Source organism: Paenibacillus sp. JJ-223 (assembly GCF_927798175.1).
GTDB lineage: Bacteria > Bacillota > Bacilli > Paenibacillales > Paenibacillaceae > Paenibacillus > Paenibacillus hubeiensis.
This window is the reverse complement of sequence record NZ_CAKMMP010000010.1, coordinates 115,344-230,686: the sequence shown is the minus strand read 5'-3', so window position 1 is coordinate 230,686 and position 115,343 is coordinate 115,344. Positions and strand designations below refer to the sequence as shown.

Below are 115,343 nucleotides of genomic sequence, written 5' to 3'. Positions count from 1 at the left end.
AGGACATTTTGGCATGCCATCATATCTATACCGTCACACCAGCCGCGCGTACTGAAGGTCTTCAGGTTTCGGATTCGGATGTTGTCCGACTGACCAAGGAGAACCGTATAGTGAGGCGGATCAATCACCGTAATTCCTTCAATATGGATGCGGCTTGAGTATTTAACTTCGACGCCTCTGTAATAAGTCGTTTTTTCAAAGTCGGACATATATAATATCCCTCGGCCTTTAATAGTTACATCCTGTACATGATTGCAGATCAATCCGCCGTAAATGACTGCCCCGCCTGCAACGCAAACCGTCGTATGCGAAGGGATTTCCAGACGGGATTCGTCCAGACGATGTATTCCGGGGCCAAATATAATGCGGGGGCTGGACATATTTTTCAAGGCTTTGTTAAGCTCTCTAACCTGATGCATCCCGGGCTTTAACACCATAGTCTCTTCGCCTTCCGATTCTACAGGGACCGGGTCATCGCTTAACGGATTTGCAAATATATGGAGATTATTAAATTTCCCCCCGTTCACTTCTAAAGACAACAACCTTGGCTGATCGATTTTAAACGTAACCACTTGCTCTTTGATATCGCACTTTATGCCGTAGGAAAGCGGACGAACAACGACATTCCGGACCCGTCCAACATGGTAATGCACCTCCATTTCAACTTCGCCCGAACAATCGAACATAACCATGGATGCATTACGAACATCATGCATATCCACCTTAACGTTATAGCTGAATAAGGACTGCCATTCGCCATCTGCCGTCCGCAGCCTTACGGAATAATCCGAATTGCCCACTGCACCCTCGGGTGCAGGGTATGTTTTTACGGTATGTGCCGACAATCGAACCTCTCCTCCCATAGAATCGAATACACCGAAAGACAGGGTTCCACCAGATTTGAACTGCCTTCAGAAAAGGTAAATGCGGTTCCCTGACTACGGTGTATTATTCGTCGTTTATTTGTGTTGTTGACGGGCTTCATACACTTTCATCGCTTCATCTAATACTTGTTGGCCACCGCTCTTGAGCCACTGATCTTTGAAGTTCTGGAATGCGGCATCGAGATCATTATTTTCGATAATGGCCTTTGTATAGAACTCATCCTGTAAAGTGATCAGCGTCGCCCAATACATGCCCTTACTCTCCAGGGAGGTTGGTCCGAGAACATCCGAGATTGTCTTCATTCCCTCGTTAACCTTTTCCCTGAACTCCATTTTTTCTTTCGAGAAGTGATACTTCCACATACTTACATCGCGTTCCACCAATGGATTGTAATAACCGCCGTACCCCATCAGACGCGCGTCATCGGCAGAACTTGCATACGGTTCCTTCATAACAACGGCACCATCGACCAAGTCATAAGATACCCCTTCTTCACCAAAGACGGTACGTAGATACACTTCATCGACCGAGGTCAATTCTTCAAGCATTTGAAGGATTCGAATACGCTTTTCGTCGTCCTCCTCGACTTGTTTGCCGAAAATTAATGGGACCTGCAAAGCACCATTGGACATCACGAGCGATTCGCCGGCCGGACCGATGAGACCTTTGCCATAGACCGGAAAAGTTCCATTCGTTTTATCGCTTTCTTGGGCGCCAAAGAGATGATGGTACATCATGTTGTCCATGTATCCGATTTTATGACTGCCCCACTTTTGACCGATCAGCTCCCCGTTATCCGTCATAAACTCCGGATCGATGAGCCCTGCTGCATACCATTTTCTCAGCAGTTTTGTAGCTTCCTTGGCCTCATCCGTAATGCCGCCCCAAGTCACTTTCCCCTCATCCGTCAACACAAACTGGTACGGGTTTACACCATATGCCGCGTATATGGAGTTGAACATTTGTGCCCTTACGTCCTTTCCGCGTCCGCTCATACCGTAAGTATCCATTTTGCCGTTGCCATCCGGGTCGTTATTGCGAAATTTGGTAAATACATCTTCCAATTCTTCCAATGTTTTTGGCGGTTCATTATAACCGATCGCTTTCAACCACTTGCCGTTATAGGTAGGGATAAAGCCGTATGATCCGTTTAGCCAGATGCGCGGAACGCCGTAATTTTTTCCATCGATCATTCCAACATCCCAGGCATTCGGGTCAATTTCTTCCACTTCCTTGACATAGGTAGGCATATATTGTTTGATTTCATCCACAGAAATGCTTGCAATGACACCTTGTCTGGCCCAATTCGTCATATCCGCTTCACTGATGTTATGCGGGAATATATCCGGGATTTCGCCCGATGCGACCTTGATTTTGAAGTTCTCATCATTGCCTCTCATATTGACGAATTTGACGTTAAACCGCTCCTCCAGATACTTTTGCGTTGGGTTCCCATCTTCCGTAGGTATATCCCAAGTCGAAGCATTGGTCATGATGACAATGGGGTCATCTTTCCCCTGATTTTCTGCATCCTTGCTTTCGTCGCGGCTTGAGCTGCAGCCTGCCCCTGCCAAGGAAACGGACAATACTGCCGCCATGCCGAATCTCATCCATACTTTCATATTCAGACCCTCCTCTATATCATCCACTTGCTGTACAAACAAGAGCGGCGGACACCTGCCCGGGCCCTCACCGTCATCCTTTTAATGAACCAATCATCGTTCCCTTCACAAAATACTTTTGCAGAAACGGATAAACGATCAAAATCGGAAGAGCAGCAAACATGATGGTAGCCGCTTTGATAGAGGACGTATATTGGAAGTTCCCCACCGCCGACCGTCCGAAAGTTTCAGCGTCCGTATTGGTTATAACAATCTCTCTTAAAAAGAATTGCAAAACTTGTTTCTCCGGATCCGATACGTAGAGCACGGCATCGAACCAGGCATTCCAGTGTCCTACAGCGGACCAGAGCGCCAAAGTAGCGAGCACCGGCTTCGATAGAGGAAGGATTATTCGGTACAAAATACTGATATCATGGGCACCGTCAATTTTCGCCGATTCTTCCAATTCCGTTGGGATGGACATAAAGAAATTACGAAGTACAAGCATGGAGAAGACGGGGATAAGTCCAGGCAGAATGTAGATCCACCGGCTGTCAAGCAAATGCAGCCACTTCATCAATAAGTAGGTAGGAATGATCCCCCCTCCGAAGAACATCGTAAACAGAATAAACATGGTATAGAAACTGCGGTGGGGCAAATATTTGCGTGATAAAGGATACGCGCACATGGACATGGCAATCAGCGACAACGTCGTTCCCACGACTGTCCTAAACACCGAGTTGCCGAATCCGATCCAAATTTTGCTTTGGCTTAACACTTGGCTCCACGCGAAGAAATCAATCTCCCGAGGGTAAAAATGAAAACCGAACCGGCTCGCTTCGCTTGGACTGCTAAGGGATAAGGAAGCAATATGCAAAAAAGGATAAATCGTGATCAGGCACAACAGCGATATGATCGTGATCAGGATGCATTGAAAAATACGTTCTCCCATCGTAAGTCTCATATTCGAAAAACCTCCTTTCTCCCTTGTTAGAGGACGCCTTCCTGCCCCATTTTCTTCATCGCATAGTTTGTGCCGAGCACCAGTGCAATGCCTATGACGTTTTTGAATAATCCGACCGCCGTCGTCAATCCAAACTGTCCTTGTACGATACCGGCACGGTAGACATACGTATCAATGACGTCGGCAACCTCATAAACAGCCGGACTGTATAAATTGAAAATTTGGTCAAACCCCGCATTAAGGATCCCGCCGAGCGATAAGATAAACATGATGGAAACAACGGGCAGAATCGACGGAAGCGTAATGTGAAAAATTCTTTTCCACCTCCCTGCGCCATCAATGACGGCTGCTTCATATAAAGTAGGGTCGACTCCTGAGAGCGCTGCCAAATAAATAATCGTCCCCCAGCCGATCTCTTTCCATATCCCCGTTGCAACCAGAGCCGGCCGGAAATAATTGGGGTCTGCCAAGAAGTAGATCGGTTCCATGCCAAACATCTGCAATATAAAATTCACAGGTCCCTCGGACGGCGATAACATGACGATAATGATTCCCGAGAGAATGACCCAAGAGAAAAAATGCGGAATATAGGAAATAGACTGCGCGAACCGCTTGAACAGGTTGGAACGCAACTCATTTAACAGGAGTGCCAAAATGATTGGAGCCGGAAAACCGAAAATAAGGTTGTAAAGACTGATCAACAACGTATTTGTAAAAATCCTCGCAAAGTCTGGCGATTGAAAAAACAAAAACCGGAAATGGTCCAATCCCACCCATTCACTTCCCCAGATTCCTTTTACAGGACTGAAATCTTTAAAAGCCAGTTGAATCCCGTACAGAGGGCCATAGTGGAAAATCGCAAACCAGATCAATGCGGGAAACAGCATAATAAACAAGTGTTTGCTTTTTTTATATTCTTTTAAAGTCTCCCTCCATTTGTTCGGCCTTTTCAGCACAACGTTGGTACCGTTTTCATTTCCTCGGATCATGTTCGGATTATTCAACATGCTGCACTTCCTTCCAGCGATTCTAGGAGACGAATCCCCGATCGGTATGGTCTTCCCCTTGATTAGTGCGGTGTCTTCACCCTCATCTAACGATGTATATTTTCATTTTATCTGTTATCCGTTTTCAATAATGGTGAAAGAATGCAACAAAATGTTTATTTATTGTGGTGCTTCTCACTTTTCGTTGTATGAAAAACCTGCTCCCGCCGGTTTGCCATCTTCTTGTACGTCATCGAACTGCAAGAACCTTGTTCGGTATTTAAGCGGGGTTGTACCCACTTCTTGCTTGAACACTTGGACAAAGTATGACGGGTTTGCGAAACCTACCTCTGATCCGATCCATTCGACCGACTTTGCCGAAGTCTCCAGCAATCGGCATGCATGCCTCATCCGTTTGGCCGTAACATATTCCTTAAGGGTGCTGCCTGTTTGTTCATGAAAAAGTTTGGACAAATAAAATTTGGATAAATGCATGACTTCGGAAAGGTCATCCAAACGAAAGGATTCCTGATAGTGTTCATCGATCCAACTCATTACCTTTTGCGCGTAGCCGTTTGATTTGCGGTCCTCCGCCGGGATCGGTCCGCTCATCCCCGAATGATGATCACGAATGAGAATGTCCAGAAGCCGCAGAATCATCATAGCGATCTCTTCCGTATCTTCCCCCCTGCCTTCCTGCCTTGAATGATCATAGTCTTCCAAATTACGTTCGACAACGGACTCGAAAGATAACAGGTCAAACGCTTGAACGATGGAGTTGCCGTTGCATAAAGAGGTAAACAGCGCTTTGCGTTTAGGCAAGGACTGCAGCATATCGTTAACCAGCTGCATGTCAAAGTGAAAAATGGTTCGGACGTAGGGGTTATCCGAATTCACGCTGGCATATACATGGTGCAGCTGATACGGCCGGAAAAAGAACAGCATCCCGCGGCGGATCGGGTATGTTTTACCGTTGACCACGACGTGCCCCGTTCCATCATGAACGTATAATACTTCGCAGCACTGGTGCCAATGATAGTAGCCTTTGTAATGAGTCGTATTCGTAAGCCGGTAGTCCCAAAACAGCTTGGAACCTCCGAAAATGACAGCCTCAAACATGCGTTTCATATCACTGCCCCCTATCCAAGTTCATTCAAGCCTGGCATCATTCAAATATTCGAGTTGACCTTACCTGCTGCGTTGCGTCATTTACCAAAGATAAAGATCTTTTCCTTTGAGCTTGAGCGCAGCCTCCAAAAAAAAGAAATCCCCGTAAATCATGGGTTGATGGTGAACATTCGCATGATATGCCGCAGAACCGTTTTGAATGATGGCATCCGATTGGTTCGTCCAATCGCTTCGTGACTCCAATGCCTTTAACAGCTTTAATGCTGCTCTGAGATAAATGTGCTTGTCGTGCATTTCAACCGTCTTGGCCATTTCAATCAGACCGCAAGCCGCAATGGCCGCAGCTGTATCGTCCTCCAGCCGTGGTTCTGACGGCTGCCTGAAATCCACAGATATCACCCCGTTCTCAGGAATGTTGGATATAAAGTAATGTGCGATCCGCTTGGCCGCATTCAGGTATTCGATGTTCCCCGTATGATGATAACTCATCATGAATCCATACAGCGCCCACGACTGGCCTCTTGTCCACGAAGAGCCTGCTTGATAACCTTGACCGCCATGCGTTCTGATGATCCCGCCTTTGAAGGGATCGAATTCTACAATGTGGTTCACAGACCCGTCAGATCGAACAAACGCCGTTATGGCTGTATCCGCATGCATATTCGCAATGTGTCTGAATCTAGGATCTCCCGTTTCTTCTGCCGCCCAATACAGCAGCGGGATGTTGAGCATACAGTCAATGATTGCCCATCCCCTTGTATCCTCCCCTTCGATATCGTTCCAGGCTCGGAGGAAACCTCCGACGGGATTGAATCTCCCTGCCAAGAGGGTTGCTGCATGCAGGGCCCTTTTGCGGGAGTCCGAGTTATTCGTAAGTTTATAGTTGGCTACGCTCGTGAGCTGCCACATAAAACCAACGTCATGGTGCAGTCCATAAAAATCATCAAAGCATTTGTCCAGTTTTTCCTCTGACACCGAAGCAATATCTTTATATTTTTCCTGTCCCGTAGCATGGTACATCAGCCACATCATGCCGCCCCAAAAACCGTTGGTCCACCAATTGATTCCATCGGTGACTGTCCCTGAGGGGTTATGTACAGAACGATCGTCATGTGTCCCGCCAATGGTCGTATAAGGGATTTTATCCCTTGATTTTTCGCTTACCCAAGCCAATTTATGATCAAACTTGGCGATTAAACGCTCCAGCCATGACTGGTCTTCAACATTCAACATTTGCATTCCTTCTTTCTGTAGACGATAACTTTAACTAAATAGGTTGAACCAATGATTTTTACACAGAGACACTACGCGGTCAGAACCATCTTTCGATCGCTGTTATCCCCGGATTTCTTTGATCCCCTTTTTCAAGGGAAAAATCCGGTGATCAGCCTATGCTTCCGAAGCAGCTTTCTTTCAGAAAGCTTTTAAGCGACCGCTTCGCTTCTCCAGATTCTTTCTGCCCTCTTCGTTATCGTGTAAATTTTCGGTTCAATCTATATAGTTATTGTAGTTCGTTCAGTAAGAAATAATTTTGAAAACAAGTAATGAAATGTTGATTTCTTGCAGTATTGCGGCACGGGGTTTACGCTTCATCCAAAAGCAGGGATGCCGGGTCACAAAGCCCTGTTTCCCCGCTCGGGAAATGAACTTGATCATTTGGCGACTTTCTTCGTAGAACAACATCATGCTAACTTATCGCAACATATTGTTATATCTCCCTGGTCTCAAGCAATATACAATGAGGAAGATGCGCGATTCCGCTCCTATAGCGGTGAGGCGCAAGAACGATATCCCTACATTTTTGCCTGCAAAGGAGAGCTGACCGACATGACATTGAACCGTCCCGTACAGATGGGCGTTGATTATTATCCCGAGCATTGGCCGCCTGCCATGTGGGAACAGGATGCGAGGCTGATGGCCGAAAGCGGAGTTCGCATCGTGCGCGTCGGTGAATTCGCCTGGAGCCGGATGGAACCTTCGGACGGAAAGTTCGATTGGACTTGGTTAGACGAAGCATTAAATACACTTCACCGCCACGGGCTGCAGGTCGTTATTGGCACGCCAACGATGACCCCGCCTCGCTGGCTTACCGAAAAGTGCCCGGATATTCTGCCTGTGCTTCCAAACGGACAGATCAATCACGAAGGCGTCAGGGGCCACCGCTGTTATAACAGCCCCAGCATGAGAACTTACAGCGCCCGGATCGTGCAAAAGCTGACCGAGCGCTACGGCCAACACCCCGCGGTCATCGGCTGGCAGACCGACAACGAATTCAGCTTCACCGATTGCCAGTGCGACGCCTGCGCCGACGCGTTCCGGGAATGGGTCCGCTCCCGTTACGATACATTGGAGCAGCTCAATGAGGCTTGGGGAACGGTCGTATGGAGCGGAGAGTACAACGATTGGGAGCAAGTTACGCCGCCGTACGGGGGCTCCCCGTTCCAGAATCCTTCGCTGCTGCTCGATTACACCCGCTTCCAGTCGGATTCGATCGCTGCCTTCCAGCAGATCCAAATCGCGCTGATCCGTCGGAACTGCCCAGGTCATGCGGTTACGCACAATTTTCATACGTATCCGCAAAAAGCGGACCAATACAACATCGGTCGGGAGCTGGATTTCGCGTCTTTCGATTATTATCCGAACCCTTCGCCGGGCAAAACGGAGACATCTCCTTACAGCGGCGCGCTGTCCCTGGATCTCACCAGAGGCATTAAACGCCGCAATTTCTGGATCATGGAACAGCTCAGCGGACCGCCGGGATGCTGGTTCCCGATGTGGCGAGCGCCCCAGCCCGGCTTCCTGCGCGCCCATTCCTGGCAGGCCATTGCTCGCGGAGCCGATGCGGTCGTGCATTTTCGCTGGCGCAGCGCCGTCGCGGGCGCAGAACAGTTTTGGCATGGGCTGATCGACCACAGCAACGTTCCCGGCCGCAGATTCCGGGAGTTTCAGCAGCTCTGCGCTGAAGTGAACCGGCTTGGCGAGCGTTTGCAAGGATCAACCCTGCAGCATCAAGTAGCGATACTGCACTCGCACGACCAACTGAACGCGCTTCACATCCAGAAGCAGGCGGAGGGCCTGGACTACTACGAGAACATCAAAGTCTGGCATCGCACATTAACTCAACTCGGCATCGGGGCCGATGTCATTCACGAAGCCGAATCGCTGGACGGGTACAGCGTCGTCATCGCCCCGCACCTGTATTTGCTGGACCAAGACAGCGCTGAACGGCTGCAAAGCTTTGCCGCTGCGGGCGGCACGCTTGTGCTTACCCATCGTTCGGGCGTCAAAAATAACAGCAACATCTGCACCATGTCCCCTCTTCCAGGTTTGCTGTCGACCTGTGCGGGGGTCCGGGTCATCGAATACGATCCGCTCGGCAGCGACTCTGCTACAATATTGGGAGACCAAGGAGAGCAATATTCTGCCTCGCAATGGGCCGACGTTTTGGAGCTGGATACGGCAGAAGCCATCGCCGTGTACGCCGACCAGTTTTATGCGAAAACCGCTGCCGTAACCCGGAACCGCTGGGGACAAGGGAACGTCTATTACATGGCCACGCAACCGGAGCAGGCCTACCTTAGCCAACTCCTTCGATCAATTGCTGAAGAACACGGATTATCGGAAGTACAGTCCCTGCCTCAAGGCGTACAAATGACGACCCGCACCGGACCGGGCGGAACGTTCCGTTTCATCCTCAATCTCAGCCCCGAATCGGCCGTCGTCGACTTGGGCGCTGAAGCTCATTCTGCATTGGACGGAACCCGCCGTGGGCCGAAGCTGGAGCTTCCTCCCTACGGTGTGGAGATTATTGAGGTCCGACCATAAGCGGATCCATGGAAATGCAAATAAAGCGAGGGTGCACACATGATTGTGTGTACCCTAGCTTTTTGGGATGAACGAATGAACGTTGAATTACACCGGCTGGGACGTCAATTTGATGAAATCGGCCATCGAACGGATCTGAACGGCGCCTGGCCCCGTATTCCCGCCTGCACCCTGCAATTCGGCTCTGGACACAAATTTCACCTTCACCGGAATGCCTGGGATGACGTCAAAGAAGTTGTCCGTAAAGACGCCTTCGTTTTCGGAAGAGATCCACACCTGTTTGGCCAGCACGTCGCTATCCAACACCAAATAGTGGCCATCGGCTTCTTGGATTTCGGTCACACGAAGGTTCGCCGGTTGCAGCGCAATATCCTTCGAGGCGGCAAAATAATGCTCTTGCACGATATCCTCCTGTCCATCCTGCGTCAGATCAAGACGCAGCAGCGTTGCAGACGCATCGCGTCCCTGCAGCCATTCGGCCTGATTCAACGTCAGCACGTTTTGCCCGGCATTGGCAGCCACGGACACTTCATGCGTTTCCTCGCGATAGACGGTGCCGTCAAAACCGATGAGGCGAAGGCGCAGCCTGCCTTGTACCGGCTTAAGCAAATCCGTGATCAAATGGATATCGATGACGTTATCCTTCGTACCGTCCACGGAGAGCAATACGTCGCTAAAGCTGCGTTTGGCATAATACTGCAGCGCCTTCCAGCGTCCGTAGTAGTCCATGCCCGCCCAGGAAGCGACCGGCCAGCAATCGTTCATTTGCCAATATAATGTCCCCATGCAATACGGCTTGCGGCGACGATGGGCTTCGATCGCCATCTTCATCGCTTCGGCCTGAAGCACCTGGCTCATGTACAGGAATGACGGGAAATCCTTCGGCTCATGCAAGTACATGTCCATGTATTGCTTGATCAAACGGTTGCCTGCTCCGTTTTTCTGGTGAGCCAGCATTACCTCGGATTCCAGCGCCAGATCCGCTTCCTCCGCATAGGTGCGGACGGATTTGTATTCCGGGAACGACTGGAAGCCGTACTCGCTCATGAAACGTCCCACGTATTTGTTATAGTTCTCAAATGGCTCGACACTGTGCCACACGCCCCAGTAATGGATGTCCCCTTCCGACGTGGACGGATTGGCATGCTGGCTGGCGTCTCCGGTCAGGGAGACGAGCGGCGAGGAAGGCCAGTAATCGACGCCCGGCGCGTACGCTTCCACCACTTCCGGCAGCAGATCATGGAAGATGGCTTCATAGTCGGCCCAAATTTTCTCCCGCTGTTCTGGCGTAAAGTCTTTTTTCCAACCCCATCCGCCTTCTTCAATATAGTGGGCCCAAGCCGAGTCGATCTCGTTGTTGCCGCACCACAGCGCGATGCTTGGATGGTTGCGCAGACGTTTCACGTTATCGATGGCTTCATGTCTCACGCTGTTCAGGAATGCTTCATCCCCCGGATACATGCTGCAGGCAAACATGAAGTCCTGCCATACGAGCAGGCCGTATTCATCGCACAATTCGTAGAAGACGTCTTCTTCATAAATGCCGCCGCCCCATACGCGAAGCATGTTCATGTTGGACTCAGCCGCCGAAACGATCTCGTGCAGGTAGCGTTCCCGCGTGATTTCGGTGGTGAAGCTGTCGTTCGGAATATGGTTTGCCCCTTTGGCAAACACGGCAACGCCGTTCAATTCAAAGTAGAAAGAGGCTCCTGCTTCGTCTTTATCGCGAACGAGCCGGATGGAACGCAATCCTGTTTTCACTTCGGCATTCGCCAGAATCCGCTCGCCCTCAAGCACTTCGGCTGCAAAGCTGTATATGTGCGCTTCGCCCAAACCGCGGCTCCACCACAGCTTCGGTTCGCTGATCTCCACCGGAATCTCGACGGTTTGCAAACCTGCCTGAAGCGAAAATGATTTCTCCCAGCTCAGTCCATCCGTCTGAATGCGAATGACCGCTTCGGATGCTGCCGGCATTTCTACTTCCACAACGGCAGTCAGCGAAGCGAGGGAAGCGCTTACCTGATCTTGACGGATAAACACGTCGTGAATGTTGGCTTCCGTCCAGCCCACCAGCCGTGCTTCGCGCCAGATGCCGCTCGTTACGAACCGTGGACCCCAATCCCAACCGTAATGGTATGGTGCCTTACGGGCGAAGATGCTCACTCGTTTGTCACCCAGTCCGCCTACGTCGGATTGGTCATTGGATGCAGGCAATGCATAACCCAGCTTCTCCAGTTTCGGCAGATCCTCCTGGATCGGAGACCTGAACCGGATATGAAGCACGTTGCCGGTCGCTTTGACGTAAGGTTTTACATCGACGTTCCATACGCGGAACATGTTGTCGGCGGACAGCACATGTTGGCCGTTCAAATATACGTCTGCGTAAGTGTCCAGCCCGTCAAACACCAGTTCCAGATGCTCCTGGGACAGCAACGCATCCTCGACGCCGAATTCCGTCCGGTACTCCCAATCTTTCTTGTCGATCCACTGAACCTCTTTCTCGTTCGTTCCGTAGAAAGGGTTCGGGATTTTTTCCAGTCTCAGCAAATCCGTATGCACGCAGCCCGGCACCTTAGCGGGCAGCCACTCTTGATCGTCGCAAGCCTTGAAGGTCCAATTTTCAAAAATCAGCGATTGTTTGCTCATAACAGCCTCCGTTAACGTGTGTTTGTTTTTTGGCGGTTTATATCGGTTATCTTGTTATGTTCTGTTATTATAAAACGAAATAACTTACAAAACAAAATTAACATGTTTTTATCTATTCAGTCAATCTGTTTTGTTGGCGTTTTGCAATTGTTCTGAATGAAGTGTCGCATGGTATTCTTTCCTTACCACAAGTTCGGAATATATAAGCTTACGTTCTGCCGGCACGTCAGGGTTTTCCATGCGCCATAACAACTGGTCCACGGACCGCTTTCCCAGGTTCTCCTTGTCGACGCGGACGGTAGCCACAATCGGCTCGTCGGTTCGGGTGTCATCGAACCCGGTTACCGCGCAGCGTTCCGGGACCGGCACCCCTTTCTTTCTTAATGCACCCAGCACGATGGAAGCCGTCAGATCGTTGTCGCAAACGAAGACTTCCGGAAGTTCCTCGAGCGGCATTTCGCCGATGGCTGCCTCAATATGTCCATGATCCGGTCCGAGCAATTCCGTCCGCTGCTGCCCCTCGATCTGCATTTCTTCCAGCATGGAACGATAGCCGAGCCAACGTTCCCTGAAGCTGGCGGCATCCGGCAGTTTCCCGGCAAACTGGAAGCGCTTGTACCCTGTGCCGATCAGCATCAGGACCAACTCCCTCATGCATTTCATGTTGTCCGTGAATATCGAATCGGCATGGATCGCCGGCTCCTCGTGGTCAACCATAACCAGCGGGATGTGCAGCCTGTATACCTCCAGCAGCATGGAGGTCGAAATCGAACCGACCGTAATGACGCCGCTGATCGCTTCGGGATTCAGCACCGAGAACATGCGCTCCGAGGACGGTTCGGTCAGCGTCAGAATGTCCATGCCCAGCTCGTTCAGGCGAGCCGAGATGCCATCGAAGACCGGTCCCCAATATAGGGATGAACGGTTCTGGGAGCGGATGTTGGGAAACAAGATGAGAACCGTTCCGCCTTGCTCCCCTTTGGCGTCCCGCTCAGGCTCTCCCCCCAATGAAGAACGCTTCGGCTCGGCCTTGAAATAGCCCAATTGCGCAGCGGTCCGCATAATCATCTCCCGGGTTTGCTCGCTTACGCCCGGTTTGCCGGTCAACGCGCGGGACACTGCAAATTTGGATACCCCTGCCGCATCGGCAATCTGCTGCATCGTTACTTTTTTGCCCATCCCATTCACCCTGTTTTCCTTTTTTTTGTTTCCAGTGTAGCACAAAACATTATACACAACAAAACAAGTTATCATTTTGTTTGTTTTGTTATGTTCTTTCCCGCTAACAGCAATCATTAAATGAAAAAAAGGCCGAGGGCGGCCTTTGGCAGAGGCGACTCCCGGACTTCATCCGTTTCCATCATATATGCATTTCGTTCGCAGACGTGCTCCTTTTCCGCCGTCGGTACATCGCATCCAATCCTTTAAGCTCCGCAACCAGCACGGCAAGCAACATTAAAGCTGCTCCGGTATATCCTTGCAACGTTAATTGCTCTCCTTGAAAAATAAACGCAAAAGCTGCGGCAAACAGCGGTTCCAGCGAAAAGATGAGGCTTGTTCTCGCCGGAGAAGCATGGCGCTGGGCCAACGTCTGCAGAATATACCCGATCCCGCTGCACAAAGTGCCAAGCCCCAAAATCGCTGCCCACGCTTCCGCGCTGTCAGGAAGGTGCGGCGTTTCGAACAGAAATGCTGCAGCGATGCCCAATCCGGCGGCCATGCCAAGCTGGATCGTTCCCAGGGTAAGCGGATCATGTTTCGGCGTGTATTTACCGGCAATGATGATATAAATGGCATAAACCAATGCGGCCAAAATGCACAGCACGTCTCCGATGTGCAAACGAAGCTCATGCTGCAGCGTAAGCAGCCCCAGCCCGCTCACGGCCAAAACAATGCTTGCAGCGAGCCGTACATCCGGCATTTTTTTATGGATGATCGTCATCAGAATCGGCACAAAAATGACCGCGAGACTAATCAAAAAACCTGCCTGCGACGCACTGGTCCGCTGCACCCCGTACGTAATCAGCACAAACGCCGCAAACAATACCGTACCCATCACGGCTCCCGCGATCCACGTTTTCCGATCCGCCCGCAGCAGCCTCCGGTGAAAGATGACGGCTGCAACGATAAACGCGATGGCGAAACGCAAAGCAATCAGATTCAGTTCCTGAATCGATGCGAGCCCTGATTTCATAAACAAATACGATGATCCCCAAATGATCGTGGCGAGCAGCATTTGCAGATCGGCCCTTCTTGCTGCCTGGCCCCGAGTTCCCCGTGATGATGAATCCATTCTGTCTCTACCTTCGTCCCATATATTTTGTGATGCGGAATATGTATTTGGCATTCTCGCCTTGGCAAGTATATCCGATCTTTTTGCATTATGAAAACGAATGTTTATAATGGATAACATGAAATCATTTCATGTATTATTCAGGAAAGGTTCGGGTCTCCATCATGTCGCTGGTTAAATATGAAATTCTGAATGCCGTCATTGAATATGGAAGTCTGACAAGGGCTGCAGAGGCGCTAAATATTACGCAATCCGCGGTGAGTCACGCCATTTCCAGCCTCGAATCGGAGTGTGGATTCTCCCTGCTCCATCGCGGGCGCTCCGGGGTACGCCTGACGGCCGACGGAGAACGGATGATCGTGTACATCCGGGAGATTTTGCGCTGGGCCGAGCTGTTGAATCAGGAAATGTCGCTCATCCGCGGGGCAGAAACGGGGACGGTACGCATCGGAACGTTTGCAAGCGTGTCGACGCAGTGGCTGCCCGGCATTTTGAAACAATTCCGCGTGCAGCATCCGGGCATCGGAATCAAATTATGGGAGGGAGATTATGCGGAGATATCCGCTTGGCTGGCCAGTGGAGCCATCGATCTCGGTTTTCTTTCTTTGGGAGACTCCCTCCCTTACGACTCCATTGAGCTGCGCAAAGATCGGATGATGTGCATTCTGCCCCTGGATCACCCACTCTCGACCGCCGAAACGCTCCCCTTCGAGCTGCTGCTCTCGGAGCCGTTCATCATGCCGAAATGGGGCGGTGATAACGAAATCGAACGGCTGATCAGACAATATGCTGCCAAACCGGACATCATATATGAGGTAGCCGAAGATCAAGCCATCATGGCGATGGTTCGGAACGGCCTTGGCATCAGTTTGCTGCCGGAAATGGTCCTGCGAGGCCACGAGCATGAGCTCGCGCTGATTCCCTTGGAAGGGGATCCGTTCCGCACGATTGGCCTGACTTGCCCGTCGCTCGACAATCTTTCTCCAGCAGCTCACCGCTTTATTGCAGCAGTTCAGGATTGGCTTGCCTTAGAACATTAACTTTCAAAGAGACGATTCAGGTATACCTCCCGATTGTTCAGAAAATCGCGGGTCAATCGAAAATGCTCCGTCTCTTCATAGTCCACGGACTCCACACCATTTTCGTTGAAGTGATAGATGGTCGCTCCGGGATAAGACATCAGGATTGGAGAGTGCGTGGCAATGACGAACTGGGCTTTGCCGCTCCGTTCCAGATCATGCATCATGCGTAATAGAACAAGCTGATTTTGCGGCGACAGGGCCGATTCCGGCTCGTCCAGCAAATACAATCCCTTCTCGCTGAATCGTCCTGCAAAAAACTCCAGAAAACCCTGACCGTGAGAGCGTTCATTCAAGGAAACACCACCGTACGGAGCATACGCCGCACGCCCCACAAATGGCTCTTCAGCCAGTTCATCGATATATTTGGCAAAGGTGTCGAACGTCTCTGCCCGAAAATAAAAGCCCTGATTCACCTTGGGCAGCCATTGCAGCGTCATGATCTCGGACAACGATGCATCATCCTTGTCACGACGAATGACGAGATCCCTGCCGCCGACAATGCTGAAGCCGCAGGATACACCCATCGCTTCCAACAGCGTCGATTTGCCTGATCCGTTCTCACCTACAAGAAACGTGACATTGTGCGAGAATTCCAATTGTTCGATCTGACGCAAAGCCACGATGTTATAAGGGAAATTATCGCGGTTCATGGGTGGGCGTGCCGACCAGTCCAGCAGCACTCTTTTCAAAAAAGGCATGCCGTCCCCCCTCTCTCATCCATTGCTTACGAATTGCAGAACTCCGATCAATGTCATTAAAACGAACAGCACCGCAACGACAACGCCAAATCCGATCAAAAACCTGGCAGCCCCGGAGCGCTGCGGTCCAAAGTCCTGCCTGTTTCGAGCCAGTTCATCCAGTTTTCGTTCCATCCGATCCAGTCTTTCGTGGATTTGTTGCGTTTCCTTGTCCATTCCTTCGTCTCCCCTCCGCTAATGGACTTGCTATTCCCACACCCGATCCAGTTGCTCCGAGTAAAAGCGAATGGCTCTGTTATACGCTTGAATGCCTGCGTTGCTTGAAGTGTCGGCCAGCATGAGCAGCAGCCGCTTCATCGCTTCGGCATGCTCGCCAAGATTATGCAGCACCATCGCGTAAAATACCTCGAACTCGCCACGTTCCGGGAATTCATCGATCCCCCGCCCCAGCCACGCTTTTGCTTCCTCATACTGACCCAGCGTGCGATAGGTGCTGCCAAGGCCAAGCATGGCTCCGGCACGATCTTCTCCGACAAGGCCAAGATTCAACGCTTTCTCATAATAAGGAACGGCTTCCCGCTCCAAACCAAGTGAATCATGCGCCCAAGCCAATTGATACCATACCTGCGCATTGTCGGGTTCGCGCAGCGCAATCTGCTGCATGGATTTAATGGCGTCTTCCGCCTTCCCCTGCTCTCTTAACAAAATAGCCTGCTCTAATGTCGCCATTCTGACACAACCCTTTCCATGTCGATCTCTTTAATTATACAAAAAATTCCTTATCAGGTCATTACCATGAAAAAAATCTGGTGCATTTTATATTAATCCGGTGACCCGCCTATGCTTCCGCTTCAGGTTTCTTTCCGAAAGCTTTTTTAAGCGACCGCTTTGCTTCTTCAGATTGATTCTGCTTCTTGAACAAACCAAAAACACCCCGCCGTGAGCAAGGACACGGGCTGAAATCCACCCTCTTCCTTGTTGCGGGATGTTCGATCATTCTGTGGTCTCGCAGGACGAAGGCAGCGTCGCAGTCGTAACTGCCATCGTTCCCCCGGATGTTAAGCCCAAGTTGTATTCGCTACCATAACGATAAATACCAGCATCAGGTAATTAACGGAAATGAGGAAATTCGTTTTCGCCCATTTCTCATCATCCTGGGAGCGTAACCCGGAGAGCGTATGTACCAACCAAATCAATCCCCCCACCGTCGACACGATGAGAAAAACGATTCCAACGTAATCGTAATGATAAAGCAGAATAACTGCAGGCAGCAAAAGCAGCACGTAAGGAATCATCTGAATTTTGGTCCGTTTGATGCCTTTCACTACAGGCAAAAGCGGGAATCCGGCTGCGCGATACTCCTCAACTCTGCGGATGCCAAGCGACCAGAAATGTGGCGGCTGCCACAGGAACAGAAGCGCAAACAGCAGCCAGGCGCCGGCATCCACCTGTTCGGTCACTGTGCAATAACCGATGACAGGCGGCATCGCGCCCGCGATTCCGCCGAGCGAGGTGCTCCATGTGGAGCTGCGTTTAAGCCAGATCGTGTACACGACAATATACGCAAACCATCCTCCGAGAGCAAGCCAAGCCGACAACGGATGCACGAGCACATACAATACGGCAAAGCCGGCCAGCCCCAGCACGAGGCCGTAACCCAACACAAATCCGGGGTTCAGATGATTGATGTACTCGATCCGCTTTTTCGTCCGTTCCATTTTCTGATCCAATTCACGGTCCCAATAGTTGTTGATGACGCATGCCGAGGCAATGACCAGGGTAGAGCCAATAATCACCATCAGCAGGGATAACCAGTCGATATCCCACTTTGAAGCAACCCAATAACCGACCACCACAGCAAACACATTCAGCCGCAGCAATCGGGGCTTCGTTAGTGCAATCATGTCTTTAAGCATGAATAAGCAGCCTCCTGAACGGAATACAAACACCATTCCAATAATGATACATGCTGTTCCTGACAATTACAATGTTTCTATGATTTTTCTCATACCGTCTTCCGTGAAAAATGGACAAAAAAAACTCCGTTCAGAAAACGGAGGTCTTTTCTTTGAAAAGCTTTAGGCTTCATGTATATTATGGAATATATTGCTGTACGATTTTGATCACTTGTCCATCCTTCATCGTCAGATGATACGGAAACACGGACAGATCCACGATGGTTTTGTTGTCATACAACGATTCGAATTTATTCAAAGTCACAGGTTCGTTCCACTGAATGTCCGCTCCGGCATATGTACCGTCCCGGTCATACAGCTGCATCAGCACTTCGGCATCTGCTTGAACTTCAACCTTTTCCTGTTCTTTGCTGTCATTAACAATATAATAACCATCCGGGGCTCCATCCAATCCCGAATCGGGGTTGCGCTGCTCGAATATGGTGTCAGCCTCTTCGCCTTGATACCAGCCGATTTTGTCTACGATCAGGAACAGCTTGCCGTTCTCCTGTTGTATGCCATCGACGTAAGCGGTGTACGTCTCCGAATTGGTTGCCAACGTTTCCTTTGCGGTGGAAAGCGATGTTGCCGTGATTCCCTCCGCTTTGGCCGGAGTCCATAAATATGCAGCAATCACCATGATGCCCAGCAAAGCAACGCCTGCGCCAATCCACCGAAATTTCCATTGTTTTGCCGCGTTCTTCATAGCAGCATCTCCCCTTAATCACTTTACTTCCTACATCATACTTCAGTTATAAAGATCAAAAGTATCATATAAGTTGAAAAATGGTTACAATCCGGCTTCCATGAACAAGGAACCCCGGGCGTGCTTGATTCAATCCCAGGGTTCCTTGAGAAATCTCCCGATTAATGATTAATGTGTCAATGTGCCCGTTGGGCCAGACGAACCAGCATGTGTGCAAGCATATGCTGTTCCTCTTCGCGGCCTACGCTCCAAAGCTCCTGAAGGAGCTTCTCTTCGCTATTGCGCGGTTCCTCGTTGGCCGCAAGATAATCGGCAACCTTCTCCGCGATGCGAGCCATCTGTTCTTCCCCGAGGCCAATCGCTTCGCCTACGGCAATGCGTTTAGCAAGATACTCCTTGAAAGTTTCGAAATTGTGCAGAATCTGCTCGCGTTGTTCCGGAGCAATCCGGTTTACGGCATCCTCTACTTGTCCCAGTTCCACCTGGCCGTCTTTGCGAATAACATGATTGTCTTCATTCATCATGGTTGATTCCTCCTAAGCTTGTCGGATTTGGTCTTGCCCATACCGTTAATATAAACGTCTTGGCGAAGATTAATCAGAAAGCTTTGGTTCGATCAGGCGATTTCGAATTTTGCCCATTTATTTACACGGATGGTTGGCTTGCGCGCCATACCGCTATGCCGGACATCACATACAAAAGAGCGCTCAGATAAAACAAAACATCAATCGTCAGCCAATCAATGAGCATACCTCCCAGAATAACGGCAAATCCCGAAGCGGCCGCGGTCCAGAAGTGATAATGTCCTACAGCGTGCCCCCGTCGACCCGGTTCCGTGTAGTCCGCGAGCAGTACCCGCTCGCTCATGCGCTGCATGGCATTGCACAGCCCCATCAACATCTGAAGCAACAATACCCAAATATACGAGCCTACCCAAGGAAATGCAAGCATCGCTGCGGCCATGCCGAAGGCACTGACCGCCAGCATCTGCCTGGCCTGTCGATCCATTCGCGGAGCGAGCCACTGCGAAGCGGCAGCCGAACTGATCGTAAACACGGCAAAAGCCAATCCGTACTTGGAGTAGCTGTTGCCGAGATTTTTGAGAAAGAGGAGATAATAGGGATAGATCATGCCGGACGCCAGCGTGACGATGCTCTGCGAACGGACCAGCCATCTGATATTGTTCATTGGTGATCTCCTCCGTACTGTTCCATAAAATAATTCATAAACACGTGCTGCGGATCATATCGGTCCTTGGCCGCAAAAAATTCGCCGCTCCGCGTATAGGCTCGCCTAAATTGGGACAATGACGGGTAAGCATAATAAGGCAAATAATATGTGCCATCATGCCGGATTGCCGCATCAATGATTTTCCGAAGCCCTGATTGAAAGCGGTCCTGCTCCTCCTTCGAAAGCGAGGCATGGAAAAGGCATACGAGTCCGAACATGTCTTCGGTCGCGTAGGACAGCACAGCTTCGTCATCTTTTCCAACGTAACGTACCGTGACGTTCAGCAAATCCAGGTTTTCTCCTGCAACGATCTCCCCCATCTCCCGCACAAATGCCGGAAAGGCATCCACGGGGATGAAATATTCCTGCAGCAGATCATTCTCCCCTGGCTGATGATATTCCATAAACGCCGATTCGGAAGCCATCGCATTGTTTCGGCTTAACCGCTTGCCTTCCTGCGCTTCGAAATACCGCTGCTGCAGCGGCCAGAACCAGGCCCGTCCCCATGCAAATTCGCGATTCAGGTTAAACAGAATTTTGGCAGGAAGCACCCCTTGCTCGCGGCCTTCAAGGCGACGATAATCGTTCAAGTCCGCTTCAGGATCGGTAACGTAATTGAGAGCATACATCTCCCTGAAATATCCTTCACCTGGCTGCACCGATAATCTGGCCAAATGCAAACGTACACGCTCGTCCCCCAGCACTTGGCGACGGAAATAATCGGGGTATTCTTCGGCCTGCAAACGGTCCGTCGTCAATTGTAGAACCTCATCATCAGTCAGGCTTAAGGTCACATCGAGGATCAGGCCAAACAAACCGTACCCTCCCAGTGCCAGCGGAAACAACTCGGCGTTATTGGCTCGGCTGACATCCCTGACCTGGCCATCCGCCGTAAGCAGCCGAAAAGATTGCACGCTCTGAATCAACGACCCGTTACGGAGATCGCGCCCATGCGCATTCACGCTGATTGAGCCACCGACGGTAAAAATGTTTTGCGACTGCATGTTCTTGACCGAAAGGCCGTACGGATGAATGGCCTGCTGAACGTCCGCCCAGGATGCTCCGGCTTGAACGCGAATGGTGCGGGCCTCGGGATCAACCTCCAACACTTTATTGTATGCGGACATGTCAATGACGATGCCGTCCTCGTAATAGGTGTGCCCTCCTTGGCTATGACGCTGCCCTGCAATGGATATCGTCAAATTCCGTTCCTTCGCTTCGCGGACGAGTTGGATCAATTGCTGCTCTTCCTGCCCTTGTACAACGCGCTCTACTTTGACAGGATGCAGGCGGCTATAGTCCGTAATGAGAAACGGATTCTGATCATCGCCATCTGTCCGCCAATAGGTCCAAACGCACAGGAATATGAGCAGCAAAAGGGCGATCGTTTTCTTCAGGCCGTCTCCTCCTCGCTTTTCCCATCGTTTCAAAGCAACAACCATGGTTAATGTTTATACATATAGATTACAACGGCTGGAGATGTTAAGGAATACCCAGATTAACCAAAATGAGGAGGGGATGCATAGTGAGCAACCATGAAAAAGAACATAACAAGCACGAATGGGAGCTGAAGCCTAATGTCAACGAGATGTCCGACCCTGACGACTACAATCCGGGACCTACGGATATGATCGAGGATGCGGTTGGAGAGATTATGGACAACATCTCGGGAGCAAACCGTAAAAAAGGCCATTCCAAAGAAAAACAATAAGTATAATTACGGTAACACGTATATAAAAATCTATTAATGTCGCCTTCCCTCCGAATGGGGAGGGCTTTTTGGTTTTGGCTTTTGCATGACGATCGGTTAGACATTCAATTGAAATGGATAAAACGCCATCGTTCTGATAGAATGTTCGAAGATGATAAACAGGAAGGAAGAGTATCTTGAGAAAAATGATCGTTCTATGTTGTACCATCCTCGTTGCATGGCTGACACTCGCACCATTGAATGCAGAAGCGGCCATGGATCCAAAAGCGTTACTGAAAAAGAAATATCCTAGTGAAACAGTGACCCTGTTAAAATCCGCAGATTTGAACGGGGACAATAAAAAAGAATATTTTATGCTGACGGCATCCGGCAACTTTTATCTCGTCAACGCCAAGGGAACGGTCGTGCTAATCGATAGCGATATTGTTGGTGACGAAGAATTTGAATCCCCGAGTATACATATCTATCAAGCTTCTAAAAAAGAAAAACATGTAGCCGTTACATTTGGTTACTTTCCGTCTAACACGCAACTGTACGCCTATAAATATAAAAATGGCACCTTGCAGAAAAAGCTCTCTGTGATGGGAGATCAAGGGGTTGCTATCCAAAAAGACGGGAAGATCAAGCAATCCTGGAAAAAGTACCTGCCCGAGGGCGGATGGAATTTGGCGGCAGCCACATACACATGGAACGCTACAAAAGATAAATATATCGCAGCCGGACAAATACCGTAATTTCATTCTTTGTAACTGCTGCGTGTCTAACAAATCGTAAAAAAGGATGGGTTTCGCACCCATCCTTTTTAATGTTCAATGTCACGAACGCTGTACCCGGAAACCCTCGCCGCTTGTCAATCGAATTTTGCGCGTGCCGGGACATCCGCCATTTTCGACTGGAGCTCCTGCTGCTCCTGCTGCCGCAGCTGCTTCAACGCTTTGTGAATCCAGATGGCTGCAATGGCGCCTTCGCCCATCGCAACGGTAGCCTGTTCCGCATGGATGCCGAGGTCCCCTGCAATCCACACCTGTGGCGCAGCTTGCATGCTCCTCGGGTCAGCATGGACATGATCGTTGTCCGCGATTTTCGCACCCAATTGGCGGGCCAGACCGGAGTGAACCTGATTGCCGCCGAAGGCGACAAAACCGCGCTCTGCGTCAAAATGCTGCCCGTCCTCCGTCACCACGCCTTGAATCCATCCATCTCCCGCATGCCGAACCTCCTTTATCGCAGCCTCCAGGTATCGAACGCCAGCCTGCTTCATGCTCCGATGCAATTCAGCGGAGATCGGCATCTGTTCATGGTTAATATACATCAGCTCACGCGTACGCTCAATGAGCGTCAACGCCATGCTCGCCCCGGGCTCCCCGGATCCCATCAGAATCGTTCGGCGGTTCTGTATTTCGTATCCGTCGCAGTCCGGGCAGACATATACCGACTTGCCCAGCGTGGCCGTGATTCCGGAAATGTCGGGTATCCGGTCCGAAAGGCCTGTGGCAAGCAGCACGGCAGAGGCCGTGTATTGGCGTCCCGCAGAACCTGCAAGCCATATCCGTTCCCCTCGCCGTTCGGCGCGGACAATGCGGTCCTGTTCGAAAAGAACGCCTGTCCGTTCCGCCTGCATTCTGCCTTTGGCTCTTAATTCGGCGCCCGAGACACCTTCGGGAAAACCAATGATGTTATGATAAGAACGGCAGCGCGATGAACGCCCTTGGCCGTCATCCACGACCAACACTTTATGGACGCTGTACCGTCCCAATTGTATGGCTGCCTGCAATCCTGCAATGCCGCCACCCACGATGATGCAATCCGCATCCCGCATGATTCTCTCCTCCAATCACTCTGCACGCTGTTATATATTTTACACCAAACGAAAACAACCCAAACGCCCCGATGATTCAAGGTTCGTTCAGGTTGCTTCATCGCTTTTATAAATGAATATGGATTAAAACCGATAGGATTCGAAGCGAATTGCATTGGAGATGGCCTTCCATACATCCTCGGTTTCCCCGCCCATGTACCAATACGCCAAACCCGCGATGCCGCGCTCGCTAATCATGCTGGTTTTGACCGAAAGGGAACGCGCCTCTTCCGCCCAGATCGCCCTGGACGTGCCGTTTGCGACATATTTGAGCACATATTGCCAGACGTCGTCATCCCAATGTTTCGTCGTGCCCGCGGTACGCGACCTGCTCCCTTGTTCGCCAAGCGTGATGTCCCATGAACCCGTGGCAGGCGTAAGCAGTGACCAATCTCGCGTATAGAGCGGTAATGCCACAATGATTTTTGCGCTGTCCATCTGCGAAAGCATCGTGTCCAATGCCTGTTCGAGCCAGGACAGCGAGGCCACGGAGCCAGCGTTGGGAGAACCGTTCCAATGCTCTTCATAACCCATCAGGATCATGTAATCAGCGACTTCGCCCAAAGCGGCATAATCGAAAGCTTCTGTCCAATCCGTGCCCAGGTCAGGGGAAACGTCAACAGAAACGACAGCTCCTGCCGCGTGCAGCGAAGCGGTTAACGCAGTAATAAATACGGTCATGTTGGCACGGTCTTCGGGCAGCACATTTTCAAAATCAACGTTGATGCCTTCCAAACCGTATTGTTTCACGTACGCCGTAATTTGGGAAATCACGAAATTCCGGTTGGTTGCGCTGGATAACATCTGATGGGTTAACGCTGCATTTGAACGGTTGCCGAGCAGCGGCCATACCTGGCGTCCCGTTGCCTCTGCCCAATTCAAAAGCGAGGAATCCGTCTGATTGGTCAGCTGCATGCTGCCATTCAGGAAAAACCATCGCGGAACCAGCGTGTTGACGGGAGATCGGGCGACTTGCTGCTTGAATTCGGACGTTGTGGAATCATATTGCCACCCCAATTGAATGCCCTCCGAGACGGTACCCTTCAATTGGCTGTACCACACCGGCTTCTGCAATACGGCGGACAGCATCATCGCCGCCTCTTCCCGGGTAACCTTGTCCTTCGGACGGAACAAGCCGTCGCTGCCTTGCATCAATCCCAGTACATAAACATTTTGCACATAGGGCCGCGCCCAATCGGAAATGCTCGCAGCATCCTTGTATAGCGCATTCAGCGAAGCGCTGGACGTGGACTGCCGTTTAAGCATTCTGGACAGCAATGCCGCCGCTTCTTCGCGGGTAATGGAAGCACCGGGCTGAAAAGTCCCTTGTCCTTTTCCTTCCAATATGGACAAATTCGTCATGGCGGCCACGCTGCCGTAGTACCATGCGCTTTTGCTGATATCGCTGTAAGGGTTAATGTCGTTGCTCACGGGCTCCAACCCGAGCAAGCGAACTGCAAATGCGGCAAACTCCGCGCGGCTGACCGCTTTTTTCGGTTCAAAACGCGTGCTGGATATGCCTGTCGCAATGCCTTCGCTTACGAGCAAATCGATCGCTTCCTTCGCATAGCTGTTGGCAGTATCCGTAAAAAAGGTCTTGGCTGCCGCAGCTTGCACGCTCGGTGCCCAACCCGTAAAAGTGGATATGGACATGGAAAATACGCCCAGCAGGGCTATCGCCGTCCGGGTCCATCGCCGGACTTGCTTTATCGGTTGTTCGTTCACATGCAAAAGCCTCGCTTCAATGGTTTACGATCTTGTATCATCGTATCAGATTGAAGCGAGGCCGTATGTGTGTAAATGTTGGTAATGATTCAAATCCGCGCCAAAGCCGTTAGCGGCTTCATCCGAGGCTTAGTTGTATACTTTTACGCGCTCTTCGATCGGTTGGAACTCTTTATCGCCAGGGGTAGCTGTCGGTTTGCCAAACGGCATTTGCGCGATCAGTCTCCAATGCTCCGGAATGTTCCATTCTTGTTTAACCTTTTCGTCGATCAGCGGGTTGTAGTGCTGCAAGCTGGCGCCGAGTCCTTCTTCTTCCAACGCCGTCCAGATCACCAGTTGAAGCATGCCGTTGGATTGGTTCGCCCAAATCGGAAAATTGTCCGCATAAGAGGCGAAGTTTTGTTGAAGCTGAGCGATGACATTGTTGTCCTCGAAGTACAGTACGGTACCGTATCCTGCGCGGAACGAGGCCATTTTCTCCGCAGTCGATTGGAATGCTTCTTCGTTGCCGACTACTTCGCGCAAAATTTCTTCCGTATGGTTCCACAATTTATCATGCTGCTCACCGAGCAGCACAACTGCGCGGGACGTCTGAGAGTTGAACGAAGTTGGCGTGTATTTCACGGCTTCTTCAACGATTTCCTGAATTCGTGCATCCGAAATGGTGGATTCTTTGCTAATGCCATAAAACGATCTTCTTTTTTTCAAAGCGTCAATAAACGTGGTCACTTTCCATTCGCCTCCCAAAATTTTCATTATGCCCTCTTGGTAACTATAATATAGTAACGAACGTTAGTCAATAAGCTATATTATTTTACCTTGGATTTAAATCCAATGTTACATCGAGTTGCATTCAATGGATTACCTTCTGGATTATAACCATTATCGCTTGCGATAATCCGCGCGGTATTTCTCCTCGGTAGACGAATTGGCCTTGGTCGCGTCCTTGTCCTGTTCCTCCTGCTGCTCCATGTTCAGATCCTCAAGGGGGATTGGGTCTACCGTCTGCTCCTCCTCGAACCGGTCCAGCATATGTCGTTCCTCCGTCGGGAACTGCTCGGGATTATCATGGTTAGCCTGCTGCGGGGATTCCTGCCGTAATTTCGATGGTTCATGCTTCATGCGAAACGCCTCCTCTAAAGTGTTACCCATTCTTTACCTTTTCTTTCCGCGATCTAAACACGGCAAATAAGCCATCCGCATATGCGAATGGCTCGGTTCCGGCAAATGGTATTAACGACTCGTGTCTGCTTCGTTTAAGGTCAGTCGGGCTTCGAAAATCGTACCGCGATCTTCCGGAGCCATTCCTCGAACCCAAATGCCGTTATCCACAACGGCGCTTCGTTCCACGACGACTTGTTCCTGCATGCGCACCTCGCGATGGTACGATATTTGCAAACGTCGGATTCCGGTTTCCAGCTCTTCCGTCGTGAGCGTATCGCAACAAAGATCAGCATAACCGGCATTGTTCATATGACCGTTGCTGTCCGTGCTGCTATATCGAACTTCAAATCGATCGGCTTCCCATGTTTGCAGCGAATCCGGCAATGATACCTTCGCAGGAATGTCGCCAAGCGATCGGGCGGGATGCGATCGAACTTCGAAGGGCAGCGCCGTTGGACGCAGCAGCTTTCGTTTCTGCAAATCGACCAGCGCCCAAGTGGTGCGTGCTTCCGCAATGACGTTTTCCTGGTTGTCGGACAACACAAAATCCCGCAGCCACATCACCCCTTTATTGCCTTTATGCCAAGTCTGAAGCGAAACCTCTTCCTCCAGCCGCGCCGGACGAAGTATCGTCAGATCCGTGGTCAGCAGCATCCAGCCCAGACCCTGCGCCAGCATTTCGGACACGGTGATGCCCATGGAAGAGAGATCCCCGTCTGCGGCCAACTGCATATGTTCGAGCAGCGCCGATGGACGATAGAGCGACATGTAATCCGAATCGGCTGAGCCGATCCGATATGCGCGGGTGTACAATGATTCCGTTGGCACGGAGCTCCCTCCTTTTACGATTTAATGTTGCGTGTTCGGATGTCCGCCTTGTCCCGATCAGCAAATCACGCCATATCTTGACCGCCTTGGATGCGAGTGCGGTACAGATCGGGCGTGCAGCCCACCGATTGTTTGAACATCCGGCTGAAATGGGACAACCGTTTGAAGCCGGATAAACGACTTACCTCCGTAACGCTAATTTCGGGGTCAAGCTGAAAAAGCAGCTTTGCCTGATTGATGCGGCGATCGAACACGTATTTGAAGACGGTGCTGCCCGTCATCTCTTTGAACAGTCCTGCCAGATAAGGCTTGGACAGATGCAATTCGCCCGCCAGATCATCCAGGCCGATATCGTCCATGTAATGGATGTCAATGTAACGCAGGATGTGCTGGACGTGCTTTTCCTTTTCCGAGGAAGGACGGTGCTCCTTCAGACTGCTCCGGCAAAGGTCGGCCACAAAATACAACAGATCGCAGAGCCGAATGTTCAATCGTTCCTGTCGGAAGCTGCCCTTACCGGACAACATTCGATGAAATTCAAACAACAGCCCTTCAAATTCCGTGCGTTCTTCGCCTTGCAGATTCAGGCGGCAATTGCCGAGTTCCTCAAAAGGTTGAAGCACCTCAAAGGCCCGATCGGGATGCAAGCTGCCGCGAATGACGGATGGGTCGAAATGCAGCGTCGTCCGTTCATAGGTCGTATCCGGCATTGGATGCGGACGATGCAGCGTCATGCCGTGCATGAGCACCAGATCGCCCGGCGCCAAAACATACACGCGGTCTCCGATAATGTATGTGCACTCCCCTGCGTGGAAATAGTATACCTCGTATTGGGGATGCGAGTGAAATCCGTCTTCGACCGGCAAATATGCCGTGGTGGAACGGTAATTGTATTGCAGCGAAGCTCCGATTTTCAGTATGCGCGGCATGCAGAACACCTCCTGTTGGAAGGATGGGACCGTTGTCAGAAATAAAGACCATGAGACGTCATCCGCATAACGGTGCATATCATGGCCCTATTTTTGGAGACTGCGACGAAATAAAGTACAGCTAATTTCCCGCAGCTCCTTCGTGGCGGTATCCGGTTACGGCAAAACCCGTTCAATGCTGGATTCGATCTCTTCCATCGTGGCTATAGGCTCGAATCGTTGAATGACGCGTCCTTCGGCATCGATCAGGAATTTGGTGAAATTCCATTTGATGGCATCGCCAAGCAGCCATTCCGGCGCCTTGTCGGCAACCATCAGCTTCAGCAGCTTCGCCTGGATGTCCGATTCGTCGAATCCGGCAAAGGGACCTGCCTTTTTGAGAAAATCGTACAACGGGTGTGCCGTCTCCCCATTCACGTCGATCTTCGCGAACATCGGGAATTTGACGCCATAATTGATCTGGCAGAAGGACGCCGCCTCCTCGCTTGTTCCCGGCTCCTGCTCCGCAAATTGGTTGCATGGAAAACCGATGATCTGCAGCCCTTGGTCCTTATACTTGTCGTACAGCTTTTGCATATCATCGAACTGATGCGTATATTTGCATTTGCTTGCCGTGTTGACGATCAGGACGGGCTTGCCCTCGTATTGATAGAGCGGGAACCGTTCTCCGCTCGTTTTGGTAACGCTGAAGTCATAAATGGTTGCCATAGGTGCACCTCGCGATTTTATGTAAGTTGATTTGACTCAACATCTAGTGTGCATCCATTATATACGAAATCTATCCTCTTGTATTGGTTAAGATAAAACGAGGTACTTATCATTCTGTCAGAATGTCACTCTACTACTTTAATGTTAATAACAAACTTGCTGTGTGGCAAATATGTGATCTCTAAGACCTTCGTCCGGTCATGCAAGGAACTATCGCTCTTTGTGTTGATCAATTCAATATTATTTAATTCAATGGTCTGTTGCCTCATCTTTTTGCCCATAGAACCAATGTAATCCGGAACACCTGTGGTTGTTTTGTAGTCCTTCAAATAATATGCCTTCAAGTCCAGTACACCTGCAGACGCCTCCGGATACATTAGTATAATTACCACGACCCCTACAACAACGAACAGAACTCTACACCAGACTCTTTTAAATTTATTACCTATTTGTCTCAGTGAGAGAAATAAGCCCGAAACCGTGAACACTATTCCAAATGCAATTCCAAATAGACGTGTGTAAAACCATGCAGGGAAAAATCCAAAAAACATGTTGGCTAAAAAAAATGGCAAAGCAATTGAAAATACAATAATAGTGCTGAGTATTCGCTCCCGGTTATGCTTGTACCTCTTCATGTGTATAAAAATCTGCCCCCTACCCTCCAAAATCCAATAAAAGTTATTATGAATTCGCCTCCCAGACGGAATGATGGGATGAGTTTCATTGCACGGTCGTGAACTACCCCCGACGGGAACGCATAGCCTTGACCTGCTTAAGGGATGGATCGTTAATCAGGCTTTGGTACTCGTCTGATTCGATGGCGTATAGGGCCACCTTTCCTTGTTCGTTATGATGTATGCCCCATCCGTATCGTTTGCCTAATGAAGAGGTCCGCAGGCAGGGCTGGCCTTTAGAAAAGAACCTTTCGCGTTCCTCCTGCCGGTCTGCTTCAGGGATCCCGTTACGCCTCGCATGGACTTCGAACAAAACGTCCATCTGCGTATACTCGTACGGATGATTGGCCATGATTTCGTAGTGGAGCACCGGAACGGTTTTGCTGCTTTTTTTGGCCTGCGGAATTTCTGCTGCGGCAACGGGACAGTCTTCGGCTACGCCGATAAACGTATTGTATTCGTTCATATCTTTCATCCTTAAAATCCCCTCCCTTATGGACCTTATGGACCTTATGGACGTTTTCGCTCTCTCCACTCCTGCTCAAGGATACCCATTTCCCATAGACTCCAGTATTCGTTATGATGCCTTCTTGCATCGCGAATCAGCCCTTCTTTCGTGAAGCCTGCCCGCTCATAACACTTGATGGCGCTATGATTAAAATCGAATACGCCAAGGCTGATGCGATGCAGTCCCAGCTCGTCGAACCCGATGCGTAATGCTTCCGTGATCATCTGCACTCCGAATCCTTTGCCTCTGGCGGAAGATCCGCCGATCAGCACTTTGCCGATTCGAGCCGAACGGTTATAGCGATCGATGGCCCCGAGCGAAATATGCCCAATGGTATCTCCTGTTTCGGAGTCCACTACTTTATAAATCAGCTTGTCGGACTCTTGAAAGTCATTGGCGCCCTGCATGTAAGTCAGCAGCTGCTCTTCCGTTAGCGGATATTGAAACTGCGGTCCGGCCCATTGCAGCAAAAAGGCTTCGTCTCCGCTCCATTCGATCAATTGGGTTATATCGTTCGTCGTAAAATATTCGAGTCTGATCATTGCATCTCTTCCTTTTCAACTATTTTTCGTCAATCGGCTGATGTTCGCTTGCACCGCCTCCACGCGAATATCATTCATGGCCTCAAGCTCCGTGGCCGGGCAAGCAACAACAATGCTTTCGAGGCCGAAACGGTCCAACGTCAAATAATAAAAGGCCATTTGAAGGCCCCGAATAACATTGTCGTCCCGATCTTCACGCACAATCATTTCGTAAACGTACGCTTCTCTGCTGTCTTTTCCATAACGCAAAGCGATATGATAATCAAAAAACTTCTCGGTACTCTTGCTGCCAGCATGACAAATGATTGGAAAATCACATTTCGCGAAACGTTCAACCAGTTGATCGGCTTCCGGGACAGTAAACCTTTGGCTTACACAATCCGGATAAAACGTTCCCTCCCGAACGACGTGATGGTAAGCATGATTCGCCACATTTTCCCGAAATCCCGTTAACATATCTTCCCTCAGCAATACAGGATGAATCAAATTTTGCACCTCCAATCCCGTTTTCGCTTAATTCCAATAGGCCCCAGTTTAGACAGTATACGAAGAGAGGGCGTCAAGCTAGATATCCGTTGTTCCAGGCTCCCAGCCTGTCTGCTGGCTCCATAAGCTTGCTTTGCGTATGATCTCCCAGATGATCGGTTCTTTTGCCGTGACGTATCGCTCCCGTTCATGACGGTATAATTCGCTTAACCTGTATTTTTCCCGAGCATAGCATTGGCTGTCTTCCGGGTGTACCCGCAAATAATCCCGAAACAGCAGTGCACACTGCTCTGACCAGCTGCCTGCTTTTCGAACATGGATATGCGTTCTTCTCATGCTGCCGCTTTCCCGAAAATAACGCTTCGTTTGATCCGGATTATTCTCCCGATGCATGTACCCAAGCTGCTCTAAAAAAGGTTTCCAATCCAGCTTATCCAACGAACGCACCGAAATCTGAATATCAATGATCGGCTTGGCATCCAGGCCAGGTATTGAAGTAGAACCGATATGATCGATCCGGATGGCACTTTCTCCCATGCTTGCGCGGATCCGCCTGCCTATTTCCATACACTCGTTTGCCCAGCAAGGATCATGGGGCACCACTATAATGGCCTCCTGCACATCCTGACCTCCCGTCTCCCGATCTTGCCCAAGCTTACGCGAAAGCGCACTCATGGTACAAGAAATCATATATTTACACCATTATACACGGGAAAATGAATGCTGAAGCGAAAGATTTGTATAACACTCCAATTCACTCGCAAATCCAAATCTTTTTCGGTCACTTGGCAGAGAGCCACACGTTCCCCTTCAATCTTCATTTCGTCCTACCTCTTAGTCTCCTGCCGCTCTGCCCCAACCGCCCCTGTGCATTGTCGTCGCTGAGCAACCCAAGCCAAGTCCGTATTATCACGCAATCTCACCAGCTTGTTATCGTATCGTTTCAGTTTGGTTTCGAAGCTGTCGCGGTTTTGCTCGAATTCTCTTGTCCATCTGTACATCATTCGCAGCATCGTCAGATCGGGGGTGTAGTTTGCTTTCTCGATCCCGAACCTTTGCTTCGCAAAGCGGAGGAAAATCCTGATTTTCCGTTTCCATAACGGGGGGTCCAAAAAAATAATCGTGTCCGCCATATCATACAGTGGCTGATAGGAGGCACGATCCGTTCCTTCCAAAATCCATGTTCCCTGTTTGTTAATATCATGAATGACGTTCATCTGTTCTTCCGGCGTTCTCTTGATCCTTCCACTTTCCGTCTGGTGGTGGACGATGGCATCCAATTCATGCCAAGGGATGTTTATGTGCTGCGACAATGTTCTGGCTAATGTTGTTTTTCCACTGGCAACGATGCCAATGATTAGAATTTTTTTCATGAATGCCAAATCCTTTTAATTGTTAGTCAACGTTCCACCGTACCAAAGGAGATTTTGAAATTAGGTGCATATGTCAGCCACGAATCCGCATTGAATGTCCTCCCAAAGTTGGCTTCCGACTCGTATTCCTCTCTGGCCTCATGTTCATTTAATCCCCTGGCAAGCAGATTGTTCACGACCTGATCCAGTTCCCCGGGATCCTGTCCCAGTCCTTCTTCACGCAGCGCTTGAAAAAGAAGTTCTTTACCGTCCGCATCCATGTTTTGATCCAAAAAGTTTACTTTGTCGCTCAATCGGCACTCCACCTTCTTTAACCCAAGCTGACTTAACATCACTGGCAGAGCCATGCCGATATTTCCACCCTTGAGCGTGCGCCGTTCGTCTTCTTCATACAACTTTTGCAGAACGCCCAAACGAACGATGCTGCTCTGATCTACGCCATCCATATAACAATTGGCCATATTGCCGATCCAGTGTGGTTCGAAGCAAATCAATTTTCCGTTATTCCGTACGCTGTTCATCATTTTGCGAACAATCCTGGCAGGTTCGGTCATATGTAACAAAAACGCATGGCTTACGGCAATATCGTACTTTGGCTCCAGCTGCACTTCATCGATATCACACGTTATAAACGTTGCATCATAGTCTAAATGCGAGTAAATTTCCTCAGCCTCGCGAATCAGTTCTGTTCCTTTGTCCATGCCGGTATACGTGCTTCCTTGCGGCATAAGCGGAAGAAGCTTCAAACCGAGATAACCGTAACCGCATCCAAAATCTACGATGTTAACCGGTTTATCGATTTTCCATACGCTTTTCACCAAAAATTCCAGATAGTCGTCATTGTAGTACAGCCAGCGCGTATTCCTCAAATATCCGATCTTGGTATCCCAGTAATACTCGGTCATGGTTCTTTTCCTCCTTTTGCTTACAATTCATCTAAACTTCTTATGACATTTATGATCCCAAACATGCTCTTCAAGAAGAGTGATATCATTTCCATTCTTATAGGCAACCTCACCATAGAACACCGTTACTCCCAATTGGTGTGAAATGCTTGCTCCTATTTGCTGAATATCTGTTCCCATGCGTGTATACCTTAACAACACGGGAGATTCATAGTTTCCTTTTGTCCAATCGTGCTCCCGCGAAATGTTGATGTACAAAGCATCGGTTAAGGAACCGTATTCGTACCACTCCCATGTATCTTCGAAGTCCCAATGAATATCTCTCAAACAACCGAAGATGTCCACATCTTGAACAAAATCTTTCATTTCCCGATCAACAAAAAACCAGTACGCTTTATCCATAATCCCTCTCGTTTCTGGCCTCTTTTCTACTTATTTGTTGTCGGAATATTTCCTGAGAAATAAACCGCTAAGCTGTATAGACCCAAATCAAAAATCCCTTGCGACAAACTATCGTACGATTTCCAGTTATCCTTTCACTGCATCATTCCTATACTGCTCGAAATAGTGGTGTCCCTTCCTATGGATCTCGCTCAATACCGTTTTTGCTTGGTTCAAGCTGCCAATGATCATCACACATTTGTTTGAAGGTTGTTGTTTTAATTTTTCGATAATGGCAGGGCGTTTGTCTCTGCGAAAATTCCACCCGTTCTTGATAAAAGGCCAATCAATGGATTCAGGACAACCCTCGTTCAAGTCAGGTCTCGTTTTGCCATGATATTGAATTCTGCGTTTAATGACGCGATAGGTTGTGACGATCGGCGACAAATCAAAGAAAATGATGACATCTGCCGCTTTCATTCGGATATCCATCGTTCTTCCAAAATGTCCGTCAATAATCCAGTTTTCTTTGGCAACCAATTGTTTGTTGAACTCTTCCCATTCTTCTCGGGGCGTTTCAACCCAGCCCGGCTTCCAGTAATACAGGTCCAAGTGATGTACGGGCAAACCCAATCCTTTCCCCAGTTCCCGAGAAAACGTCGACTTCCCCGATCCGCTGGAACCAATGACCATGATTTTCATTTCGCTCACCTCGGTGACAACGTGAATTTTTTTACCCTCATGGGCTGTATGTAAAAAGTGTACGATTTCGTTCTCTGCATCCAGCGACATCTGAACTCATCCAGCCAAAAACCAGCTCTGGCAAACCAATCGGTTTATCCATTAAACACATCTTCACAAATCCGGTTCCAAAAATTCCGCCCGATGATCCAATATGTACTCATTCATTTGTTGTATGGCGAGTGCTGAACATCGACTATACTTCTCGTGTAATTCGTTCACTTCATTCAAGAGAGCAGAATCCTTCTCCAGGTCCACTGGGCTAATCATCTTATTCAACATGTTCCGTTTCTGTATGAATCGCTGGATCTCGTCCAACACTTCAATCAAGGCATCGGCTTTAAAAAACAGCATGGCTTGCCTGATCCGTTCCCAGGATTTCAGCTCATTGATATGGTGGGCAGAGAACCAATAAAACTCCATGCTCGTATCGTGTGGTTATGGTAGGAATAAAATAAGTACAAGCCTTTCTGGGCTTCATTTAATTGATGATACATCTCCAGCTTGGTTTGCATATCTTTCCCGCGTACCGCGTGCAGCATCGGTTTAATACATAACCAGCTAAGCTCTACGCTTTCCAGTTCATTGGCATGCAGTGCAACTTTCATTGGATTCCCCCTTTAAAATAAGAACATATTGAAGAAGATAACGTTTAATAATCAACTTGCTTCAAATACGTAACCGCTTACTTCTTATCTCAAATATTTAATGAAATAATAGTGTTTGTGGTCTCGCGGTGCATTTTCGATTACGGCTATTGCCGCAAATCCATTTTTCTCATAAAACCCCGGTGCTTGAAAACTAAACGTATTCAGTTGAATGAAAGTGCACTGTTCGGCTGCAGCCCGCTGTTCGGCTTCCTCCAGCAATTTTTGGCCAAGCCCCTGTCCCCGAAAACTCTCATCCACCCATAAGAAGTCAATCTCCATCCAGTTCCAGCAAATCGAACCGTTAAGTCCGGCTATGACTTCGCCTTTGTTATCCTTCACGCATAAGCAAACGTCCTCATATCTCCCGTCAGGAATATGCTTTGAATTAAATTCGATCAGCTTGTTTCTCACGAAACGGGCTTCCTCGTTTGTTCCTTTTACAATATGAGTAGCTTTAAACAACCCTGCCCACCTCCTTCGTTTACCGTTCTGCTTTGTCTCCCACGCGCTCCAAAATGATATTTACGATCTCCCCTGTGTCCAACGAATCTGTAATGATATGCTCCGCAAATTGCGGTTCACCAAGCGCCTTCAAACATTTCGGTGCCTGTTGATACGTCCAACCTCCAAGTGCATCTCCCCGTTTCGCCAAACGTTGGTGAATCGTTTCTTCCGAAGCAATCAAGGAGAAATGATATACATCCGCATCGAATTCTTTGAACCCATTGGAAATGTAATGGAAGTTAGCTTCTTTATAGATCGTCATTGGCACGATCAAGTGTTTGCCGTATTTACGCCGGATTTCCCTTGCCGTCTGTACCGTCATTATTCTCCAAAGCTCGATATCCTGGAAATCATCCGTACGTTCTTCCATAAGCCGCTGCTCTTCCGGTATAAGCTTTCTGAGCATATAACCGACTTCCTCCGGGTCAAAAATCATGCTGTTCGCGATTCTAGGCTGCAGCTGCGCTGCCGCCGAAGTTTTACCGGAACCGAAAGCCCCATTAATCATGATAATCATGCCAACACTCCCGTACCGTCGATTTAGCGAAAACATCTATATTTTACCTTTATGCTCAATAACATACAAGGATTTTAATCCTATTGCCGCAACAATGACGACAACAAAAAAAGACTCTCTTTGAAAATATACAAGTAGAGAGTCTACGGTATTGAGCTGGACAAGGTTATACTTCGTACTGTTCTCGCCTTAACGTAAAATAGAGTAAGTTGTCTTTGAGAAAAGGCTCCTGCTTAAATCCCAACCTGGTTAGCAACTTCTGCGATTGGTCATTTTTTTGTTCCGTTGTTGCCTCGATATATTGCAGCTGCATGAGATCAAAACCCATCGGAATCAGTTCACGCAAAGCCTCTTGCATGATGCCTTTCCCCCAATAACGAGGCGCCAGATCGAACCCGATCTCGGCCCTTGTCCCATCCTGGTCCGTCATCCAGCAATGATAACCGCACGTACCAATCAGCTCATCCTTTTCTTTGCTGAACAGACCGTACCGGCAACCCGAATCGTTGATGTGAAAAGCAATGATTTCCTCGGCTTCCGCGATGTCCTTACATGCTTCGATATCCATAAACTTTATGACTTCCGGATCAGTGAAATGGTTCAATATGGACGCTGCATCTTGAAGCGTCAGCTCTCTCATCATCAATCTTTCCGTTTCCAGACGCGGGAATTCGATGACTCCGTTGTTCATGTTCTTCTTCCCCTCACGCCTGCTGTGCCTCTGCTTCTCAAGCGAATCTCATCATCTTGCCAAAAATAATTCGAGAAATCGATGTCCTTCATCCCTTGATTCCCCCCATATTGTTAAAATCTCCAGACCATTTATCCATTGGGAGAAATTCTCCTTGGAAGGCTGCGGAGAATCCATGCTGCCGCGTCATGAATGTTTTCGGCAATATAATCCGGTTCAACCTCGTTCCATCGGTGCCTGTATTCCAACAGCGATGATTCACCCCAACCCGTTTTGACCAGCACCTTGATTGCGCCAACCGCATGGGCTGCCAGCATATCCGTATCGCCGACATCTCCGATCACCACACACTTTGACAGATCAAGGCCATATTTAACCGCCGCTTCCTTGAGCATGCCTGGTTTCGGTTTCTTACAATCGCACTGATCCTGAGCACCGTGAGGACAGATGAAGGCATCGTCGAAGCCATACTGCTCGAATTGCGTTCTAAACTCCTCGAGCTTGGCTTGACCGCGCGAAATCCGATGCTGATTCGTAAACGCAAATACTTTGATTCCAGCTTGTTTCAGCATGTTAATGGCACCCTGGGCCCCATCAAACAGGCTGAATTCCGTGGGATGAACAAAATGACCTGTCCCGCCGATCGTGCCGTCTCGGTCGATAAAAGCAGCTTGGATCCCCTGCATCATACTCCTCCTGCATCATTTTATGGAATTAAAAAACGGCGACAATCAAGCTTGTGACAAGCAGCAGCATCGCTACGGGTGCCCATATCCTTCGTTCCCATACGCTGGTTGTGATGATGTTCAGAAACGTTGACAAGGTGCAAAACGCGATAACAAACCACACTGCTGTTCCCGAGAAATCAGACCATTCCGGCAACCATAATCCCGCCTTGCTAAGTACGATGGAGCCAATGAAGCCGAGGACAAACATTTGTATGACTGCTGCGAAGCGCATCGGTGGCGGCAGTTTTCCGGGAAACTTGCCTCCCATGGCGCACTCTCCCCAAGGCATACCGAGAGCCAATGCCAATTGAAACAAAATCACGATCCCAATAAGGATCGAAAAGATGAATGAGGCGACTTGCACAACCATAATGAATGATCCCTCGCTTCCCACGGTCAAAGTATAAGGAGGACGTTTAAGCCAACTAGATCATCTTTATTCTCTGTTCGCGTATTTGAGACACTCATGGTTCAGCGCGACATGGTTTATATGACGCCGAATTTGCGTAATGCGTAGTCAATCCCGCCTTCACTTGACTTTAAAGTGATAAAGTCCGCCTGCTGTTTCAAAGCATCATGCGCGTTGCCCATTGCAATCCCCAATCCTGCAGCTGCCAGCATATCCATGTCGTTGCCACCGTCCCCAAAAGCAATGGACTCTGAGGCATCAATTTGATAATGCTCCAGTACTTTTCGCATTGCCGTTGATTTGCAAACCTTCGTTTCTTCCAAAACATTCAACACGTAGCCGTGAAAACGTTCGAACCTTAAGGTCGGAAAATGCTCGACGTACTTCCCCGCTTCATCCTCATCCGCATATAAACACATACAGCATACTTCGTCTACGAGAGAACCCATAGCATCGGGATACTGAGTGAGCCCTAACGTTTCAAATAAAGCTTCCTGCACCCGTTCATTTTGACGGCCCATGCCGTTCATGGCCAAACGATCCGTAAAATAGGAAAGGCCGCTGCCATTTAATTTGGCAAACTCCGATAGTTCACGAACCGTTTCCGGTGCAAGCAGTGATTGATGTATCGTTTCATGTTTACATTTGATCAGGGCCCCGTTCGCAGAAATGATGTTATCTATGCCCAACTCCAAAAATGGTTGGCACATATTATGGGGTCTGCCTGTAGCGATGACAACTTTAATGCCTTTGTCGATTAATGCTGTGACCGCTTCTTTCGTTGACGCTGCCAGACTTCGATCCACTTCGCTTAGCAGCGTTCCATCTACATCAAAGAAAACAATTTTATACATACTAATGCAGTAAGCTCCTTTAGTTCAAATAAATAACACGTTCCACGTTGGTGTCCTCAGCTTTACAGCGTTTTTTGCAGCACCTGCTCTTCTTCGGGTATATACTTCAAGCTTTCATAGACGTGGATTGCGGCAGCATTCTCTTTGCCTGTCAACCTCGCCCTCCTTCCGGAGATTCAGCTTTATATTCCGTAAAACCCCAAGATCAGCTTGAACGCTTTCCGGTTTTTGCGGGCACGCTTAATGCCTTCTCTGGAATCTATGATCAACACGCTCGTACCGATCCATATCCTTAAATATACGGACTTTAAGCGAAAAGGAGCGGTAAATCCTTTTTGTTCGCTCTCCGTTCCATCCTCGTGTTCGAATTCCGTTCGAATGAACCAGCGATTTCCAAACCCGATCTCCATGTATTTCTTCAAAAGGTACTCTCCTTCAATGACAATTGGTAAATGATTTCGATGTTCATGGCTTCTTCCCAATTATCTTTGGTGACTGGAACGATGTGAATCAAACTCATTGTAGACTCCTTCTTTGCATTGTTTATACCATTTCCGAAGTTGGTTGATGTGCGCCTGATGATACCGGTTATGATCTGCCATATGCCACAGGCCCCAGCGGATCGTCGCCTGTTTTTCGTTCTCATGCCCAAACGTGACAACCCTGTCTAAATCGGCATCCACCAGCTTCTCACATGTTTCTTTTAACCAAAGCATGACTTCGGCATATTGTGCCAAGAGGACCTCCAAAGCTACTCCCGTAACCATCGGAAGCCTGTTATTTTCGTCGATCATAGGACCATGTTGCTCTTGAAGGGAGGACGGCAGGGGTTCTCCTTTTACCCGGTAAACCCAGTTCAAATCTACAACCATAATGTGTTTGATTAACTGAGCTGCACTATTATAATAACCATCGAGTCCTCTATAATCGATTTCTTCCTGGGACATGCCTTCCGTGATGGATCGCAACCGGTCGCTATTTTCCTTGACAGCGGAATACAACATGCCCACTACCGGCGTCATCCCGGCTTCACCTTGCAAGTCGTGCAACATCCTGAAATCCTCCTCACTCCGATTTAAATCCTCTCATTAACATTCACACACCATTAAGAGATTCCCATCCGGGTCTTCAAAGTTCAACCAATTTGGTTCCATCCGCGGCATAATGTTAACCTTCTTGGCAACGAGATAATCATATGCCGCTTGAATGTCACTGGTATTAAAATGAAATGCAGGCGTCTTGAACACGCGATCCTCCGTATAAATTTTGCTATCCAAAATAAGGACAGGTCCTTTCATCGGCAGCATGTACAAATGTCCATGCAGTATTTCCCCGTCTGCCTGCAATCCCAAAATATCGCAATACCAGTCACGCGAATGCTGCAAATCCTTCACCGGAATAAACACTGCACCGATCTCATTATGAATGGGAGACATAGGAATTCCTCCTTAATGGCCCGTTATAGGGCTAGATTGTCAAAGCCGTCTTCCATGATTATACATCCCTGTTTTCGGCGGCGTAAGCCCTCTTACTCAAGCTTCGTACGCCGTAAAATCGCATCTCCAATCGGTAACATATGCGGGAACATAACCTGCCCGGACACCCACTCGCTGTGAAGCGATATTGCTCGCAATGACATCGTAGGTCGGGACGCATCCCCGTTCTAACACCTCAAACGTCAAACGGTTGACCAGGTAGGCAGCAAGCCCATTGCGGCGGTACCCCGGAAGCACATCGATGCCGAGCTGCCACAGCTTTTCCCCTGAATTGCTTGCTCCCGCTATGCCAACAATGGAGCCGTTATGCTTGGCTAACACAGCCAATACCGTTTGATAAGGGCAAGTCGGGTCATGAATCACGGCGTTATCGAATGCTGTCATCCCAGCCAAATCGCAAACTTCATCCATTTCAAGCACTTCATATGTAAATGAATCCGGGGGTGACAAACGCTGCAGCGAATTCAGATCGGGAAGAAAATGCAAATACAACCCTCTGATAAAAGGCGATGAAAAAATATGATCCCGCGTTTTGCCTTCCATATATGCTTTCGCTATGTTCAAACGCTCCGGCGTTGCCGAGACAACAATCGTTTGCCCCATTGACAGTATTTCAAAATAGCGGGCATTTCGCCGAAACGGCCTGCGTCCCGGGTTTTCCTGGGCGTCCACATAAATAATGTGGTCCTTGTCCCCATTAAAATCGTCAACGCTGCAATGAAGATCGACAGCAAGCTGTGATTGCACGATGTGCAACATTTCTTGAGGCGTCATCAATGTTACTGCACCTCCTGCATGGGATTGGTTATTCCATAATCGGCATCTGTCCATTTCCAATGGACGCTTCTTCAAATATCTATATAGGAGGAAAACGAACCCCTTGGGAGGTTGGCCGCCAATGAGATGGCTTATTATTAATGCAGACGATTTCGGCCTGTCGGAAGGCACAAACCGGGGGATCGAAGAGGCACACCGGGCAGGATCGCTTTCCAGCGCAACGTTAATGGTCAACATGCCTGGCTTCCCGGATGCAGTGAACAGGGCTAATACGTTACCGGAGCTTGGGGTCGGCCTGCATTTTAATCTGACGTATGGAAAACCGATTTCCGATCCACAGCATGTGCCTTCGCTTGTAAAGCCAGATGGGACATTCAACGGTATACACACGATGTCATCGTGGAACGAATGCGAGATCGAATTGGAGCTTGCCGCCCAATGGGAACGGTTCGTTACCGCCGGTTTGAAACCGACCCACCTCGATTCCCACCATCATCTGCATTTGCATGATCATGCCGTGCATCGAGCGATGTCAACGTTTGCCCTACGCCATCAAGTGCCGATGCGCAAATCCCGGCTCTCTGCCGTTTCTGCCACTCCTGTGCCTTTGACAACAGATTATATTTTACTTGACACCTACGACAAACAAGATAGCTTGAAACGCTTAATCCGAGCCATTGCCCATCTGCCCAAAGGTTCAACCGAAATCATGTGCCATCCCGGTTATGTCGATGATACCACACGAAAGATATCCAATTACACCCAAGGGCGGGAACTTGAATTAAACGTCTTCCGCAGTCGGAGCATTCATCAAGCGCTCGCAAAACACGGCGTTCGTTTGATCCATTTCGGTCAACTTGCCGCAGCGAAAACAGCAACAATGCCGCTTATCCACAAACCGCTCCGAGCACCCGGTATACATGTAAAGCCACGTCATCCAAAGCGATCCACGAAACGAAAATCGATCCTTGTTAAGAACAGGCGCAAAAAAAATGGCTCCTCCAGTTTTGACAGAAGTCACTCTTTTCGCCTAACGAAAAGCAAAAAATAACCCCCGCATGAACAAACGGCCCCTAACTTTATGGTCAGAGGCTGTTTGTCATGTCGCACAATCAGGAAGAGCCCTTGATCTTTTATTCTTAATTCTCTTACAAGATTCAAACAGCCTCATCGTCAAGACTCATCAAATGCAATGCCGGGATAATGATGGCTTGGAGATCTTTTTGGTCACGGATATCGTGACTCATTTGAATATCTCTAATCAATGCAAGTCGTGACGTTACGGGAGCTGAATTTAAATAATCCTCAAGCCAACCCATATCAAGATCCGTATCATCGTGGATTCGATATGGTAGATGTTCTTCTCCTTCAGCAAAAGGAAATTTCACGCCTAATCCGTCCTGTGTCTGAAGAGTAATCTCATTCTGACGAACCAGACTTACATTCTGAACATATGTATAAGGGTTATCAATGGCAGGGGTTGGTACATTGTTTACTGTCCATATTGTAATTCTTTCCCGAGTAATCCTTTCAATATCTGTAGGCTGATATGGAGAGTTCAACGCTTGTTCGGCCCACTGCCGCTTCTGAAGCAAATAACTTTCTTCGCTCTCAAAATCATTGTAAAACAATGCTCCGTCATTCAGATTAACGTTCAGAAACTCCGATAAATTGTTGGCTACAACGCGGGACGGACGATCAAAATTCATCGGACTGACACAAACGATCGGGGCTGCTTCAAGGTCCGTTACTGTCCCGTAATCCGTAAGAAAACCGTAATGTATGCCATCGGCGCCGATATTTCCAAACTCAATAACATCGCAAGGCGTGTTGAAATACCTGAACCCGTTTAATCCCGTAAAAAATTGTTCAGCGTCTTGGAGACTTTCCTGTAATTGAATCAGCTTCTGAAGCGTTGGCGGTATATCGTATTTGCCAAAGTGTGTCCGCATTTGAATTCCTCCTGACTAAAAACACCCCAGTTCTAGAAGTGATTTTCCATCATAAGCTGGAGCTCTCTATAGCAATGATCTTGTTCGCCTGCGACATTCCGAAAAACATTTTCCGATGTTCTTCTGAGATTTCGGGAGTTCGTTTAAGTACAATTCTTGGACAATTTCGTGGGAAGAAATAGGAATGCTCATTCATTTGATCAATTGCCCATACGACGGCCGGAAAATCCTTACGGTTTTGTTTCTCTCGTGGGACAAATTGTTCAATATCTGGCTCCTCGCCGAAATGATATAACATTTTTCACCTCACAGGATCTATTTCTTTTGGGAAATCTACCATTTCAGAACATCTATCGGGCTTACACTCCCGATTTAAATGTATACGTCTTGTAATCCCCATTGCCAGATGAATATTGAAGCAAGCTGCCGTCTTCCGGTATGCCCATGAAATAAGCGCCCATGCACCCTGTTGTGCAACGATGACCGGATATCAAAATATTGGCTTCCTTGGTATCACGTTGAAGTTCGAGCTCTTTCATGAATCCAAATACTCTGTTCACAAAGTGATTCAGTTCTTCCACCCCTTGATAAAAACGGGGATCTGGCATTACACCCGCCAACTTGACTTCTTTCTTTAACAATAGATCCGCCTCACCCAAATCGAACACGTCCAGCCTGGAATCCGTCACTGCCTTCTGGCCTGTAATGATCTCTGCAGTCTGAATCGCCCGATCCTGTGGAGAAGAAAATACATAGTCAAAAGTAACGCGGCTTAAATGCTCCCGCAGCCATTCCGCCTGCTTCATTCCAGCATCATTTAGAGGCAGCCCTTGTCGTCCTTGAAGTCTGCCTTGTTTGTTCAGGTCCGTTTGGCCATGCCGCACTACATAGATCATGGTTTAACCCCCACTCTTTTTGCATTGATTCCAAAATGATATAAAAGCTATGATTTATAGTGGTGCCCGTTTACGTTTGAGAACCAGTTTCAATCTTTCGTTGATACTCGCATTCCAATACCTCTAGCAGCCCTTCCGCCTTCTTCTGTATAAATGTAGTCCAGAATAGTTCTCCCTTGCGCGCTTATCCGGGCATAGCCACACGCTTTCCGTTAACTCTTTCGTTGTATTCGTATAGTTCAACATGCGCTCACATCCTTGTTCTAATCGAGTGAGTTTAGTGTAGGGTTACTGAGTGCCGTATTTCGTTTTCTCGCTGTGCCATTGCAAAGCTCTCTGTTCCATCTCCTGAACAAACGGCTTCTTTCCCTTGCTGTAGTCGCTCGTATCCTCGTAACGTTGGGCAAGCTCTTCTTTCATCGCTGTATAACGTTCAACTTCTTCCGGATGCGCTTGCAAATAATCGCGAAAAACCAAATGACGTAATATTTGCGGATGTTCGTATGGATAAAAATGAATATGATGCGTCCGCTGTTCCCCGCCTTTTCGAAATAACCGTCTTCCCGCAATGCCCCATTCTCCGGCAACATCATACCCAAGAGCATGCATACGGTCATTGTATCCATCAATAACTTGAATATCTTTCACCAAACACATCATATCCACGACCGGTTTGGCTTTCATTCCCGGAACGGCCGTACTGCCAAAATGTTCGAGTGTCCGTATTTCGTCGCCAAAAATGCCCCTTAACACTTGAGCTTCTTCTTCATACATCCTGGCCCAGTTCTCATCATACGGTGTAAGACGAATTTTCATGGAAATCTCCTCTTTCTGAAGACATTAACCTGCTTCCACAACATCCATCTTATCCCAAACATTCCATCATGTGAAGTTATATTCTTTTAATGCTTACTTCCATCAGGTCAATATTAATATGAACGGCGCGAAATCCCGTTTGCGGGTTCGCGCCGTTCACAAACACACGTATGAATGGCTTATTGCATTCCTTGCATGATTGCATTAATGATGCCTTGTTGGGTTACGGTATTGTTGGATCGGTTAAACAAGGCAAATCCATGTTGGCCGTTGTGGCCATTATCCCAATAAACCGGCACCGCCCCGTATTTTTTGGCCGTTGCCGTGACCGCTTTGGCAAACGCTGCGCGGTATACGTTATTGGTCGAATCGTATGCCGTTTTATCAATGGAACCAAATTCACCGAGTACCACAGGATATCCTTGGGTGACAAATTTATTGTACATCGATTGCAACTGTGAATTCAGGTAATCTTCTTGTCCCCACGTCGATTTTTTGGAAGGATTCGTTGCCGTGGCTCCCCATTGTGTAATCGTTCCATTTTCCTCGCCTGCAAAGTCCCACGGGGAATAGTAGTGCGCCGATATCATGATTCTTTTCTCCGAGCTTGGGATCGTTGAAGATCGGTTTGTATCCGTTGGCAGAACAAAACCATAGTTGCCAACGGTATAGTCGATATTCGTATTCCAACCCGGAATGAGCAACCATCTGGCGCTATTGTTGCCTCCGGTTTTCCTTACCGTATCCACGAAGATTTGGTTGTACGCATTCAGGTTGGCATAGTATGCGGAATTGGGATTTCCATAATTGCCGTCAAACACTTCGTTCATCGATTCCAGAATAAGCCGTTCATCATAGTTGATAAACTTGTTGGCAATTTGTTGCCACACTTTCTCATACTTTTGTTTGATGGCCGTTTGATTGCTTCCATTGACCAACAGCCATCCACCTTGCACGGTATTGTAGCCATCTCCATGAATGTTGATGATGACGTACAAACCTTCATTGTAGGCGTAGTCAACGACCGTTTTCACTCGATCCAGCCACGCTGAATTAATCGTATAGTTGGGAGCGCTTCCAATATGATTCAAATAAGAAACGGGAATCCGAATCGTTTTGAAACCCGCTGCTTTTACTTTTTTGATCAATTCCGGAGTAACCATAGGATTGCCCCATGCCGTCTCGCTTGGCGTGCCGTTCAATGATGCTTCAAGCTGATTTCCCAGATTCCATCCTGCACCCATCTCGCTAATGATCTGCGAAGCCTGCAAAGACCTGAAATCCGATGTAATCGGGGTTGCCGCCGATACTTTGGCATTCCAACCGTTTAAGAACATGGTAGACAACAATACAAGAGCCAGACTGTACATTCCGCACTTTTTCATTTTGGCCAGCATGTCAAAACCTCCGCTTATTTAATGATGATTCTTCCACACGCAGAACGATTACCTTGAACACACTTCGTTGACCATACTGCAATCAAAGTCCGGATGCCCTCCTTTCTGCATCGTATACGTTGCTGCCATTCCCAAGCTGCCGGTGCTAGAAAAAGCGATAGAGAAACCTACTAGCAAGTCTACGCTTGGATGAAAGCGCATCCTTTTCTCAGAATAACATATAATTGGAAATTAAGGTACTATATTTCTTTTTATTCGTGCATATTTAGTGAGAAAACGCCTTTATATTACACGAGTCTTCATCGTTAAATCGCGAAAAATGGAAAAGCGATGATTCCCTCATGAAACGTCTTTTCCCACTCGTACCAATCTGCGGAATTCAATCGTCCGACAACCTGCAGACCTGAAGGCTCCACAGACGCCCACAGGTATTCGTAATGTTTGTCTTCTTCTCCAAACCAGGCAGGTTGTCCAACGCCGTCAACTTGGATTTGCGCAGGCAGCATGGAATAGATCTCAGACAACTTGTCCCACATCTCATCGTCAAATTGCCCAAAATCCAGACCATACACCCGATCAATGCTGACGATCGATTCATCGCTGATTTCTATGTTATCGTAAAAACAAAGAGACATTTCACTCACTCCCCACATCGTTACAGGAACAACATTGTTAGATACAAAGTCCCTTTTGCAATAATTCTTCTCTCGCCTGGATTAGCCAAGGATGTACCAATTTAAGTTTGGAACGCTGCTCCCAAATGTAATTAAGATAGATCAGTATCCCTTCATCCAATCGCTGCTCGTCTTCAACCTTCTTTCGGATTTCATGCAAATACGCATGATTTCCTGGCAGCTCCCAAGAGATTTTGTCTGAAACGAAAAGAACTTTATCCATAAGGCTTGCTTCAGGCCTGAATGTGGTATGACATTCTATGGCGTCCAAGATCTCACTGTCGGTGATATAAAAAATTTCTTTGGCCATAGCTTTGGACAATTTTTGATGTACAATTCGATCATAGGTATACTCTTCGTCCATGATATCGATCGATAGTACCTTGGCTACATTTAACATCTCGCTTACAGGGACCACGTTACTGATGTCATGCAGCAGACCTGCTTGTTCTGCCTTCCACGGATCTGCACCATAAAGTTCTGCGATGTGCCTTGCCTGGGTTGCCACTATTAACGTATGATTTAAAGTTTCAAGATCATGATGAGCTGAAAAAAAGGCTTGAATGTCGTTTCGTACATTTCCCGACAGTAGCACATTCGATGAGTATGTTTCGAGGACCTGATGCATCATTCATCACCTTTCCGAGTTGAATTCCAACACCATTCACTTCACTTGATTTATGGATCTACATTTACCTCCAGTGGTTCAGATTTAATTTGAAATCGATGCGATTTATTGTCATAAGTAATGTAGAATTCTGCCTGACCGACGATCTTATATTTTCCGGGTTGGTCTACCGACAATTGATATAATTTGGAACTAACATGCTGTTCACCGTCGTAATTATATTTGCTATTGGGCTGGAGCGTGGTCCCCAAACCTATATCATTTACTGCAATCATCCCCTCATGGTTTGGCAGGGATTTACCTTCATCATCGTAAATGGTATAAGTAAACATATCCGCACCATGGAAAATATCCCAAGCAGTCTCGCTTTGATTGACCAAATATCCCTTTACCTCAAAGGTTTCCCCGGCTGTAATCGTTGGAGGGGATTGCATTTCGATCCTAAACATGGATTCGGATGGTTCGTTGGCATGCTCCATATCGACTGTTTTTGTATGTTCACCCTGCGTAGCAATCGTATTGTTAGCATCATTGCAACTTGTAAGTAACAACGAACTCGAGACAATTAGCATGAATAAGAAATTTCGTTTTTTCATCCTTCTCTCCCCATTTTTTTATTCGACCCACACCTGTCAATAAGGAAATGGGAAGCTCACTTAAAACAACATACTAAAAAATCACAGGAGGAAGCTATGGACTGGTTTAATGAACAGATCAGCCTGAATTCGCTGATTTGGCTGTTTTTCGCTGCATTTATGATTCATGATTTCGAAGAAATTATTGTTGTAGAGAAATGGATGAAACGAAACCATGGGTTGGTTCGTTCAGCGCTGCCCAAGCCGCTTAGACGGCGTTTCGATTCCTTTCAGCATATCACCTCTGCTCAATTTGCCGTGGCGGTTGCTTTGGAATTCATTATGTTCATTCCGGTAACGTGGATAGCTGCGGAGCATCATTCTTTGTTGTTATTCATCGGTTTTAATGCTGTTCTCTTCATCCATGTGTTCACTCATCTATTTCAAAGCATCTACTTGCGAATGTACACCCCTGGAGTAGTGACAGCCGTTTTCGTAACTCTTCCCTATTCCGTTTATTTATTCTACCGTTTAGCAGAATTGAACATGCTCACCTGGTGGTCATTTATACAAAGTCTGGCTGTTGGCCTGATCCTGATCCCCATAGTCATGTTGGGACATATCATTGGCAAAAAAGTTATTCCTGATTGATTACGTGTACATACATTTTTCAAAAACTCTGCTTTTATCTCTCAAACTGATGATTTGATCACAATTCAACCACCATCGTGATGGATGTACCCACCTTCCCCACTTCTTTGAATCCGAACCGCTCGTATAATTTCACGGCTGGTATATTCCCTGGGTCCACACTCAGGGATAAGCGTCGGATTCCTCTTTGCTTAGCTTCTTTAAATAGTTCATTCATTAAGGAGGTACCTATTCCGTTGCCGCGATATTCTTTTAGCAAGGCCATGCCAATTTCAGGAACATGTTCGTGAACAAAACCAAATCCTTTATTTTTCTCGTTAAAAAATCAGTTCACAATCATGGTGCTCCCAAACATCGAACAAATTGCCGTCCAAATCTTCCATCACAAAAAACTTCCCATACTTTCCTTCATCACTTATGTTCCCGACTTTAACATCTTCTGATTTTAAATAGTTATGTAACGATGCAATATCGTCCGTGAAAAAGGTAATCACCCATCTTCTTTGATTTCGCACTTCGAATACGGCTCTTGACTTATGTTCGCTTTGGATCAGATCCAAAATAGGTCGGTTCTCCCTGAAAAGGCTTAAATATCCTTCCCTTTGATTTCTGATATTGAATCCGAAATGCTTAACAAACCAGGCTGCGGATGCTTCCAAGTCTTCAACAGGGATCACATTGTAAGCAATACCCAAGATTTTTCCGTTTTCCATGGAATACCTCCGATTTGCGTTTTATTGAAAAATACGATCCTCGATCACAGCATATCTTTATTTGTTCAAAAGAGCTCCTCGCGAAATGTCCGGTTGATTAGATAATCCAATCGTTTAATCCCTATTTTCCTAACGCTTAAATACTACGTTTAGTTGCAGGAAACGCAGCTTTCGATTTTATCTCTTTTTACTGCTCTTTCAAGTTCCACGATGTTGATGCGAATAACCACGTTCTCTATTTATACGTATTCATAGTCCTAATGGATTAATTTCATTATACTCATTCAGAACTTTCTGCATTTGGGTGATATGTCTTTTGGCATGTTGGCACAGAAAATAAATATATTGATACACATCAATCTTCCCTAAGTTATTTACCGTCATCGTCGTCTTGTAAAGTATTCCTTCGCCCTTGTTCATTTCGAACAGTATGTCTCTACACTCTTTTATTTGTTCCTCAAGGAGTACTCTTATTTCTCCGAGATCTTTATCTCCCGTCGGCTCCATATGCTCGGGTCTAATCCAATCAAATGAGTTATGTTTAGCAATTGCATCTAACTCATACAAATTAAATGAATATGTTTCTAACAGTGTTTGTAAATCTTTCTTTCCGGCCAAATCAATCGCCTTTCTCTTCCCTTTCCTGATTAATATCAACAAGTAGTGGTTGGTTAATGTAACATGCTCCAAAATCTGTCCGATGCTCCACCCCTCTTTAGGTTTAAAACAAAGCACTTCGGTGTTCAGCCCAAACCAAGGCTGGTATTCATTTAATGTGTTGGACAGTTCAAAATCGATGTATGTAATCGTTTTACTTATACTCATATTTTTCACCTTCTTTTTGAGTTTGGGTTTTGAAGAAACGGCACCAAGGGAAATAAATAAAAAAGCTCATGATTGCACCATGAGCTACAAACAGCTAGATGAAGCCCCATCAATTTAGAAAGTCAATAATCTCCTTATTGATCAGATCGGCTTGCTCATGATTTATTGCATGTCCTGCATCAGGAATGATTTTGTAATTCATTTTATTGTTCTCGAGTTTCTTTATAGCTTTCGGATAATTGGATAATCGATCGTATTCACCAATGAGGAACAATACCTTGTTCCTTAATTCGGATACCTCCTGATCCGTATGTATTTCTATTTTGTGCTGCATCATCGATTTATTGTTAAAATACTTTAACAAGTAGTACCAGTGCTTCATCAGAAGTTCATTGTCTTGAAATGGCGAACGATGAGGCCCGCTCAATTTATTCAGCAGCTTTTCACAGTTTTTTTCCGTCGGAAATAATGCCTCTGGCAAAAAAGCGGCCATCATTTTATAAATCACTTCAAATGAATTGCTTGGAATTCTACCTGCAAGACAGACTGCCTTATTTACCTTATCAGGTCTCTTCAATGTGTAGTTATAAGATAAATAGGCACCATATGAAACTCCGCAAATATTTATGGTATGGATGTTCAAAGCTGTCACAATGTCGTCCATCCAAGTGATTTGATTGAATGCTCTGAAATATTCATCATTAGGTTCGCTTTTGCCAGATCCCCCTATAGCATCTACCGCAATCACATAAAACGCCTTAGCTAAATCCTTAATATTGTATATCCACATCATGGCCGAATTATCTGCTGTCCCATGAAATAGCATCAACGGTGGATTCGAACGGTCACCGGCAATGATCACGTGCGTCGATCCATAGGTCGTCTCGATCACCTTTTCTACGAAATCCGTTTCCCATGAATGCAGCAGCATGTTATAGGAATCCATAATTAATTTTCTTCCGGACGAGCTCTTATATCTCTCCATCGTTATGATCCTTTCATGAACATTTTTAAGTAACGCAGATGCCATGTTCTTTTGGAAGGTTATCTTAAGAAGATGTATATTCACTTTTTAATAGACTCATGCAAACGCTATCCCAGTACTTCCCGTGTTTATAAATCTTTTCTCTGAATCTGCCTTCTTCCTTAAAACCACATTTTACATAAATCTATATAAACCGCACTAATCAATCACACAAGGCCACTACGAGTGCAGTACCATCTTCCGATCGCTGTTATCCCCAGATTTTTTGGTTCCCCTTTTCTAGCGGGAAAATCCGGTGATAAACGCGACCGCTTTGCTTCTCCAGATTGGTTCTGCCTCTCCGTTAACGTGTGTTTGTATGTTTTTGCGTTTATATAGTGAATTCTGTGTATCATTACAACATTATGTTTTTAATAACTTATTGTTATTTGTTATCAAATCCACAAACACCGGCTTTTGCACGGCATTAATCGAGTCCAAATCAATCTCATCGAGTCCCTTGAACACAAGGTGTAACGACTCATTATTTTGATCTTTGAAATTCACCGTTTTTCCGTCATCTAATAATTTCCCTTTCAATTCCGCCTCAACATTAAACAAAAACATGACAAAAACAACTTCATTTCCATCCGGGTATGTATATTTCATACGAGGGCCTGAATATATGGAATTCAAATGATATTGTTTGACTTCAAGACCTGTCTCTTCCATCACTTCCCTTAGCATCGTTTCTTCTATGGATTCACCAGGTTCCATCCCGCCACCAGGCAATCCCCAATCTCCATAATCCGATCTCTTCTGCAATAATATTCTTCCAAATTCATCTCGAATGATCGCTCCTCCAGTTACAACAATACGTCTAGTCATGGTCTCAGTCCTTCCATGCGATTTGGATTTCACGAAAGTATTTGATATTATCCGTTGTTCAACCACGTCTCTAATATGGAGATCATCTCTTCATATTGTTTCAGTGCATGACTTGTAGCTACGATTTGTTTTGTGCCCATTTCTTGTTCTTTTGCGTCTGCACATTCAATCCATAATGATCGTTTAAGACTATACTCCAACCAATCGAGTTTACTTAAATAACCAAGTTCCAGAACTATCCTCCAATTTGCAGTTACAACGCCGTAGTGCTCTTGGTATGCCGTGACAAAAGCATTAAATTTTTCTTGATCTATTTCTCCCGAATCCCCCGTTGACCAATAAATAGCGGTCTCCATTAAATCATGTTTTGGATGTATAACTCCGGCTGATTCCCAATCAATGAATATGGGGCTGCCTTTACTCCACATTACGTTTTTTGGATCCAGGTCTCTATGACTCAATATACGTTCTCCCGCCAATAATTGGAGGGCATGATTCGCTCGATCAGTCCACAAAAACAATTCGTCAATAATAGCGGCTAACAGGTTTACCCATGAAGAATCGAGTTCTTTCCCCTTACTTAAATAGAATTGCCAGTCTGTGTCTTTTGTGTTATTCGTATTGTTGTTGCTATTCTCGATCTGAGAGAAATTGATCTCATGAAGTTTAGCAAGAATAGAGCCCACTTGCGTACAATGGGTTGTAGTAATCTCCTGTGATTTAAGACTGTAACCCTCGATCCAGTCAAAAACCAGATAAAACTGATTGTCTATGTTTTGCAGTCCATGACCATTAAACACCTTTGCAGGTTGAGCAGGTATATAATTTGATGCAAGGCTTGCGATTTTTTCTGACCGAATATAGTTTTCATAGGCAGTTGGCCTCGCCATGATTTGTGGGTTTAATGCTTTTACAGCATATCTCCCTTTAGAGGTCTCCAAAGAAAACATCCTATGTAATAAACCGCCCGAAATAGCTTCAGGTGTTTTAAGCATCTCACCCAGCTGTAACGTATGACACATTTTCTCAAATTGTATATTGTATTGAAGATTCATTGTTTCGTCCCCCTGGAAGTTCGTCCCGCTGACCAAGCTCCTGTAGAACACGCCCGAATCAAGCTTAAATGTAAAGTTACGTACAAATCAAAACCCGTGGTCCTTCAAATAATACTTCACTCCAGCACGATCAACATCCGAAAAATCCAATGGATTCCGGGTAAATAAATCATTAAGTTCCTTGATAGCCATCCACTGAATATCTGCGGTTTCGTCACCAGCTTCCAGCAAATCTCCGGTGGCCTTGCATCTAAAATAATAACCGACGGAATCAATCGGTCCCTTAATGGTTTGATACGCTGCATAAGGTTGAAGACACTCCACCTCAAATACAGGATTTATGCCGATCGTATCAATCCGAGTGTTAGCTCCTTCTATTTCATATACATCCAATCCTGTTTCTTCCTTAACTTCTCTGATCAATGCTTGGAGCAGCGATTCAAAAGGTTCCACCCTCCCCCCGGGAAGTTCGAACTTATACGCAGCATTTGCCTTAGTCCTTCTTTGTATAACGATCTCGATTCCTTCATTATTCTTTCGCTCTACAAAAGCTCTTGCATTTACATAGAACATCAGAGATCAACCCTTTATTGATTTTATAGTTTTCTACAACAATCTCGATGGAATCTGCCATCCCGCAAGCACCAACGAAGCCACCGTATACTCCCTTCAGGTACACCGATCAGTCTGTAAAATTAGTTTGTTATAACCATTCGGTTTTTTACGATGCTTGGTTCGTTGTTCGAAAGCGTAACCGATGCGAATTAACGTGGACTCGCTGAATGCTTTTCCCGCAAAAGTTATACCAAATGGTCGACCGTTATCCATATACCCTGACGGAATAGCTATGGATGGATATCCTGCTCTGGCACAAATATCTGCTCCGATATATGAAGGGAACATAATCGCATCTAATTGATAAAGATTAATCGCATAATCTATACCTTGATCCTGGGAACGATACAGATCTGTGATGGATTCCAGGATGTAATCTTTATTTTTCAAAGGATTTTTCAAGCTGTCTCTATATATCAATAAATCCTGACCATATTTCAGAGCTTCTTCGGCATGATCTTCATTCCATTGAATTAGATCGGATAAGGAGTGAATTCCAGTTTGAAACGAGCTACTTTTCAGATAGTTATCCATTCCATGTTTGAATTCAGAATTGACTTTATTCCAAGACCACGGTCCATGAAACGCAGGGATGTCAATAGGTTCAACGACTTCGGCTCCAGCCTGTGTCAGTACAGATATGACTTGTTTGAAAAGTGATTCATCATATTCCCCAGAATTCAATACATCATCAGGTACTTCACTAAAGACCCCAATTCTTGCTCCATATAATCCTGATTCATCAAGAAATGAAGTATATTTTTGCTCTGAAAAATCATTTTCATTTCTCAAGGTTGAAGGATCGTCTTCATCTCGACCTACAAGTACATCAAGTAAAATGGCTGCATCGGATACCGTTTTTGCCATCGGACCTGCGGTATCTTGCGAATATGAAAATGGAATAATTCCTGAACGGCTAATTAATCCAACGGTTGGCTTTAATCCAACGATAGACATCTGTGTTGCCGGACTAAGAATCGAGGCAGAAGTTTCTGTACCGATCGCAGCAGCTGCAAAGTTCATGGCGACCGCTGCCGCTGACCCCGTACTGGAGCCACCGGCAAAAAAATCCCCATAAGGATGAGCAACCTGACCACCGTTAGAACTGTACCCTGCCCACATAGAAGAGGAAACACCGTTAGCCAATTCGGTCATATTCGTTTTGCCCAAAATCACTGCCCCAGCTTCTCGCAACAACTTAATCAAGAAAGCATCCTTAGTAGCTACGTTATGCTCTAATGCAAGGGCCCCCGCAGTAGTACGCATCTTATCTCCAGTCTCAATGTTGTCCTTCACTAGAATGGGAATGCCGTGCAGCATGCCTCTGCTTCCCTTCTGTTTACGTTCCACATCCAGCGCTTCCGCAATGAAGATTGCATCCGGATTAATTTCCATTACGGCATTAATGTAAGGCCCATCCTGATCAAGCATGGCTATACGAGACAAATAATAAAATACTAATTGCCTTGAAGTGATCTGCCCTGTTTCCATCGCATGTTGTAAATCCATAATATGCATATCATCTAGTTCCATGTTCTCTATATTAAACGTATTATTCATAAAAACACCTCAGTAACACAAAGTCCCAACCCATAATCCAAACTACAGATTCTTATCCACCACGCCACCCTATTCATTTCAAAAACACACCCTTACAGAATTGGATTGTAATCACCCTCGAAACGGTATTGATAGTTGTTGTCGATTCGGATATAGCCCAGGATACTACTCCACCGATCTCTGTACAGCACGCTGGAGTAATTCTGATTATTCGTGTTCCCCTCTGCCACCAAAATTTCTTTGTCGTTGCATGCCAGAACAATCCCTGTATGATCATGAGAGTTATTGGTTAGTAATTTCTCATATACCACGATATCGCCTCGTTGAGGTGTAAAATCATTTTGCATATCCGCATAAAAGAATCCGTGTTCAGGAAGTTGAGCCCATTCTAACAACGCCCCTACCCCGGCAAGCCGATGATTTCCATTGGGGTATCGAATCGGCAGTATAAACCCTGCCTGCATACAACAATGATACACAAACGCTGCACACCAATTGCTCTGCAACACATGATGGATGTTTTGATCCGGCCAGTATTTGCAGATTTCCCGATACCGTGGTTCTCCTGGCACTCCGATAAATCGGTCTCGACCCAGCTCTTCAGCGATATCGGCTAACTTGCTGCGTTTATCTATGGTCTTTACAGCTAATTTCTTCGGGTTCAGCATCTCTATCGGACACTCTCCGGGAAGTGCCAATTCATGAAAAACATGTTGAACTCGATCAGCGTCCTGCTGCTTTAAAACAACGTTTCTGTTGTGAAAATAAGACTGCAGCACATAAGCATCCTTAAGTATTTCATCGTAAGGTTCATGAACCCGCTCTCGGTCATCTCTATTAAAAATGGCTTGCAATATTGTCGTTTGTTCAGCTTGACTAAAGATATGTAAATCCCGTAACAATGGTCTCACCGTTTCCGCACTATTAGGACCAGGAATCTCTTGAATTCCAGTTTTGTAAAAGTAATAATCGTGAAGAAGGCCGATGATGGCCGCCATCTCTTGATGTTGTCCTCTTCTCAGGGCAAGCAGTGCTGAAAAATGGGATACTCCATATAGCTGAACACAAGCCTCCTGACGTTGGATGGCGCTATCCATGGATAGGACCATTTCTTGAACAAGTATACGAATGCTTTCAAGCTTCCTATGGTTCCCCACTGCATCCAAGACGTTCTCCCCCTCTACAGTTTCAGTTCATATTTAATTTGTGTTTTTTCCTGCCCTCCAGTGGTCTCTACCATTTCTTCCGTTTGGACGAACCCGCGTTTCTCATAAAATGCCCTGCCTATAGAATTGTCTTTTCCTACCCACGCAAACAATTTCTTCATTGGCTTTAAAACGTGAATATATTCTTGGATGAAAGCTTTACCTACCCCCATTTTATGAAACTCAGGCCGTACGTAAATTCGTAGTAATTCAACCTCTTCCTCGTTTACTTGACGGGTGTGAGCATATCCGACGACTGCGTCATTCCATTCTGCGATCAAAAAATCCCGTTTCTCACTTTGAAGTGTTCTCTCTACAGATCGACTTAAATTCTCGGTAGAATAAGCTCTACTTAGGAACGTATCAATGTACTCTTTGGTATATATACTTCCATATGTGTACATCCATGTTTCATGAGCAATGGACTGAATATGCGGAATATCCTTCATGGAAACCAAGCGAATGGCAATCATATGGCATCCTTCTTTCGTGATTTCGTATTTTGGTTAACTGCACTCAAAAACGTGAAAACAAGTCCCTTGCCCATACCCATCCTTCACTTCATGTAACCGAATATGTTCAAAATCATTGTCCTGGAGTATACCTTCAAATTCTGTGATCGAATAAAGCTTAAGTGGAAATTCCATCATCTCCGTCTTTATGATTTGATCATCGTTTTGCAGTTGATACTTTAGTTCGGTAAATAATATGGATCGATCTCTGAGATATTGCGTTTTCTTGTACAACACAATCGATTCATGCTCGAAATGTACCTTTCCTGATTCCGTCCATTCGGGGAGTTCATGTACCTCTTTATCCTTCAACATAATCGTAACAAGGAGTTTCCCTTGATCGGTTAGAGCTTTTTTCAAATTGTGTAGACTCATATTCACCAGTTCCTCTGGTAGTAAGGAGAATGATCCAAACGGAATGACGATCAAATCAAATGTGTTAGGGCTTATAAAATCTTCAATTCCACGGTTATATACACGAGGTTCAAGATTCAACTGCTTGCCCTTCTCTCTGCACACCTTCAACATATCATCAGAAATATCGAATCCTTCGATATCAATCCCCTGCTGCATAAAAGGAATTAACAAACGGCCATTTCCACACATGGGCTCTAGTACGCGCATATCTTTTCGATGGACAAAAGAAAGATAAAACTCCAGTTCTTTTCCTTCGGCTAATGATTTGTCACTTTCATACATTCTGGTGCACAATTCTCCATAATAACTCATCTATTGATAATCCCCCATGGTTTAGCTGACATGTGATTTCCGCTTGTGATATTCATTGATCGCATCGAATAAATGTTCCTTTGTAAAATCAGGCCATAATGTCTTGGTAAACCAAAGCTCTGCAACGGATGATTGCCATAACAGGAAATTGCTTAGCCTTTGTTCTCCACTCGTTCTTATAATCAGTTCCGGAGCAGGCATCCCTTGAGTGTATAAATAATTTTCGATAACCTCTGCCGTTATTAATTCAGGATCGATCCCATCCGAAATGAGTCGTTTCATTGCATGTAATATTTCATTTCTCCCACCATAATTTATGGCGAAGCTTACGGTCATGCCCGTATTATTTTTTGTTCGTTCTTCAATATTGTCAAATGAATGGACCAAATCCTTTGAGAACCCTGACAGATCTCCGATGAATCTGATCCTGATATGGTTCCGATCAAATTCCATTAATGTGGTTTCATTCAGGAATTTCATCGGCAAACTCAGAAGATACTCAACTTCATCTTTGGGCCGTTTCCAGTTCTCGGATGAGAACGCATACAACGTGACATATTCTAATCCTATCGCATGACAATCACGGATTATTTTCCTCATCGTTTCCATACCGGCATAGTGACCAGCTGTTCGAGGTAATCCTCGTTTCGTCGCCCAACGTCCATTGCCATCCATCATGATTGCGATATGCTCAAGTCCCTTATCTTCTATGTTCATGGGTAACCCTCCAACTCTCATCTTGCTATATTTTGCGATTCATCTTTAATTCAAATTCAGGTTTGGTGATATACTCCGCATAATGGATGCTGCCTTCAAAATCAAGATACGCTTGATACCGCGTACGAATCGCCGGAGCCGATATCATCTCAAGCGCTTCATCCTTTCTAACCCAACGACATTCAGATGTTTCTTCGGATGTTGTTAGTTCACCGCCCACAGGTTCACATACAAAATCGAACAATACTTTGGTAGGCACCATTCCCACTCCGCTATGCCCTTCATACGTCGCAGTGTTGGAATATACACCAATCAAGTATGATACAGCAACATCTACTCCACTTTCTTCTTTTACTTCTCTGATTAACCCATCGATGAGGTTTTCGCCGGCCTCCACCTGTCCACCAGGAAAGACCCACCCACTCCGCCGATCTTTCACTAGCAGAACTTCACCGTGCTTATTTTCAACAAAACCTGCTGCTGCCACGATATGTACTGGAAATGGCATCGTTATCCCCCATTCATTCGGATCATCAAAATGACTCAACATTCTTCGACCATTTGCCGAGAGTTAGAGCGAGCAGCTTCAACCGAAGGCGATCAGGCAGAAGAAGCCCAACTCGCTTGCCGGGTATACTATATATGCTGGTGCCGCCGCTCGGAATAAGAAAGACGGACCATAAGAAGTACCGCATGGGTTCGTGTTTATTATTCTATTTCTACTTGCTTAGAATCGGTTTCAATTTTAAAATTTTGACTCTTTCCGTCTTTAATGACTGTAAATTCTGCTATTGCCGAGATTTCGTATATACCAGGCTGCTTAATCTTATACTTGTAGTTTTCCGAAATAACAACCTTACCAGAAACTTCTCGATTCTTTCCTTTGTCCGTAATCGCATAGGAATTAATCTGTTTCCCATTACGATCTTTAATCACGTAGACGAACATTTGCTGCTTACTCGAAATCGTCACTTTTTGCTCTAATTCAGTTTTAAGTTCAGCCTTGATCGTGAATTCCTCGTTGACCTTAACTTTTTGTGGGATCGAAAGCGTTCCGGAATAATCATCCAGAGTCGTACTAGACAAAGCACCTACTGTACTCGATGCTGTAGTTTGAACCGGCTTTATTGACTGACATCCGAGAAAAATTAAAAAGACAATGATAACAATACACGGTTTCAACCCCCCCCTCCCTTACATCTAACGTTGGAGCTTGACAATCTGTCTTAATGAAAAACCAAGTGCGTTAACACTTGGTTAGTACAATGATATAAACCGCAGTAATAAATTCACTAGGTACTACGAGCACTGTACCATCTTCCGATCGGTGTCGGTTCGCTACCTTTGGATAGGATATCTATATTTTACCTTCGTTTACAATACCGTACAAGCACTCTATCTTCTTGCCTCGACTTTCTTTTGATTCAGTTTTAGATTTCAGGCTATTGTTGTAACACTCCTGTGACGAATTCACTTTTCCCTTCCAATCACTTTGTTTATCCATTTATACAGCAGCCACGTTTGGATGATCGGCTCATTCGCTTTATGAATCGTGACCTGGTTCAATCAACACGTTCAGATCAAAAGACGGACCACTTCACCATCGATCAGTTCTCGACTTATTCGTTTGAATCCTAATGATTCATATAAAGCGCCTGCAACCGTGTTTTCCGGTCTGTGCCCAATCATGATTCTTTGGCAGTCCAAGGTTTCTTTCATTAAGGTTAGCAGTTGCTTCATCGCTTCTCTTCCGTACCCTTTCCCCTGATGCTTCTGGTCAATCATTAGCGCCGGAATCCAATAGTCCCCATCCTCATCCGGAATCGTACAATAAACGATAAAACCGATAATATTCTCATTACAATAGATCGCCATCGGTTGAAATTCAGTGACATACTTCGATTCAGCAATCCAATATACGATCGGGGCCGGGAATACTTCCTTTTGATCTTCTCTTACTTCTAATTGGGTGCAGCTATACCAGTTATCGACCGACACAGGCTTCAAACTTATTGTCATGTTCAATTCCTCCTCAACGTGTTCACAGAGGAACTACTTGAACATTCCTCTGTGTTAGATCAAAACACCTCTTAAACCACTATTGGCATTACTCGAATGTGTATTGTTCATACCACATCGCTCCTTTCAAGTTATCGATCATTATAATGGACATATTTCAAGGTTGACTTCTCTATTCCACTCGAATTATGTTTCTACCTAGTCAGATGTTTTCAATGGCCTCAGCCTCTTCAAATTTAGCTTATCAAAAATCGATTATTATTTAATATCTCTGCAACTACTGCGTCAATCTGGTCAACAGAATATTGCTCCGTATTTAAGATATGTCTTTCGTCTTTTAACGCTTCTTTAAATTCATTCAATAGAATTACGCTTCGTTCTCCCATTTGAAATAATGGATCTCTTGACCGGTCCCTTATAACAAGGGTTGCAGGATCAACCATAAACACAACATAAACGATCCTCACATCCATACTCCCCAGTTCATTCGCTAACCAGTTAGCCTCAGATGGAAACGTCACATAATCTATAACAACATTGTAATCAAACTCAATCAGATTTTTCGCTAAACTTAATATATTTCTCCAAGTCAACTTATGCGTTTCTTCACATAGCCAAGGTTTGCCTCTCCCGTTTACGGGCAGGTGACTAATGTCATCCCCAGAAATATATGAACTGCGCTCCAATTGTTCAACCAGTTTCTTTGAGGTCGTCGATTTCCCCACCCCAGCTGGACCAGAAATGATATAAACTGTTTTTGACATGTTGTATTCTCCTTGAAAAATACTGCAATATATGGGCGTTTCTCGTACCGCCATAGACTTAAATCTTCTTTTGCTTTATTTCTTAATCATGACAATGAACTTGCTTTCTCCCTTAACAAACGTATCCTCTTTGATAAATCCAAATTTCTCATAGAGACGAATCGCTCTCTGGTTAAATTCTGCTACAGTTAGTCTATAGGGACTCTTCCCGAACATTTTATTTATGTAGTTGAGTACAGATGTGAAAAACGGAGTCCCATGCCCCCTACCAGTTAATTCTGGCTTCATTCCTATTCCAATATCTATAAAATCTTCGGAGTATACGTACGTATCATTTTCAATTTGAGCTGAACCACCCGTGCATATAAAACCAATCAATTCATTTTTGTTATCTAAAACTACAGAATAAGTTTCGTTGAGCATTTCAACTAACGCTTCTTGCGAAGGTTCATTATCATAAAAATCATATGGTTGTTCATACTTCCACCTTAATACTTCATTAGCAAATTCTACATTCATTTTATCAATGTAATGTGTCATAATACTCCCTCCAGCCTTGAGCAACTATATTTTTTAAGCAGCCTGTTCCTTCATTTGTACATCTTGGCTTTTCGGTTATATTGCCTCGAGTTCCATTGTTGGAACGATCGATGATGCTTTAAAGTTTTCTTGCTTTGACCACAAAGGTTACAGGGAACATCTTCGCTCTTTTTACCAAATCATTATTTTCATCGCGCAGCTCTGCTATTTCATTGTCGGTTTCTTCAATCATCTGTTCAATAACAAACCCTGCTTTAGCCAACGCATTGATATAGGTAGATAGTTTGCGGTCGGATAAGGTAAGGTCGCCTTGACAAAAATCAGGAGATACCGAATACCAAGATTCATCGAAATAACACTTGTTAAACGTAAACCGTTCATTTTCTTCAACAATACATTTGTGTATAGGATGGGACCAACTGAAAATAAATACGCCGTCTTTTTTTAAATATGAAGCGATCCGCCGAAAAGTGCCTTCAAGGTCGGTTGTCCAGCCTATGGCATAAATCGAATAAACAACATCAAAATAGGCTAACGGAATGCCGCATTCTTCTTCCATGGGAGAACAGATCAATGTTGCTGAAAGACCGCTCTCCGTCATACGCTGTTTTGCCTTTTCGATCTGCTTGTCCGACATGTCCAAACCCCAAAGTTCTTTTGCTTGGCGTTCCCCATGATATTGCAAGGATTGACCGTTCCCACAGCCGATCTCTAACAGCTTTTTTCCTGAAACATCGCCAAAAAGCTGGTGTTTTTCTTCCGACACAAATGCTCTATATAAAGGAAGCACGATGGCTTCCAAAAAGTCATTTCCTTTTGTGTTCCAATACGATCTGTTGGTTTCATGCACACGATATTTGTTCAATAGATCATCTCCTCTAAAATAAATGTTGATCGCTGCTCACTGGTCTGTCATTAGTGACGGTTGGAACCTCAATGCTTCCCGTCTTTTGGCCCCTTTTAACGATTCATAGTTTCTCTACACACTCATAAACCAAGTTCCCAAATGTTTTTATATCCTCCAGATAATCATATCCTGACGGATTTGGCCCGTTCTGATTATACATTCTGACCGCCACGGTTCTATACTGGGGAATGACAAGGCATGCACATCCGGTAGCACCCAAAGATTGAAAAGAACCATATGGAAGTTTATCACCTAATTCCGTTAAAGAACGCGGCTCATCTTGCACAAACCAGAAAAATCCATTTCTCGGTAATTTTCGCTCTAAACCGGGAGGAGTAATGATCGTCGTAACTTGCTCAAATATTTCTTTAGGAAATAGCTGCTTCCCCTCTATGGCTCCCTTATTTAAATGCAAATAACCCCAAAAGGCCAATTCTCTCGCACTCATAAACAAGTTAGCTTCATTCCCCAGATCGTCTGTGTAGGACTCGTTAAGCCATACTAATTTGTCATTCTGTTTCTTGCTCCATCCGGTTTGGTTAAATCCCAAAGGCGAAAATACGCGGTCCTCAAGCAATCGTGCCAAAGGCATCTTATATAATTTCCGGATAAGCTCAATAAGCAAATTCACACCGACATTATTGTATTTCCAATCTGCTCCTTGGAGAAACCGCCTATGATGCAGGCTATCCAGTCCATGGGTATGGGTTAACAAATGCCTTATGGTTGTATCGTTTAATACTCCTCTGTCGAAGTCATTTAAATAATCAACAACAAGGTCATCTATGCTTTTGATCTTACCTTCAACGAGTGCAAGACTAACAGCAAACCCTAAAAAAGTCTTCCGGACGGAAGCGACATTGAAGCGTGATTTGGTATCAACGAATCGGCTATCTGTAGCCTTGTCATGTGTTCCTGCATACCATTCATTCACGATCCGATCATTATGAATAATATACGTTGCAGCAGCGGTAGCGGATATGAACTGCTTTACGTCCGAAACATACTTATTTAGTTCTTTGAACGAGTCGCTTTGGGAGGTTTTAAGGTTAAACAATTCAATCTTCACCTTCTTCGTATTTTCGGTTTTGAAGCGGCACTAAAAGAAGTTATATATTCCGTTCTCGAAGTAATCATATTCTTCATCCGTTATTCTCAACGTTCCATATGCGTCAAAAAATATTTCTTGATCTCGTTCATTCTCAAAAGCATTATGTTTCGGTCTTATTGCTAAAGCGACATCATATCTTGGATCTCCGAACGCAGCTCCTGACCAGTCAATAACTCCAACGATATTGCATTCATTCACTAATACATTATCTATTGTAAAATCGCCATGAATCAACGTGTTCTCGATCGGTTTTGGTTTATCTTCTTTCAACCGTTTAAGCAGTTCTTCTGATCCATCTACAGCAAAGTGGGTTAGGTTATATTCTGCTTGGAGTAGCATTGAATCTAACCAAGAACGATCCTTCTTCAACAACTCAATAGGGCAAGCACTTTCATGTATTTTCTTTAAACAACGTCCAAAGTTGAAGATGGCTTTTTCCTTTTCTTTGAGATCGGGCTCTCGAGCTAGAAATTCCCTCAAACTTATTCCATCCATATAATCCATCAGAAGCCATCTTGATTGGTTTTCGGCACAGAAAGAATACGCTTTCGGAATAGGCAGCCCCGTATCACAAAGATATTGAAGCACGTTATATTCTTTGGATAACCATTCATTGTATAGGTCGTTTTCTGTCTTCTTGATGATGTACTTTTGATCGGGTGTATCTAAAATAGCAACGATAGAGGTATGACCTTGCCTGGGAAAAGTAATTCCCCGTACTTCTCCGATTTGGTCTATGATCTCAATGGGGATGTCCTGAATTTTCATCGTTTCCTCCTTTCTTGTACTTCGCATCCTTTCAACGAGGCATAGCCTTTAATATGTGATCTACGCTATGATCGTCCCATATAATTACATGACACTTTTCTTTATTTAACTTTTGCAGTGCGCCAAGTCGGTGATTACCGTCTCGTACACTAAAAGATCCATTTCGATTTTCAGCAATTAACGGAGGCATATCCCATCCAGCCTCTAATCGCTCGCAAATTTGATTTATGGTATGATTCCACCAATTCTCATCCTCTACATACTCCATATGTGATTCTGGCCCAACAACTCTGCTAAGATAACTTGTCTCGATTTCGACTGGTCCGAGCCAATACCTTGTTTTTAACTTAAGTCCATTCGATAATCCAACGTTCTCTCCTTCACCATTCAGAAAGTGATGTATCCATGTTTCAATATCATCGTTTGCAGCGTACTTCATTGCAGCCGTTAAAGTAAATATAGACATAGTCAGCACCTCATATCTCATTATAGAAGTTGAACCAGTGATTTTTATCGTGTAAATGTCCAGTTCAACATTTCGGATAACGTTATTCACGAAACCGAGAAGCTTTTCAAATTCAAAAAAAGCGAACTCTCCGCATACACCTAAATGCGAAGCAAGGACAGAATCCGCGGCCTAGATATCGTGTTACAGGATGTCAGTGTCTTCCACGAATGATCTACCATTATCCATTTTGCAATTAGTCATTTCTTTAAGATCCATATTTGCAAGTTCAAGTGCAATCGCTAATGTAATCTGAGGATTTTTTCTGAGCCCTTTTAGATAGGTATTATCTAGCGGTTTTCATTTGCGGAAAAAACCTCTTTATCACAGAAAGTAATCCTGATCTTATTTCGTTATTGAATAGCGATTCATGCGATCCAATTAATTGTATTCTGATATCTTCCTCAGTTTTACTGCCCTTCAGTTTTATTAATTTCATGGTACCTCTCAAATTGTTTTTTCATTCAAGCAAGTTTGTTTTTTCAGACATTACGCTGATCTTTTAATAACGTTTCTGCATTCACGAGTCTCGATACGTTAAGTGCAATACAAGTTAGACGTTCTTATTGTTTCCGTTGAATTCGATGTTAGAAGATGCCACCCACTTTTTCGTGTTGCTTTCAAAGTAATTTTTATTCTTGTCTCCATGTATGTATTTCGAGTAGTTTTCCAGTAAGTCCAATGGTTCGCCTGGGATTTGCAAGCTCAATATGAGAAATTCAACCCCATCGAACATCTGGCTGAAGCTTTGAACATTCCTCGTCGTCAAAACAAGCTGGAAACGCAGAGAAGCCGAGTCAAGCCAAACATCAACTCAATTTTGAAGGATCTGCTTCTTTTATTCTCGATTGCAAGGCCAAAAACCTTTCACCGCTAACACTTTGTTTCTATCAGGGCAGCGCCAAGCAGATGAATTTCGCCTTTCTGGCGCAGCAAGTGCCTGTTGATATCTATACGGTATTGATTCGCGAAATCAAAAATTTCATTGTTCCTGTAATCATTTTTATGTGATTTGTTCTGCTTGCTCCTACAGTTACTGGAGGTTATATAATGGAGGCATGAGGAGGAGATGACGATGGGCAGTACACATTATTCCATCGGAAAATTTGCCGAATTGAGCGGCATTCCGATACGGACGCTTCATTATTATGAAGAGGTGGGGCTGCTGTGCCCACGTCGTCAGGAAAACGGGCATCGAATCTATGGTACGGCTGATTTGATCACCTTGCAGAAAATCATTGGATTGAAATCGCTCGGTTTTTCTTTGGAACGTATTCGCAAATTTAATCATCGCGAATCGGAGATGAGTTTGGTCGAAACACTGAATATGCAGCAGCAAGCCCTGCAAGCCGCCCGCGCTGAACTTGACAAGTCGCTGGAGATCCTCGAACGGCTGCTAACCATCCTGCAGCGTGAAGGTGAACTGGAGCATAACATGATGTTTCTGCTGATACGTAACATGCTAAGGGAGGACAAACAGCGCAGTTGGGTGGCTGAGCATCTGTCAGAGCAAACGGCAACTGCCTTGTTCGATATCTCCCAAGATGCCGTAGCTGAATTGGATCGGGAAATGCTTGCTTTTGCCGAAGCTGTTAAGCGTTTAGCGGCAGGAGAGCCGGATGCTTTGGAAGCCGAGGAAATGCTAGGTTTCTATGTGCAGCGGATACTCGGTTTTCTTGATGACAAGGCGATTGCAAACTTTGCCCATATTCCAGAGGAGGAGCATGAATGTTTGAACCAGTTGGTGGATATGCCATTTAACGAACGGGAGAGCGCTTGGCTGGATGAGGCGTTGGCACACTATGCGAGCAAATTCGGCCTTCATGGAATCGATGGGCAGAAGGAAGCGCAGAAAGAGGAGTGATGGAAAAAGAGAAATAGACTTTTTTTCAAGCTGACCGGGCTATAGCTATTGTAATCGTAAACAATCGGAGGAGTGTGAGCAGCATCGCTTGATCAATAAGAGCCCCTGCGTTTGCAGGAGTATTTGTAGAACCAAAGGAGGAGCATAAATGACAGGAGAATTGAAAGAACGGGCAGCACAATTGTCTGCACTCATGGAGCATATTAGAGAACAAGAACATTTTAATGGCGTAATCCTGATTGCCAAACAGGGTATACCGCTCCTTTGTGATGCGATGGGCATCGCAGAATTTAGCAAAGATCGCGTGCGTACGCTTACCACAGATTCGATGTTCGAGTTAGCTTCGGTCTCCAAACCGATTACTGCATTGGGCATCATACGCTTGCATCAGTTGGGAAAATTGGAGTGGGATGATCCTGTGTCCAGATGGCTGCCTGATTTGCCCTATCCGGGTATTACCATCCGTCATTTACTGACCCATACATCAGGGCTGCCGGACTATATGGAGTTATTCGCCAAGAAGTGGAATCCTGCACAGAAGGCTGTCAACAATGATGTAATGGACATGCTGGCCGCTCACCGGCCCGCCTCACTGTTTGCACCTAATGACAGTTGGATGTACAGCAATACGGGTTACATTATGCTGGCTATTCTAATCGAACGGATAAGCGGTCAGTCCTATGCAGCCTTTTTGTCCGAGCAGATTTTTCAGCCGCTCAGTATGACGCGGACACGCGTATACAACCGACGTTTTGATCCAGGCCCGGTTCCGAAAGACTACGCTTGGGGCTATGTCTATCGGCTGGAACACGGTGGATATGTGTTGCCGGATATGGTGCCGGAACTGAATTATGTCGACTATTTGGACGGTTTGCAGGGAGATGGCATGGTGAACAGTACGGTCATGGATCTGCTTCGTTTGGATCGTGCGCTTTATGATGACAAGTTTATACATCCGCAGTTGCGCGAAGCCATGTTCGCACCAGTAGTGCTGAATAACGGAGAATCCTTTGACTACGGATTTGGATGGCTAATCGAGTATCATGATCAGCTAGGCAAAATGGTGTGGCACAGCGGTGGTTGGCCTGGATATGCCACTCTCTTCAAACGCTATATCGAGCAGGATACCACACTGATCCTCCTGCAAAATGGGGAACGGGAATTTGCCTATACACAGCAGTTGATCCAGAGTATTGAACAGATTCTTGCCGGCGAACAGATTGAAATGCCGCGGCCAGCGGCCCACCGCACCATTATCCCGCGCACATCGGAAGACTATGAACCGTTTCTGGGTGAATACTGTTTCTCAGATGAACAGGAACAATCGATATCTGTGAAGGTTTATGTTAAACACAGTCAACTTTATATGCGGCTAGGCAACGAAATGGAGTTTTTATTGCTGCCCATCAGTAATGTACGTTTCTACGAGCAACAAACCGCGACCGAACTGGAATTCATCGGCACTGAGGCAGGAAAGAGTATCCAATTTATCTGGTATGATCATGAGGGTCAGTCCGTGGCGGATCGCATCGAGAAATGATTTATGGAAGGTAAGAAACGATGGATATTTCCTTTGTTACTCAAAGGATGTATCATTGCTTGGCGTTTGCGGCACCCGTGGAGCCGATAGTGGTGATTGGCATTTGGAGATCACTGACTCAAGGAGGCTGGTACGGATTTGTATCTGGCCTGGGATTGGCAACGGCCGATGCACTATACGGGTGTAAGGCCGCATTCGGCCTTGCTTGGTTGACCCACCCTGCTTATCGGTACCAGATATGGCTTTAACTAATTGGTGGCGTATTGCTTGCCTGGATAGACTGGCGCACTTGTTCTCTTCTGGCGACCGAGGAGGAGCGGAGCTGTCCGATGCGTGAATGCGTTGTTAACTAAAGTTTCCGCCCTCGAAGCATTTGCTTGAACTACTCTTAATTCTTATCTCTAATTGTGAGCAAGGATATTTATACGTTTATTTGCGGACCCTTATTCCCCTTGACAACGGGGTTCCAATGAGAATGCGAACGGGCTGCTTCGAGAGTTTTTCCCGAAAGGTACGGATCTTGCTGAGGTGAAGGATGAAGAGCTTGCCCGTTCCCTTGATTTAATCAATAACAGACCCCGTAAGTTTTTGTTTTTTTATCCTCCATGGACCGAGGTCGAATGCCCATTATAAGAATATGTTGTTAGGTTAGATTGTTGCTTTATCCCGTTATACTTACAAGAGTTTCTGCAGTTGTACTCTCTTTATTGTTAGAGGATTCTGAATATTGATGTCAACGATTTCTCTATTATTTAGTTCTATCATCAGCTCATTGAATATTCTTGCAATCAAGAAACTATCCCCTAGTGCATTATGCCGCCTTATATCTGAGTCATCGATGTTAAAATACTTAATCAAAAAGTTTGTAGAGATGATTTCAACAACCTCGGGAAAAAGAAATGTGAATAATGCTTTAGTATCAATGATCTTATTAGGAATCATCCGCAAATTGTTTCTTTTACATTCATTCATCAGCAACGGCCAATCATACTCATAACCAGCTTGAGTTACTAATACTGCCCCTTTGCAAAAGTCTATGAATTCAGAGAAAACTTCTGTTAATTGTGGTGCTTCAATAACATCTTCATTAGTAATTCCAGTTAATCGCTCAATCACTTCAGGTATCGGTTTAGATGGTTTAATCAATGTTTCATATGTCTTTTCGATTTCACCTGAACGGCTATTCATGATCAGCGCACCAATTTGAATAATTTGGTCCTCTTCTTCATTTGGCCCTGTGGCCTCTAAATCAAAGATACAGAACCTTTGGGTTGGAATACTCTCAATAATCAACTCAGACACGATATACTCCGTTTCAGAAACCATATCTATCTTCAACGAAACACCTTCCTTCAACATTGCAGTAAAGTTTCAGTAACGTTCCCCATGTTCACTGTCCTAACCAAGGTGCTAGGTGTCTGGCTACTTCTGCTTCCCCGGAATCCCTCAGTACTTAACCCCATTAATCAATCACACAAGGCCACTGCGAGTGCAGTACCATCTTCCGATCGCTGTTATCCCCAGATTTTTTTGAATCCCCTCTTCTTAGGGGAAAATCCGGTGATAAGCCTATGCTTCCGATGCAGCTTTCTTTCAGAAAGCTTTTAGGCGAACGCTTCGCTTCTCCAGATTGGTTCTGCCTCTAAGTTTACGTGTGTATGTTTTTTGCGGTTTATATAGGGTTTACTCTATTTCTTATTCGATTGTTTTGATCTACCCTCAATTCTTTTTGTAATCAACACTGTTAGGTTTCCCCCTGTAATTAAGATGGAGAATAAACAGACCGTCATTAACCAACTGATATTCATGCTCTCTTTATCTTGCTTTAATAAATATAGAACTGCTCCAGCAGTAACAGTAAATATCACACCAAAGAGCAGTGTCGTTAATATTCTTACTCTATTGTTTTTCATCGCCCTAGACTCCATTCTTTAATGTCAGCACCAAACATTCTTTTCCTTACACAGGCTTCAGTCTAACGTTCTCGTATTCCCGAAATAAAGTCTTCTAAGATCATTGCCACTCCATCGTTATCATTAGTTTCAGTAATCTCTTTCGATATCAGTTTCAATTCTTCAATGGCATTCCCCATTGCCACCGGCCATCCACAAGAATTAAATAATCCTATGTCATTAAAATCATCACCAAAAACCATGACGTTTTCGAGTGAAATGTTCATCGCCTTGCATAAAACCGCTACTGCATTTTCCTTAGAAGCCCTAATGGATGAAAGCTGAGTTAGCTTTCCATTGTCTGTAGTTAGAATATTTAATTTCGTATTAAATTTCTCCATGAATGAAACCATATCAATGTTTCCAGAAAAAAGGATCTTTGATGCCTCAAGTCGTTTGAGATCTTCAAGTGGCTTTACAATAGGGTTATCTTTGACCTTAATGAGTGTTGTGTAGTCATATTCCCTTAAACTCATCCATTCATCTTTCACTTCTAAACTTAAGTCAAGATCAGGGTTACAATTGAGACAATAATCCAGGATTTCAGCTGTAGTTTCAGATTCAATCGGTACATGATCGTTAATTCCTGTATGCTCACATTCTATATAAGCCCCATTGTAATAAATAAAAGAACTTAATCTGAGTAATTCTTCTTTCATAAATGACCTGACTGCTCTTGGAGGACGTGCTGTCGCAAAGATGAATTTCATTCCTAGACTTATGCATTCCGTAATGGCATTATAGCTACGTTGAGATATTTCTTTATTTGAGTTGAGGAGTGTACCATCTAAATCTAAAACTACTAATGGAAACTTCATTGAAATCCCCTCTCTAATTTTGAGCATTCGGCTGATATGCACCTAACTCGTTTCCAAATGGATCAACGAATTTAATAACCCATCCAAATCCTTCATCTTGATACATTCTTATGATGGTTTTGTTTTCCTTTAATGTTTCAAATAGTTTCTTTATATCCTTTGTCAAAAACATAAATGCCGGCATCGGAAAATCCTCTTCTGAGAGCCATGAAACGTTTGTATCTTTGCTGCTGTAATGAAGCATTAACAACGGTCCTTCGCCAAATTTCAGCCACCCTAAAGACATAATCTCTAATCCAAGGACATTGGAATACCATTCCGTTGCTTTTTCAAGATTACTTACCGGTAATTGAACATGATCTACACACTGAATTAGCCTGCTCACAATACATTCCTCCCAAATGAATAGCATTTTCTTTACTAGCACTATAAAAAAAGATCTGCTTTGCAGACCCAAAATTCAAAACTATTATGACTTATTCTGAATTAATCCAATTCCATTACCTACAGGATCAACTAAATAGGCTAAATAAAAATTATCGAATTCCATCTTATCTCTTACAATCTGAGCTCCTAATTCAACTGACTTCCTAATGGATTCTTCAATATCGTCTACTTCAATTTGAATCCTTGTTCCATGCGGAAAATCTTGAGGTCCTTTGGAAATACCTCCATGTATTCCTGGTTTATGATCATCGCCTGTTGTCACTGGGTAGTAACCCCAATTAGGCTCAGCAATCTTCCATCCGAAAACCGAAGAATAAAAAGCTGCTGCACGTTCCGGGTCTTGACTACTTAACTCAAATAATACTACTCTCCCCATAAATAATGCCTCCACATATGGAATGAATATCCAGAAAAATACTAGCCTCACTCATCCTTAGAATCGTATTATTGATTTGCTAAAATTGGTTAGGTTTTACATAACGTTGTGTATTCATGAAATCCATGTACTTCGTAAATTCCTGCCCTTCGTATATCATAACCCATATTGTGGTATTTGCGAACAGGAATTTCCTGATCCCCCATACCAAAAAGGCAACCGCATCAGCAAGCTGCCTTTCTCGTACAACATTTATTCTCCTGGCATCAATCTCTTACCCTACTCACTTCGAACCATGACTTTCCACCGCTCGGTCTACCATCGCCTTCTGCTGCGCGATCAGGCAAATCTCTGCCGCCTTGAAGGCATGCTCCTGGGTCATTGCCGTTTCCGTACGTTCCATGCAGTCACGGATGAGCGCGCCGAAGAACGGGTAACCCACTTTGCCTTTGACGCCGAATCGGTATTCGCCTTCGTGGTTCACCAGATATACCTGATCCCCTTGCGCCTCTCTGGCAATGTCGGTATATTTGCGCAGCTCGATGTAACCGTCGGTGCCCAGAATAACGGTCCGGCCGTCGCCCCAAGTGCCGAGTCCATCCGGCGTAAACCAGTCCACCCGGAAATAACCGGAGGCTCCGTTATTGCCAGTCAGCGACGCTTCGCCGAAATCCTCCAGTTCGGGGAACTGCGGATGGTGGAAATTATGCACCCGGCTGTAATTGACTTCAGCATCCGTACAGGACGCAAACGTCAGAAACTGCTCGAACTGATGGCTCCCGATATCGCAAAGGATGCCCCCATACTGCGCATGCCGGAAAAACCAATCCGGTCTCGAAGCCGCATTTAATCGGTGCGGTCCGGTACCCATGACTTGCACGACCCGGCCGATCGCGCCGTCGTCGATCAGTTGGCCGGCATAAATCGCACTTTCCACATGCAGGCGTTCGCTGTAATACACCATGTATTTTTTTCCGGTGCGCTTCACTTCCTCACGGGCGAGGGATAACTGTTCCAGCGTCGTAAACGGCGCTTTATCCGTAAAGTAATCCTTGCCTGCCGCCAGCACTCTCATGCCCAGCGGGGCCCGTTCGGAGGTAATCGCTGCCCCGGCTACCAGCTTCACGTCATCATCCGTCAGTACCTGCGCTTCGGACGATGCGGCTTGAGCTTGGGGAAATTTCTGGCGGAACGCTTCCACTTTGGCCGGGTCTGGATCGTAGACCCATTTCAGCGTGGCACCGGCCTCGACCAATCCCTGGACCATGCCGTAGATATGTCCGTGGTCCAACGCCACCGCACCGATCGTAAATTCCCCCGGACCGCAAACAGCCTCTCTTTTGATACTTTTGGGAGCATAGAACATTCCGTCTTTCGGCATACCGTTTCCATCCTTTCGCATGTAAAATTTAGAGTGGCCACAGCTTCAATTATTTGAACGTCTGTGAAAGGTCGGCAGGCTGAGCGCTGCGGCTCACTTGTTCTTTCTTGAACGTCGAATTCGCGATTCGCGCCTGCAAATGCTCATGGAACAGGTCCTCATCGATCGGCAGATCGACCCAGTTATCGGTCCAGGTAGACAGCAGCATCGCATTGGACAACGTTAAACCATGAATCCCCTCCACGCCCGGAGCAATCAGCTTCTCACCGCTTCGAATCGCATTGATCCAGTTGCGAATGAGGCCAGGGTGACCGGACTCCGTTCCATGAATGGGAACTTCGCATTTCCAGCATTCCGGTTGACCGAATCCCCCCGTGTAACGACGGTTGAACTCCGGCTCCGGTTCACGCAGCCGCCAGAACGTCAGCTTCCCCTCTTCGATGACGATTTTGCCGCGATCGCCGCTCACTTCGAACCGGTTCGTGCCCGGCGCTTCGCCTGTCGTCGTCACGAAAACGCCGGTTGCTCCATTTTCATACTCGACATATGCGGTCACGTCGTCCTCGACTTCGATGTTTCGATACTTGCCGAAAGCACAGAAGGCCCGCATGCGGACAGGCATCATGCCGATCGTCCACTGCCACAGGTCCAACTGATGCGGATCCTGATTGATCAGAACCCCGCCGCCTTCGCCGGCCCATGTCGCACGCCAGCCGCCGGAGTCGTAATAGCTTTGCGAGCGGTACCAGTTCGTAATGATCCAGTTCGTTCGTCTGACCTCGCCAAGCTCTCCGGATGAGATCAGGTCCTTCAGCTTTACGTAGAGCGGATTGGTCCTCTGGTTGTACATAATGGAAAACACCTTGCCGCTGGCTGCGGCAGCTTCATTCATGAGACGGACTTGTTTCGTATATACTCCCGCCGGTTTCTCGATCATGACATGCAGCCCATGGCGGAACGCCTGAATGGCCTGCTCGGGGTGATCGTAATGCGGCGTAGCAATGATAACCGCATCGATCGTGCCCGAAGACATCATTTGCTTCGGGTCTTGCCAAAATGCTACCGATGAAGGAAGATTCGCGGTCACCCATTCCGCCATTTCGCTCCTGACATCGCATACCGCAGCCAGTTCGGCCCCAGGCACATCTCCTGCAGCAAGCGTTCTGGCATGCGCTGCTCCCATATTTCCGATTCCGATCACCGCTACTCTCACTAAGCTCATACTCGCACTTCCTCCTCCAGTTGACGTTCAATGCCTGCCATCACGTCGGCAAAATGCTGAAGCATCTCCGCCGAAGCATACGTTCCGCTAAAGTCTTCAATACCGTAATATCCATCGTATCCGACCGCTTTAAGATCCCGGACAACCTGCACCCAATCCACGATCCCACCTGTGAGCGGAGCCCACCGGGATGTCCATCCGGCCCGAAGCGATAACGAGGCCGCCGACGTGGTCCCTCCCTCGTTCGATTCAGCATCGGCCTGTTCCTTTGCGTCCGGATACCATCCTGCATTTTTCACATGCACATGTGCCAGATAAGGTCCCAACAATTCCAGTCCCATCCGGTAATTTTCATACCCTTCATGTACCATGTTGCCTGGATCGTACAGTACGCCCACATGGTCGGGATCCAGCGATTCCACCAGCCGATAGGCGAGCGAAGCCGTCGGTGCAATCGTGAAATGATGCGTTTCCACCAGTGCCTTGACCTTGTATTGTTTGGCAAGATCCTGGACCTCTGTCAAATAACGCACAGCCTGGTCGTACAACGCTGGATACGCCGTTTGGCGGTTGTACCCCGGGACGCCCACGCGCATCATGGAAGCTCCCAGCGCAGAAGCTGCCTCAAAGGCCTGCACGGTCGCAGGCAGATCGCCACAGTTCAGGTAGGGTACAAGCGCAATGGAACGCCGGCCATGTTGAATGGCTGCTTCACGGAATGCAGGTACGTCTTCTTCCCAACGGGCAGGATCGATGGAACAACGGTTATTTCCCCAAAAAGAAGGCGTCTCGGACCGTGCGGCCTCCGGGATGCCGCGAAATCTCCACTCCACCCCTTCGATTCCGGCCGAGGCTGCAGCCGCAGCCAATTGTTCTGCCGTCATGTCCGGGGTTGCCACGGTAAATACGGACAGCTTCATTGTGCTCATCTCCCTTATGTAATCGTATTCAAATCAAGGTTTACCCGCATTGTAGCATTCCTTGAAGCGCCTCCATACCCACTTGGCGAAACAGATGAACGAGAGATAAACGCAGCGCCAGATTGCGCATTCAGAGATAAACCCATACAGCAAAAAAAAGCACCCCATTTCAGAAATCATTTCTGAAAAAGGAATGCTTCACGGTTCATCGCATGGTTATGGACAAACATCACCGATCATAATAGACGTGCTCGGCCCGCAATGATCCCCCATCCGTATGGATGATGCCAAAGGAACACTGCGGCTGGCGCCGGCGATCCGTCGCTGAACCGGGATTGAAAACAAGCAGGCCATTCACCGTCCGCAGCAGCGGAATATGCGAATGCCCGAAAATAACCGCATCCACATGCTGCCCGGCAAACGTGGCAATGGCATTCTCCTCCGTGGATTTTGAGCCGATGTGGCCGTGTACCAGTCCAAAACGGAAGCCGTCCGCTTCCACAATCCGGGAATATCCCAACTTTCTCCCGATGCTGCCCGGATCGGTGTTGCCCGCAACTCCCTCCACGGGAGCATATCCGCTCAACAGTTCATATACGCTCCAATCCGACCAATCGCCGGCATGCAGGATAAGATCGGCTTCGGGCAATGCTGCCAGCAGCGGCTGCGGCAATTCCTTTGCCCTTCCGGGCATGTGAGTGTCGGAAATAACGACGATTTTCATGCGTTCTCCTCCTTTCGATGCGGTTCCGGGCCAAAGCGGTTACCGGACCGCGACTTCGCTGTCCGCACAGGCACGTTCCATGTCCTCCAGCGTAATCGTGGCAAAAAACTGCTGTACCTTTTCCTCGGCCACCCGGTACAGGTTCGTCAGCAAACCATCGATCCGCATGCCTACGTCGCAGTTTGGATTGCAATTGCCGTGGATCGGGAATAGCGGCCCCTCGTCCTTGGCAGCTTCATAGATCATCGCCAGCGTGATTTCGCTGGACGGCTTAGCCAGATAAAACCCCCGGGTTCCCGGGGACGAATCGACGAGGCCCGCCTTTTTCAGGCTGCCCATAATGCGTCTGACCACAACCGGATTGGTGTTGACGCTCCCCGCAATCAATGCGGAAGTCATTCGCTCAGGAGCGCTGCACGACAACAGCAGCAGACAGTGCACACTGACCGAAAAATGAGTACTCATGATTAACCACCTTTTATGTTTGATAAACCCGTTGCGCTTGCTTATTCCGGAAACAAATTTTGTTCAGGGCGCGCTCTAAGCTTCAATTGGCGCACGCTGTATTCCAGCTGCTTTACGATGTCTTCAAGCTGTTTGCGGTCGATTTTGTTCGGATCCTCCACCGGTTTGGCCGTTGCCTTGAGCTCGCGGATCGTAAGCTGCTGGTCCTGCCATTTGTCCATCAGATCGGCAATATTGGCATAGAAGCGTTCGTAATCCTTGATCACGATGTCCAGATACGCATCCACTTCTTCCGGATCGTAGCCGCGCAATTTATAGTTGAATTGCTTTTCATGTATGGACAATGCGTCCAACTGTACGCCCAGCTGTTTGAACAGCTGTTTTTGTTTGTCCAATCTTCGTTTCATATGTTCATCCATCTCGACGCCCTCCATTAGAACGCGCTGTGGTCCCATGCGGCTGTGCTAGGAACCAGCGGCATTATCTCTATATATTTTTTATAACACATTATTCGAAAGATATAAAATCATCTCCATCATTATGCCCAGGATATGCCGCTATTCACGGACAACCTCATTCAGGCAGCATGATTGCACCGCATGAAATTCGGGTAAAAACGAACTACACCACGCATTTGAAAGGAGCATTCATAATGAGTACATTGACGAAAACCGAGCTGTCCAACCTCAAAAACGCGCTCCTGGAACAACGTGAGAACCTGCAGCGCCATTTCGCCTCAAGCATGGAGGATGGGGCTCCCGCAGAGTCGCTGAAGGATTCCACAGGAGAACTGTCATCCTATGACAACCACCCTGGAGACGCGGGTACCGAAACCTTCGAGCGCAGTCGCGACCTGGCCGTGGACGAGACGCTTGCGGACGAATTCGACCAGATCAACGCAGCGCTGGAACGAATGCACGACGGAACGTACGGCACCTGCATCATCTGCGGAAAAGATATTCCCTACGAACGGCTGGAGGCCATCCCATATACCGCTTATTGCATCGATGACACCCCCAACAGGGAGCTCAGCAGCGACCGACCTGTCGAAGAAGATGTCATGACCTTGCCTCCAAGGGGCGCCGGACAAGCACGCCAGCGCCATGCAGGCAAGTTTGATCATGCAGACGCTTGGGAAGCCGTCAGCGAATACGGAACGTCCGATTCGGAGACAACCGTGCCGGGACGCGGCAGTGCAAACCGCAAGGAGAACCTGTAACATTAGTCCGTTCATTCCCTCACTATTTATTGCAGCTAGGTCATTTCGCATCTGCAGCCCAACACCCTGCCGATGAACCGCGATGACCCGCACCCGGAAGCACCCAAAAGCTAAACCGTCAAAAGCCGCCCGCAGGCGGCTTTTGGTCATGCCATTCGATCTGGTTTTGCTTTCATTTTCGGGCGGTGACTGGCAGACCGAATGAGCTTGAATACATTGATGCCTTACCTTTTCCTTTTCGCGGACGCTGATGACCGAGTCCCGGCATGGCCTGAATCTTGAGAACCGGAGCGGGATTTACGCTCGCCCTTCCCTTGAGGTTCGACATCGTCGCTACCCGCCGATGGAGCATCTTCCATCTGTTCGGACACGGTTACGAACAATTGGAATGCTTGCTGTTCTCCCCGCTTTCCTTTTTCAGCATACGGTTCGCACAGTTTCGTGATTGCCTTAAAAAGCTGTTCCATCTCTTCCCGGGTTCCGTACAGCGCCATGTCCGAAATTTGCCCAAACATGTCTTCGCCATGCTCCGCCTGTTTCATAAACCGTCGGCGGCTCTGTTCGTACATTTCATTGAGCAGTTTCATCGCTTCGGAACGAAACACCTGTTTCAGGGGTGAATTCTCCTCGTCCTCATGCCGCAGATGGATTTCCCCTTTGAACGGTTCATAATATTTGGCGATGATACCGTTGATTTCGCGCGTCGAAACCATGCTGAGCAGGCCGATGGATTCGAGTTTTTTCACATGGTAATGCACCTTGGCGGGTACCTCGCCCATGAGATCCGCGATTTCCTTGACGGTGGACGGACGGCCTTGTTTGTTATACATATTCAAGATCTGCATCCGGTAAGGATCAGAGTATATTTTGACTTCCTCTATGGTTGATAACACTTTCCGCTGCATACCTGTAACCTCTTTTCCGGGTACCTGGTGTCTTCCAATCTCCTACCATTATAGCGTTTGAAAGCGCAGGCGGTCAAAAGGCTTGCTGCAGATACTCATGGTTGTTTCACGGTTCTCCCCTACTTCAAAACACGGCGGAACGTAGGGCTCATGATGAGCCCTGCCGCAGACAATGCCATCGCTACGCCAAAGCCGATAAACAGGATGGGCATAGGCACCCACTCGGCGATGGCTCCGGAGAGCAAGCTTCCAAGGGGAACGGCGCTGAGGCACAGCATGCTTTGAAACGCCGATACACGGCCAAGCATGCCGGAAGGCGTCACCTCCATCATGTAAGAAGCCAGCGGCGTGGTGGCCAGCGGAATGCCGAAGCCCATCAGCAAAGCGAAAACGGCCGCCACAGCCAACGGATACTGCCCGATATAGGCAGGCAGCGCGGTCATTGCATAACTGAGCCCAAGCATCACAATGCCGAGGATGACCAGCAGGCTTTTGCGGTAATTGGAACCCCAGTTCGTCAGCCACAACCCGCCCAGTACCATGCCTGCAACCATCATTCCGCTCAGCAGGCTTAATCCGCCGGCCCCGGCATTCAATATTTCAGTCACATAAGGCGTGCGCAGCACATTAAAGGGCATTAAGCAAAAATTGACGAAAGCAAACAGGAAGGAGGTCATTAAAAGGACGGGAATCGTGCGCAAAAAGCGAAATGCTTCAATAATTTCGGAGAAAAGACTGCCGTGGGGAGCGGCGGCTTCGCCTGGTTCACTCGTGTCTTCAAGAACCACATCGGGCCGAATACCCGGAAATACCACCTTGGCCATGAAGAAAGCGCTGGCCCCGAACAAGGCCGCATCGATCCATAGGGTCCACGCGATGCCGGCTCCGGCGATCAGAGCACCGGCCGCGGCGATGCCGGCAAGCTCTGACATGCGCGCGATGGATGAGGACAATGCGTTTCCGGACAACAGCAGACCGGGAGGCAGCAATCGGGGAACGCTGGACGTCTCGGCAGGAGTGGCAAAACATTCAAGCAGCGAAACGAGCACGGTCATGACAAACAGATGCCATACTTGCAGTTCACCGAGACTAAACAACAGTGCCGTCAAACCTACCAGCGTTCCCCTGCCGGCGTACGCCAGCACGATGACTTTTTGGGGAGACATCCGATCTACCATCGCCCCGGCAAACAGACCAAACAGAATGTTGGGCAAAAAGTTCACGGCCATCAGCGTGCCCATCAACAGTTTGGAGCCTGTGAGCAGATATACCATCCAGCCGTATGCGATGGAATCTACCGAATCGCCAAACCTGGAAATGGTCCTTGCCAGCATGAATTGCGCATATGAGCGATTTCGCAGCAACTCGAAAATACCTTGTTTTTGCACCACCGTGCTCTCACTCATCATACATCCACCCTTCAACGTGAAAATAATTTTAATGTTAATTTTATTTTAATGGTAATTCATGAAAGTTCAACCCCTTCGTGAAAAAAAATTTAACGATCCCTGCCGCAGCCAATACGAACTTAGGCAAACAAAAAAACAGACCCTTGTCCTCCAAAGGTCTGTCCATTCGCTTATGCTCCATCGAGCCATATTGGTTTGGAACCGAAAATATTGCGTTGCCCTGCTTTGCTTTTCAAACGATTAGTCTTCAACCAGAAATCTAAAATCGGGCAACTCTTGTTCGGCCTCCTCCATCAGGCTGCGAAACCGCTCGGCATCGGCACCAAGACGCTGCTCGCTGATGCCGTAATTTACCCATTTGAGTTCGAGCGGCATTTCTGCCATGGCGGTCAATCCATCCCACAGCGCATCCAGATTCGCACCGTAGAAATCCGGCAGCTTCAATTTCGTCTTCAATTGTTCATGCAGCTCCGAGCTCGTGGAAAATTGGGTTCCATCCAAAATAACGCTACCCATTGTCTCTTCCTTTCTTTACTTCATTCGCGTAAACGTCACGTAATGATCCGTCGTTTTGTAGATCAAGCCATCATTAGAATACACGATTCTGTCTGCATTGCGAAAGCCCGAGGTGTAATTGATATCCGCTTCGCGCCAAACTCTTCCGCTGGCTGAAGGCAATTTGCCTTCCCGGTTGCTGAACACGTCGCCGCCAATGCTTTTTCCCGGCGCCACCACGGCCAAATTGCCCTTGGATGCTACCCAGCCGAGTGCTGTCGCCTGCGATTTGGTAATAAAGTTGCACGGTAACGTGCCGTTGGCGCTTAAATAGTTTGCTACGCCGTTAAACGTGTTGATGATCGTGCATGTGGCTGCCGATGCTTTCTGCTGCGCAGCCGGGGCGAACTGTGCTCCCGTCAGAAACACAAATGTAAACATGATGGCAAGCAAAACGGTGGACCAAAACTTTTTCATTGTGACCAGCCTCCCTCGGTTTGATTGAAATGAAAGAACTGCTTTAGCCGTTTTGCCTTTGACAAGATGACTATAGACAAGTTCTTCCAAAATCATTTATATCACGCCATTTGGGGAGAAAGGTCAACAAAAATAGATTTATTTGTAAATTTTTAAATATTTTGATAACCAACAGAAAAAGACTCGCATCGCAAGGAATGGAGTCTACCTTTCTGACATTCAGGGATGGGCATCCGCCTGCTGGCGCAGAATGCCGCTTACCTTGCATTCGGGCTGTCCAGAACGATTCGCTGCCGGGTACGGGCCGATTGCAAGCACGCTTCGATCACACGCATATTGTTGATGGTGTTTTCCGGCGTAAACGGCAACGGTTTACCGTCAAGGACCGCGTCGGCAAAAGCTTCTGCCTGCAATACGTAAGAGTTGGACACGGACACCCGCTCCTCGCGGCTGACGGAGTCCAAATGTATAATAATTTGCGGCGGAATGTCGCTGTTTTCCCAACCGAACACTTTGGGCAGTTCAATCCGCCCTTCCGTACCGAGGATTTCCATTTCGGCTCTTCCTGATGCCCATAGGCCGCAGTCGAACGTCAGCGAAACGGAACCCGGAAACTCGACAAGCCCGGAGGCCATCATGTCCACACCGCCATGTTCCTCCGAAAAAAACGCATTTACGGTAACAGCTTCGGGCTCCTGCCCAAGATACATCCGCGCTGCGGATATGGGGTATACCCCCAGGTCGAACAGCGAGCCTCCGCCCATCTCCGCTTTGAACCTGACGTTGTCTTTATCATCTGCCGAATTGCAGGTAAAATTGCCATGGATCGCGCGCACGCGCCCGATTTCTCCGCTGGCAATAATCTCTTCCACCCTCCTGTGCTTGGGGTGATATCGGTACATGATCGCTTCGGCAAATAACACCCCATGCTTCCGGCAGGCCTCGATCATTTCCATGGATTCCTCCGCAGTGAGAGCGGCCGGCTTCTCGCATAATACATGTTTTCCGGCCTCCGCCGCCTTGATCGTCCATTCCTTGTGCAGATGGTTTGGCAGCGGGACATACACGGCTTCAATATCCGGATCCGCAATAAGGTCGTCATAGCTGCCGTACACCCTCGCAATGTTCAACTCTTCCGCAACGGCCTTGGCCTTTTCCAAGCTGCGGCTGGCCAATGCCAGCACTTTGCCGCGTTCGGACTGCTGGATCGCAGGCATCACCGCGTTTTTTGCAATCGTGGATGCGCCCAGCACACCCCACTGTAACCGCCTCTGCATACTCATCTTCCTTTCGTGCCGTAGTTGTCCTGCTCTGCCTTGTGCAGCATGCCGAGACAGCGGTCCAAGTCGGCTTTGACCTGCTTTTTGTACAGCTCCGCTTTCTCCGCGCCGTCTGGCGTAAAATGGTACAATACGATTTCCTGGAAATCCACCTTGGGATCGTTGCCTTTCAGTTTTTTCGTTCGATAAAAAATGCCCTGCTGCACCAGTTCGTGCAGTGCCCGGTAGATCTCGCTCTGAGGCGGCACATACCCGTAAGCTTTGAATTCCTGCTTCATGGCCTCCAGCATCTCATAGCCATATCCTCTATGCTGTTCGACCATTGTGATGAGATAGAGCTTGATAAATGCCCGCTGAGCAATCATAAAAGCCATGCCCGTTCCCCCCTCTTGTCCAAAACTTGCTAATTCCATTATAAAACTTATGTTCGCATTCTGCCATCTTCCTCCGTTTTTCGGATTGCGGCAAACGTCCGGAAGAACGGCGACAGGAGGCAGGTCATATCGGGGGGTGAGAACGGCGGCACTCTGTGTTGTTATTATGAATTTTTCACATGTTTAAATTTTGACACTTAGAAAATACGTTGTTCTCTTTATGTTTTTAAGCGATGACTGTCATTTAACAAATTCGATCGGAACGGCCAGTTCGCGTGCCTGCATATCGTATGCTGTACTGCCAACATCTTCTCGCGCAGCATTGGTCAAGACCTGTGTCGGGCGGCAGGCGGTGTGTTTGTTGTGAATTTTTCATATGTTGATTGATTCATCATTCTAAGAAATTATCTTTTTTTCTTATGATCCGGAACCGTGCCAACGATCCATCTGCCCCAAGCAAACCTGGAAACGATCCAAGTGAGTATGCATGACAGCGTAAGCGCGAGCAGCCAGGTCAGGATCATGCGGATCACCGGGTTCAAACCCAGCGCCACATAAATTCGTTCATCCGGGATATAGCTGTAGCGGAGCATTAACATGTGCATTAAATAACCGCCATAGGAAACCCCGCCAATCCATGAGAGCCATTTCAACGTCCGGGGGTGCCGCAATTTGTTTGCCAGATCATACATGACCATGATGGAAGCAACGAGAAACAATGCCATGTCCGGCCGGATCAGACTTACCGTATAAAACGTGATCTGGATCCCTTCGGGCTTCTGAAATTCCTGCAGTAACAAATATATAAACCGCAAACCCGTTATTATAAACACCGCCCAGTATACCCCACGGTACCGTTCGACCCATTCGTTCCAGCGCTGAACGGCCATTCCGGCAGCCGCGCCCAGCACAAAATAAAAGAAAAAGTACAGGAAATTGCGGTCCGCATATGTCGTGAACATGTCCGTCAGCACCGGAATGTTCAACTTCTCCATGCCGCGCGCAATATTGCCGAGTTGTCCCGCAAGCACCAGGTATGCTGCACCGGAGACCAGCAGGGCGATCATCCGCCCCTTCGAGTCAAATCGACGGTACACGTATCGTACGGCTGTCAAAAACAGCGGAAATACGAGATAGAACTGAATCAACATGATGATATACCAGAAATGCGAGCTTGTTTTGCCTGTGATCAGCTTGAGTGCCAGCCCGGGAATCTCCTGCCAACCAAAACCGGCCCAGATCCCCGGCGTAAGAGCAAACGTAATCAAGGCCCAGATCACATATGGAATAATGACGTCCTTCCATCGCTTGAACATGAATTGTCCGTAATGAAGCTTTTCCCCGGTGTTGTAAAACAGCACCATACCTGTGATAAAAATAAATAACGGCACGGCAAACTTGGTTGCCATGAGCAAAATCGCCAGCAACACGCCGTCTTCCAGCCGCGTTTCCGGCACAAGCGAAAAATGGGCGATGGCATGCTGCAGCACAACGGCGGCAAAAGCCATGCCTCTTAGACTTTCAATAGCTGCGATTCGTTCCTTCCTCGGAATCTCTGCCGCCTCCTTCCACGATCATATTTGATATGATCAAATCATGTATTCACCGATGGGAATGTTCCCTTGAACGGCCAGATCTCAAAAACAAATCCGTTGTCCCTATGTATTCATGCTTCCCTCTAACGCCCCCGCGCATAACCGGGTTGCCTGGCACCGGACGCCATACAGAAGCCGGCTTCCCCACAGGAAAACCGGCTTTTGTAGACTGCCAGACAGGAGGGCCGGGCTGATCCGAGCCTCTCTTTTATGTTGTCCGCATAACATTCGAATCATGGGCTCGCGAGCACGCATGCCGTGAATCTGCCAGATGCCCATTTAGAGAATCGCAAGCGGCAACCGATCAACTTCGAAGTTTCCGTGATCGTCACAGGAACGTATTGTTTCCGTATTTCGCGGCTTTGGTCTGCGCTTCCAGCCTCTGTTCCTCCATGTCCAGGTCCGTGCGTTCTACGGGCCTGGCTTGATCCGCCTCGTAATGGTTATATCTGTCCCGGTTCAGCTCGCTGCTGTTCCGAAACACATCATACACGACCGAATCGCGATCGGATGCATCAACCAGCAGCAAAATTTTGCCGCCCCGAACGTATTCTTCGTATTGCCGGGCATCCTCCTCCGGTATTCCCATGCCGACCAATCCGCCGACGAGTCCGCCAGCGCCTGCACCAATCGCTGCCCCGGTGAACGTAGCGGCGATCGGTCCGGCGGCCAGAATCGGGCCGATGCCCGGAATGGCGAGCGCCCCGATGCCTGCCAGCAGCCCGACCACGCCGCCCATTACGCCGCCAGTCGCCGCACCAGCAGCCACGCCTTCCGGGGCTTTTGAGCCGGTTTCCTCGCGAATCGCTCTCAGCTCATCCCGGTCTTGCGTTACCACCGAAATTTCTTCCGGCTGAAATCCGTGCTGCTTCAACGCTTCTACCGCTTGGGAAGCCTCACGTTCCGTATTGAAAACACCAACGATTTTATTTTGCATAACCAATCCCTCCTCAGTTTGTAGCCGGCAGCACCCTGCCCTGTACCTTCACCGTACAGCGGGGCTCCGTCCGTCTGTTATGAGTGGTTCGTTATGTATTTACCCACCCTCGCGGCATTCAAACGGGGTTGTGCTGTCATGTACGCGGTTTGGCTCGGTTCGTGGCCACGGCCTCCAGCGGATTGTCGGGCCAGTAGTGCTTTGGATAACGGCCTTTCAGGTCCTTTTTAACGTCAAAATACGTTTCCCGCCAAAAATTGGCCAGATCCCGGGTGACCTGTACCGGTCGCTGCGCGGGGGAAAGCAGATGCAGCGTCAGCGGCACGCGGCCGCCGGCGATTCGCGGCGTCTCCTGCTGGCCGAACATTTCCTGCAGCCTGACCGACAAGGTCGGAGCTTCAGGATCGCTGTAATCGACCGGAATGCGCGAACCGCTCGGCACCTGAACATGGGTCGGTGCCTCCTCATCCAATTGCTGACGTTTCCCCCAATCCAAACCGCTGAGCAGGATGTCATGCATGGACAAGCTTTTCAGGTCCTGGACCGAGCGCATGCCCTCGACAAACGGCCGAAGCTGCTCCTGCAGCTCGGCGGACAGTCCGTCCGCGGCCGGTGCCAGATCAGGCCAGTCCGGCAAATGATGGTGCAGGAACCGCAGCCGGTCCGCAAGCTGTCTGGACGATTTCGTCCAAGGCAGGCAGCCCGGCCCTTCCAGGCGAATGCCGTCCAGCATGGCCTCCAGCACATCCTCCTCCGGCGGCTGCGCGATGGAGCCTTCCTTGACCACGATCGCCCCGATGCGCCATTTGCGCTTTGCGCGCACGCTGCGGGTACTGCGATCCCAGGCGACGAGTGTTTCTTCCTGCAGCAGATGCGGGCTTGCATCCAGCAATCGCTGTTCGCTGACGGGGGCCGCGAGCAGAATGCGCGCGTCCGCGCCCTGGTCGTCTGCATCGGCAGCGACCAGATAGGCTGACCGGCTCAGCGCCTCCGTGGCGGGGAGCCGCACCCCGCGGCCGCTGCTCAGCAGATAGCGGCCGTCTTCCCGGCGCTGCGCGATCCGGTCCGGGTACGCGAAGGACAGCAGCAATCCGCAGCTGTCCTCGTCCGGCCGGGCCGGGTCTGGCGCCGCCGGGCCGAGCTCCGCGCGCAGCTGGCGGCTCTCCTGCAGCAGGCGCCGCACGGCGGCCGCATCGGCCGCCGCCGTCTGCGACGCTGCGCTGCTGCCGGCCGTCTGCGACGCTGCGCTGCTGCCGGCCGACAGCAGCGCCTCCACGCGCGGGCGCAAGTCCGTGCCCGCGCTTCCGCTGCCCCGCAGGCCCGTCGGGTCCTGCAGCAGCGCCGCCAGCACGCTGGCGTAGCCGGCCAGCCCGAGCTCCGCCGCGCGGAGCAGCATGCCGGCCAGTCGCGGATGCACGCCAAGCGCGTTCATCCGCCGCCCGAAGGGCGTGATGCGGCCTGCGTCATCCAGGCCGCCCAGCTGGCGCAGCAGCGCCTGTGCCTGGCCGTAGGCTGCGGCAGGCGGGGTGTCCAGCCACTGCAGCTCCTCCGGCTGCCCGACGCCCCAAGCCGCAAGCTCCAGCGCCAGCGGGGCCAGATCCGCGGACGCGATCTCCGGACGCGCCGCCTCCGGCAGCGCGCTGTGAGCCTCTTCGCTCCACAGCCGGTAACACACCCCGGGCGCGATGCGCCCCGCACGCCCGCGCCGCTGGTCCGCCGATGCCTTGGACACCGGCAGCGTAACGAGCCGACTCATGCCGGTGCGGGGCGAAAACGCGGATGCCCGGCTGAGTCCGGCATCCACCACAACCTTCACGCCGGTCAGCGTTAAACTCGATTCAGCGATCGAGGTGGACAACACGACCTTGCGCCATCCGGCCGCCGCCGGACGAACGGCTTCATCCTGACGTTCCACAGGCATGCTGCCGTATAGCGCGTGCACCTGAACATGCGGCGGAAGCCCGAGAATGCCCAGTTCGCGTTCCGTACGGTGAATTTCCCTCGCACCCGGCAGAAAAACCAGCACGTCCCCTTCCTGCTCTCTCAGCGCCCTGACTACGGCTTGTGCCGTGAACGATTCCACGGAAGCCGCCGCCGGTTTGGGCAAATACTTCGTTTCCACCGGGAACGTTCTTCCGGGACACGCCAACCATCTGGTGCCCTCACCCATCAATCCGCAGACCGGTACCGGATCCAACGTCGCCGACATGACGAGCAGCTTCAGATCCGGACGCAGCAATGCCCTGGATTCAAGCGCAAGCGCCAGCCCGAGATCCCCATGCAAATGACGCTCATGGAACTCGTCGAAGATGACCATCGCCGTATCTTCAAGCCCTTGATCCTGCTGGAGCATGCGTGTCAGCACACCTTCGGTCACCACCTCAATGCGTGTTTCCGCGCTCACCCGGGTATCCATGCGAACGCGGTATCCGACCGTTTGTCCCACCTTTTCACCAAGCGAAGCCGCCATGCGGGCCGCAGCGGAGCGCGCTGCAAGCCGCCTTGGCTCCAGCATGATCAGCTTGCGTCCCTCGACCCAAGGTTCGTCCAATAACGCAAGCGGCACCACCGTCGTTTTTCCGGCGCCCGGTTCGGCGGTCAGTACCCCTGTATCTCCATCCCGAAACAGCTGTCTCAGCTCGGGAATGATCTGTTGTATCGGCAACTCCATTTCCACGAATAACCTCTCCCTTATCCTAAAACAAACGATCACTTGCCCGGTTTTATCACGCGTGGACCGCACTCTTTCCCCGATCCGTGGACAAACCTTCGCTTGCGATATAATACTACAAATCAGCTTGAAACGGTATCCTCCCTCGTTCGTACGTCAAACAAGGGCGTACGTCGATGTCATCTCGGCCATTCCCTATCGAACTGCGAGTACTGACTGTCGGACCCCTGTGAGTATTCACATATGCCAACCTGTGACATCCTTTAACCCTTGCCGCTGCATGACAAAAAGCCGTTCCAGGGGAACGACCGTTATGTGCTTGCATATGATTTCTTCTCTGCTTACAGAGTCCGAAGTACGATTAACTAAGCAGCGATTCCGCCCCATCAATGACAATTTCGGCCCCCGTGATGTGCTCGGATTCGGAAGAGGCCAGAAACGCAACCAGGTCGGCAACCTGTTCGGGCTTGCCGGGGCCGCCCTGCAGCGGCTGCTGCCCCTCCGGAAATTCAATCGGAATGACGATCTCCTGCAAATCATCCGTTTTGATCGTACTTTGATCAATATTGGTCGCAATAGCACCGGGACAAATGACGTTAACGCGGATTTTGAATTTCGCGAGTTCCAATGCAGCCATTTTGGCGAAGGCCACCTGCCCTGCCTTGGATGTGCTGTATCCGGACATGCCGAAGCTGGAGAAGCGCTGATTGCCGTTGATCGAACTTGTGATGATAATGCTGCCGCCCCTGCGTTTCTTCAGATGCGGCAAAGCGTATTTGACGGTAAAGAACGTGCCGTCCAAATTGGTGGTGATGATCTTTTTCCAATCTTCCACCTGAATGTCCTCAATGGGAGCGGATACGCCATTGATGCCCGCGTTGGCAAACACGACATCGATGCCGCCGAACAGTTCCACAGTTTCCAGCACCGCTCTTTCCACGCGTTCCGGGTCGGAAATGTCCACATCGAACGCTCGGGCGGACCCTTCATGCAGCGCGTTGATTTCCGCCGCAGTCTCCGAAATCCGGTCATTCACCAGATCGAACAACGCGACCTGTGCCCCTTCATTCGCCAGCTTCAGCGCCGCTGCCTTGCCGATGCCTGAACCTGCTCCCGTAATGATCGCCACCTTGCCTGCAAACCTGGAACGGTCATGATGATGCGTCATGATTCCTCTCTCCTTTTTCTTGTGTCTTAGAGGCTACGAGGAAACGATATAAGTTGAACCAATGATCTTTACACGGAGCCATTACGTGGTCAGAACCATCTTTCGATCGCTGTGATCCCCAAATTTTTTTTGATCCACTTATTTAAGGGGAAATCCGGCGATAAGCCTATGCTTCCGATGCAGCGTTCTTGTTAAGCGAGCGCTTCGCATCTCCAGCTTCTTTCTGTCCTCTCCGTGATCGTGTAAATGTCTGGTTCAACCTATATAGTGGCATTTATTTCGCCGCAGTCTCTTATGTAAAGCAATTCTTCACAAGATTACCCAAAAAGAGCTCTTTTTAAATCATGCACATCGCAATTTTCCGTTTACCACTCCAATTCGATCAATGCCGCATCGTCTTCCAGCCCTCCCGTGTGGGCCGCATCAAGAAGCACCTGAATGTGCTCGTCCGGGATATAGGTGTGAATGGCGTCCAGGTCGTTCAATCCATCCGTATACATTTGCAGCCGGAAAGACTCCTTGCCGGACAACTTGGCATCATATACATGGGGTTTGCCGCCAACCGGTCCTTCCAATGTGGACCAACGCTCGCTGGAGCGGCGCATCTGCTGGAAAGGAGCCGAGTGTTCCTTCCCGTTGCGCCACATCCGGATTCTCAAGTCCCCCTGCCAGGCGAGCCACATGCGGCTGTTTCCGTTTCCTTTCGCCAGCTCGACCCTGCCGCATACATACATCGCCTGACTGCCTCTGCGAAGCTTCTCCATCAGCACTTCGCGCAGAAGCAGCGGCGAGTTGTCCAAAGGCTTCAATTTGGAGAGCTGATCGGATGCGGGAACCGTCAGTTCGCGAAGCAAACGTTCCACGCCTTCGGCACTGGGCACCGGCGTGCTGACGAGCCATTCGAGCAGGGCATTGCCCAGAAATCGAGCGGCAAAATCACCAAGATAGCTCATGCCGACCCCATCGCACAACACAAAATGAACGACATCCCCATCCATGTTGACCGCTGCAAAGTCCTGCCCGGAATCTCCCTGATTCACGGTTTCGGCGGCTCGCCCGTACCCATAGCGACATTTGAAGGCGCCCTCGTAACGGGTAAGAGGCTGTTCTCCCGTCTGCAGACTGACGTAGCGAAAGCCGCGATATGACCTGGCACGGGGCAATTTATCCCCGGTAGACAGCGAAACCAAACGCATTGTTTTCAATCGGTTTCCCCCTATCGTACAGGTGTGGCAGCAGACATCTGGAACCCGATGGATACCAGCTCGGCACAGGTCCCGGGAAGCATCATCAAAGCGCCTGGAGCAAGCAAATAATCGGCTTCGACCAACATCTCCCGGTAGCTCTCCGGAAGGACGGAAGACATGTTGCGCAGCTTCTCGCCGTGCTCGTCCTTCAGAGACGTCTCCGCATGGATGCCTTTCCACCTTCTCGGCTCGGCAATCGGCGATTCCAGCAGATGGTCGGAAATGAAAATATTTTCAACCAGCACGTTTCCGTCAGGCACGCTCATGCCCATAATGCGTTTCGCAATCGGTTCGGGATCGTCCCCCGTCGCCACGCCATCCGTCATGTGGCACACCAGCGGAGCGGGACAATCCTGCATGTGCGGAATTTCCGCTTGCAGTATTTTCTCGGCCTGCAAAAACGCTTTGGCCGAATCCGAGAAGCGCTTTGGCGTAAGGTCAGGCAAAGAACCGATGGCGGCGATTTCGTCGATGCCCTTGATCCCGTTCAACAAGTCATACACATCATCGCTGTAGGCCAGGATGGCGATCCGGTAGCGGGGTGTCAGACGGTTGCCTTTGGTCGAACGAAATACCATCTGGCGAATGGCCAGGGACAGCGCATCGTAGACGACGTCAATGCGTCTGCGATTGTCCAGAACCATATTCATGGAGGCGCTGATATCAATCAAATAAATGATAAGTGCGGGTGTTCGCTGGGATGCTTGAATCGTATAGTTCATCTGGGATGTGTCACCTCCGTCATTTGTTTGATTTACAGGTCTGGCAGGACGTAGTCCGTATTGCCCAGGAATTTGTTGATGGCAGTCATGCGCGCAGCCACCTTGCCCACACCCTTAAAGTATGCAGCGTCGGTATTGTACAAGTTTTTGAAATCGCGTGCATAAGCTTCGGCATTTTCGATGTTACGGCCTTTTTGGGCATTGTACGCTTTGTTATAATGGGCAATCAGGGTTACTACGTTTTGGGCGCGTTTTTTCTTGAGCGCCGCCTTTTGGGCCGCTTCCTCTTTGCGTCTGGCTTCTTCGGCCGCCTTGCGCGCGGCTTCCTGCTTGCGCGCAGCCTCTTCAGCTGCCTTGCGTTCGGCTTCTTCCTTGGCTAGCCTGATATCGCGCTCTTTCTTCCAGACGAGGTATGCTTCGTATTTGGCTTGTTTGTCGTACTTGGCCTGAGCTGCCTGTTTCGCCGCCTCCTGCTTCTTTCGTTCCTGTTCTGCCAAATAGGCCTCATATTTGGCCTGTTTATCGTATTTTTCCTGCAATGCTTTCCGCTCTTCTTCTTTCTTTTTGGCATCGGCCTGCTGCCGTTCTTTTTCGGCAGCCAACCTGAGCTCTTCCTCGGCTTTCTTTTTCTGTTCTTCCTCCTGCTGCTTTAGCAAAGCCGCCTTTGCCGCTTCGGCTTCCTCGGCAGCCTGGATCTCCGCTAATCTGGCGGCTTCCTGCTGTTCCTTCTGTTTAACTTCGGCTTGGTCGGCCAAGATGTTGACCGTCGGAACCGTTCCGGCCAGCAGAACGACGAGCGCAGCGGCAGAGATCATGAACTTTTTGGTCCGATACAACGGAATTTTGCCCTGTTCCGCAGCTTCTTCCTTCGGATTCAGTTGGGCATCGAGCTGCTGGATGGCTGCTTCCACTTCAATCTGTAACGGACTTTTGTCGGGAATAAAATGATACAATGACCGGTACACTTCAAGAGCAGCGCCCGGTTTACCCTCTTCCTCCAACAATCGCGCCTGCGCGAACAAACGGTTGATGACGGCTTCCTGCTCGGGCAGCGACTTGGAAGCCAAGCCACCCTCCCTTGGGGCGTCTGCGGTTATCTCTTCCGTTACCGGGGCACTCCCCGCCTTTTCGGGAGCCGGAGCCGCTTCTTCCTCCGCCATCAAAGGAGCAACCGCAGCCTCCGCTTGCTCTATGGATGCCGAAGCGAGCACGACCAGCCACTCTCCAAACGTTGGACAGCTGCTCAAATCATGGCTTTCCCAGGCTCTGGTGAACAATTCGGCGACTTTCTGGCCCCAACGCCTCTGGAGTGAGCCTTGCATCGCGACATAACGTTCGCTCACCGCCTGCATTTCGTTCTGGTCGAAATAGCTTTCTCCCCAAGCCTTGTCTACGATCGCCGGATCGGACCAGCTCAGCATTTCGGCAATGATCACCGCTCCCGCAAACCTGTCCGCATAAGCGCTCCACAAACCGCTGTGCACTGTCCGATGGGCCGCATACCCCGGGGAACCGGCAAGCAGAGCATCCGGACGATCCATTTTGGAACCGTACATCTGCTCCACATCCACCAGTTCTACCGCCGATGCCGTATTCGGGTCCTGCACTTCGGAAAAAAACGGAATCATCACATTGGGCGCGGACAGATCGCAATGCGCAAGTCCGCGCTGCTCCATGGCAGAGCCCGTGCCGGCAAGCGCCTTGGCCAGCCTCAGGCTATCCTCTGTTGTCAGCGTTCTTTGGTCGCTGATGACATCAAACCAAGTCATGCCCTGGATCCAGGGCATGATCACCGCGTACAACAGATCCGGATACTCTCCAATGAGCGCTCCGTTTCTTTCCGGAGTGAGCACATCGCGTTTGCATACGCGCATACCCGGCAGCGCGCTGTAAGGCTCCATATGTTCCGATTGATACACCATGGCAGGAATCCTGAATTTTGGAAAAAACACTTTTAGTGCCTTAGCACCATCTATGGAACCATTTTTGGGAATCAGCTGATAAACAATCCCCTGCCTCCCCGCCTGGGCGTATGCCAGCCCGGGAGCGGCGGGATGCTGCCCAATCGTGTAGGCAATGTCATTGATCACCAATTCATCCCCTGGATTCGGTTGAAAAGACATGCTCATCCCTCTCTCTGATCATTTCTGTGATGGTGCAGCAAAAACCGGGTGTCGTTAAACGCCCGGTTTCTGCCGCAATAGTTTCTCTTCTGGCTTGCTCTCTGCCTACACGTATGTATGACAGATTAACGAGTTTGGTCAGCCGTGCGGAATTTGTTAGCGATTGCCGTAAGTTCCGCGCTAATGCTGTTCAGCGTTTGAACAAAAGACTGCATTTGCTTGCTCGCTTCCTGGAACTCCTGGAAGAAACGCTGCTTGGTCATCCCTTCCCATTGTCCCTCCATGCTTGTGATGGATTGAGTCAGGGAGGTAACGATTTGCTGGCTTTGCTCACCGCTTTGTTTGAATTGGTTGGAAACCTGATCAAGCTGCTCGGGGGTTACTAAAATACGTCCTGCCATGTGTAAATTCCTCCTTGATTAGAGCTAGTAAATATTGCTTGTTCAAATTGTACTATATTGGAATCCTTTGAACAAAAGCCGAAGGACCTAATCCTATTTACCCCATTTTCAGGACCTGAATCTTCCCCTAACAGCCTATTTTCGCCGAAAATTCATTTTATTCCATCAGGCGGATCACATCTGTATATTCAAGTCATCACGATACGACAGGTTCGCTTCCTCTGGTCCCCCGATAGGACGGATCCGTAAACTTCCATGCCACCGGTTCGGGCTGCATGGCCTGAACCAGAGTGGCCGGGGAACCGTCAGGCGGAACGGTGTCCTGTACTTGGTATACTGCCCTTACTGCAGAAAAAGGATCGGATACGACGGCAGAAGTCGTTGAGTGCACAGGCAGGATCTGTCCTGCCTCATTGTCTTCCATGACTTGAAGCAGATTGACAGCGTTGACGTAGGCCTTGTTTACATGTCCCAGAATCGTGCGATACTCCATGTCCACTTGCTGAAACACGACCGCCTTTCGATCAAGCTGCGTCCCGAGCTCCACGAACCGCCGCACCGCCGTCTCGCCAAGGCGCTTGCAATAATCCCATTCGGCCATCACCGCAGGACGGGATTGCGCTTCCCACTCCAGCGAATGAATGGCTTGATCCAACACTGTCATCTTTTGCTGTATTTGCTCCGCCGCATACTGAATCTGCCTGCTCAGTGCCCGAAGCACATCCGGTTCCACACGAATGCGCATTTACCCATCACCTTTCCTCTTCCTCTGCAGGCTGTTTAAGCCAGTCCAGCAGCATTTCGTGAAACTGTTCTCTCGTCGTTAAGGCTGCAACCAACCAATCATCCGAAGCGGCTGTACTCATGCGGAACAACCAATTGGAAACCGCGCTCGAAGTGAACGCCGCCGACTGTGACGTCCAGCCGTCATCGCCCCATACGAGCAGCCGCAGCTCCCCATCCGATTCCTTGTTGACAAGGCACCGTGCAAGCGCAAGCGATCCTTCGGGGTCATTGGTCTCCAGTGCGAGCTCGTCCGCCACCGTCTGCTCCTGTTTGTCATGCAGCCCATTCAAAACATCGTAAAACTTTTTTTTGGAACACATCAGCGCAGGTTTCTCCGCCGGAGAACGCCCGCTCCACTTCATTTTTTCGATCAGGCAATCCACCGCTTGGTGGACGTTCCCCAAATCGCTGAGCCTGAACGAATCCGTTTCTCCTTCGATCCGGGATACTTCAACAACACGTTCATCCGTGCAATGAATGTAGCTTTCATATGACTTGCCGTTGATTGAGTAACGTATCCAGCATGCCCTGTCGGAAAGACCAGCAATGGCTACCCGGGAAAAAACGGTCGGTGTCATGGTCAGCTCGTTGCTATCCTGATCTTGAATCAAATACCCTTTGTCCAGCAGGGAAGTTTTGACGTGTTCCCATTCCATCGCGATATCTTCGGCCATATAACCGCGGAATGGATCCTCCACGCCAAGCAGTCGGTCTGAACCGAGTATACCGGCCAGGAAAAAAAGCTCTTTCAATTGCAAAGTGACTACCTTTTGCTTGGAATCATGAACCGTCAACATTATGAGCCACCTCCCCTCAAACTACAACATGCCATCGGTCACGAATTTCAGAAATCCAATCGGTCATTTTCCAGCCCGAATGGCATGGGACTGCACCTTTGACCCTGGAATATTTACGTTTAATATAATAACCTTGACCCGGAGGTAGTACCTTCAGACCAGACGTGCTTCCTCCAGATTCGGAATACGGTATACGGAAGAACGAGAGATCGTTAGGGTCCAAGGTCCCGAACAGCAATCCGCTCTGGGAAGCTTTCACGTCGCTTACCCAGTCAGATCCGAACGTTGGGAAATCTGCCGGCACGCCGGATAAAATGACATGTATGCCCCGATCCCTTCCTTGGCGAACGATCGCTCCTAGTTGATCCTTCACGTTGAAATCGGTCAGCTGTTTGGACAATGTGTCCGCATCGTCGATGACCAGCACGATTTCCGGACCGCCGGAGATTTCTCCCCTCTTCAGCACTTCATCATATAGCTGCTGGATGACAGGAGCCAATTGCTCTTCTCGCGACACATGGCCACGAACATGGGGCAAAGCTCCGATTTCCGCCAATCCGCCTGAACCATAGCGCATATCGACCGTGTACATTTGCACATGCTCCGGTGAAGCATGATACGCTAGGGACAGCATCCAGGTCAACAAAAATGTCGTTTTGCCCCCTTCCATCGGGCTGGTCACCATGAAATGCGGGCCTTCCCTCAGATTAAGCGAGAATGGCTCCAGATCATCGGTATACAGCCCGACCGGCACGTTCACCGACGAAAGGCTTCTGCTTCCGTATGTTCCGGCACGCATAATCACATCCTTGAGATGCACTTCTTCCGGAAGGGGCGCGATTTGGGGTGCCTGTTCCCCGGACCAGCTGTCACGAATGTCAACGATCGCCCGGCGCAAGGACGCCGAACGCTTGCCCTCATCCTCGCCTGCAGACGGCAAGGCCGTCTGGAACGCGAGCGGCGGAACCTGCCCCTTCACAAGACCGCGTCCCGGCGGAAGCTGGCTCGGCGCTTTTGTCGGCCGTCCCACCGCATAATAATAATCGCTCGGATCGGATAATTCAAAAGTAACGGCATTGGGAATGTTGCTCCTGAATTTTTCGAAGATGTCCGTTACGCGGTTGGCTGTCAACACAAAGGTCATGCCCAAGCTGCCGCCTTCGCGGAGAATCGTTTCCAACAACTCGTTCTCTTCGGGATACGCATTCCGGAAAGAAAGATATCCGTCGATCACGACCACAATTTGCGGGACCGCTTCGCGGGCGACGCGGCGATAAGCCGAAATCGTTTTTACCCCGACCTCCGACATCATATCCTTACGCTGTGCAGACAGTTTCAGCACATAACGGAACAACCGTTTGATCCGGTCCTCCTCTTCGGCCATCATGACGGCGCCGATTTGGGGCAGCATCGCAAAATCCTTCATCATCCTGCCCATATCAATGATATAGCCATGCCAAGATGCCTCGTTCAATCTGCCCATGGCCATGAGCAGGGTTTGTACAAACGTCGTTTTTCCCAAACCCGGCATGCCGTACACGACAAGATGGCCTTGATCCATTGGAAGTTCAAGCGGCATCTGCCGCTGGTTGGGAAGATCGTCAAGCAAACCGACGACGGGCCTTAACAAACCGCTTTCCGATTCGTACGCGCGATCCTCGCTTTCCCCGGGTTGCTTGATGGCGAGACTCTCCCAGTCAAGCACCTCCGGCAGAGGAGGCAGCCACGGGCCCTGCAATCGCGCAATTCCAGCATCCGCAGCTGAACGTGCAACATAATCGATAAAGGCCTGCAGCTGTTTGGGGACATCCTCGCCCTTCAATACAGCTCTGCGTTCACCGGTAAGCAAAGGTTCCCGCTTCCCGTTCAACCGCACTTCCATGACAGGCAGCACGCTTGTTGAGTCTTCCTCGCGATGATATGGGGCGCCGCTCCAGGCAAATTGCATTTCTTCAAACACTTCGTCGCTGCCCACCTGGAAATAGCCGCGTCCCGGCTTCGTAATCCATGCCGCATTCGGGATCTTGATCATGTCCCGGCTGTCTCCCTCGCTCTGCACGCGCAAACAGATCCGGAACCTGGAATTGCTCCATATTTTGTCATCGACCACGCCGGCAGGCTTCTGCGTAGCCAGAATGAGGTGTACTCCCAACGTTCGGCCAATGGCCGCGATACTGATCAATTCGTCCATGAATTCGGGCTGATCCCGCTTCAATTGCGCAAATTCGTCAATAATGATGACCAGATGCGGCAAAGGCTGCTGCTGCCGCGATCTCGCTATTTTGTAATACTCGTCAATATGCTGCAGATTGCCGGCATCATTCAATATTTTCTGCCGCCTTACAAGCTCGGCCCGAAGCGAAACGTTCGCCCGCTCAATCAGGTTGCCGTCAAGGTTGGTGATCGTTCCGACCACATGCGGCAATCCCACGAACGTATTCGACATACCGCCGCCTTTGTAATCGATCAGCATGAAAGCCAGGTCATGCGGGTGAAATTCAGCCGCAAGGGAAGCCACGATGGATTGAATGACCTCGCTCTTTCCGGAACCGGTCGTGCCGGCGATCAGCCCATGGGGACCATGGCCTTGCCGTTCTATTTTGTCATGCAGGTTAAGCGCGATTTTTTTTCCGCCTGCGCGAACCCCCATCGGTACAGGCAAACTGTCCGGATATCTCATCTGATTCCAGCGGGACACCACATCCAGCTCTTCCACGCGGGAAATACCCATCATGTCAAAGAGCGGAAGAATTTGCGGGATATCCGAGGCGGAAGAACGTTTGAGCCGGATCGGGGACATGTACCGGGCCAAGGCCTCCGCAGCTTCCCGGGAAATGAAATCAGGCTTGTACTCCTGTTTGATGACGTCCGCGTCTTCCGTTTTTTTGATGTACAGTCCTTTGTCCCTGGCAGCTTCCATGATCAGCTGGCAGTGCATCGGAAGCGATTCCTTGCGGCTCGCCAAAATGATCGTGCACACATCGATCTCGTGAGCGGACTCCAGCAAAAGCGGCAGCAGCGGCTCCTCTTCAATCAACTGCGTATCGGACAGGATCACGACGTAGCAGGGCGTTTGCACGCTTTTTTTGTACTTGTCCTGCTTGTTGTTCTTGCGCCGGTTCAATACGGAAAACAAGCTGTCCGCCAATTGATGCGCACCGCTGTGCCTGTCGGCCATATACCTTTGCTCCTGATCCTCGTCCCAAATGTGCGGCAACCAGCGAAGCCATTCCCATTCCCGGGACTCCTTCTCTTCATAAAACGCAGCCATTTTCAGCTCGTCGGGCGAATGCCGAACGGCAAGCTGGGCAACGATGACGCGCAGCGAGGAAAGCACTTCTTCACGGCTCCCCACCAGTCCCATCACCTTGGATTGGAACAGGGGCAAGGTGATGGAAGCATCCGCTACGGTCTGAAATTCGGCAGCCAGCTGATGGGCCGCTTCAATGAGCTCGTCTTTATCATATCCGTCCACGCGCGGTACCTGGAGCTTGATCCGGAAAGGCACTTCTCCGGAACCGATGCGCACCTGCATGAAATCTTCGTCTTCCGGCGACCGCTCCCATAGAGAGCTGTTGCGGTTTTTGACGATTTGCATGCAGACGTTCGGATCCCCATGCACCTCGTATAAGCTTCGGACCTGTTCGGCTTGGGCCGCCTTCAGCTCTTCGCGATGTTTGTCCAGCTGCGACAGGTACATCGCTTTACGCTCCTGAATCTTTTTGGCGTAGGTCTTTTTGTTGCTCAAATACACGAAAAAAGGAATGGTATATGATGTCAGCATCATCATGACCGTCATCATCTGGAACATCATGTAGCTGCTGTTGCTCATTTTGCCTGTCATATTGATGTATACATAAAAACCGATGCTGACCGTCGTCATCATGATGGGTATTATAATGGAAATCAACGAAAACGTCGGTTTGCTCGGTTCCGCCGGGGGCCTGAGAATTTCAAGCTGTTCTTCCTTAAGAACCGGCGTCATCCTTGGGGAACGCTGATATAACACATTCACGAAGAATGGACCTCCTTTCGTTCGCGCATTCCTGAAATGTATACGTTCCGGGCTTTCATTTGTTGCTTTCCTGTTGGAACAATGGACGCCTTCCATACACAGGCGCCTCTTCGGTCGTTGTCGAGAAAGCCCGTTGGACGCGCACGCAGCTCCCTTGACGCAGGCCTGTCTCGATCAACTGCTGCGCATTGTGCGGCGTGAACCATAACCCTTCGGGAAATTTGGCTTCGAGGATGTACTGTACGCCATCTCCGGGGGCCTGTCCATATATGCGGACACCAAGCAGCGTTTTTAGATGTTCGATCGTACATTCATCCGGCACGTCGACATCAAACCATTCGCTTTCCGCACGTCCGGAATATACGGTTAGAATCATCGTAATCCCTCCGATGGTCTCATATGTAAAATGTCCTAATGTCAAAATAGATCAAAAAAAAGCGGCAAATCAGCATTGCAATCCTATTTTCTTACATAAAATCCGTATTGGCAATGTACACCCTATGTTTTTGTTACGTATGACCCATCTCAGCATTAAAATATCGTCCATTGGTCTCAGAACTATTGTGGCAGGCCACGCGTTTAGGTTTGCAGGGATGCGAAAAATTGAAAACCACTGCGATGGAATAGGGATGAATTTCCCGGTTTCGGGTCGGCCGGGATTGCTTTGCCCACAATCGAATTGTGAACACTTTTCAAACATTAAGCGCCTTTATGTTTTCATAAGCTGATTTTAAGGTAATTTTAAGCATTGGAATTTACTATTACCAATATGAAATAACTCTTGTGAGGTGATTTCTAGTGAGAACACTAATTACATTTCAAAACAAATCCATCCCTGTATACTTTAATCAAGAAAACAAACAACCTGTGCAGAAAACATTAAGACTGCTTAGCAATGCCCTTGAGCATAAAATCAGCAACGGTAAACGAGCTTTGCAAAAATGCCTGCAATCCTTGATCAGCATCGAAATCGTCGGTTGCGAAGCCATTCTGCACAGCCGCAGCGAAAATGATTCACTGGCCCTGTCATTGTACTAACAGACTCTAAAGCCCCTAAACTTGATGATACGCCGCGGTTCGGACGACCGTCCTCAACCGCAGCCCAAAAAAGGAAGGCATCCTTAAAGGACGCGCTTCCTTTTTTGTTCATATCGATCCCTGACGCCCCAAACCCCTTACCATAGTCTGCCTTCATGCTTCTTAACGCCGTCTCCCGATTTCGTATACGTTCTCTTGCCCCTCCGCTGCTTCGGCCCTGTGGATGCGAATGAGAAACAGGCGGACCAGATTGTCGCGCGTGTTTGCTTCCCGACAGTTGCTCAGCTTTCTCAGAATAAAGCGGTCGATGGACATCGATTCAAGCCCCTTTACCATGGATTAACGGATGAATGGCCGTGTAAGATAAATAACCGGATTGATTTCGAACCAAACCGGTTCGAATTCCTTTTTTTTCCTGAACCTATCATCCAACGCCATTCGACTTTAATCGATTCGAAGCTCGCCATCATCAGCCATTTTCATGCCCTTCCCAAACGGTTCCAAACGGTTCCATCCAAACGCCACTTCCACCAGTTCTCGTCCGGCAATGGTGATCGGCTGCTTGCGTACAGGCCTCCCACCCATCTTTTCATAGAAACGGCAAGCCGGATTTTGCTCCAACGCCCAGATGACCATGCTCCCCATGCCGAGCTGCTGCAATTCCCGAACCATCGACGTCGCAAGCTGCCTTCCGATTCCTACTTGCTGCATGGCCTTTAATATGTAGAGCGCATAGAGCTCTCCTTCGTAAGGCAGGCTTCCTTCGCGCTCCTTTCCTCCTGAAGCAAAGCCGACAATCGTCCCGTCTTCCTGTTCCGCAACAAGCACAATCCGTTCCTCGCCTTGCTCGCAGAGCGCCTGCTCCCATTGAGGCAATCTCGATTCGATCGTCAGACGGTCCAGAAATGCATCAGGCACGATCCCCCGATACGTCGTCTTCCAGCTCTCGGTATGTACATGGGCGATCTGGCGTTCGTCACCTGCACAAGCTCGTCGAATAAGCATGGTTCCACTCCTCCTTTTCCGTTATTACTGCTATAGTCGGTTCGTGGATGATCCTATGAGTGCGCATGCTTTGCTGCATATCCGGCCCTAAGGCCGGATCGTTACCGTTGTGCCTACGCCAACTTTGGAAGAAAGATCCAGCACATCGCTATTATACATGCGAATGCAGCCATGCGACACCGATTTGCCAATGGACGAAGGATCGTTTGTGCCATGAATGCCATAATGCGGAGCCGACAGGCCCATCCAAAGAACGCCGAAAGGACCTCCGGGATTTTCCTGTTTGTTGATGATCGTGAATTCCCCCGTTGGCGTTTCCGTCAACATTTTGCCTATAGCTACCGGATACCCCTTCACGACTTGATCCCCGTCCAGCAGATATAACATATGATCCGAAAGGTCCACGATAATACGATAATCAGGCATGCTGAAACACCTCCCGGCTCTATCTTATGCCGGTGCACCGGTACTGGCGCCAATTTGACCCCAATCCTCCCGGATCAATCCCAGTCATTGGCACGCAGGGCATGCTTGGGTTTGCGAGAAGAGGACGATTTGCCGGAGGCTCTTCGTTTGGCTGCCGTTTCCTCTTTGCGCTGCTGGTACATTAACTCTCTCTGCATTTTCAGATAATTATCCAGTCTTTTGCTATCCAGGACTCCTGACTGAACAGCCTCCTTCACGGCGCACCCCGTCTCGCGGGTATGGCTGCAGTCCTGGAACCGGCAGCCGGCAGCCAACTGCTCGATCTCGCTGAAAGCCTGCGACAACCCGCTCTCTCCTTCATCCCATAAATGGAGCTCACGCATTCCGGGCGTATCGATCAATACGGCCCCCTGCTGAAGCACAAACATCTCGCGATGGGTCGTCGTGTGCCGCCCGCGGCTATCCGCTTCCCGCACTTGTTGGGTGAGCTGCACTTCCTTGCCCATGATCCAGTTCACCATGGTCGATTTTCCGCTTCCCGAAGATCCCGTCAGAGCGACCGTTTTCCCAGGCTGAAGCAGCCGATCCAGCTGCTCCTTGCCCTGGTCCGTCACTGCCGACAATGCAATGACTTCAATGCCGGGCGCAATGCTCTCCACTTTCGCAACCTGTTCATGCACGTTGTCGCACAGATCGCTTTTGCTTAGAATGATGACCGGGTTTACCCCGCCATTCCAAGCCATGATCAGGTAACGCTCAAGCCTCCGCAGATTGAAATCATGGTTCAAGGCAGCCACGATGAGCAGATGATCGACGTTCGCCGCGATCAATTGCTCCTTGGTCACCGGACCGGCAGCCTGCCGGGATACCCGGCTCCGACGCGGAAGGATGCCATGAATGACCGCTTCCTCGCCAGGCTCGCCCGTAATCGCAACCCAATCTCCCACTGCCGGCAATTCGCCGCTCTCCGCGCTTTCATGACGCATTCGCCCCGATACTTTGCCCCAGCATTCCCCCGATTCTGTCAGCAGTCGCTGCAGCTGTCCATGGTCTGCGATCACTCTTGCGGGCACTCTTGGCGGTACTCCGATGCCGGAACTCTTCCATGCTTCCTCCCATGACGTTGACCATCCATACTTATCCAATACTTTATTCAAAATCAAATTCCTCCCAAATGTTCATGCGATGATTTTCATTTCAATGAAACAGCCGACCGGACACGTCTCCGGCACGAAAACAAGAAAAAGCCACGGGCACAATGAACCCGTGGCTGTAAAACTTGCCGACAGAAGATGCACTTGAAGAGAGCAGAAACTTCACCATTCATACCATGGAAAAGAGAACTTGCTGCTTCCGTGCAAACTCCGATGACGACAAAAAAAGCCACGGGCCGTCTCCCGTAGCTTCTCGCTGCATATGGTTTGCCTAAGCAAACAACGACTGGGACTTACTTAGCCCATACGTATAAACGATATGCCTTGATCCGTTCCGGAGACGATATTCATGTTCCCATATGCGTATACTGCAATTAGAGCTGTCATATAACATCGCCTCCCTTGTAGATTTATCCAACATGTTACACATCCATCGCCGTCATTGTCAAGCGATTTTTAGCGCACCTCGTCCCAACGTGTCCACATTTCTTTCGGATTCAGCTCGTATACGCCGTCCTCCCGGTACATGAACTGATGCATGATGAACTCCCGACGGATGGTCGCGAAATCATCGTGATATTGTTTGATGAACTCATTGATCTCCTTCTCCGAGTACTTTCGCCCGAATTCAAGCTGCTCCGCCATATGTTCGAGCACGATCAGCTTTTTTTTGTACTGCGCCGGAATTTGCCGCAGCCGCCCATCCTTGGCATAAAAATTCCGCATGACCGAAGCTTTCAGCGTTTCATTGACGTCACTCATATCCCCTGCAGCCTCCTTTTTGAAAATAAAATCAACCGATGCTTGCGCATGTTCCTTGATAAAATAAGGATTCAACGTAAAATACACCGTATTTTTTTCCCTGCGCTCCTTAATTAGTGCCGCTTCCCTCAATTTCGAGGCATGGTGCGTCACCGTGGGCTGGGACAGGTTTAGCCTTTCGGCAAGCGCCTGCCCATTCATTTCTCCTTGGGACAAAAGCAGCAACATGCGGAGCCGGGTTGGATCGGCCAATGCCTTGTGGTAAGCTACGATCTTCTCAAGCTGCATCCAATCTCCCCCTTTTGCATTTTCTTCAAATTAGATAAACATCTAATTTTATGTTAGTCTTTATTTTAAGCCATGTCAATCGATAAACGCATGCCGCCGAGCCCTTTTTTCTGCGTAAAAACCTTGCGCAAACTGGCATTGTTCCTACTTTTGCGGTAGGATAATAGTGCTTGACATGAAGGAGGATATAGAATATGGAAGACGTCATCATTATCGGCGGAGGCCCCTGTGGCCTGTCTGCCGCCATTGAATGCGAGCGGCTCGGATTGTCGACCGTCATTGTAGAGAAGCACAATATCGTACATTCCATCTATTTGTACCCGACGCACATGCAGTTTTTCAGTACGGCGGAACTGCTGGAAATCGGAAACGTTCCGTTCAGCTCGCCCAACGACAAACCGTTCCGCTACGAAGCGCTCGCTTACTATCGCAAGGTTGCCGCACATTATGGGCTGCGGGTCCACAACTATGAAGAGGCCCGGGAAATCAAACGCAAGGAAGACGGAACCTTTGAGGTACATACGGTGAACCGACGGGGTCAAGTGACCATCCATGAAGGACGCAACGTCGTCGTGGCTACCGGTTATTTCGACCATCCCAATTATCTGGGCATTCCCGGAGAGGACAAAGAAAAAGTCACTCATTATTTCCGCGAAGCGCATCCGTACACGCGTACACGCGTCGCCATTATCGGTGGCAGCAACTCGGCCGTCGATGCGGCGATGGAGCTGATTCGTGTAGGGGCGCAAATCGATATGGTCTATCGCGGAACCGGCTTGTCCGAGCATATCAAACCATGGGTGCGCCCGCTGTTTGAAAGCATGGTGAACAAAGGCCTCATCACGCTGCATCTTGAGTCCCGCGTCTCCGAAATTTTGGACGACGCCGTGACGCTGCTTCATGCCGACGGCTCCACCAGCCGACTCGACAACGACTTCGTGCTGGCCATGACCGGCTTCCGCCCGGACCGCCAGCTGCTGACCTCGATTGGCGTGCAAATGTCGGAGGACATGGATAAACCGGTCTATGATCCGCAAACGATGGAGAGCAGCGTGCCTGGCATCTATGTCGGAGGCGTAATCGCATCCGGACGCAATGCCAATGAAGTCTTCATCGAATCGGGACGTTGGCATGGCAAGTATATTGCCGAACATATCATTCGTCAAAACCGCAGGCAGCCCGAAGGGAAATGAAAGCCATGGACATGACTTCCCTCCTGCTGCTCGCCTTCGCCGCGCTTGGGATTATTAGCAGCAACGCTCCTGTCACGGTGGCGATGGTGTTTCTGCTGCTTCTGCGCGTGCTTAACGTGCATCAGGCTTTTCCCTGGCTTGAAAAGTACGGACTGACCGTGGGCATCATTGTATTGACCATCGGAGTCATGGCACCGCTCGCCAGCGGCAAGATCAGCATGCAGACCATCGGCGCTTCCTTCCTGCACTGGAAGTCTTTGCTGGCCATCGGCGTAGGGATCCTTGTGGCCTATCTGGGCGGGCGCGGAGCCACGCTGATGGGTGCCCAACCAACGGTCGTTGCGGGATTGCTGATCGGTACCGTTTTGGGTGTAGCCTTTTTCAAGGGCGTGCCGGTAGGACCGCTCATCGCCGCAGGGCTTCTTTCGCTCCTTCTCGGCAAATCATAAGCGAAAATAGGCGCTTGCCCCCTGTAGTCTGGCTGTAATTTCCATCGTTGTATGATATACTTCTATTCATGCATCGCATGGTCGACTGCTTGGAGCATATTCCTTGTTCGACATCGCTGTCATTGCAACTACTAACCCGGCCGCAGGAGGATTCAAGAACCCATGTCACGTCAGTTTGTTACGGAAGCCGTGATGGTGGCGATTTACGGTCAATTGCTCGCGCCACCCGCGCCTGTTGAATATATCGTTCCATATACCGCCGTCCTGGAATTGTATGAGTTTCAAACCAGCTCCGATCCGCTCATGGACAATACGGCAGACGATCTGCACGTCAAAGCCAAGGTCAATGAGTTGATCAGTTACTTCGAAGAACCGCTCAACAAGAAAAAAATAGAGCGTGCCCTGCTTGTCCCTTGGGGAAAAAGCCCTTCGATCCTGTTCGGGGATCAAGTATCGATCTCCATCGTCAATGCGGTGGACACCGCCCAGTATGGCGAATACTTCGATCCGATCGAAACGGAGCTGCTGCTCACCTCCCAGCGTCTGAACACCCCGATTCTCACGGATCAGGTTGATTTCATTGCCCGGATCATCGAGTCTTCCGCTCCGGTGCAAGTGTTCGATATCGACGATTTTGATTTTGCCATGGACGATGAACCTCTGGATCTGGTGTAGAACACCAATTCGAGGACACACCTTCAGAAGATAACGCAGGAGGAACAGGCATTGAAATGTCTTCCTTTCTCCGTATCGGTGTGCTGCGTCATTAAGCACCAAAAAAAGTCCTTCCGGCCTGGAAGGACTTTTTTTGGTGCAGCGAGCTGCCGTTCCTGTATCTTAGTCGTCTGATAGCTCAAGCAGCCGTCTGCTGATTTCATTCAGAGGCGGCAATGCATTCGAAGCAAAAAAATTCATGCCCACTGCACTATCCAGCCTCGAACGTACATGTTCATCCTGAACGATGAATGCCCTGAACACGGCAATGACGAAATAATCTTCGTCTCCGCTCGAATGCAGCTGCCGAAATTCCGGACCCGAGTATAATCCTTGAAGGCTCATGCCGTTGGCCGTCCATCCTGTCTCCTCCCACAGTTCGCGAGAAGCTGCATCCTCGACGGTTTCCCCTGGACGCATTTTTCCGACCGGAATCCCCCAGGGTCCTTGCTCGGCATGCTGGATCAATAACAGTTCTCCCTGTTCGTTCTCTGCCCGAATCGCTGCTTTTACAACGATGCGGGAACGATTTGCAATGTACTGGGCCAAGTCACGGACTGGCGGATTCACCTCTTATCCCCTCCTGTTCAAGACAGTCATGAGAAGAACATCAAACGTCTCAAACTTCGGAGTAACGGTATGCGATATCCTGACCTTCTTCGACCACATCGACATGAAGCTCATGCCCCTTCAGATACCAGTAGTCATGTTCCTCCATGTAAAACCGGATTCCCGAAACTTCGGTCTGTTCGGCCGGGTGTTTCGGTTCCTCGACGGCGATGCCCAAAGAAAATCCCGGGTGCAAACCGCCCCCCGAACTGTAACGCGCAAAAAAACGAATGCTGTCCCCTTCATTCAAACTCAGTTCTTCCTTGTACCATTTTGCGGCACGATCAGATACATGTATGGCACTCATTCGGTGTCAGCTCCTTATCTCTATATATATTCCATCATATCGCTAGAATGTGTTCAACACAAACCCGATGCACGCCGAATAGGCAAATAAAGTTGTGAAAATCATTTGACAGATGGCAAAAGGCGATGGTAAGATGCAAACATACGAGTTCAACATTGAATTTATTTCCAAATGAAAGGGTGATCACGGTGTTTATACTGCATACATTGGATGGACTGCACACACAATTGAATACCGGAGCATCCCCGAAATTGTTGTTATTTCGTACCTATGATTGCGTGACAGAAGGTCATTAATTTCTGACTGCTGTTCTGTCTTTTCATATTGTAATCGGTGTACGGCGGTGGCTCTGCTCTCGGAGTCATGCTGCCGTATGGAAGATATCCCAAACATACCGCCTGCGTGCGGTGTGTTTTTTTTTGGATATGTTTCGGTCAACATGAACAGAAAAACGCATGTACACACCATGAAAGGAAGGGATTATACTTTGTTTTCTGTACTGAAAAACCTGGGCTGGTTCTTCCGGCTCGAGCGCAAACGCTACCTGATCGGCGTGATCCTGCTCATCCTGGTCGGCGTCATCGAACTGCTGCCCCCTCGTCTTCTTGGCAATGCCATTGATGAGATTGTACGCGGTTCAATCACCAGCTCGTCGCTGGCCCGTTACATTTTGCTCATTATCGGTACGATCGTTTTGATTTATCTGGTTACGTACATATGGATGCATAAGCTGTTTGGCGGCGCCAACCTGGTTGAGCGCTTGCTGCGTTCGCGATTTATGGACCATTTGCTGCGGATGACACCGCCCTTTTTCGAGAAAAACCGAACCGGCGATCTGATGGCCCGGGCCACCAACGATTTACGATCCATCGCCACGACGGCCGGCTTTGGCATGCTGACCTTGACGGATTCCACGTTTTTTCTGGCAACCGTGCTCTTTGCGATGGGGTTTCTCGTCAGCTGGAAGCTGACGCTGGCGGCCATCCTGCCGCTGCCGTTCATCGCGCTGGCCATGATGATTTACGGCAAAGCCGTTCATCAACGCTATACGCTTGCGCAGGACGCCTTCGGGGACATGAACGATCAAGTGCTTGAATCGATTGCGGGCATCCGCGTTGTCCGGGCCTACGTTCAGGAACGGCTGGACCAAAAGCGGTTTGCCGATGTCACCGAAGACGTGTATCAGAAAAACCTGTCCGTCGCACGGATGGATGCCTTGTTCGAACCAACAATCCGATTGTTCGTCGGACTCAGCTACGTCATTGCGCTGGCATACGGCATCTATCTTGTGTTCCACAATGAAATTACGCTTGGCGATCTCGTATCGTTCAATATGTACCTCGGGATGATGATCTGGCCGATGTTTGCCATCGGCGAACTGATCAACCTGATGCAGCGGGGCAGCGCTTCTCTCGACCGGGTCAACGAAACGCTGCATGTCGAACCTGACGTGCAGGACATTGAGCGTCCTGTTCACATTGAGGTTCCGGATGAGATCGTCATGAACGATGTGACGTTCCGTTATCCTACTTCGACGGTAGACAATCTGAGCCACATTCATTTCACGTTGAAGCGCGGCCAGACGCTTGGCGTTGTGGGGCGCACGGGCAGCGGCAAATCCACACTGCTCAAACAGCTGCTCCACGAATATCCTGCCGGCGACGGACAATTGACCATTTCCGGCCAACCGATCCAGCATATCGCCAAGGATCAGCTGCACAGCTGGATCGGCTACGTTCCGCAGGAACAAATCCTGTTCTCCAAATCCGTGCGGCAAAACATCCAGTTCGGCAAGCCTGGAGCAAATGACGAGGAGATCATGGAGGCCATTCGCACGGCTGCCTTCGACGGCGATCTCGGAACGCTGTCCGACGGTCTGGACACCCTTGTGGGCGAAAAAGGCATTGCTTTGTCCGGCGGACAGAAGCAGCGGGTATCGCTGGCCCGTGCTTTTATCGCCGATCCGGACATCCTGATTCTGGACGACGCTTTGTCTGCGGTTGACGCCCGCACGGAAGCTAAAATTATCGAGAACATTCGCAGCAAACGTTCGGGCAAAACGACGCTGATTTCAACCCATCGCCTGTCGGCCATCGAACATGCCGACCGGATCATCGTGCTCGAACACGGGAAAATTACGGAAGAAGGTACCCATCAAGAGTTGTTGGCCATGAACGGCTGGTATCGCGAACAATATGAACGGCAACAGGTGGAATCCAATCTGTCCACGTAGGAGGTAACAACTTGAAATCCAATACAGGCAAAAGGCTGTTCCAATATGCCCTAAAGGCCAAAGGCACGTTTATTGCCGCTCTGATTATGCTTACCATTGGCGTAGCGGCTGAGCTGGCAGGTCCTTTCATCGCCAAATCGATGATCGACAATCATTTGCTCGCGGTCGAGCAGCCATTCTATGAAACGACTGCCTCCTCGGAGGCAGCCGCCTACAACGGCAAATATTATAAACGAGAAGGCAAGTTTGAACCGGGCGAAGCCAAAGGTGCGGAAGTTCGCGTGCTTCAAGCCGGAACGAGCTTTTACTTTGTCAACGAAGCCGTAAGCACGCCCGATGGCGATCGCACCTACGCGGACGGCGTGCTGACGATTGCACGGGGAGGCGAGGTGGTCGGGCAATACGCGGCAGCGCCGTTATCTGCGGGTGAACTGTATGCCTTTTATAAACCGGAAATGCCCGGCATCTATGAACTGATCGTGTATTATCTGATTTTCCTCGTCATCTCCATTATTATGGAATTCGGCAAAACCTATTGGTTGCAATCTTCGGCCAACAAAGTCATTCAACGCCTGCGAAACGACGTATATGCGCATATTCAGCGCCTGCCGGTTCATTTCTTCGATAACCTGCCGGCAGGCAAGGTCGTCTCCAGAGTCACCAATGATACCGAAGCCGTGAAAGACTTGTTCGTGGCGGTATTGTCCAACTTCTTCTCGGGCATCATCACGATTGCAGGGGTGTATGTCGCCCTGTTCCTGCTTGACTTCCGTCTAGGTTTGATCTCGCTGTTCGTGGTGCCGATGCTGATTGCCTGGATTGTCCTTTACCGGAAGTTCGCCACCCGTTACAATACGATCATTCGTTCCAGGCTGAGCGAGATTAATGCCATCATCAACGAATCGATCCAAGGCATGTCCATCATTCGCGTATTCCGTCATCAAAAGCAAACCCGGCAAGAATTCGAAGATTTGAACGATGACTATATGAAACACCAGAACAAAATGCTGAACCTGAATGCCTTCACCTCGCACAATCTGGTCAACGTGATCCGGAACCTCGCTTTTGCGGTAGTGCTCTGGTACTTCGGCTCGAGCGTAGTGGGGGGCGGAACGAGCATCGTATCGCTCGGCGTGCTGTATGCGTTCGTTGACGTGCTCGGCCGCCTGTTCCAACCGATTATCGGCATGGTCAACCAATTGGCCAACTTGGATTCGTCCCTCGTATCCGCAGGCCGTGTGTTCGAGCTGATGGATGAACAGGGGGAAGAGGTCACCGATGGCTCCATGCCAAGGTACAAAGGCAATGTCGTCTTTGACGACGTATCGTTTGCCTACAAAAAAGATTATGTGCTGAACAACATCTCGTTTGAGGCTTCGCAAGGTCAGACGGTAGCACTTGTTGGCCATACCGGTTCGGGCAAAAGCTCGATCATCAACCTGCTGTTCCGTTTCTATGACCCGCAAAAAGGCAGGATCACGATTGATGGGCAAAACGTGAAAGACCTGCCCAAACAGTGGATCCGCCAACATATGGGCATCGTGCTGCAGGACCCTTATCTGTTCACGGGAACGATCGCTTCCAACGTCAGTCTCGGCGATGAGCGCATCAGCCGCAAGAAAATCGAGCAGGCGCTGCGCGACGTCGGAGCGGAACGTATTCTGGCACATCTGCCGCAAGGATTCGACGAACCCGTCATCGAAAAAGGAAGCACCCTATCCGCTGGACAGCGCCAGCTCATCTCTTTTGCCCGGGCGCTTGCCTTCGATCCAGCCATTCTTATTCTGGATGAGGCGACCGCCAACATCGACACCGAGACGGAGGCGCTGATCCAGAGCGCGCTGGAGGTGCTTAAAAAAGGACGGACGACGTTCATTATCGCCCACCGTCTCTCCACGATTCGTTCAGCGGATCAGATCCTCGTCCTGCATCGCGGCCGAATTGTTGAACAAGGCGCGCATGATGAGTTGATGGAACTGAAAGGACGTTATTACCAGATGTATCAGCTGCAGCAAGGGGCGTCGGCCTCTCCTTCCGGGGAAACCGACCATCTCGGAAACCTGGCACAGGCCGTACCGGCTTCTGCTTCGTTCGCGGGTGGCAAAGCTTAATCTGCTTGAAATCCAACGAATGACCCGAAACAAAAAGACAAACCGCGTGATCCTTAACGAGGACCCGGGTTTGTCTTTTTGTGTTGAATTCAACGTAACTAACGGGAGGGGGACATCCATCCTTTCACCGTGTACCCCATGGTTAACACCGTTTCCCTTGCCAGAAAAGGCAGTTTGGTTCTCCACGTCTCATAAGCCGACGTACGCGTTGGCGAAGCGGCAGCATCCATGCCAAGCTGATGGGCCAACTTCATGGACCTCCTCATATGCAAGGGATCGCTAACGATGGTATACGTTTGAAATCCCGCTGCTTCTCCGACAGCAAGCGCGTAGATCAAATTTTCTTCCGTGACGGCGGACTCGGTTTCGATTTGAATTCGTGCAGGGTCTACCCCTTGCGCCAAAGCATAATCACGCCCCACCTCGGCTTCGGTGGGCAACCCTGGACCGGCGGAGCCGCCCGTAAAAACAAGATTACCGACCGTACCCTGCTTGTAGAGCATGATCGCATGGTCGATCCGGGCGCGAAATACGAGCGAAGGCTGATCGCCTGCAACGGCAGCGCCGAGGATGATGGCTGCATCGCTATGTCTTGCAGACTCCTCATCGGCGTAATCGACGATGCCCGCTGCCGTCACTGCCGTCCACAGGAATCCGGCCATGATTACGATGGCAAGGATGAGCGCAAATCGGCGGCGTTTGTGGTTTTTCTTATAGCTAAACCTGAGTTCATCGGTAGTCATGCTTCACTGCTCTTCCTTTTCTTGCGAATAATCACAATCACTGCTGCTTTCGGCATGCATGCGCTCAAGCCGCTGCAGTGCCGCCGCAGTCTCGGCGTTCAATCCCAGTTGGGCCAGCCAGGCTCCCGTATATTGCTGAAGGGTATGCTCGAGCTCCTGGGCGCGGTCCTTGAACTCTTCCAACTCTTTGATCATGCGTCCCCGGCCCTCCGGGCTGAACGTCTCGTGAATGCGTTCTTTGAAATAATGATGCACGATGCTGTTGCGTTGTTTCCATATGGCGTTAAGCTGCCGGGCCTCATCCTCCGAAAAATGAAAATGATGGCGTACTTCATGGATCAGTTGTCCCAGCGAGCTGCTCATTTTCCGTTCATACAGGTCTTCCAGTTCTTCGTCGGACATCCCCTTGCCCTGAGACATCTTGGTCAGCAAGATCAGATTGACCAACTGTTGTTCCAACGCCTGCCCGTAGTATACGGCCAGTCCATAATAAGCGAACAACTCTCTGGAATGTTCCCCGTCCAGCATGGTGCCTTGCGGAATGTCCGTGTGCGGCATGAATGGCCCCTTTCCTATCCCTGGATACGGTCTGCAGGAATCGATGATTCCTATATCGTAACCAAACCGGAAGCAACATTCAAGCTTTGAAGTATGCCAACTTATTGCTGCATATCCCTTCGTCCCGACATCCATAGATGAATGGCCAGCAGCAGCGCAGCATAACTTGTCGCCCACAGCGTCAGTAGCACCATCGTCCCGATCCCCGCATTCTCAAACAACATCATCTCCCGGATCAAGTAAAAAGCCGGTGGCAAAACAACGCTGATCCACTGCAGCGATTGCGGCAAATGATCGCTTAACGAGCCCTGCACATTCGATAGCAGCAGAACGGCAATCAACGCAGGCAGGCTTCGGCTGAGCAGCGGCACATATGACCTTTGAAAGAAAACGCTGATTCCAAGACCCAACATGCAGAGCGAAAGATGTCCCAGCCAAGCCATCGCCCACTCCCCGCCGGTTGGGGGACGTTCAAACATACCGGTCACAACCGGATAGAACACCGTGAGGGCTGCCAGCCCGCACTGCATTATCCCGGCGCAAAACAACTGCCCCCACGCCACCTTGCGTTTGCTTCCGGCGTGTATCGTCAACAGTTGCTTCTGACCCGCGGGTTCCGTGTTCATGACGGTCACGGCGAGCCAGGCTGCGCCGAAAAATAGCAGCATGGCCGTAACGCTATAGCTGTCGGCAACCGGGTTGGGTTTGTACGAGTAGATGAGCAGCATGCCAAACAAGTAAAATACAACCGGCGCAAAATACCGCTGTGAACGGATGTAGTGCTTCAACATGTAAACGGTCAACGCAGTCATCGGCAACCTCCGTCCATCGGGCTTGCCGCATGCACGCCGGAGGCCTTGCACGATTCGTTGTCGTCATCCATGGCTGCCGGAAGCTCGCCCTTGATCAATCGCTCCATATTCAATTGCTGACGTTCTTGCTGTACGCTCTCAATGGAACCGCCCGCATCGATCAGCATAGCGATGATCCGATCCGAAGCATGGCGGGTTACCTTCCACACCCAGCGTCCGTCCGATGCCCCGCCGCCCGTTTCAGGCCGAACGTGCAGCACGCCTTCTTGCCCGGCCAACCGGATCGGACCTTCGAATAGCTGGGACTGTACCGAATGCGGGAGCAGGCTATGGATATAAACGAGCGGAGCCTCTGGCAATATGAAGTCGGCACGCTCCCATCGGCGGATGATGTCCCCTGCTTGCAAGACGTCCACTTGATCGGCCAAGCGTTCGATAAACAATGGCTCATGACAGGCGGTAATGATGGAAGCCCCCGCATCCTTCCATTGCCTTGCGATGGAGATGACGGCTTCCTGAGCCGCTGCGTCAAGTCCCGACAGCGGTTCGTCCAGCAGCAATAGCCCCCTTGGCCCGGCGAGCAGTGCCTGCAGCAAATTGACCTTCTGAAGCGTGCCCTTGGATAACGAGGACATCTTCTGATCCAGTGCTCCTTCAAGGCCAAGCCTGTCACTCTGCTCATGAATGATTTTGCGCAATGCCCCGGGACGGATCCCTTGAATGCGCCCCATTTGCCACAGATATTCCCATGAAGTAAACGGCAACCGCACGAGCCGATCAGGCGCATACCTGACCGGGACTTCCCGTTTGCGATGCATCGTGCCCTGGTCGGGATTCAGCAATCCTGCGATGACACGCAGCAGCGTGCTTTTGCCGGAGCCGTTTCTCCCGACCAGCACGATGCATTGTCCTTCATGCACTTCCAAATCGATATCTTTCAATACTTGGGAACCATCGAGTCGTTTGCCCACCTGCCGAAGCGAAATCAACCTTTTTGCGTCATTATACGCTGCTGTTCGGTTCATGGCCAATCCGGGTCACATCCGTTCGGGAGCCTGAACGCCAAGCAGATACAGGCTCCGGGCCAATCGCTCGGCCGTGCATTCGGCCAAAGCGATGCGGAATCGACGCACTTCCGGCGCAGCATCGGCAATTCGTTCCGCATGATAGAAGCGGTTGAAGGCTTGTGCTGCATCGATGGCGTATTTGGCAATCACGGACGGCTCGTTGCGTTGAACGGCTTTTTCCAGATGCTGCGGATATTCGGACAACAATTTGAGCAGCGTCCATGCGGCATCGCCGATCTCTTCCGCTCCCGGTTGCTCCGGTCCTGCTTCCGGCGTTGCGGCGGAATCGTCGTCCCGCTCCAGGCCAGCAACCACTTTCGCTTTGGCAAGCACGCTATGGATCCGCGCATGGGTGTACTGCACGTAAGGCCCGGTCTCTCCTTCAAAACTTACGGCATCT

Annotated in this window: 129 protein-coding genes and 2 pseudogenes (2 of these 131 cut by a window edge); 16 read left to right on the top strand and 115 right to left on the bottom strand. The window is 48.8% G+C overall.

The window, feature by feature from the left end; genetic code table 11:
* The 6 genes from L6H98_RS18785 to L6H98_RS18760 form a co-directional block, all read right to left on the bottom strand.
* Window positions 1-845: the 5' portion of a glycosyl hydrolase family 28 protein gene (locus L6H98_RS18785; protein ID WP_236417369.1), read on the bottom strand. It extends 589 nt beyond the left edge of the window; only the first 845 of its 1,434 coding nucleotides appear in the window; the start codon lies at window positions 843-845; its stop codon lies beyond the left edge, outside the window.
* Window positions 846-959: 114 nt separating this feature from the next.
* On the bottom strand, window positions 960-2,507 hold the full coding sequence (locus L6H98_RS18780) for an extracellular solute-binding protein (RefSeq protein WP_236417368.1): 1,548 nt from the start codon (window positions 2,505-2,507) through the stop codon (window positions 960-962).
* Window positions 2,508-2,580: 73 nt separating this feature from the next.
* On the bottom strand, window positions 2,581-3,450 hold the full coding sequence (locus tag L6H98_RS18775) for a carbohydrate ABC transporter permease (protein WP_236417367.1): 870 nt from the start codon (window positions 3,448-3,450) through the stop codon (window positions 2,581-2,583).
* Window positions 3,451-3,476: 26 nt separating this feature from the next.
* Complete coding sequence (locus L6H98_RS18770; protein ID WP_236417366.1) at window positions 3,477-4,457, bottom strand: sugar ABC transporter permease; 981 nt, start codon at window positions 4,455-4,457, stop codon at window positions 3,477-3,479.
* Window positions 4,458-4,631: 174 nt separating this feature from the next.
* Window positions 4,632-5,564: an AraC family transcriptional regulator gene (locus L6H98_RS18765; RefSeq protein WP_236417365.1), complete on the bottom strand. Its 933-nt coding sequence runs from the start codon at window positions 5,562-5,564 to the stop codon at window positions 4,632-4,634.
* Between the two features lie 81 nt (window positions 5,565-5,645).
* Entirely contained in the window at window positions 5,646-6,797 is a 1,152-nt protein-coding gene (locus L6H98_RS18760; RefSeq protein WP_236417364.1) for a glycoside hydrolase family 88 protein, read from the bottom strand.
* 594 nt (window positions 6,798-7,391) lie between these two features.
* On the opposite strand from L6H98_RS18760, the gene L6H98_RS18755 reads away from it, so the two are divergent.
* Complete coding sequence (locus L6H98_RS18755; protein ID WP_236417363.1) at window positions 7,392-9,389, top strand: beta-galactosidase; 1,998 nt, start codon at window positions 7,392-7,394, stop codon at window positions 9,387-9,389.
* 87 nt (window positions 9,390-9,476) lie between these two features.
* On the opposite strand, the gene L6H98_RS18750 is transcribed toward L6H98_RS18755, so the two are convergent.
* From L6H98_RS18750 to L6H98_RS18740, 3 genes are all read right to left on the bottom strand, one after another.
* Entirely contained in the window at window positions 9,477-12,035 is a 2,559-nt protein-coding gene (locus L6H98_RS18750) for a glycoside hydrolase family 2 protein (RefSeq protein WP_236417362.1), read from the bottom strand.
* 120 nt (window positions 12,036-12,155) lie between these two features.
* Entirely contained in the window at window positions 12,156-13,214 is a 1,059-nt protein-coding gene (locus tag L6H98_RS18745) for a LacI family DNA-binding transcriptional regulator (RefSeq protein WP_236417360.1), read from the bottom strand.
* A gap of 181 nt (window positions 13,215-13,395) precedes the next feature.
* Window positions 13,396-14,328, bottom strand: a complete 933-nt coding sequence (locus L6H98_RS18740; protein WP_236417358.1) for a DMT family transporter — start codon at window positions 14,326-14,328, stop codon at window positions 13,396-13,398.
* Between the two features lie 131 nt (window positions 14,329-14,459).
* Between L6H98_RS18740 and L6H98_RS18735 the strand changes: the two genes are divergently transcribed.
* Entirely contained in the window at window positions 14,460-15,368 is a 909-nt protein-coding gene (locus L6H98_RS18735) for a LysR family transcriptional regulator (RefSeq protein WP_339277674.1), read from the top strand.
* On the opposite strand, the gene L6H98_RS18730 is transcribed toward L6H98_RS18735, so the two are convergent.
* From L6H98_RS18730 to L6H98_RS18695, 8 genes are all read right to left on the bottom strand, one after another.
* Window positions 15,365-16,108 carry an AAA family ATPase gene (locus tag L6H98_RS18730; RefSeq protein WP_236417356.1) on the bottom strand — a complete coding sequence of 248 codons (744 nt, stop codon included), beginning with the start codon at window positions 16,106-16,108 and terminating at the stop codon, window positions 15,365-15,367. The genes L6H98_RS18735 and L6H98_RS18730 overlap by 4 nt on opposite strands.
* A gap of 15 nt (window positions 16,109-16,123) precedes the next feature.
* Entirely contained in the window at window positions 16,124-16,324 is a 201-nt protein-coding gene (locus L6H98_RS18725; RefSeq protein WP_236417354.1) for a hypothetical protein, read from the bottom strand.
* A gap of 30 nt (window positions 16,325-16,354) precedes the next feature.
* Entirely contained in the window at window positions 16,355-16,837 is a 483-nt protein-coding gene (locus L6H98_RS18720) for a tetratricopeptide repeat protein (RefSeq protein ID WP_236417352.1), read from the bottom strand.
* A gap of 329 nt (window positions 16,838-17,166) precedes the next feature.
* Window positions 17,167-18,024 (bottom strand): heme o synthase, encoded by an 858-nt coding sequence (gene cyoE, locus L6H98_RS18715; RefSeq protein WP_236417351.1) that lies wholly within the window; start codon window positions 18,022-18,024, stop codon window positions 17,167-17,169.
* Window positions 18,025-18,202: 178 nt separating this feature from the next.
* Complete coding sequence (locus tag L6H98_RS18710) at window positions 18,203-18,769, bottom strand: hypothetical protein (RefSeq protein ID WP_236417350.1); 567 nt, start codon at window positions 18,767-18,769, stop codon at window positions 18,203-18,205.
* Window positions 18,770-18,945: 176 nt separating this feature from the next.
* Complete coding sequence (locus tag L6H98_RS18705) at window positions 18,946-19,290, bottom strand: DUF3243 domain-containing protein (protein ID WP_236417433.1); 345 nt, start codon at window positions 19,288-19,290, stop codon at window positions 18,946-18,948.
* Window positions 19,291-19,414: 124 nt separating this feature from the next.
* Window positions 19,415-19,957 carry an MFS transporter gene (locus L6H98_RS18700; RefSeq protein ID WP_236417349.1) on the bottom strand — a complete coding sequence of 181 codons (543 nt, stop codon included), beginning with the start codon at window positions 19,955-19,957 and terminating at the stop codon, window positions 19,415-19,417.
* On the bottom strand, window positions 19,954-21,429 hold the full coding sequence (locus tag L6H98_RS18695; protein WP_236417348.1) for an FAD-binding oxidoreductase: 1,476 nt from the start codon (window positions 21,427-21,429) through the stop codon (window positions 19,954-19,956). The genes L6H98_RS18700 and L6H98_RS18695 overlap by 4 nt, the downstream gene beginning before the upstream one ends.
* Before the next feature lie 95 nt (window positions 21,430-21,524).
* Between L6H98_RS18695 and L6H98_RS18690 the strand changes: the two genes are divergently transcribed.
* Both L6H98_RS18690 and L6H98_RS18685 read left to right on the top strand, forming a co-directional pair.
* Window positions 21,525-21,710: a hypothetical protein gene (locus L6H98_RS18690; protein ID WP_236417347.1), complete on the top strand. Its 186-nt coding sequence runs from the start codon at window positions 21,525-21,527 to the stop codon at window positions 21,708-21,710.
* Between the two features lie 176 nt (window positions 21,711-21,886).
* Complete coding sequence (locus tag L6H98_RS18685; RefSeq protein ID WP_236417346.1) at window positions 21,887-22,444, top strand: hypothetical protein; 558 nt, start codon at window positions 21,887-21,889, stop codon at window positions 22,442-22,444.
* 116 nt (window positions 22,445-22,560) lie between these two features.
* On the opposite strand, the gene L6H98_RS18680 is transcribed toward L6H98_RS18685, so the two are convergent.
* The 28 genes from L6H98_RS18680 to L6H98_RS18545 all read right to left on the bottom strand — a co-directional run bounded on the left by L6H98_RS18680 (window position 22,561) and on the right by L6H98_RS18545 (window position 41,155).
* A complete protein-coding gene (locus tag L6H98_RS18680) occupies window positions 22,561-23,529 on the bottom strand; it encodes an NAD(P)/FAD-dependent oxidoreductase (RefSeq protein WP_236417345.1) in 969 nt (322 codons plus the stop codon).
* 123 nt (window positions 23,530-23,652) lie between these two features.
* Window positions 23,653-25,293: an S-layer homology domain-containing protein gene (locus L6H98_RS18675; protein ID WP_236417344.1), complete on the bottom strand. Its 1,641-nt coding sequence runs from the start codon at window positions 25,291-25,293 to the stop codon at window positions 23,653-23,655.
* Window positions 25,294-25,422: 129 nt separating this feature from the next.
* The gene (locus L6H98_RS18670) at window positions 25,423-26,049 is read right to left on the bottom strand and encodes a nitroreductase family protein (protein WP_236417343.1); all 627 of its coding nucleotides are present in this window, start codon (window positions 26,047-26,049) and stop codon (window positions 25,423-25,425) included.
* A gap of 126 nt (window positions 26,050-26,175) precedes the next feature.
* Complete coding sequence (locus L6H98_RS18665; RefSeq protein WP_236417341.1) at window positions 26,176-26,415, bottom strand: hypothetical protein; 240 nt, start codon at window positions 26,413-26,415, stop codon at window positions 26,176-26,178.
* A 111-nt stretch (window positions 26,416-26,526) separates the two neighbouring features.
* The gene (locus L6H98_RS18660) at window positions 26,527-27,285 is read right to left on the bottom strand and encodes an acyl-ACP thioesterase domain-containing protein (protein WP_236417339.1); all 759 of its coding nucleotides are present in this window, start codon (window positions 27,283-27,285) and stop codon (window positions 26,527-26,529) included.
* A 65-nt stretch (window positions 27,286-27,350) separates the two neighbouring features.
* Entirely contained in the window at window positions 27,351-28,214 is an 864-nt protein-coding gene (locus L6H98_RS18655) for an AraC family transcriptional regulator (RefSeq protein ID WP_236417337.1), read from the bottom strand.
* Between the two features lie 156 nt (window positions 28,215-28,370).
* Window positions 28,371-28,922 (bottom strand): glutathione peroxidase, encoded by a 552-nt coding sequence (locus L6H98_RS18650; RefSeq protein ID WP_236417335.1) that lies wholly within the window; start codon window positions 28,920-28,922, stop codon window positions 28,371-28,373.
* 125 nt (window positions 28,923-29,047) lie between these two features.
* Entirely contained in the window at window positions 29,048-29,557 is a 510-nt protein-coding gene (locus L6H98_RS18645) for a hypothetical protein (RefSeq protein WP_236417333.1), read from the bottom strand.
* Window positions 29,558-29,660: 103 nt separating this feature from the next.
* A complete protein-coding gene (locus L6H98_RS18640) occupies window positions 29,661-30,071 on the bottom strand; it encodes a DUF6157 family protein (RefSeq protein WP_236417331.1) in 411 nt (136 codons plus the stop codon).
* Window positions 30,072-30,106: 35 nt separating this feature from the next.
* Window positions 30,107-30,646, bottom strand: a complete 540-nt coding sequence (locus L6H98_RS18635) for a GNAT family protein (RefSeq protein ID WP_236417329.1) — start codon at window positions 30,644-30,646, stop codon at window positions 30,107-30,109.
* Window positions 30,647-30,661: 15 nt separating this feature from the next.
* The gene (locus tag L6H98_RS18630; protein ID WP_236417328.1) at window positions 30,662-31,132 is read right to left on the bottom strand and encodes a hypothetical protein; all 471 of its coding nucleotides are present in this window, start codon (window positions 31,130-31,132) and stop codon (window positions 30,662-30,664) included.
* Window positions 31,133-31,210: 78 nt separating this feature from the next.
* Window positions 31,211-31,753 (bottom strand): GrpB family protein, encoded by a 543-nt coding sequence (locus L6H98_RS18625; protein WP_236417327.1) that lies wholly within the window; start codon window positions 31,751-31,753, stop codon window positions 31,211-31,213.
* Between the two features lie 206 nt (window positions 31,754-31,959).
* Entirely contained in the window at window positions 31,960-32,505 is a 546-nt protein-coding gene (locus L6H98_RS18620) for a hypothetical protein (protein ID WP_236417326.1), read from the bottom strand.
* A gap of 26 nt (window positions 32,506-32,531) precedes the next feature.
* A complete protein-coding gene (locus L6H98_RS18615; protein WP_236417325.1) occupies window positions 32,532-33,410 on the bottom strand; it encodes a class I SAM-dependent methyltransferase in 879 nt (292 codons plus the stop codon).
* 27 nt (window positions 33,411-33,437) lie between these two features.
* Entirely contained in the window at window positions 33,438-33,812 is a 375-nt protein-coding gene (locus L6H98_RS18610; RefSeq protein WP_236417324.1) for a hypothetical protein, read from the bottom strand.
* Between the two features lie 126 nt (window positions 33,813-33,938).
* Window positions 33,939-34,493: a DNA topology modulation protein gene (locus L6H98_RS18605; RefSeq protein WP_236417431.1), complete on the bottom strand. Its 555-nt coding sequence runs from the start codon at window positions 34,491-34,493 to the stop codon at window positions 33,939-33,941.
* A 153-nt stretch (window positions 34,494-34,646) separates the two neighbouring features.
* Window positions 34,647-34,886, bottom strand: coding sequence for a hypothetical protein (locus L6H98_RS18600; protein WP_236417323.1), 240 nt, complete (start codon window positions 34,884-34,886; stop codon window positions 34,647-34,649).
* A 26-nt stretch (window positions 34,887-34,912) separates the two neighbouring features.
* Window positions 34,913-35,140 (bottom strand): hypothetical protein, encoded by a 228-nt coding sequence (locus L6H98_RS18595; RefSeq protein ID WP_236417322.1) that lies wholly within the window; start codon window positions 35,138-35,140, stop codon window positions 34,913-34,915.
* An 84-nt stretch (window positions 35,141-35,224) separates the two neighbouring features.
* Window positions 35,225-35,644 carry a GNAT family N-acetyltransferase gene (locus L6H98_RS18590; protein ID WP_236417321.1) on the bottom strand — a complete coding sequence of 140 codons (420 nt, stop codon included), beginning with the start codon at window positions 35,642-35,644 and terminating at the stop codon, window positions 35,225-35,227.
* Window positions 35,645-35,663: 19 nt separating this feature from the next.
* Window positions 35,664-36,203: an AAA family ATPase gene (locus L6H98_RS18585; RefSeq protein ID WP_236417319.1), complete on the bottom strand. Its 540-nt coding sequence runs from the start codon at window positions 36,201-36,203 to the stop codon at window positions 35,664-35,666.
* Window positions 36,204-36,369: 166 nt separating this feature from the next.
* A complete protein-coding gene (locus L6H98_RS18580; RefSeq protein ID WP_236417317.1) occupies window positions 36,370-36,894 on the bottom strand; it encodes a GNAT family N-acetyltransferase in 525 nt (174 codons plus the stop codon).
* 131 nt (window positions 36,895-37,025) lie between these two features.
* Window positions 37,026-37,583, bottom strand: coding sequence for an HAD-IIIA family hydrolase (locus tag L6H98_RS18575; RefSeq protein WP_236417315.1), 558 nt, complete (start codon window positions 37,581-37,583; stop codon window positions 37,026-37,028).
* A 25-nt stretch (window positions 37,584-37,608) separates the two neighbouring features.
* Window positions 37,609-37,890, bottom strand: a complete 282-nt coding sequence (locus tag L6H98_RS18570) for a hypothetical protein (protein ID WP_236417313.1) — start codon at window positions 37,888-37,890, stop codon at window positions 37,609-37,611.
* Between the two features lie 218 nt (window positions 37,891-38,108).
* A complete protein-coding gene (locus L6H98_RS18565) occupies window positions 38,109-38,885 on the bottom strand; it encodes a Cof-type HAD-IIB family hydrolase (RefSeq protein WP_236417311.1) in 777 nt (258 codons plus the stop codon).
* 182 nt (window positions 38,886-39,067) lie between these two features.
* On the bottom strand, window positions 39,068-39,295 hold the full coding sequence (locus L6H98_RS18560; protein WP_236417430.1) for a DUF3977 family protein: 228 nt from the start codon (window positions 39,293-39,295) through the stop codon (window positions 39,068-39,070).
* A gap of 72 nt (window positions 39,296-39,367) precedes the next feature.
* Window positions 39,368-39,937, bottom strand: coding sequence for a DinB family protein (locus tag L6H98_RS18555; RefSeq protein ID WP_236417309.1), 570 nt, complete (start codon window positions 39,935-39,937; stop codon window positions 39,368-39,370).
* 36 nt (window positions 39,938-39,973) lie between these two features.
* Window positions 39,974-40,321, bottom strand: coding sequence for a VOC family protein (locus L6H98_RS18550; RefSeq protein WP_236417307.1), 348 nt, complete (start codon window positions 40,319-40,321; stop codon window positions 39,974-39,976).
* A 96-nt stretch (window positions 40,322-40,417) separates the two neighbouring features.
* Entirely contained in the window at window positions 40,418-41,155 is a 738-nt protein-coding gene (locus L6H98_RS18545) for a GNAT family N-acetyltransferase (protein ID WP_236417429.1), read from the bottom strand.
* A 124-nt stretch (window positions 41,156-41,279) separates the two neighbouring features.
* Between L6H98_RS18545 and L6H98_RS18540 the strand changes: the two genes are divergently transcribed.
* Window positions 41,280-42,209 (top strand): ChbG/HpnK family deacetylase, encoded by a 930-nt coding sequence (locus L6H98_RS18540; protein WP_236417305.1) that lies wholly within the window; start codon window positions 41,280-41,282, stop codon window positions 42,207-42,209.
* 106 nt (window positions 42,210-42,315) lie between these two features.
* Here the strand turns inward: L6H98_RS18540 and L6H98_RS18535 are convergent, their stop codons facing one another.
* From L6H98_RS18535 to L6H98_RS18505, 8 genes are all read right to left on the bottom strand, one after another.
* Window positions 42,316-43,110 carry a hypothetical protein gene (locus tag L6H98_RS18535; RefSeq protein ID WP_236417303.1) on the bottom strand — a complete coding sequence of 265 codons (795 nt, stop codon included), beginning with the start codon at window positions 43,108-43,110 and terminating at the stop codon, window positions 42,316-42,318.
* Between the two features lie 49 nt (window positions 43,111-43,159).
* Window positions 43,160-43,408, bottom strand: coding sequence for a DUF6886 family protein (locus L6H98_RS31420; RefSeq protein ID WP_356723514.1), 249 nt, complete (start codon window positions 43,406-43,408; stop codon window positions 43,160-43,162).
* A 61-nt stretch (window positions 43,409-43,469) separates the two neighbouring features.
* Complete coding sequence (locus tag L6H98_RS18530; RefSeq protein ID WP_236417301.1) at window positions 43,470-44,006, bottom strand: histidine phosphatase family protein; 537 nt, start codon at window positions 44,004-44,006, stop codon at window positions 43,470-43,472.
* Between the two features lie 288 nt (window positions 44,007-44,294).
* Window positions 44,295-44,822: a GrpB family protein gene (locus L6H98_RS18525; protein WP_236417300.1), complete on the bottom strand. Its 528-nt coding sequence runs from the start codon at window positions 44,820-44,822 to the stop codon at window positions 44,295-44,297.
* A 179-nt stretch (window positions 44,823-45,001) separates the two neighbouring features.
* Entirely contained in the window at window positions 45,002-46,219 is a 1,218-nt protein-coding gene (locus L6H98_RS18520) for a glycoside hydrolase family 5 protein (RefSeq protein WP_236417299.1), read from the bottom strand.
* A gap of 305 nt (window positions 46,220-46,524) precedes the next feature.
* On the bottom strand, window positions 46,525-46,854 hold the full coding sequence (locus tag L6H98_RS18515) for a hypothetical protein (protein ID WP_236417298.1): 330 nt from the start codon (window positions 46,852-46,854) through the stop codon (window positions 46,525-46,527).
* Window positions 46,855-46,891: 37 nt separating this feature from the next.
* The gene (gene yqeK, locus L6H98_RS18510) at window positions 46,892-47,524 is read right to left on the bottom strand and encodes a bis(5'-nucleosyl)-tetraphosphatase (symmetrical) YqeK (protein ID WP_236417297.1); all 633 of its coding nucleotides are present in this window, start codon (window positions 47,522-47,524) and stop codon (window positions 46,892-46,894) included.
* A gap of 47 nt (window positions 47,525-47,571) precedes the next feature.
* Window positions 47,572-48,117 (bottom strand): hypothetical protein, encoded by a 546-nt coding sequence (locus L6H98_RS18505; protein WP_236417296.1) that lies wholly within the window; start codon window positions 48,115-48,117, stop codon window positions 47,572-47,574.
* Window positions 48,118-48,213: 96 nt separating this feature from the next.
* Between L6H98_RS18505 and L6H98_RS18500 the strand changes: the two genes are divergently transcribed.
* Entirely contained in the window at window positions 48,214-48,747 is a 534-nt protein-coding gene (locus L6H98_RS18500) for an HXXEE domain-containing protein (protein ID WP_236417295.1), read from the top strand.
* Between the two features lie 58 nt (window positions 48,748-48,805).
* Here L6H98_RS18500 and L6H98_RS18495 read toward each other — a convergent pair.
* The 21 genes and pseudogenes from L6H98_RS18495 to L6H98_RS18395 form a co-directional block, all read right to left on the bottom strand.
* Window positions 48,806-49,021, bottom strand: a pseudogene (locus L6H98_RS18495) (GNAT family N-acetyltransferase); the annotation flags it as partial.
* Window positions 49,022-49,064: 43 nt separating this feature from the next.
* On the bottom strand, window positions 49,065-49,460 hold the full coding sequence (locus L6H98_RS18490) for a VOC family protein (RefSeq protein WP_236417292.1): 396 nt from the start codon (window positions 49,458-49,460) through the stop codon (window positions 49,065-49,067).
* A 249-nt stretch (window positions 49,461-49,709) separates the two neighbouring features.
* Window positions 49,710-50,285: a DinB family protein gene (locus L6H98_RS18485; RefSeq protein ID WP_236417290.1), complete on the bottom strand. Its 576-nt coding sequence runs from the start codon at window positions 50,283-50,285 to the stop codon at window positions 49,710-49,712.
* A 109-nt stretch (window positions 50,286-50,394) separates the two neighbouring features.
* Entirely contained in the window at window positions 50,395-51,231 is an 837-nt protein-coding gene (locus tag L6H98_RS18480; protein WP_236417289.1) for an alpha/beta hydrolase, read from the bottom strand.
* Window positions 51,232-51,672: 441 nt separating this feature from the next.
* Window positions 51,673-52,137, bottom strand: coding sequence for an NUDIX domain-containing protein (locus L6H98_RS18475; RefSeq protein ID WP_236417288.1), 465 nt, complete (start codon window positions 52,135-52,137; stop codon window positions 51,673-51,675).
* Between the two features lie 47 nt (window positions 52,138-52,184).
* A complete protein-coding gene (locus tag L6H98_RS18470; RefSeq protein WP_236417287.1) occupies window positions 52,185-53,192 on the bottom strand; it encodes a phosphotransferase in 1,008 nt (335 codons plus the stop codon).
* Window positions 53,193-53,279: 87 nt separating this feature from the next.
* Entirely contained in the window at window positions 53,280-53,765 is a 486-nt protein-coding gene (locus L6H98_RS18465) for an NUDIX hydrolase (protein WP_236417286.1), read from the bottom strand.
* Between the two features lie 96 nt (window positions 53,766-53,861).
* Complete coding sequence (locus L6H98_RS18460) at window positions 53,862-55,367, bottom strand: amidase family protein (RefSeq protein ID WP_236417285.1); 1,506 nt, start codon at window positions 55,365-55,367, stop codon at window positions 53,862-53,864.
* Between the two features lie 92 nt (window positions 55,368-55,459).
* Complete coding sequence (locus tag L6H98_RS18455) at window positions 55,460-56,524, bottom strand: CHAP domain-containing protein (protein ID WP_236417428.1); 1,065 nt, start codon at window positions 56,522-56,524, stop codon at window positions 55,460-55,462.
* A gap of 23 nt (window positions 56,525-56,547) precedes the next feature.
* Window positions 56,548-57,045 carry a GNAT family N-acetyltransferase gene (locus tag L6H98_RS18450; protein WP_236417284.1) on the bottom strand — a complete coding sequence of 166 codons (498 nt, stop codon included), beginning with the start codon at window positions 57,043-57,045 and terminating at the stop codon, window positions 56,548-56,550.
* A 33-nt stretch (window positions 57,046-57,078) separates the two neighbouring features.
* A complete protein-coding gene (locus tag L6H98_RS18445) occupies window positions 57,079-57,813 on the bottom strand; it encodes a class I SAM-dependent methyltransferase (protein WP_236417283.1) in 735 nt (244 codons plus the stop codon).
* Between the two features lie 21 nt (window positions 57,814-57,834).
* On the bottom strand, window positions 57,835-58,530 hold the full coding sequence (gene uppS / locus L6H98_RS18440) for a polyprenyl diphosphate synthase (protein WP_236417282.1): 696 nt from the start codon (window positions 58,528-58,530) through the stop codon (window positions 57,835-57,837).
* Window positions 58,531-58,555: 25 nt separating this feature from the next.
* Complete coding sequence (locus L6H98_RS18435; protein ID WP_236417280.1) at window positions 58,556-59,038, bottom strand: NUDIX hydrolase; 483 nt, start codon at window positions 59,036-59,038, stop codon at window positions 58,556-58,558.
* A 200-nt stretch (window positions 59,039-59,238) separates the two neighbouring features.
* Window positions 59,239-59,712, bottom strand: coding sequence for a hypothetical protein (locus L6H98_RS18430; protein WP_236417279.1), 474 nt, complete (start codon window positions 59,710-59,712; stop codon window positions 59,239-59,241).
* 393 nt (window positions 59,713-60,105) lie between these two features.
* Window positions 60,106-60,549: a GNAT family N-acetyltransferase gene (locus L6H98_RS18425; protein WP_236417278.1), complete on the bottom strand. Its 444-nt coding sequence runs from the start codon at window positions 60,547-60,549 to the stop codon at window positions 60,106-60,108.
* Between the two features lie 236 nt (window positions 60,550-60,785).
* Window positions 60,786-61,313, bottom strand: a complete 528-nt coding sequence (locus L6H98_RS18420; protein WP_236417277.1) for an AAA family ATPase — start codon at window positions 61,311-61,313, stop codon at window positions 60,786-60,788.
* 75 nt (window positions 61,314-61,388) lie between these two features.
* Entirely contained in the window at window positions 61,389-61,853 is a 465-nt protein-coding gene (locus tag L6H98_RS18415; RefSeq protein WP_236417276.1) for a GNAT family protein, read from the bottom strand.
* 118 nt (window positions 61,854-61,971) lie between these two features.
* Window positions 61,972-62,718, bottom strand: coding sequence for a class I SAM-dependent methyltransferase (locus L6H98_RS18410; RefSeq protein WP_236417275.1), 747 nt, complete (start codon window positions 62,716-62,718; stop codon window positions 61,972-61,974).
* Window positions 62,719-62,821: 103 nt separating this feature from the next.
* Window positions 62,822-63,817 carry a serine hydrolase domain-containing protein gene (locus L6H98_RS18405; RefSeq protein ID WP_236417274.1) on the bottom strand — a complete coding sequence of 332 codons (996 nt, stop codon included), beginning with the start codon at window positions 63,815-63,817 and terminating at the stop codon, window positions 62,822-62,824.
* Between the two features lie 42 nt (window positions 63,818-63,859).
* A complete protein-coding gene (locus L6H98_RS18400) occupies window positions 63,860-64,639 on the bottom strand; it encodes a phosphotransferase (RefSeq protein ID WP_236417273.1) in 780 nt (259 codons plus the stop codon).
* Window positions 64,640-64,670: 31 nt separating this feature from the next.
* Complete coding sequence (locus L6H98_RS18395; protein WP_236417270.1) at window positions 64,671-65,105, bottom strand: ParB N-terminal domain-containing protein; 435 nt, start codon at window positions 65,103-65,105, stop codon at window positions 64,671-64,673.
* 1,114 nt (window positions 65,106-66,219) lie between these two features.
* Between L6H98_RS18395 and L6H98_RS18390 the strand changes: the two genes are divergently transcribed.
* From L6H98_RS18390 to L6H98_RS18380, 3 genes and pseudogenes are all read left to right on the top strand, one after another.
* Window positions 66,220-67,008 carry a MerR family transcriptional regulator gene (locus L6H98_RS18390; protein WP_236417269.1) on the top strand — a complete coding sequence of 263 codons (789 nt, stop codon included), beginning with the start codon at window positions 66,220-66,222 and terminating at the stop codon, window positions 67,006-67,008.
* Between the two features lie 148 nt (window positions 67,009-67,156).
* Window positions 67,157-68,548 (top strand): serine hydrolase domain-containing protein, encoded by a 1,392-nt coding sequence (locus L6H98_RS18385; RefSeq protein WP_236417267.1) that lies wholly within the window; start codon window positions 67,157-67,159, stop codon window positions 68,546-68,548.
* A gap of 432 nt (window positions 68,549-68,980) precedes the next feature.
* A pseudogene (locus L6H98_RS18380) lies at window positions 68,981-69,181 on the top strand (IS30 family transposase); the annotation flags it as partial.
* Between the two features lie 42 nt (window positions 69,182-69,223).
* Here the strand turns inward: L6H98_RS18380 and L6H98_RS18375 are convergent.
* The 11 genes from L6H98_RS18375 to L6H98_RS18325 all read right to left on the bottom strand — a co-directional run bounded on the left by L6H98_RS18375 (window position 69,224) and on the right by L6H98_RS18325 (window position 77,272).
* Window positions 69,224-69,886, bottom strand: a complete 663-nt coding sequence (locus L6H98_RS18375) for a 3'-5' exonuclease (RefSeq protein ID WP_236417265.1) — start codon at window positions 69,884-69,886, stop codon at window positions 69,224-69,226.
* Between the two features lie 350 nt (window positions 69,887-70,236).
* Window positions 70,237-70,461 (bottom strand): hypothetical protein, encoded by a 225-nt coding sequence (locus L6H98_RS18370; RefSeq protein ID WP_236417263.1) that lies wholly within the window; start codon window positions 70,459-70,461, stop codon window positions 70,237-70,239.
* 62 nt (window positions 70,462-70,523) lie between these two features.
* The gene (locus L6H98_RS18365) at window positions 70,524-71,345 is read right to left on the bottom strand and encodes an HAD family hydrolase (RefSeq protein ID WP_236417261.1); all 822 of its coding nucleotides are present in this window, start codon (window positions 71,343-71,345) and stop codon (window positions 70,524-70,526) included.
* Window positions 71,332-71,703 (bottom strand): VOC family protein, encoded by a 372-nt coding sequence (locus L6H98_RS18360; protein WP_236417259.1) that lies wholly within the window; start codon window positions 71,701-71,703, stop codon window positions 71,332-71,334. Before L6H98_RS18360 ends, L6H98_RS18365 begins: the two co-directional genes overlap by 14 nt.
* Window positions 71,704-71,787: 84 nt before the next feature.
* Entirely contained in the window at window positions 71,788-72,141 is a 354-nt protein-coding gene (locus L6H98_RS18355) for a VOC family protein (RefSeq protein ID WP_236417256.1), read from the bottom strand.
* A gap of 283 nt (window positions 72,142-72,424) precedes the next feature.
* Window positions 72,425-73,522: a Gfo/Idh/MocA family oxidoreductase gene (locus L6H98_RS18350; protein ID WP_236417255.1), complete on the bottom strand. Its 1,098-nt coding sequence runs from the start codon at window positions 73,520-73,522 to the stop codon at window positions 72,425-72,427.
* A 49-nt stretch (window positions 73,523-73,571) separates the two neighbouring features.
* Window positions 73,572-74,744, bottom strand: a complete 1,173-nt coding sequence (locus L6H98_RS18345; RefSeq protein WP_236417253.1) for a Gfo/Idh/MocA family oxidoreductase — start codon at window positions 74,742-74,744, stop codon at window positions 73,572-73,574.
* Entirely contained in the window at window positions 74,741-75,664 is a 924-nt protein-coding gene (locus L6H98_RS18340; RefSeq protein ID WP_236417251.1) for a sugar phosphate isomerase/epimerase family protein, read from the bottom strand. The genes L6H98_RS18345 and L6H98_RS18340 overlap by 4 nt, the downstream gene beginning before the upstream one ends.
* A 229-nt stretch (window positions 75,665-75,893) precedes the next feature.
* Window positions 75,894-76,388 carry a metallophosphoesterase gene (locus tag L6H98_RS18335; protein WP_236417249.1) on the bottom strand — a complete coding sequence of 165 codons (495 nt, stop codon included), beginning with the start codon at window positions 76,386-76,388 and terminating at the stop codon, window positions 75,894-75,896.
* 39 nt (window positions 76,389-76,427) lie between these two features.
* Window positions 76,428-76,853 (bottom strand): Rrf2 family transcriptional regulator, encoded by a 426-nt coding sequence (locus tag L6H98_RS18330; protein ID WP_236417247.1) that lies wholly within the window; start codon window positions 76,851-76,853, stop codon window positions 76,428-76,430.
* 41 nt (window positions 76,854-76,894) lie between these two features.
* Window positions 76,895-77,272, bottom strand: a complete 378-nt coding sequence (locus L6H98_RS18325; RefSeq protein WP_236417245.1) for a DivIVA domain-containing protein — start codon at window positions 77,270-77,272, stop codon at window positions 76,895-76,897.
* Window positions 77,273-77,505: 233 nt separating this feature from the next.
* Between L6H98_RS18325 and L6H98_RS18320 the strand changes: the two genes are divergently transcribed.
* The gene (locus L6H98_RS18320) at window positions 77,506-78,072 is read left to right on the top strand and encodes a TraR/DksA C4-type zinc finger protein (RefSeq protein ID WP_236417243.1); all 567 of its coding nucleotides are present in this window, start codon (window positions 77,506-77,508) and stop codon (window positions 78,070-78,072) included.
* A gap of 224 nt (window positions 78,073-78,296) precedes the next feature.
* Here the strand turns inward: L6H98_RS18320 and L6H98_RS18315 are convergent, their stop codons facing one another.
* The 18 genes from L6H98_RS18315 to L6H98_RS18230 all read right to left on the bottom strand — a co-directional run bounded on the left by L6H98_RS18315 (window position 78,297) and on the right by L6H98_RS18230 (window position 99,850).
* Entirely contained in the window at window positions 78,297-78,977 is a 681-nt protein-coding gene (locus L6H98_RS18315) for a helix-turn-helix domain-containing protein (protein ID WP_236417241.1), read from the bottom strand.
* Between the two features lie 119 nt (window positions 78,978-79,096).
* On the bottom strand, window positions 79,097-80,386 hold the full coding sequence (locus L6H98_RS18310) for an MFS transporter (RefSeq protein ID WP_236417239.1): 1,290 nt from the start codon (window positions 80,384-80,386) through the stop codon (window positions 79,097-79,099).
* A gap of 240 nt (window positions 80,387-80,626) precedes the next feature.
* Window positions 80,627-80,902, bottom strand: a complete 276-nt coding sequence (locus L6H98_RS18305; protein WP_236417237.1) for a barstar family protein — start codon at window positions 80,900-80,902, stop codon at window positions 80,627-80,629.
* A gap of 15 nt (window positions 80,903-80,917) precedes the next feature.
* Window positions 80,918-81,358, bottom strand: a complete 441-nt coding sequence (locus tag L6H98_RS18300) for a ribonuclease (protein ID WP_236417234.1) — start codon at window positions 81,356-81,358, stop codon at window positions 80,918-80,920.
* Between the two features lie 257 nt (window positions 81,359-81,615).
* Complete coding sequence (locus tag L6H98_RS18295; RefSeq protein WP_236417232.1) at window positions 81,616-82,635, bottom strand: Gfo/Idh/MocA family oxidoreductase; 1,020 nt, start codon at window positions 82,633-82,635, stop codon at window positions 81,616-81,618.
* Window positions 82,636-82,637: 2 nt separating this feature from the next.
* The gene (locus tag L6H98_RS18290; protein ID WP_236417231.1) at window positions 82,638-83,012 is read right to left on the bottom strand and encodes a helix-turn-helix transcriptional regulator; all 375 of its coding nucleotides are present in this window, start codon (window positions 83,010-83,012) and stop codon (window positions 82,638-82,640) included.
* A gap of 404 nt (window positions 83,013-83,416) precedes the next feature.
* The gene (locus L6H98_RS18285) at window positions 83,417-84,538 is read right to left on the bottom strand and encodes an acyltransferase (RefSeq protein ID WP_290371463.1); all 1,122 of its coding nucleotides are present in this window, start codon (window positions 84,536-84,538) and stop codon (window positions 83,417-83,419) included.
* A 397-nt stretch (window positions 84,539-84,935) separates the two neighbouring features.
* Window positions 84,936-85,544, bottom strand: a complete 609-nt coding sequence (locus tag L6H98_RS18280) for a general stress protein (protein ID WP_236417227.1) — start codon at window positions 85,542-85,544, stop codon at window positions 84,936-84,938.
* A gap of 136 nt (window positions 85,545-85,680) precedes the next feature.
* On the bottom strand, window positions 85,681-88,215 hold the full coding sequence (gene hrpB, locus L6H98_RS18275) for an ATP-dependent helicase HrpB (RefSeq protein WP_236417427.1): 2,535 nt from the start codon (window positions 88,213-88,215) through the stop codon (window positions 85,681-85,683).
* A 361-nt stretch (window positions 88,216-88,576) separates the two neighbouring features.
* Window positions 88,577-89,383: an SDR family NAD(P)-dependent oxidoreductase gene (locus tag L6H98_RS18270; RefSeq protein WP_236417225.1), complete on the bottom strand. Its 807-nt coding sequence runs from the start codon at window positions 89,381-89,383 to the stop codon at window positions 88,577-88,579.
* A gap of 365 nt (window positions 89,384-89,748) precedes the next feature.
* On the bottom strand, window positions 89,749-90,579 hold the full coding sequence (locus L6H98_RS18265) for a hypothetical protein (protein WP_236417426.1): 831 nt from the start codon (window positions 90,577-90,579) through the stop codon (window positions 89,749-89,751).
* Between the two features lie 20 nt (window positions 90,580-90,599).
* Entirely contained in the window at window positions 90,600-91,352 is a 753-nt protein-coding gene (locus L6H98_RS18260; RefSeq protein ID WP_236417222.1) for a vWA domain-containing protein, read from the bottom strand.
* A gap of 32 nt (window positions 91,353-91,384) precedes the next feature.
* Entirely contained in the window at window positions 91,385-93,475 is a 2,091-nt protein-coding gene (locus L6H98_RS18255; protein WP_236417220.1) for a hypothetical protein, read from the bottom strand.
* Window positions 93,476-93,600: 125 nt separating this feature from the next.
* Window positions 93,601-93,876: a WXG100 family type VII secretion target gene (locus L6H98_RS18250; RefSeq protein ID WP_236417217.1), complete on the bottom strand. Its 276-nt coding sequence runs from the start codon at window positions 93,874-93,876 to the stop codon at window positions 93,601-93,603.
* 196 nt (window positions 93,877-94,072) lie between these two features.
* Window positions 94,073-94,621, bottom strand: a complete 549-nt coding sequence (locus tag L6H98_RS18245) for a WXG100 family type VII secretion target (protein WP_236417215.1) — start codon at window positions 94,619-94,621, stop codon at window positions 94,073-94,075.
* Window positions 94,622-94,628: 7 nt separating this feature from the next.
* Window positions 94,629-95,459: a hypothetical protein gene (locus L6H98_RS18240; protein WP_236417213.1), complete on the bottom strand. Its 831-nt coding sequence runs from the start codon at window positions 95,457-95,459 to the stop codon at window positions 94,629-94,631.
* Window positions 95,460-95,475: 16 nt separating this feature from the next.
* Window positions 95,476-99,474, bottom strand: coding sequence for a type VII secretion protein EssC (essC, locus tag L6H98_RS18235; protein ID WP_236417211.1), 3,999 nt, complete (start codon window positions 99,472-99,474; stop codon window positions 95,476-95,478).
* 55 nt (window positions 99,475-99,529) lie between these two features.
* A complete protein-coding gene (locus L6H98_RS18230) occupies window positions 99,530-99,850 on the bottom strand; it encodes a hypothetical protein (RefSeq protein ID WP_236417209.1) in 321 nt (106 codons plus the stop codon).
* 422 nt (window positions 99,851-100,272) lie between these two features.
* Here L6H98_RS18230 and L6H98_RS18225 point away from each other — a divergent pair, with 422 nt between their 5' ends.
* A complete protein-coding gene (locus tag L6H98_RS18225; RefSeq protein ID WP_236417207.1) occupies window positions 100,273-100,512 on the top strand; it encodes a hypothetical protein in 240 nt (79 codons plus the stop codon).
* Between the two features lie 162 nt (window positions 100,513-100,674).
* Here L6H98_RS18225 and L6H98_RS18220 read toward each other — a convergent pair whose 3' ends face one another.
* From L6H98_RS18220 to L6H98_RS18200, 5 genes are all read right to left on the bottom strand, one after another.
* On the bottom strand, window positions 100,675-100,827 hold the full coding sequence (locus tag L6H98_RS18220) for a hypothetical protein (RefSeq protein WP_236417205.1): 153 nt from the start codon (window positions 100,825-100,827) through the stop codon (window positions 100,675-100,677).
* 129 nt (window positions 100,828-100,956) lie between these two features.
* Complete coding sequence (locus L6H98_RS18215) at window positions 100,957-101,517, bottom strand: GNAT family N-acetyltransferase (protein WP_236417204.1); 561 nt, start codon at window positions 101,515-101,517, stop codon at window positions 100,957-100,959.
* Between the two features lie 87 nt (window positions 101,518-101,604).
* A complete protein-coding gene (locus L6H98_RS18210; protein WP_236417203.1) occupies window positions 101,605-101,943 on the bottom strand; it encodes a L,D-transpeptidase in 339 nt (112 codons plus the stop codon).
* Between the two features lie 74 nt (window positions 101,944-102,017).
* Window positions 102,018-103,100 (bottom strand): ribosome small subunit-dependent GTPase A, encoded by a 1,083-nt coding sequence (gene rsgA, locus L6H98_RS18205; protein WP_236417202.1) that lies wholly within the window; start codon window positions 103,098-103,100, stop codon window positions 102,018-102,020.
* Between the two features lie 453 nt (window positions 103,101-103,553).
* Window positions 103,554-104,147 (bottom strand): metalloregulator ArsR/SmtB family transcription factor, encoded by a 594-nt coding sequence (locus L6H98_RS18200; protein ID WP_236417201.1) that lies wholly within the window; start codon window positions 104,145-104,147, stop codon window positions 103,554-103,556.
* 194 nt (window positions 104,148-104,341) lie between these two features.
* On the opposite strand from L6H98_RS18200, the gene L6H98_RS18195 reads away from it, so the two are divergent.
* The 3 genes from L6H98_RS18195 to L6H98_RS18185 all read left to right on the top strand — a co-directional run bounded on the left by L6H98_RS18195 (window position 104,342) and on the right by L6H98_RS18185 (window position 106,464).
* The gene (locus L6H98_RS18195; protein ID WP_236417200.1) at window positions 104,342-105,340 is read left to right on the top strand and encodes a YpdA family putative bacillithiol disulfide reductase; all 999 of its coding nucleotides are present in this window, start codon (window positions 104,342-104,344) and stop codon (window positions 105,338-105,340) included.
* A 5-nt stretch (window positions 105,341-105,345) separates the two neighbouring features.
* A complete protein-coding gene (locus L6H98_RS18190; RefSeq protein ID WP_236417199.1) occupies window positions 105,346-105,789 on the top strand; it encodes a DUF441 domain-containing protein in 444 nt (147 codons plus the stop codon).
* 162 nt (window positions 105,790-105,951) lie between these two features.
* Entirely contained in the window at window positions 105,952-106,464 is a 513-nt protein-coding gene (locus tag L6H98_RS18185; protein ID WP_236417198.1) for an ADP-heptose synthase, read from the top strand.
* 162 nt (window positions 106,465-106,626) lie between these two features.
* Here the strand turns inward: L6H98_RS18185 and L6H98_RS18180 are convergent, their stop codons facing one another.
* Together L6H98_RS18180 and L6H98_RS18175 are read right to left on the bottom strand one after the other, a co-directional pair.
* Window positions 106,627-107,073 (bottom strand): NUDIX domain-containing protein, encoded by a 447-nt coding sequence (locus tag L6H98_RS18180; RefSeq protein WP_236417197.1) that lies wholly within the window; start codon window positions 107,071-107,073, stop codon window positions 106,627-106,629.
* A 49-nt stretch (window positions 107,074-107,122) separates the two neighbouring features.
* On the bottom strand, window positions 107,123-107,419 hold the full coding sequence (locus tag L6H98_RS18175; protein WP_236417196.1) for a HesB/YadR/YfhF family protein: 297 nt from the start codon (window positions 107,417-107,419) through the stop codon (window positions 107,123-107,125).
* 487 nt (window positions 107,420-107,906) lie between these two features.
* Here L6H98_RS18175 and L6H98_RS18170 point away from each other — a divergent pair, with 487 nt between their 5' ends.
* Together L6H98_RS18170 and L6H98_RS18165 are read left to right on the top strand one after the other, a co-directional pair.
* Window positions 107,907-109,652, top strand: coding sequence for an ABC transporter transmembrane domain-containing protein (locus tag L6H98_RS18170; RefSeq protein ID WP_236417195.1), 1,746 nt, complete (start codon window positions 107,907-107,909; stop codon window positions 109,650-109,652).
* Between the two features lie 11 nt (window positions 109,653-109,663).
* Window positions 109,664-111,763 carry an ABC transporter ATP-binding protein gene (locus L6H98_RS18165; RefSeq protein ID WP_236417194.1) on the top strand — a complete coding sequence of 700 codons (2,100 nt, stop codon included), beginning with the start codon at window positions 109,664-109,666 and terminating at the stop codon, window positions 111,761-111,763.
* 98 nt (window positions 111,764-111,861) lie between these two features.
* Here L6H98_RS18165 and L6H98_RS18160 read toward each other — a convergent pair whose 3' ends face one another.
* From L6H98_RS18160 to argS, 5 genes are all read right to left on the bottom strand, one after another.
* Complete coding sequence (locus L6H98_RS18160) at window positions 111,862-112,506, bottom strand: YdcF family protein (RefSeq protein WP_236417193.1); 645 nt, start codon at window positions 112,504-112,506, stop codon at window positions 111,862-111,864.
* A gap of 3 nt (window positions 112,507-112,509) precedes the next feature.
* On the bottom strand, window positions 112,510-113,064 hold the full coding sequence (locus L6H98_RS18155; RefSeq protein ID WP_236417192.1) for a hypothetical protein: 555 nt from the start codon (window positions 113,062-113,064) through the stop codon (window positions 112,510-112,512).
* Window positions 113,065-113,165: 101 nt separating this feature from the next.
* Complete coding sequence (locus tag L6H98_RS18150; protein WP_236417191.1) at window positions 113,166-113,876, bottom strand: hypothetical protein; 711 nt, start codon at window positions 113,874-113,876, stop codon at window positions 113,166-113,168.
* A complete protein-coding gene (locus L6H98_RS18145; protein ID WP_236417425.1) occupies window positions 113,873-114,901 on the bottom strand; it encodes an ABC transporter ATP-binding protein in 1,029 nt (342 codons plus the stop codon). Before L6H98_RS18145 ends, L6H98_RS18150 begins: the two co-directional genes overlap by 4 nt.
* A 12-nt stretch (window positions 114,902-114,913) precedes the next feature.
* On the bottom strand, window positions 114,914-115,343 hold the end of the coding sequence (gene argS / locus L6H98_RS18140) for an arginine--tRNA ligase (protein WP_236417190.1). 1,292 nt of this gene lie beyond the right edge of the window; the window shows 430 of its 1,722 coding nt (coding positions 1,293-1,722); its start codon lies off the right edge, out of view; its stop codon occupies window positions 114,914-114,916.

Coding starts and splice junctions, on each gene's coding strand:
- L6H98_RS18780 (WP_236417368.1), bottom strand. CDS start 2,507: ATGAAAGTATGGATGAGATTCGGCATGGCGGCAGTATTGTCCGTTTCC.
- L6H98_RS18775 (WP_236417367.1), bottom strand. CDS start 3,450: ATGAGACTTACGATGGGAGAACGTATTTTTCAATGCATCCTGATCACG.
- L6H98_RS18770 (WP_236417366.1), bottom strand. CDS start 4,457: ATGTTGAATAATCCGAACATGATCCGAGGAAATGAAAACGGTACCAAC.
- L6H98_RS18765 (WP_236417365.1), bottom strand. CDS start 5,564: ATGAAACGCATGTTTGAGGCTGTCATTTTCGGAGGTTCCAAGCTGTTT.
- L6H98_RS18760 (WP_236417364.1), bottom strand. CDS start 6,797: ATGTTGAATGTTGAAGACCAGTCATGGCTGGAGCGTTTAATCGCCAAG.
- L6H98_RS18755 (WP_236417363.1), top strand. CDS start 7,392: ATGACATTGAACCGTCCCGTACAGATGGGCGTTGATTATTATCCCGAG.
- L6H98_RS18750 (WP_236417362.1), bottom strand. CDS start 12,035: ATGAGCAAACAATCGCTGATTTTTGAAAATTGGACCTTCAAGGCTTGC.
- L6H98_RS18745 (WP_236417360.1), bottom strand. CDS start 13,214: ATGGGCAAAAAAGTAACGATGCAGCAGATTGCCGATGCGGCAGGGGTA.
- L6H98_RS18740 (WP_236417358.1), bottom strand. CDS start 14,328: ATGGATTCATCATCACGGGGAACTCGGGGCCAGGCAGCAAGAAGGGCC.
- L6H98_RS18735 (WP_339277674.1), top strand. CDS start 14,460: ATGTATTATTCAGGAAAGGTTCGGGTCTCCATCATGTCGCTGGTTAAA.
- L6H98_RS18730 (WP_236417356.1), bottom strand. CDS start 16,108: ATGCCTTTTTTGAAAAGAGTGCTGCTGGACTGGTCGGCACGCCCACCC.
- L6H98_RS18725 (WP_236417354.1), bottom strand. CDS start 16,324: ATGGACAAGGAAACGCAACAAATCCACGAAAGACTGGATCGGATGGAA.
- L6H98_RS18720 (WP_236417352.1), bottom strand. CDS start 16,837: ATGGCGACATTAGAGCAGGCTATTTTGTTAAGAGAGCAGGGGAAGGCG.
- cyoE (WP_236417351.1), bottom strand. CDS start 18,024: ATGCTTAAAGACATGATTGCACTAACGAAGCCCCGATTGCTGCGGCTG.
- L6H98_RS18710 (WP_236417350.1), bottom strand. CDS start 18,769: ATGAAGAACGCGGCAAAACAATGGAAATTTCGGTGGATTGGCGCAGGC.
- L6H98_RS18705 (WP_236417433.1), bottom strand. CDS start 19,290: ATGAATGAAGACAATCATGTTATTCGCAAAGACGGCCAGGTGGAACTG.
- L6H98_RS18700 (WP_236417349.1), bottom strand. CDS start 19,957: ATGAACAATATCAGATGGCTGGTCCGTTCGCAGAGCATCGTCACGCTG.
- L6H98_RS18680 (WP_236417345.1), bottom strand. CDS start 23,529: ATGCGGGATGCGGATTGCATCATCGTGGGTGGCGGCATTGCAGGATTG.
- L6H98_RS18670 (WP_236417343.1), bottom strand. CDS start 26,049: ATGAAAATTTTGGGAGGCGAATGGAAAGTGACCACGTTTATTGACGCT.
- L6H98_RS18665 (WP_236417341.1), bottom strand. CDS start 26,415: ATGAAGCATGAACCATCGAAATTACGGCAGGAATCCCCGCAGCAGGCT.
- L6H98_RS18655 (WP_236417337.1), bottom strand. CDS start 28,214: ATGCCGCGCATACTGAAAATCGGAGCTTCGCTGCAATACAATTACCGT.
- L6H98_RS18650 (WP_236417335.1), bottom strand. CDS start 28,922: ATGGCAACCATTTATGACTTCAGCGTTACCAAAACGAGCGGAGAACGG.
- L6H98_RS18645 (WP_236417333.1), bottom strand. CDS start 29,557: ATGAAGAGGTACAAGCATAACCGGGAGCGAATACTCAGCACTATTATT.
- L6H98_RS18640 (WP_236417331.1), bottom strand. CDS start 30,071: ATGAAAGATATGAACGAATACAATACGTTTATCGGCGTAGCCGAAGAC.
- L6H98_RS18635 (WP_236417329.1), bottom strand. CDS start 30,646: ATGATCAGACTCGAATATTTTACGACGAACGATATAACCCAATTGATC.
- L6H98_RS18620 (WP_236417326.1), bottom strand. CDS start 32,505: ATGAAAAAAATTCTAATCATTGGCATCGTTGCCAGTGGAAAAACAACA.
- L6H98_RS18615 (WP_236417325.1), bottom strand. CDS start 33,410: ATGACCGAGTATTACTGGGATACCAAGATCGGATATTTGAGGAATACG.
- L6H98_RS18610 (WP_236417324.1), bottom strand. CDS start 33,812: ATGGATAAAGCGTACTGGTTTTTTGTTGATCGGGAAATGAAAGATTTT.
- L6H98_RS18605 (WP_236417431.1), bottom strand. CDS start 34,493: ATGAAAATCATGGTCATTGGTTCCAGCGGATCGGGGAAGTCGACGTTT.
- L6H98_RS18600 (WP_236417323.1), bottom strand. CDS start 34,886: ATGCTGTTTTTTAAAGCCGATGCCTTGATTGAAGTGTTGGACGAGATC.
- L6H98_RS18595 (WP_236417322.1), bottom strand. CDS start 35,140: ATGAAAGTTGCACTGCATGCCAATGAACTGGAAAGCGTAGAGCTTAGC.
- L6H98_RS18585 (WP_236417319.1), bottom strand. CDS start 36,203: ATGATTATCATGATTAATGGGGCTTTCGGTTCCGGTAAAACTTCGGCG.
- L6H98_RS18580 (WP_236417317.1), bottom strand. CDS start 36,894: ATGAACAACGGAGTCATCGAATTCCCGCGTCTGGAAACGGAAAGATTG.
- L6H98_RS18575 (WP_236417315.1), bottom strand. CDS start 37,583: ATGATGCAGGGGATCCAAGCTGCTTTTATCGACCGAGACGGCACGATC.
- L6H98_RS18570 (WP_236417313.1), bottom strand. CDS start 37,890: ATGGGAGGCAAGTTTCCCGGAAAACTGCCGCCACCGATGCGCTTCGCA.
- L6H98_RS18565 (WP_236417311.1), bottom strand. CDS start 38,885: ATGTATAAAATTGTTTTCTTTGATGTAGATGGAACGCTGCTAAGCGAA.
- L6H98_RS18560 (WP_236417430.1), bottom strand. CDS start 39,295: ATGGAGATCGGGTTTGGAAATCGCTGGTTCATTCGAACGGAATTCGAA.
- L6H98_RS18555 (WP_236417309.1), bottom strand. CDS start 39,937: ATGTTGCACGACTTGCAAGGTGAAGCCGGGATGACGCCGGTAGTGGGC.
- L6H98_RS18550 (WP_236417307.1), bottom strand. CDS start 40,321: ATGTCTCCCATTCATAATGAGATCGGTGCAGTGTTTATTCCGGTGAAG.
- L6H98_RS18545 (WP_236417429.1), bottom strand. CDS start 41,155: ATGACGCCTCAAGAAATGTTGCACATCGTGCAATCACAGCTTGCTGTC.
- L6H98_RS18540 (WP_236417305.1), top strand. CDS start 41,280: ATGAGATGGCTTATTATTAATGCAGACGATTTCGGCCTGTCGGAAGGC.
- L6H98_RS18535 (WP_236417303.1), bottom strand. CDS start 43,110: ATGCGGACACACTTTGGCAAATACGATATACCGCCAACGCTTCAGAAG.
- L6H98_RS31420 (WP_356723514.1), bottom strand. CDS start 43,408: ATGTTATATCATTTCGGCGAGGAGCCAGATATTGAACAATTTGTCCCA.
- L6H98_RS18530 (WP_236417301.1), bottom strand. CDS start 44,006: ATGATCTATGTAGTGCGGCATGGCCAAACGGACCTGAACAAACAAGGC.
- L6H98_RS18525 (WP_236417300.1), bottom strand. CDS start 44,822: ATGAAAATTCGTCTTACACCGTATGATGAGAACTGGGCCAGGATGTAT.
- L6H98_RS18520 (WP_236417299.1), bottom strand. CDS start 46,219: ATGCTGGCCAAAATGAAAAAGTGCGGAATGTACAGTCTGGCTCTTGTA.
- L6H98_RS18515 (WP_236417298.1), bottom strand. CDS start 46,854: ATGTCTCTTTGTTTTTACGATAACATAGAAATCAGCGATGAATCGATC.
- yqeK (WP_236417297.1), bottom strand. CDS start 47,524: ATGATGCATCAGGTCCTCGAAACATACTCATCGAATGTGCTACTGTCG.
- L6H98_RS18505 (WP_236417296.1), bottom strand. CDS start 48,117: ATGAAAAAACGAAATTTCTTATTCATGCTAATTGTCTCGAGTTCGTTG.
- L6H98_RS18500 (WP_236417295.1), top strand. CDS start 48,214: ATGGACTGGTTTAATGAACAGATCAGCCTGAATTCGCTGATTTGGCTG.
- L6H98_RS18490 (WP_236417292.1), bottom strand. CDS start 49,460: ATGGAAAACGGAAAAATCTTGGGTATTGCTTACAATGTGATCCCTGTT.
- L6H98_RS18485 (WP_236417290.1), bottom strand. CDS start 50,285: ATGAGTATAAGTAAAACGATTACATACATCGATTTTGAACTGTCCAAC.
- L6H98_RS18480 (WP_236417289.1), bottom strand. CDS start 51,231: ATGGATTCCTATAACATGCTGCTGCATTCATGGGAAACGGATTTCGTA.
- L6H98_RS18475 (WP_236417288.1), bottom strand. CDS start 52,137: ATGACTAGACGTATTGTTGTAACTGGAGGAGCGATCATTCGAGATGAA.
- L6H98_RS18470 (WP_236417287.1), bottom strand. CDS start 53,192: ATGAATCTTCAATACAATATACAATTTGAGAAAATGTGTCATACGTTA.
- L6H98_RS18465 (WP_236417286.1), bottom strand. CDS start 53,765: ATGTTCTATGTAAATGCAAGAGCTTTTGTAGAGCGAAAGAATAATGAA.
- L6H98_RS18460 (WP_236417285.1), bottom strand. CDS start 55,367: ATGAATAATACGTTTAATATAGAGAACATGGAACTAGATGATATGCAT.
- L6H98_RS18450 (WP_236417284.1), bottom strand. CDS start 57,045: ATGATTGCCATTCGCTTGGTTTCCATGAAGGATATTCCGCATATTCAG.
- L6H98_RS18445 (WP_236417283.1), bottom strand. CDS start 57,813: ATGAGTTATTATGGAGAATTGTGCACCAGAATGTATGAAAGTGACAAA.
- uppS (WP_236417282.1), bottom strand. CDS start 58,530: ATGAACATAGAAGATAAGGGACTTGAGCATATCGCAATCATGATGGAT.
- L6H98_RS18435 (WP_236417280.1), bottom strand. CDS start 59,038: ATGCCATTTCCAGTACATATCGTGGCAGCAGCAGGTTTTGTTGAAAAT.
- L6H98_RS18425 (WP_236417278.1), bottom strand. CDS start 60,549: ATGACAATAAGTTTGAAGCCTGTGTCGGTCGATAACTGGTATAGCTGC.
- L6H98_RS18420 (WP_236417277.1), bottom strand. CDS start 61,313: ATGTCAAAAACAGTTTATATCATTTCTGGTCCAGCTGGGGTGGGGAAA.
- L6H98_RS18415 (WP_236417276.1), bottom strand. CDS start 61,853: ATGACACATTACATTGATAAAATGAATGTAGAATTTGCTAATGAAGTA.
- L6H98_RS18400 (WP_236417273.1), bottom strand. CDS start 64,639: ATGAAAATTCAGGACATCCCCATTGAGATCATAGACCAAATCGGAGAA.
- L6H98_RS18395 (WP_236417270.1), bottom strand. CDS start 65,105: ATGTCTATATTTACTTTAACGGCTGCAATGAAGTACGCTGCAAACGAT.
- L6H98_RS18390 (WP_236417269.1), top strand. CDS start 66,220: ATGGGCAGTACACATTATTCCATCGGAAAATTTGCCGAATTGAGCGGC.
- L6H98_RS18385 (WP_236417267.1), top strand. CDS start 67,157: ATGACAGGAGAATTGAAAGAACGGGCAGCACAATTGTCTGCACTCATG.
- L6H98_RS18370 (WP_236417263.1), bottom strand. CDS start 70,461: ATGAAAAACAATAGAGTAAGAATATTAACGACACTGCTCTTTGGTGTG.
- L6H98_RS18365 (WP_236417261.1), bottom strand. CDS start 71,345: ATGCTCAAAATTAGAGAGGGGATTTCAATGAAGTTTCCATTAGTAGTT.
- L6H98_RS18355 (WP_236417256.1), bottom strand. CDS start 72,141: ATGGGGAGAGTAGTATTATTTGAGTTAAGTAGTCAAGACCCGGAACGT.
- L6H98_RS18350 (WP_236417255.1), bottom strand. CDS start 73,522: ATGCCGAAAGACGGAATGTTCTATGCTCCCAAAAGTATCAAAAGAGAG.
- L6H98_RS18345 (WP_236417253.1), bottom strand. CDS start 74,744: ATGAGCTTAGTGAGAGTAGCGGTGATCGGAATCGGAAATATGGGAGCA.
- L6H98_RS18340 (WP_236417251.1), bottom strand. CDS start 75,664: ATGAAGCTGTCCGTATTTACCGTGGCAACCCCGGACATGACGGCAGAA.
- L6H98_RS18335 (WP_236417249.1), bottom strand. CDS start 76,388: ATGAAAATCGTCGTTATTTCCGACACTCACATGCCCGGAAGGGCAAAG.
- L6H98_RS18330 (WP_236417247.1), bottom strand. CDS start 76,853: ATGAGTACTCATTTTTCGGTCAGTGTGCACTGTCTGCTGCTGTTGTCG.
- L6H98_RS18325 (WP_236417245.1), bottom strand. CDS start 77,272: ATGGATGAACATATGAAACGAAGATTGGACAAACAAAAACAGCTGTTC.
- L6H98_RS18320 (WP_236417243.1), top strand. CDS start 77,506: ATGAGTACATTGACGAAAACCGAGCTGTCCAACCTCAAAAACGCGCTC.
- L6H98_RS18315 (WP_236417241.1), bottom strand. CDS start 78,977: ATGCAGCGGAAAGTGTTATCAACCATAGAGGAAGTCAAAATATACTCT.
- L6H98_RS18310 (WP_236417239.1), bottom strand. CDS start 80,386: ATGATGAGTGAGAGCACGGTGGTGCAAAAACAAGGTATTTTCGAGTTG.
- L6H98_RS18305 (WP_236417237.1), bottom strand. CDS start 80,902: ATGGGTAGCGTTATTTTGGATGGAACCCAATTTTCCACGAGCTCGGAG.
- L6H98_RS18300 (WP_236417234.1), bottom strand. CDS start 81,358: ATGAAAAAGTTTTGGTCCACCGTTTTGCTTGCCATCATGTTTACATTT.
- L6H98_RS18295 (WP_236417232.1), bottom strand. CDS start 82,635: ATGCAGAGGCGGTTACAGTGGGGTGTGCTGGGCGCATCCACGATTGCA.
- L6H98_RS18290 (WP_236417231.1), bottom strand. CDS start 83,012: ATGGCTTTTATGATTGCTCAGCGGGCATTTATCAAGCTCTATCTCATC.
- L6H98_RS18280 (WP_236417227.1), bottom strand. CDS start 85,544: ATGCAAAATAAAATCGTTGGTGTTTTCAATACGGAACGTGAGGCTTCC.
- hrpB (WP_236417427.1), bottom strand. CDS start 88,215: ATGGAGTTGCCGATACAACAGATCATTCCCGAGCTGAGACAGCTGTTT.
- L6H98_RS18270 (WP_236417225.1), bottom strand. CDS start 89,383: ATGACGCATCATCATGACCGTTCCAGGTTTGCAGGCAAGGTGGCGATC.
- L6H98_RS18265 (WP_236417426.1), bottom strand. CDS start 90,579: ATGCGTTTGGTTTCGCTGTCTACCGGGGATAAATTGCCCCGTGCCAGG.
- L6H98_RS18260 (WP_236417222.1), bottom strand. CDS start 91,352: ATGAACTATACGATTCAAGCATCCCAGCGAACACCCGCACTTATCATT.
- L6H98_RS18255 (WP_236417220.1), bottom strand. CDS start 93,475: ATGTCTTTTCAACCGAATCCAGGGGATGAATTGGTGATCAATGACATT.
- L6H98_RS18250 (WP_236417217.1), bottom strand. CDS start 93,876: ATGGCAGGACGTATTTTAGTAACCCCCGAGCAGCTTGATCAGGTTTCC.
- L6H98_RS18245 (WP_236417215.1), bottom strand. CDS start 94,621: ATGCGCATTCGTGTGGAACCGGATGTGCTTCGGGCACTGAGCAGGCAG.
- L6H98_RS18240 (WP_236417213.1), bottom strand. CDS start 95,459: ATGTTGACGGTTCATGATTCCAAGCAAAAGGTAGTCACTTTGCAATTG.
- L6H98_RS18230 (WP_236417209.1), bottom strand. CDS start 99,850: ATGATTCTAACCGTATATTCCGGACGTGCGGAAAGCGAATGGTTTGAT.
- L6H98_RS18220 (WP_236417205.1), bottom strand. CDS start 100,827: ATGTCCATCGACCGCTTTATTCTGAGAAAGCTGAGCAACTGTCGGGAA.
- L6H98_RS18215 (WP_236417204.1), bottom strand. CDS start 101,517: ATGCTTATTCGACGAGCTTGTGCAGGTGACGAACGCCAGATCGCCCAT.
- L6H98_RS18210 (WP_236417203.1), bottom strand. CDS start 101,943: ATGCCTGATTATCGTATTATCGTGGACCTTTCGGATCATATGTTATAT.
- L6H98_RS18200 (WP_236417201.1), bottom strand. CDS start 104,147: ATGCAGCTTGAGAAGATCGTAGCTTACCACAAGGCATTGGCCGATCCA.
- L6H98_RS18195 (WP_236417200.1), top strand. CDS start 104,342: ATGGAAGACGTCATCATTATCGGCGGAGGCCCCTGTGGCCTGTCTGCC.
- L6H98_RS18190 (WP_236417199.1), top strand. CDS start 105,346: ATGGACATGACTTCCCTCCTGCTGCTCGCCTTCGCCGCGCTTGGGATT.
- L6H98_RS18185 (WP_236417198.1), top strand. CDS start 105,952: ATGTCACGTCAGTTTGTTACGGAAGCCGTGATGGTGGCGATTTACGGT.
- L6H98_RS18175 (WP_236417196.1), bottom strand. CDS start 107,419: ATGAGTGCCATACATGTATCTGATCGTGCCGCAAAATGGTACAAGGAA.
- L6H98_RS18160 (WP_236417193.1), bottom strand. CDS start 112,506: ATGACTACCGATGAACTCAGGTTTAGCTATAAGAAAAACCACAAACGC.
- L6H98_RS18155 (WP_236417192.1), bottom strand. CDS start 113,064: ATGCCGCACACGGACATTCCGCAAGGCACCATGCTGGACGGGGAACAT.
- L6H98_RS18150 (WP_236417191.1), bottom strand. CDS start 113,876: ATGACTGCGTTGACCGTTTACATGTTGAAGCACTACATCCGTTCACAG.
- L6H98_RS18145 (WP_236417425.1), bottom strand. CDS start 114,901: ATGAACCGAACAGCAGCGTATAATGACGCAAAAAGGTTGATTTCGCTT.